The sequence below is a fragment of the Salipiger sp. ABF4_146 genome (genome assembly GCF_056161345.1).
Genome location: NZ_JBSWYX010000011.1, coordinates 111,532 through 226,874, shown reverse-complemented (window position 1 = coordinate 226,874; position 115,343 = coordinate 111,532). Strand labels below are relative to the sequence as shown.

Genomic DNA, 115,343 nt, shown 5'->3' with positions numbered 1-115,343 from the left:
TGACGACGTAGTGATCCTCCGCCAGCCGCGCGCAGGTGCCATCGTCGTAGAGATGCCCATCCTCGCGCAGCATCAGCCCGTAGCGCACCTTGCCGACCTTCAGCGTGCCCATCATGTTGGCGTAGATACGGTGCAGGAACTCCCCTGCGTCCGCCCCCTGCACATCGATCTTGCCCAGAGTGGTCACGTCGCAGAGACCGACGGCGCTGCGTACGGCCTTCGTCTCGCGGTCGACGCTTTCGCGCCAGTGTGTTTCGCCGGGGCGCGGGAAGTACTGCGCGCGCAGCCACGGGCCGACCTCGGTGAACACCGCGCCCTGCACCTCGGCCCAGTGATGCGTCGGGGTGAGCCGCGTGGGGCGGAAGTCCTTGCCCGTGTCACCGCCGCCGAGCACCGAGAGCGATACGCCGGTGTACGGCGGGCGAAAGATGGTGGTGCCGGTGTCGGGGATCGCCTTGCCGGTCAGCTCGGCCATGACGGCCAGCGCGGTGACATTGGCGGTCTTGCCCTGATCGGTGGCCATGCCGAGCGTGGTCCAGCGTTTCAGGTGCTCGACCGGGCGCATGTTCTCCTTGTGGGCCAGGGCGATGTCCTTGACCGTCACATCATTCTGGAAATCCACCCATGCGCGCGCCTTGCCCGGCACATGCCACAGGGCGGTCTGGCGCAGGGGCCGGTCTTCGGCCTCGGGCAGACGAGGCAGCGCCGCGCTCATGCCGAGGTCCGACAGGGCTTTCTGCGCCGCCCGCGCGCCCCCCTCCAGCGCGGCGGCAGTCGCCCCTTGCCCGGCGCAGGCCCCGGCGGGGATGAGGCCTTGCGGGCCGCCCTCGCCCGGCACGAAAGCCAGCAGATCCTCGCTCCACACCGGGCGGCCGCGGTGGTGCGAGGCGAGGTGCACGTTGGGATTCCAACCCCCCGAAACGCCGAGAGCATGGCATTCCAGCCAATCAGCGCGCCCGTCCCGAGTGATCTCGATCGAGCGAAGACCAAGCCGCCCGTGCGTGCCGGTGACCTGCGCCCCGGCGAACAGTTGATAGTCGCCGAGGCGCGGCGCATCCTCGCGCGAGTCGATCACCCCCAGAACGCTGACACCTTTGGCAACAAGATCGCGCGCAGTGCGGTGACCATCGTCATTGTTGGTGAAGATGGCGATACGGTCCTGCGGCTTGGCCACCGGCAGGGCCGCCCAGCGGTTGGCATAGGCGCGCATGGCCCCGGCCAGCATGATGCCGGGGCGGTCGTTGCTGGCGAAAGGGATGTGCCGCTCCGTCGCGCCCGCCGCCAGAACGGAGCGCTTCGCGGTGATCCGCCAGAGGGTTTGTCGAACCTTCGCGCCCGGCTCGGGCAAGTGGTCGGCAACGCGCTCGACGGCACCGAAGATGCCATGGTCATAGGCACCGAAGACGGTGGTGCGGGTGAGGATCCGCACGTTTGGCAGCGCACTTAGTTCGGCCTCGACAGCAGAAACCCAATCGGTCGCGGGAGCCTCATCCAGCGCGTCGCTCTCGGCCAGCAGGCGACCACCGAGGCGGAAATCCTCGTCGGCCAGCACCACCTGCGCGCCCGCGCGGGCGGCTGTAAGCGCCGCGGCAAGCCCTGCCGCTCCAGCCCCGATCACCAGCAGATCGCAATGCAGGTAGGCCCGGTCATAGGCGTCGGGGTCAGCCTCGCCCGAGAGCGCACCAAGGCCGGCGGCGCGGCGGATCATCGGCTCGTAGAGTTTCTCCCAGAAGGCGCGCGGCCACATGAAGGTCTTGTAGTAGAACCCTGCTGCGAAGAAGGGCGAGAGCAGGTCGTTCACTGCCAGCGCGTCGCACGCCAGCGGGCCGGCGTGGTTCTGGCTGCGCGCGGTGAGCCCGTCATAAAGCTCGGCGATGGTGGCGCGGGTGTTGGGCTCGGCCCGTGCGCCGGTGCGCAGGGTGACAAGCGCGTTGGGCTCTTCGGATCCTGCTGAAACCGGCCCGCGCGGGCGGTGGTACTTGAAGCTGCGGCCCATCAGGCGCACGCCGTTTGCCAGCAGAGCCGAGGCCAGCGTGTCGCCGGGATGGCCGGTGTAGCGTTTGCCGTTGAAGGTGAAGGTCAGCGTCTGACTGCGATCGATCAGGCCACCGGTGATACGGGTCATGCTTTGGATCCCTTCCGGGCCAGCGCCACGTCCGATGCCAGCTCGGCCTTGATGATTTCATGTGTCAGCGTGTTGCGGGTCACCACCAGCCAAGACCGGTCGCCCTGCTCATGAAACCACAGCTCGCGGTGCACGCCCGCCGGGTTGCCGCGCAGGAAGACATACTCGCAGAAGGCAGCTTCCGCGCCCTCTCCGTCGGGCGAGGGGCGATCCAGCAGCGCGGCGTCTCCAAGATAGGTGAACTCCTGCGCGTCGCGCGGGCCAAGAAGGGGGTGCGGGATCAGCATCGTGTCACCTCAATGCAGGTTCGGCTGGGCGCCTGCGCCCTTTTCGTCGATCAGATGGCCGCGGGCGAAACGGTCGAGGCGGAAGGCCCCGGCGGTCTCATGCGGACGACCGGTGGCGAGCAGATGTGCGAAGGCGTAGCCCGAGGCCGGCGTTGCCTTGAAGCCGCCATAGCACCAGCCTGCGTTGAGATAGAGCCCGTCCACCGGCGTTGCGTCGATGATCGGCGAGCCGTCCATCGACATGTCCATGATGCCGCCCCAGCTGCGCAGCAGCCGCGCCCGGCCGATCATCGGCATCAGCGCCATGCCGCCCTCGACCACGTCCTCGACCACCGGCAGATTGCCGCGCTGCGCGTAGGAGTTGTAGCCGTCGATGTCGCCACCGAAGACCAACCCTCCCTTGTCGGACTGGCTGATGTAGAAATGCCCGGCGCCGAAGGTGATCACCGTGTCGATCAGCGGCTTCAGCCCCTCCGACACGAAGGCCTGCAGCACGTGGCTCTCGATCGGCAGGCGCATCCCGGCCATCTGCATCACCCGGCTGGACGAACCCGCGACCGCCACGCCCACCTTGCCCGCGCCGATGTAGCCGCGAGAGGTCTCGACGCCCTTGACCGCGCCGCCCTCGATACGGAACCCGGTGACCTCGCAGTTCTGGATGATGTCGACGCCGCGCATATCAGCCCCGCGCGCATAGCCCCAAGCCACACCATCGTGCCGTGCGGTCCCGGCGCGGGCCTGCAGCAGCCCACCCTTGATCGGAAAGCGCGCGTTGTCGAAATTCAGATACGGCAGCCGAGCCCGCACATCTTCCGGTCCCAAGAGCTCGGCATCCGCCCCGGCAAGCCGCATGGCGTTGCCGCGCCGCCGGTAGGCATCACGCTGCCCGTCGGAGTGATAAAGGTTAATGATCCCGCGCTGGCTGACCATCGAGTTGAAATTGGTCTCCTGCTCCAGCGTCTCCCAGAGTTTCATCGAGAACTCGTAGAAGGGCTCATTGCCCGGCAGCAGGTAGTTGGAGCGGATAATCGTGGTGTTGCGCCCAATGTTGCCCGAACCGAGCCAGCCCTTCTCCAGCACTGCCACCTTCGCCTGCCCGAAGGTCTTGGCGAGGTAAAAGGCGGTGGCCAGCCCGTGCCCGCCGCCGCCCACGATGACGAAGTCATAGGCGGGCTTGGGCTCGGGATCGCGCCAGAGCGGCTTCCAGCCACGATGACCGGTGAGGGCTTCTTTGATCACGCGAAGGCCGGAGAATCTCATGCGCGTCACTCCTTGTTGCGCCGCAGAATGGCACCGGCGGGCAGGAATTCCCGTTCCCCACCAGCCGGATTTGTGACATTTCAGGACATAATTCCCGAAATTCCGTGCCCAACATGCCCCACACGTCCCCAACCCGCCGCATCGGTTTTCTCTTCACCCCCGATTTCGCGCTGATGTCCGCGGCTTCGGCGGTAGAGCCGCTGCGCGCCGCCAACCTCCTGAGCGGGCGGGAACTTTACGAGCTGACCTTTCTTTCCGCCGACGGCGGCTGGCTGCGCAGCTCGGTGCTCGGCGGTTTCGAGACGCGGGCGCTTGCGGACATCCCTGACCGGCTCGATCTGCTCTTTGTGGTGTCGGGCGGCGATCCGATGCAGGCGACCGATCCTGCCACCCTCGCCGCATTGCGCCGCCTCGACCGGCAAGGCGTGCCGCTGGGGGGCATTTCGGGCGGCGCGGCGCTGCTGGCCGCCGCCGGGGTGATGCAGAACCGCCGCTACACGATCCACTGGATGCATGTGGACGAAATGCGCAGCCTCTATCCCGAGGCGCTGATCGAGCGCCGTCTCTTCGTCATTGACCGCGACCGCTATACCTGCGCGGGCGGCATGGCCCCGCTCGACATGATGCACGCGCTGATCACCGCCGAGCATGGTGCCGATCTGGCGCGCGAGGTCAGCGACTGGTTCATCCATACCGGCATCCGCAGCGCCGAGGCGCCGCAGCAGCAGAGCCCGGCGCGCAGCCTCGGGGTCACGCATCCGGCGCTGGAGGCAATGCTCGATCTGATGACCAGTCACATCGCCGACCCGCTGACGCTGGACGATCTGGCCAAGCTGAGCGGCGTCAGCGCGCGGCAACTCGAGCGGCTTTGCCGGACGCAACTTGGACACAGCGTGATGGCCTTCTACCGCGGGCTGCGGCTGGACAAGGCGGACGAGATTCTACGCCGGTCAAGCCTCGGGATCGACGCCATCGCGCAGGCCACGGGCTTTGGCGAGCGCAGCCCTTTCAGCCGTGCCTTCCGCCGCCGCTTTGGCTGCGGCCCCGCCGCGCGCCGCAAGGCCGCCCGCGGTTAAGCTTGGCGGCGGGGACGCCGACGGCCCGGGTCAGAAGCCAAAGAGCCCGGCAAGCGGCAGCAGTGCCAGCATCATGCCGAGCCCACCCCAGCCGCCGGTATCGGCGCTTTCGCTGTCGTCGTCTTCACCCTCCGTCTCAGACGACGTCGCCTCTGGGTCCTCTTCAAAGGCGACCTCTGGCAGCATCAGGTCCAGCGGGATCGCCGCCTCGGCGGTCTCGGCGTCCGATCCGTCGATCTGCGCCAGCACCGGCGCAAACCCCTCGCTCGGTTGCAGATCGCGGATCACCACCTGCATGATCTCGCGCGGCTCGAGGTCCACCTCCAGCACGCCATCGGCAAAGACCTCCTCCGCCTCAAGGGAATGCAGCGCAGGTGCAGAAGCGGTGTCCCCAACCGGGGCTCTTTCGGCGACCCCCAGCACGGTGATCTCCATCGCGCCAAAGCCGCCGACAAGCCCCGAGAGGTCAAGATCGGACACCCTCGCCGTGTCGCTCTGGGACATCAGGTAGAGCACCATCTCCCCACCGCCGGCAAAGGCATGTACCCCCACCGGCGCGAGATCGGCCTCGGTGCCATCCTCGGCAGGCGTGAAATCAAGCAGCGTCTTACCCGGCAGCGCCTGCGCCATCATCGCGAACATCTCGCCCGGCACCGTGGGCGCGCCGAAGGTGAAGCCGGTCGACAGCGCGTTCGCCGTGTTCTGGATCAGCGGCCAGACATGCGCCTGCTCGACCCCGGCGAGGATGAACTCCTCGACGATCTGCAGCATCTCCTGCGCCTGAAAAAGACCGTAATCCGCCCCCCGGTCCAGCCCCGCGGTGGATTTGAGGTTCCATTCGGTGACATGGATCTCTAGCTCCTCGAACCCCTCGGCCTGCAGCCATGTGTTCTGGATGGTGTCCAGCGTGTAGGCGCGGCTGGCCTCGGTGCCGCGGGCGTAGACATGGGTGATGATCCCGTCGAGCGCCTCGCGCTGCGCCTCGGTCTCAAAGCCCATCTGCACCAGCGCATTGGTGACCTCGGACCAGTTCACCTCGCCGTTGCCGCGAATGTTGGCCTCACTCAACCCGGCCTGCGGATAGGCCGCAGTCAGATCGGAGATGATGTCCTCTGACCGCCATCCCGCATAGCCGTCCGAGAGGTTCGAAAAGCCGTAGTTCTGCCCCATCTGCGCCAGCACGCGGATGCCCGACGTGTCGACGCCATGCACCTCGGCAACCAGCGCCAGCTCGTCTGAGATCATCACGGCCATTTCAGCGGCGAGGCGGCCGTACTCCACCGCCGTCATCTCGCCAGAACCCCAGTATTCGTTGCCGATCTCCAGCGCCGCGATCTCTGCCGTGCCGTAGACGCCAGACGCAAGATCATGCACGAAGTCGCGCAGCACCTCTTCGTCGATCTCCGGCCTGCGGTTTCCGGTGGCATCCATCGCGCCTGAAAGCTGCGTGCGGGTGGGCAATACCAGCGTCACCGCGTGACCGCTGTCGGCGGCGTAGGCCAAGAACTCGGTGAGCGGGATGAAAGACGTCTCGGCCCCGGTCATCGCATGTGCGGCAAGGGTCGCATCGGGCTGCGACAGATCGAAGTAGTACTCGGTGAGCGATCCGCCGGGGTAGCGCAGTCCTGTCACCCCAAGTTCCGCCACCGCCTCGGCATAAGAGCCGTCGCCGGTCATCGTGCCGCGCGGCGCCAGAACGTTGCCACCAAAGAGCGCCGCGCCCACCGGGGCGCCGGTGGCCGCAAGGGCAAGGGGCAGAATCTGGGCCATGCCGTGCTCCGGGCGAGGCGGGCCCACCATCGGCCTGTGCTGCGGCAACAAAGGCATGAGCGGGCTGCGGTCTACGGGGACCGGGTGCTGAACTCGTGTCGCTCCGATCGGGCCACGGGCGCCGGACCGGCCACATACCCGAAATTCGGGCAGGCAAGAGGCAAGGCGCGGCCTGACCACCGCAACTAAGCCAGCGTCGCGCGCCTGACGGGTTTGCGCAGAAAAGGCCGCAAAATTCGCGGCAGCGTCGTAATTTGAAAAACCAAGTGCTGTTAGAGATGTGGCGCGCAAACGCCACCTGCGCCACGCAATCTAGGGTAGAGACTCCCTCAGCCCCGCGCAAGCGCTCTGCTGAGCGGGGCAAACCCGATGGGCAGGTCTCTGCCGTTACCGCCGTGTCACGCGGCACCGGCAGGCGGTGCCCTCAGGCTTCGGCGCGGCCCGTCATCACCCCAAGCATCCGTTCGGTGGAGGTGGCGACGCCGCAAGTCGCGGCGATCCAACCCATCGCCATGTCGTGACGGGCCCGGTCGAAATCGGCCTGCGCATCAGCCACGGCAAAGGGTTCGATATCGCGCTGAAAGGCCTCTGTCGCGGTGCACAGACAGCCGATATGCGCGTAGATGCCCGCGATCATCAACTGGTCACGCCCGCGCGCGCGCAGCAACGTCTCGAGGTTGGACCGCTGGAAGGCGCTGTAGCGGTGTTTGACCAGAACAATGTCATCCGGCCCCGGCGCGAGACCCGGCAGAATTTCCTCGTGCTCGGGCTTCGCGGCCATGCCCGGCCCCCAGAGATCGGCCTGCAGGCCGCGATCGGGGCGGAACTGGTTGCCCTTCTGCGCCGTGTAGAACACCGGGATGCCCGCGGCCCGCGCCCCTGCGATCAGCCGCGCGATATTGGCCACCGCCGAGCGCAGCGGTGTGTCGTCGGGATAGGGCGCGCAGAAATACCGCTGCATGTCATGCACCAGCAGCGCCAGCCGGTCCCGCTCGGGCGCAAAGGGTGCGCGGGGCTCGGGCAGTTCGGCGGCAGCGGGAAGCGCATAGGGGGCGATGCCGGGCAAGGCCATAGGGTCAGTCCTTCAGGGTCAGGGCGGCGTCCGGCGCAAGGCCGAAGGCGCTCAGCATGGCGCCGAACTTGGCGCCGGTCTCATGGGTTTCGCTTTCAGGGTCCGAGCCGGGGACGATGCCTGCCCCGGCGTAGAGGCGTGCGCGGCTCTCGTGTATTTCAGCGCAGCGGATCGCAACATGCCACGCGCCGTCGCCGCGCGCGTCGCACCAGCCGACGGCCCCGGCGTAAAAGTCACGCTCCACCGGCTCGAGCCGGCGGATCACCTCGGCGGCGGGATCGCGCGGCAGGCCGCAGACGGCGGGGGTGGGATGCAGCAGGCTGGCCAGAACGGGCGCGGGCTGATCGGGATCGCGCAACTGGCCTTCGATCCGCGTGCCAAGGTGCCACATGCTGCCGGTCGCGGTGATGCGGGTGCCCTCGGGGCTGCCCAGCGTGCGGCACAGCGGCGCCAGCGTGTCCAGAATGAACTCGACGACCAGCGCGTGCTCGCGCTTGTCCTTCTCGGACCCGGCCAGCGCGTTGGCGGCGGCTCGGTCCTTTGCCGGATCGGCGCTGCGCCGGGCCGAGCCCGCCAAGGGATGTGAGACCACACCCGCGCCGCGTTTATCGAGCAACAGCTCCGGCGTGCCGCCAACCAGATGCCGCCCGTCCGGCAGCGCCACATCGAAGGCGGTGACCGCCGGATCACCGGCCAGCCGCGCCAGCAGCGCGGCGCGGTCGATCGGCCGCTCGCTTTCCAACAGCAGGCTGCGGGCCAGAACCACCTTTTTCAGCGACGGGCAGCCTTTCATCTCGTCGAGCGCGGCGGCGACCGCTGCGGAATACTCGCTGGCGGCAGGCTGCGCTCGGAGCACCACCCCAGCCGCCGGCACCGCGGCGGCGACGGGCTGGCTGCCACCTTGCGAAGCCGCGCTCCAAAGGCAATCCTCGGCGGCCTTGTCGAACGGCAGCGCGCCGCCGATCAGCCCATCTTGCGGCAGGTCCGCCAAGGCGGGCGCCAGCCGCGCGGCAAGGCTCGTGGCGGCGCCGCGCGGCAGCGCACGGATCGGGCCCCGCGCCACGCGCGTGTCGTGCCCGCTCAGAAAGGCGAGGCGCGGACCCGGCACATCAGGCAGAGTTTCGGAGTGCATGAGAGGGCGCGTCATCCGTCCTCCTCCATCTTGACCGTTTCGGGTTCTGGGTGGCGTGGAGGCTGACCGGCTCGCGAAGAACCGCTTGGCTGCCGAGGGCGTGGTACGCAATCAGCGGGGACTTAGGCAAGTAAATAAGTCGGGAATAGCCGTGCCTGCGCGGCATCCCGCAATTTGACCCCCGCTACGCCAGCGCAACGACTGGGCGGCGCGGATGAAAAGGCCCCCCGCGATGATGCGGGAGGCCCCAAGTTCAGGCATCCATCCGGATCAGGCGATGCGCTCGCCGGTGCCCGGATTGAAGTAAGACACCTTACCCAGATCAAAGGCGAACGTATGCGCGCTGCCCGGCTTTGCCTCGGTCTCGGCGTGCAGGCGCGCGGTCACCTGTTTGCCGCCCAGCGTGGTCATCACGTAAGTATCGGCGCCGGCGGGCTCGACGATCTGCACTTCGCACTCGGCCTGCTGTACAGCGGTCCCGCTGCGGAAGCCCGGTTCCGAGATGTCCTCGGGCCGCAGACCGATGATCACGTCTTCGGGCAGCCCCCGCGTGCCGGGATCGGTCAGCACGATGGGCGCTGCGCCGTCCCGGGCGATCTCGATCTGCGTGCCATTGCCGCCCGCCTGCGCCTTGGCCGGGATCAGGTTCATCGCGGGCGAGCCCATGAAATCGGCGACGAAGAGGTTGGCCGGCTGGTTGTAGATCTCGGCCGGGGTGCCGATCTGCTGGATAATGCCGCCCTTCATGACGACGATCTTGGTGGCCAGCGTCATCGCCTCGATCTGGTCATGCGTGACATAGACCATCGAGGCACCGAGGCGCTGGTGCAGCGATTTGATCTCGGTGCGCATCTCGACCCGCAGCTTGGCGTCGAGGTTCGACAGCGGCTCGTCGAACAGGAACAGTTTGGGGTCGCGCACCAGCGCCCGGCCCATGGCCACACGCTGCCGCTGGCCGCCCGAAAGCTGACCGGGACGGCGCTTGAGCAGCGGCTCGATCTGCAGCTGGCGGGCCACTTCCGCCAGTTTCTTGTCCTGCGTGGCCTGATCGACGCCGCGCACTTTCATGCCGAAGGTGATGTTCTTGGCGACGCTCATCGTCGGGTAGAGCGCGTAGGACTGGAACACCATCGCGATGTCGCGGTCCTTGGGCGAGACATGGGTCATGTCCTCGCCGCCGATTTTCAGCGTCCCGCCCGAGATCGGTTCCAGCCCGGCGATGCAGTTCAGCAGCGTGGACTTACCGCAGCCCGAGGGGCCGACCAGCACGAGGAAATCGCCCGGTTCGATCGACACGTTGATGTCCTTGAGGACCTCGGTCGCGCCGTAGTTCTTGTAGAGGTTCTGGATGTCGAGAATGGGTGCCATGGGGATCATCCTTTGACGGATCCGGCGGTCAGACCGCGGATGAAATATTTGCCGGCAACGACATAGACGAGGAGCGTCGGCAGCGCGGCGATGATCGCGGCGGCCATGTCGACGTTGTATTCCTTCACGCCGGTGGTCGAATTGACGATGTTGTTGAGCGCCACGGTCACCGGCTGCGTACCGGCCGAGCTGAACGACACACCGAACAGGAAGTCGTTCCAGATCTGGGTGAACTGCCAGATCACGCTGACCACGATGATCGGCGCCGAGAGCGGCAGGAAGATCGACCAGAAGATGCGCAGGAACCCTGCCCCGTCGACCTTCGCCGCTTTCACCAGTTCCTGCGGGATCGTCACGTAGTAGTTGCGGAAGAACAGCGTGGTGAACCCGAGCCCGTAGATCACGTGCACAAAGATCAGCCCCGGGATGGTGCCGGCGATGCCGAGCAGACCGAGCAGGCGCGCCATCGGGAGCAGCACCACCTGAAACGGGATGAAGCAGCCAAACAGCATCAGCGCGAAGATCACGTTGGCCCCCTTAAAGCGCCATTGCGCGATCACGTAGCCGTTCACCGCGCCCAGCAGGGTCGAGATCAGCACGCCCGGCACGGCGATCAGCACCGAGTTCCAGAAGTAGGGTCGCACGCCCTCGCACTGGATGCCGGTGCAGGCGCCGGACCATGCCTTGGCCCATGCGTCAAAGGTGACCTCGCGCGGCAGCGCCACGAGATCGCCGGTGCGGATCTCCTCAAGGCTTTTGAGCGAGGTGGTCAGCATCACGAAGAGCGGCATCAGGTAGTAGATCGCGAAGAGGCCGAGGATGACGTAAAGGCCCCAGCGCAGCGCGGTCTTTGTGCCCGCGCCCTGCCGGCGCGCCGCGCCTGCGGCGGGCGTTGTCGAGACATCAGTCATTTTTCGCCCTCAGTTCAGAGTAGAGATAGGGCACCACGATGATGAAGATCACCATCATCATGATCATCGCCGAGCTTGCCGCCTGCCCCACGTCGCCGCGCGAGAACGCCATGGCGTACATGTAGGTGGCCGGAAGGTCGGTGGCGTAGCCGGGCCCGCCGCCGGTCAGCGCGATGACGAGGTCAAAGCTCTTGATGGCGAGGTGCGCCAGCACGATGAAGGCCGACAGGAAGATCGGCGCCATCGAGGGGATGATGATCGCGGTGTAGACGCGCCACGTCGGAATGCCGTCGATCTGCGCGGCGCGGATGATCTCGGTGTCGACCGAGCGCAGCCCCGCGAGGAAGAGCGCCATGACGAAGCCCGAGCTTTGCCAGATCGCCGCCATCACCACCGTGTAGATGGCCATGTCGGGGTTTACCAGCCAGTCGAACTTGAAGTTCTCGAAGCCCCAGCCCTGCACCATCGCCTGCACCCCCAGACCGGGGTTGAGGATCCACTTCCACGCGGTACCGGTGACGATCATCGAAAGCGCCATCGGGTAGAGGTAGATGGTGCGGATCGCGCCCTCGACGCGGATCTGCTGGTCGAGCAGGATCGCAAGGATCAGCCCCAGCAGCATCGAGATCACGATGAACATGCCCCCGAAGATGTAGAGGTTGTCCATCGCCGTGTCCCAGCGCGGCGAGGCGAAGAGCCGTTCGTATTGGATGAAGCCGTCGATTTCGTATTTCGGCAGCAGCTTGGAGCGGGTGAGCGACACCCATGCGGTCCAGCCGATGAAGCCGTAGACGAAGATCAGGACCGCGATGAAGCTGGGCGCCAGCACGATCTTCGGCAAATGGGTTTCGAACCATTTGGCCATGGTGTTCTCCTTTTACGGGCCCGCCCCGGATCGGAGACGGGCCCGCGTTTATTGGGTCAGAGACGTTAAGCCCTATGACCGGGGACGGTTACATGGAGTTCGCGACGGCGTCGGCGAGCATCTGAACCGCGTCCTCGGAGCTCATGTCCGAGTTGAAGTGCGCCGTCACGACGTCGGTGATCGCGCCGGACTGCGCGCCGCGCAGGGCCATGCCGTGCGCGTAGGACGGCAGCAGCGCGCCGTTGCCTGCCGCGGCGTTCATGTCCTCGGAGGACTTCACTGCGCATTCGTCGAACTCCTCGAGCGACACGTCGGTGCGCACCGGGATCGAGCCTTTGTTGAGGTTGAACACCTTCTGGAAGTTCGGCCCGACGATCAGCTCTGCCAGCAGGTCCTGACCGGCTTTCTTGTCGTCACCGTCCACTTCGAACATGGCAAAGCTGTCGACGTTGTAGAGGAAGCCGTCACCCGGCGTGGAGGCGCAGAGGAAGTCTTCGCCCGGCACCTTGCCAGCGGCAAGGAATTCGCCCTTGGCCCAGTCGCCCATGATCTGGAACGCGGCTTCGCCGTTCATCACCATGGCGGTGGCGAGGTTCCAGTCGCGGCCCGAGAAGTTGTCATCGACGTAGCCGCGCAGGGTGCGCATCTGGTCAAACACCTCGATCATCGTGTCCGAGGTCAGCGCGTCCTGATCAAGATCGACCAGCGCCTGCTGGAAGAACTCCGGCCCGCCAAGGCCCAGCACAACGGTCTCGAACACGGTCGCGTCCTGCCAGGACTGGCCGCCGTGCGCCAGCGGGATCACCCCCGCCGCCTGCAGCTTCTCGGCCGCGGCGTTGAACTCTTCCCAGGTGGTCGGCATCTCGATGCCGTTGTCTTCCAGAACCGACTTGTTGGCCCAGATCCAGTCGACGCGGTGCACGTTGACCGGCGCCGCGCACCAGCTGCCTTCGCACTTCATGTGCTCGGCGATCTGGCCCGGCAGCACGTCAGACCAGCCCTGCTCTTCGGCGACCGACGAGATGTCGGCCAGCACGCCTTCTTCGTACCATTCCTGGATCGCCGGGCCTTTCAGCTGCACGGCGGTGGGCGCGTTGCCCGACAGCACGCGGGCGCGCAGCGCGGTCATTGCCGCGTCGCCGCCGCCACCCGCGACCGGCATGTCGGTCCATGTACCGCCCTGATCCGAGAATTCCTGCTGCAGCACGGCCACGGCCTTGGCCTCGCCACCGGCGGTCCACCAGTGCAGAACTTCGGCCTGCGGCTCGGCATAGGCTGCGCCCGCAACGGACATGGCAGCGGCAGAGATTGCCGCCTTAGCGGTGAATTTCATTTGGTAGTCCTCCCGTACGTCTTGCCCCTCCCCGGGGCAGGTGTGGCATAAATCCTGCGCCGCTGGCCCCCCGCTTCGCAAGAGTGTAGACCGGGTGCCGGAACGCTGGTGGCGCTAAAATAGCGGCGATCTGTTACAGCCTGTTACAGGCGGACAGAAATCGCTGCGCTGCGGCGAAAAATCCGGTGTGTCCGGACACTTGTGACGGAGGGTCAAGTGAGCATCTTCAGACTGCTGGTCGTCGACGACGATTCCGAGATGCGCATGATGATGACCCAATTCCTGCAAAAGCAGGGCTTCGTCGCGCTTGGTGCACAGTCGATGGCCGAGATCACCACCGCGATGGACGCGGGCCGCATCGATCTGATCTTGCTCGACGTGATGCTCGGCGACGAAAGCGGCATCGAGATCTGCGCCCGGCTGCGGCGCGAACAGGACGTGCCGATCATCATGGTCTCGGCGCTGTCGGCGGATCACCAGCGCATGGCGGGCTACGAGGTTGGCGCCGACGATTACATCGCCAAACCGTTCAATCCCGATCTGCTGGTCGCCCGCGTGCGCGCCGTACTGGCCCGGGCCCGGCGCTCGGCCTCGCTGGTGCATCGGCGGCGCACCCGGACCTTTCGCTTCGCCGGCTGGCGCTACGACGCCAAGCGCGACGAGGTGACCTCGCCCGAGGGGTTTCAGGTGCCGCTGTCGCGGCGCGAGACGATGCTGCTGCAGGCGCTGCTGGCCAATCCCTTCATCCCGCTCACCCGCGACGAGATCGCCGCCGCGCTCGACGTCACCGGCGACGGCGCCGAAGAGTCTCAGGGCCGGGCGATCGACGTGCTGGTCGGGCGGCTGCGCTCGAAGATCGAGAAGACGCCGAAAGACCCGCAGATGCTGCGCACCGAGCGCGGCGTCGGCTATGTCTTTGCGGTCGATGTGACCACGGAAGACACGTGAGCCGCCGCAGCCCTTCCCTGCGCGTCTCTGGCATGGTCCTGATGATCGGCGCGGCGCTGGCGGGGATGGTCATCACCGGCATGTGGAGCCTGTCGCAGACCCGCTGGACCAGTCACCTCGACCATGCCGAACGCGCCGGGATCCTGCTCTACCACACGCTGACGCGCGGCACCGGCGCGCCCGAAGACGTCCGCGTCACGCCGCTGGCAGAGATTGACGCGAATGCCGCAGCGGCGGGCAATTTCTCTCTGATCTCGGGCCTGCCAAAGCCGCGCTACGTGACCCTTGCACCGATCCTGCCCGACGGCACCGGCGGCGAGGGCATCGAACTGGCAGTGGTCTCAGACGGGCTGCAGTACCGCGTCGCCGATCTGCCCTCGCGTCCCGGCCAGCGTCCCGACGAGACGTTGGGCCAACTCACCCGGCTGATGGCGCGCTATTGCTCGCACCCGCAGATCATCGCGCGGTCTGGCGACAGCGGCTGGCAACGTATCGAGGCACCGGAGGTCTGGGGCTGCGACGCCGCGCCGCGCGATCTGCGGCTGCCCGCCATCGCTCTGGCGCTGATCACCCTTGGCGTGTTCTTCACCCGCGTTACCGGCACCGCCGCGCAATTCTCGGAGTTTGCGCAGGCGCTTGCCACGCGCCGACGGCTCGGCGGGCCGGAGAGCTACGAGACCGAGGGGCCGGCAGAACTGCGTGCCATCGTCGACGCGGTGAACGCCTATCTCGAAGACGAGCGCGAGCAACTGGCGAAACGCGCGGTGGTGCTGTCGGGGGTGAGCCACGACCTTGGCACACCCGCCACCCGCCTGCGGCTGCGCAGCGCGCTGATCGAGGATGACGAGTTGCGCGGCAAATTCGAGGCCGACATCGACAAAATGACCGCCATCATCGAAAGCGCGCTGACCTATACCCGCGCCGAGCTGAGCGTCGAGGATCCGCGCGAGCTGTCGCTATCGGCCTTGGTCGAGGCGCTGGTGGATGATTATCAGGACATGGGCCGCCCGGTCAGCCTCGCGCGGGTCGAGCCGATGGTGCTGCGCGGCGGGCGCTCGCTGTTCTCGGCCCGGCGCGGCGCGCAGGTGGTCGAGGGCGCGCATCGCATCCTCGTCACCGCCCGCCCGGTGTCGATCCAGCGCGCCATTTCCAATCTCGTCGACAACGCGCTGAAATACGGGCGCCGCGCCGAACTGCACCTCGAAGCCACCGCCGATACCGCGACTATCATTGTCGAGGACGAAAGCGGCTTGCGGTCGACCGAGCAGATCGAGGCACTCATGGCGCCCTTTCGCCGCGGCGCCAACGCCAGCTCTAGCGATGGCACGGGCTTGGGGCTGAGCATCGTGTCGACCATCGCCATGCTGCACGGCGGCACTTTGCGGTTCGAAACCGCCCCGCGCGGCCTGCGGGCGGTGCTGACCATCCAGCGCGGCTGAGCCACCAATAAAGGCAGCGGCGCAGCACAGATGCCCATTCGCGCAGCCCAAGCGGCGATATTTCTGGCCTGATGCCCAAGTCTTGCCTAACCTGACCTTGCGGAATCAGCGGATTATTGCCCGCCCGCGCCGGGGGTTTTCTCTCCGAAACTGAAGATAAGTTATTGAAGACATTTTCTTTATGGCTGCCCGCAGCATGTCGGGCAACCTTGTGAGGTTTAGAAAGGATATTTTACATGTCAATTTCCCTCAGCCTGCGCCGGCTGGTGATCCTTGGGATTCCGGCGCTCGCGATCGCCCTTTCGTTCCTGCTTTTCGAGGGAAAAACCGAACAGATCGTGCTGGGCATGATGTCCGGCGCGCAAAGCCTCACAGGTCTGTCGGCGCTGATCGTCGGCGCGCTGGCGCTGGACGTTGCGCTGCCGATCCCGTCGAGCGTTGTGAATGTGACCGCGGGCACCGTTCTGGGCGTCGCGGCGGGCACCCTCACCTGCTGGCTGGGCATGACCCTGAGCTGCCTGCTGGGCTATTGGATCGGCGCCACCGGCGGCACCAGCGCGCTGCGCCGCCTGCTTGGCGCCGAAGAACTGGCGCGTTCGACCCGCATGTCCAACCGCTTCGCCTTTGGCTCGCTGCTGCTGCTGCGCGCCGTGCCCCTTCTGGCCGAGACCTCGACCATCGCCGCCGGGATCGCCCGCCTGCCGCTGCGCCGTTTCATCGCCGTGGTGGCGCTGGCCAATCTCGGCATCGCCGCCGCCTATGCCACGCTGGGCGCCATGGCGGTCGAGGCCGACTCCTTCCTGCTGGCCTTCTGCGCGGCGCTCGCGCTGCCTGTTGCCGGGTTTGGCGGACGTTTCCTCTATGCCCGCATGCGGCCGGAAAACCAGCCCATGACCGGCACGCCGGCGATGGCCGAGCCCGACGCAGCACCCGAGAGCCTGCACCCGGCCCTGCGTCCTTCGGCACCGCCGCAGGGCACATCGGTGGTGCAACGCTTCAGCGTCGACTACAGCTACCGGGTGGTGTTCACGCGCGGCCTGTTTGCACCGGGCAACGACACGCTGAAGACCGTCTTCCGCGACGCCGCCGATGACCGGGCGCAGCGCTGCCTCGTCTTCGTCGACGCCGAGATGCTGCGCCAGCGCCCCGCTCTGGCCGATGAGATCACCGCCTGTTTTGCCGGCCTCGGCGCCGACGCGCAGCTGGCCACCGACCCGATCCCGGTGACCGGCGGCGAAGACATCAAGGCGGGGTTCGAGACGGTCTTCGAGATCTACCGCCTGATCCTGCAGCACCGCATCGACCGGCATTGCTACGTCATGGCCATCGGCGGCGGCGCGGTGCTTGACGCGGTGGGCATGGCGACGGCCACAGCGCACCGCGGCATCCGCCACATCCGCGTGCCAACCACCGTACTGTCGCAGAACGACAGCGGCGTCGGGGTGAAGAACGCCGTGAACTTCGAAGGCTCGAAGAATTTCGCCGGCAGCTTCGCGCCACCGTGGGCCGTGCTCAACGATTTCGACATGCTCGACACCCTGCCGCCGGCCACCCGCCGCGCCGGCATCTCCGAGGCGGTGAAGGTCGCGCTGATCCGCGATCCGGTCTTTTTCCATTGGCTTGAGGAAAACGCCGAGGCCTTGCGCCGCTTCGAACCCGCCGCCGAGGAATACATGATCCGGCGCTCGGCCGAACTGCACATGCATCAGATCGCACATGGCGGCGATCCGTTCGAGCGCGGCTCGGCCCGGCCCCTGGATTTCGGTCACTGGTCGGCGCACAAGCTTGAGGGGCTCAGCCATTACGCCGTCAGCCATGGCGATGCCGTTGCCATGGGGATCGCGCTCGACACCCGCTACTCGGTGCTTGCGGGGCTTCTGCCCGAGGGCAGCGAAGACCGCGTGCTGGCGCTGCTGAAGGCGCTTGGCCTGCCGGTCTGGCACCCGGATCTGGCGCGACGAGACCGGCTTGGCAATTTGGAAATCCTCAACGGGCTCGAAGAGTTTCGCGAGCATCTGGGCGGCGAGTTGACCGTAACGCTGCTTCTGGATCTCGGCACCGGCGTCGAACTTCACGAGATGAAAGCCGAACTGGTGGCCGAAGCGCTTGGCTGGCTGTCGGATCAGGGGCAGGCGTGATGCAACTCGGCAACGGGCTGGGCAGCCTGACGTATTGCCTCAACATCCATCCCACGGAAACCTGGGACGAATGTTCCGCCGCACTTAGCGGTCCGCTGCTGGCGGTGAAGGAAGCACTGAGCCCAGATGCCCCCTTCGCCGTCGGTCTGCGGCTGTCGGCCAACGCGCTGGCAGGGCTCGACAAAGGCGGTCGCCGAGCCGCGCTGCGCGAGTTCCTGGCAGAGCATGATCTGGTCCCGCTGACGATGAACGGCTTTCCCTACGGCCCTTTCCACGGCACGCGGGTCAAAGAGCAGGTCTATCAACCCGACTGGCGCACCGAAGAGCGGCTGGCCTATACCAACCGGCTGACCGAACTGATGGCCGAACTGGCCGAGCCGGGGGCCAACGTCAGCCTCAGCACCGTGCCGGGCACCTTTCGCACGCTGGCCACCGGCGCCGAGGCCGAGATGGCCGAGCACTACCTGCGTGCCGCCGCCCATTGCCTTGCGGTGCGCGAGCACACCGGGGTTGCCGTGGCGCTGGCGATCGAGCCCGAGCCCTTCTGCTTTCTCGAAACCATCGCCGGCAGCATTGAGTACTTCGAGACCCACCTTTATTCCGCCGCGGCCGTCGCGCGCTTTTCCGAATTGACCGGGCTGGCGGGGGACGAGGCCGAGGAGGCGCTGCGCCGCCATCTGGGTCTGTGCTACGACGTCTGCCACGCGGCGGTGGAGTATGAGGACGCCGCAGATAGCCTCGATGCGCTGAAACGCGCCGGCATCCCGATCCACAAGCTGCAGCTCAGCTCGGCGCTGCGCGCCGCCAAGGTCACGCCCGAGGTGCGCGCGGCGCTCGCCCCCTACTCCGAACCGACGTATCTGCATCAGGTCATGGCTCGGCGCGACGGCGGCCCGATCACCGCTTACCCTGACCTGCCGGAAGCGCTGGCGCGCGGGGCGCAGGCCGATGGCGAGGAATGGCGCATCCATTTCCACGTGCCGGTGTTCCTGTCGTCTCTGGGCCTTTTCGACAGCACGCAGGCTTTTCTGAAGGAGATCCTCGATCTGCACCGCGCCGACCCGATCTCGCCCCACCTCGAGGTCGAGACCTACACATGGGACGTGCTGCCGCCCGAGCTCCGGACCTCTAGCGTCGACACCGCCATCACGCGCGAGCTGCGCTGGGTGCTGGAAAGGCTGGGCCAATGATCCGAACCGCGCTGGAACTGGGCCGCGTGTCGAACCTGCCGACGGTCTGGACAAACGCCATGGCCGGGACCCTGCTGGCACTCTCGGTCGCGCCGGGCACGGCAGTCTGGCCAATTGTGCTGAGCGCGCTGGCCCTGACGCTGTTCTACGTGGGCGGCATGTGGCTCAACGATGCCTTCGACGCCGAGCACGACCGAACGCAAAAGGCCGACCGTCCGATCCCCCGCGGCGACATCCGGCAGGGCGACGTCTTTGTCGGCGGCTTCGTCATGCTGGGCACGGGCATTCTGCTGACCCTGCCGCTGGGAGGCTGGGCGCTGATCTCGGCGGTGCTGCTGAGCATCAGCATCTTCCTCTATGACTGGCTGCACAAACGCACCGCGCTGGCGCCGGTGATCATGGGCGTGACCCGGTTCTTTTGCTACGCGCTGGCCGCCTTCGGTGCCACCGGCACCTTCCCCGGTGTGGCGATCTGGGCGGCGCTGGGGCTGATGGCCTATGTTGTGGGTCTCACCTACGCCGCAAAGCAAGAAGCCTATGACCGGCTGGAGCGGGCGTGGCCGCTGGCGGTGCTGGCCTTCCCCGGCCTGCTGGTGCTGATTTTCAGCTGGGGCAGCGCGCTGGCTCTGCTGATCGCGCTGGGGTTCTTCGCCGCCACCGGGCTGGCGCTGCGCTACCTGTTTCGCCGGGCGAAGGGCGACGTGCCGAAGGCCGTCACCCTGCTGATCGCCTCGATCTCGCTTTACGACGCTGCGCTGATCGCCGGGGCCCACGGAGGGTGGATCCCGGCGCTGCTGGCGGTGGCCGGCTTTGGCCTCACCCGCGCGCTGCAGCGGGTCATCGCGGGGACCTAGCCAAACACATGCGACAGCGTCAGCGCCTTGAAATCCACCGCCCGCACTGGCCCTTCCGGCAGCAGCCCCGCCTCCGAGGAGATCACCAGCGGGCCATCCTGCGGATCATCGGTAAGCCGCCCGTGGCTGCCGTTCACCAGATCGGTGCGCGAGGGCGAGATCACGTCCAGAAGCTGCCGGAACCCCATCTTGCGCTTGGCCAGTTTCCAGCCCGCCGCCAGCTTGGGAAAGCGCAGCGCGGGGTCGAGGAACAACTCCACCGGATCGTAGCCGGGCTTGCGGTGGATATCGACCGTGGGGGCGAAATCCGGTGCCTTGTCGTCGTCGAGCCAGTAGTAGTAGCTGAACCAACGGTCGGGCTTGGAGACCGCCACAAGCTCACCCGAGCGCGGATGGTCGAGCCCGTTCGCGCGCTTGCCGTCTGCGTCCCAGACCGCCTCCACCCCGTCCAGCCCCTCGACCAGCGCCTTCACCTCGGCCAGCCGCGCCGCGTCGTTGACATAGATATGCGCGAGTTGGTGATCCGACAGGGCAAAGGCCGCCGAGGCGCCCGCGTCGAGAATCTCGCGCCCATGCTCTTCGGGGCGCACAGCGACCAGCCCGGCCTCGCGCAGCGCGCGGTTGATGTGAATGGCGTCCCTGACCGGGGTGATGCCGTATTCCGAAACCACCAGCACCCGGCGCCCCTCGGCCTCCGCCGCGGCGACCAGCTTACCGACCAGCGCGTCGATGTCGCGCAGCGACTGCTGCACCTGCGGGTGCTCCAGATCGGGGCCGAATTTCTGCAAATCGTAATCCAGATGCGGCAGGTAGGTCAGGGTCAGCGTCGGCTGCCGCGTTTCCATCACATGCAGCGTCGCCTCGGTGATCCACGCCGAAGAGGTGATATCCGCCGTCGGCCCCCAGAAGGTGAACAGCGGGAAGCGTCCCAGCTTTGCGTCGAGTTCGTCATGCAGTTCCGGCGGATAGGCGTAGTGGTCCGGGATCTTGCGCCCGTCGGCGGGATACATCGGGCGCGGCGTCGCCGAGTAATCGGCGGTCGAGTACATATTGTACCACCAAAACATCTTGGCGCAGGTGAAGGACGCGTCGCGCGCTTTGCCCGCATCCCAGATTTTCTCCCCCTCGATCAGCGAGTTGGGCTGGCGCCACAGCAGCACCTCCTTGAGATCGCGGAACAGCCAGCCGTTGGCCACGGCACCGTGGCCCGAGGGCGGCAGCCCGGTGGCGAGCGTCGCCTGCACGGTGCAGGTGACCGCCGGTGTGACCGTCTCCAGCGGGCGCAATCCGCCACGGTCGGCAAGGGCTGCAAGATGGGGGGTATGAGCTCCGACAAGCTTGGGTGTCAGGCCGACGACAAGAATAACGAGAGTCGGTTTCATGCGGTGAACCAAAATCCATACGACAAAGACAAGAAGAATATGCGCGGAACTATGACGCGCGCCCTGCCTCTCAGTCCAGTGTTTCCTTGATTATTCGGGAGAGAGTTTGATGACCGACCCAAAAGACCTTTTACGTGGATGGATAAGTACGCGCGCCGGGGACGAAGGGCCTTGGCTGGAAGACCAGCTCGCGCGGCTGGCCGCGCCAGACGCGACCGAACGCGATCTGCATATGTTCCTCGGCTTCGCCCCGCGGCGGCTCGGCAAGGCCGATCTCGCGCTGTCGCCGGACGAGCTGACGCAGGCGGATGCCGCGCGCCCCGGCTGGGATCCCTCGGGCTGGAGCGTCGACGGCGCGGCGCGGGTGCTGGGGCTGCTGACCTACAACGGCACCCGTCCCTTCGCCGAAACCTTCAAGGACCTGCGCCGCACCTCGGATGCTGCCGAGATGATCGCGCTCTACCGCGGTCTGCCACTCTACCCCGCGCCCGAGAGCCTGCATTTCGAGGTCGGCGAGGGGCTGCGCTCGAACCTCAAGCCGGTGTTCGAGGCGATCGCCCACAACAACCCCTACCCGCGCGACCATTTCGACGAGCACCGCTGGAACCACATGGTCCTGAAGGCGCTGTTCATCGGCGCCGAACTGGCCCCGATCACCGGGCTGTCGGCCCGCGCCAACCCCGAACTGGCGCGCATCCTCGTGCAATACGCCCGCGAACGTTGGGCCGCCGGGCGGCCCGTCATGCCCGAGCTTTGGCCGCTCGTGGCGCCCTTTGCAGAAATCCCTGAAATCCGTGCCGAGCTCGACCGGGCCCGCGCCGAAGGCCGTACATTTGAGGAACTCGTATCATGATGTTGATTGACCCCCACGCCCATATGATCTCGCGCACCACCGACGACTATCAGGCCATGGCCGCGGCCGGTGTCGTGGCGCTCATCGAGCCCGCCTTCTGGGTCGGCCAGCCGCGTACTTTCGTGGGCACCTACGTCGACTACCTGTCGACTATCGTCGGCTGGGAGCGCTTCCGCGCCGGGCAGTTCGGCATCCGCCATTACTGCACCATCGGGCTCAACTCGAAGGAGGCCAACAACGAGGAACTTGCCGAGGGCGTCATGGAATGGCTGCCGCGCTTTGCGCTGAAGGAAGGCGTCGTGGCGATCGGCGAGATCGGCTACGACGAGCAGACCGAGCTGGAGGACAAATATTTCCGCCTGCAGCTGTCGCTCGCCAAGGAGCTGGGTCTGCCGGTGATGGTGCACACGCCGCACCGTGACAAGAAGCAGGGCACCACTCGTTCGATGGACGTCTGTGAAGAGATGGGCCTCGATCCGTCGATGGTGATCATCGACCACAACAACGAGGAAACCGTCGGCGAGGTGCTGCAGCGCGGCTATTGGGCGGGCTTTTCGATCTACCCCTCGACCAAGATGGGCAACGCGCGGATGGTCGAACTGCTCAAGCAATACGGGTCCGAACGCATCATCGTCGACAGCGCCTGCGACTGGGGCATTTCCGATTGTCTGGGCGTCGCCAAGACCGCGCAGCTGGCGCTGCAGAGCGGCGTGCCGGAAAGCACTGTGCGCGCCGTGTGTTACGGCAATGCGCTGGCGGCCTATGGCCAGAGCGGCCAGATGAAGGAAAGCGACTGGCTCGAGCCTCCGGCAATCGATCAGCGCACGCTCTACGAGGGCAATTCGATCCTGCGCGGCGGCCGCGAGCCGGTGATCGAAGAGCCGGGCGCACAGCGCCGCGCCGGGCTGACCATCGAGTAAACCATCGCTGCGCCCGCCACGCCGCGGGCGCAGCTCTCACAAATTACACACGAAAATTTGCCCGGCCGCTCGCGCGCACTACTCCTTGTTGTGACGCGGTCGCGAGCTTCCCGCAGCGCGGCCCGCCGCGAAACTGAACGGGAACATTCTCATGCCCTATCGAACCGGCCTGACCGTTATTATGGTCTCGGCGCTGGTCGCTATCGGATGCGGCCTATACGCCTATTTCGCCCCTCTCACCGGTGTCACCGGTGTCTGGGGACCCCTTGCCGCCGCCTTTGGCGCGCTCTGCCTGCTGATCGGCGGTGCGCTGATGGTCAAGGCGCGCAGCCGCGCCGCGCGGGTCATCCTGATGCTGCTGCTTGCCATTGGCATCGTGCTGACCGCGTTTGCCGCCCTGCTGATGCACCAATGGGTGATGCTCGCCGCGCTCGGCGTCTGCGCCCTCGGCTGGATCGCCGCGCTCTCCGGCCCTGAAGAAGGAGCCTACGCATGACCCATCTGCTCCGCAGCACCGCCCTACTAGCCCTGCTCGCCGCGCCTGCTTTGGCCCAGCAGGAAGACACGCCGACGCCTCCGGCGGAACCCGAAAGCGCGGCCCCGGAAACTGACGCGCCCGAGACCCCGCCGCCCGGCGCCACGGCCAGCGACGACGGCGAGGCCGGCAGTACCGAAGAGGCCCCTGCCCGCGATGCCGTGAGCCCCGAGGCCGAGGAGACGCAGACCGCGCCCGCCGAAACCGACGCAGCGGAGCCCGACACCGCCGAAGACGCGCTCGCAGACGACACGGCAGACGACACGTCGCAGGACGACAGCGTGCCCAAGCCAAACGCCGAGACGGCGGTGGTCGAAACCCCCGCGCCGCGCCCCTCGTCGGATGCCAAAGTGCCAACCCCCGGCCCCGACTGGCCCAGCTTCCACGGTCAGGTGTCTGGCGCGAAATACTCGCCGCTGACCCAGATCACCCCCGATAACGTCGGGGACATGGAACTGGCCTGGCGTCTGGAAACCGGCGACGTTTCGGATGGATCCGGCGATCTGCCCGCCACCGTTTGGTCCGCGACGCCGATCTACGCCAACGGCTTGCTCTACATCGGCACGCCGTTCTACCGCGTGCTCGCCGTCGACCCCGCCACCGGCGAGGAAGTCTGGTCATACGACACCCAATCCACGCTCGAGGCGCTCACCCAGCCGGCGCTGAAGAACCGCGGCGTCGCCTACTGGGAGGCCGACGCGCCCGTCGAGGGCGAGGCCTGCCAAAAGATCGTCTACCTCGGCACAATGGACGCGCGCCTCTTCGCGATGGACGCCGACACCGGCGAACTGTGCGCCGATTTCGCCGATGAGGGCATTCTCGACGTCAACCAGTGGAACACGATCAACGACCGCTGGCCGCTGTCGCTGCTGCAGCCGCCGACCATCGTCGGCGATCACGTGGTCATCGGCTGGGCCGGCAACGATTGGGACTGGGCCAAGGCGCCGCCGGGCTCGGTGTTCTCGGTGGATGCGCAATCGGGGGAACTGGAATGGACCTTCGACACGATCCCTGAGGAGATCCGCGAGAAGACCGGCACCGCCAACGTCTGGACCGCGATGAGCGCCGACGAGGAACGCGGCATCGTCTACCTGCCCGTCGCCTCGCCCTCGCCCAACTACTGGGGCGGCAACCGCACCGAGGACATTCCCTATGCCACCTCGACCACCGCGCTCGACGTCGACACCGGCGAGGTGATCTGGTCGCGGCAATGGGTGCACCACGACATCTGGGACTACGACATCAACTCCGCCCCGACGCTGATGGACATCACGGTGAACGGCGAGGAGATCCCGGCGCTGATGCAGGCCACCAAGATGGGCTTTCTGTTCGTGGTCAACCGCGAGACCGGCGAAGACATCTGGCCGATCGAAGAGCGCCCCGTCCCCGCGGGGACAATCGAGGGCGAGCGCTATCCGCCGACCCAGCCCTTCCCGACGACCCCCGCGCCGCTGATCGACCAATCGGTGCTGCCAGACGTCTGGAAGCTGGCCGACATCGCCTCTTTCGGTGAATGCTCCAAGCTGTGGGACGAGATGGTCTATGACGGCATGTACACCGCGCCGACAACCGAAGGCGCCGGCGCTGGGGCCTACCCGAACTCCGCGGGGGTCGTGCAATGGGGCGGCGTCGGCTTCGATCCCGAAAGCCAGATTGCGGTGATCAACCTCAGCCACGTGGTGCAGCACATCAAGCTCTGGTCGCGCGAGGATTACGAGGCCGAAAATGGCGAAGCCGGGGTCGGCGAAAGCGGCTTCCACCCGCAGACCGGTGCCCCCTACGGCATGTCGCTGCAGACCGCGATGAACCGTTGGGGCATGCCCTGCTGGGAGCCTCCGTTCGGCGAGTTGATGGCGATCGACATGACCACCGGTGAGCCGATCTGGCGCAAGCCCTTCGGCATGTCGCAGCGCTACGGGTTCTACATGCCCGAGGCGTGGGGCTCGCCGACCATCGGCGGCCCGGCGATCACCGCCGGCGGGCTGATCTTCATCGGCGCCACGATGGACGGCATGGTCCGCGCCTATGATCTGCAAAGCGGCGAAGAGCTGTGGAGCGATCTGACCGAGGCGCCCTCGGTTTCGAACCCGGCGATCTACGAGCACGACGGCGCGCAGTACGTCGCCTTCGTCTCGGGCGGCAACTCGATCCTGAAGCCCTCGGTGGGCGACATGGTCTCGGTCTACCGCCTGCCGCAGTAAGCCCAAAAGCGATCTGCCCGCCCGGACCCATCGGTTCGGGCGGGCGTAGCGCGGTCGATGCCCGCTGCATCGACGGGCTCGACATCTTCACGCTGACCGTCCGTCGCTATGACGGGCGCCGCCACATCCCGCCGGGTTCCGGGCGGTGACGGCTCGGCGCAACATCGCCGAACAGTCCCACGCCGGACTGGAAACGCCTCCCGTCAGGCGCTATGCTGCAGTGCAGAATTTCTCCTCAAACGGGAGGCTTTTTGCAGTTTCATGACCAAGTCTAATGACAAGATCACCCTCGACGTGGCGCTGCAGGGCGGCGGCGCGCACGGGGCTTTTACATGGGGCGTGCTGGACGCGCTCCTGGAGGACGGGCGGCTGGACATCGGCGCGCTGTCCGGCGCCAGCGCCGGGGCGATGAACGCCATCGTCGTCGCCTCTGGCCTGGCCACCGGCGGCGCCGAGGGCGGTCGGACGGCGCTGCGCAACTTCTGGACCGCGGTCAATGCCGCCGCGCGCGAAACAACCCCTGCCTTTCACATGATCGAGAGTTTTCCCGGCCTTTTCATCGCCTCCTCGGCGTGGTGGCAACTGATCAGCGCCGGGCAGATAACCATCTCGGCACGGCCATGGCAGGGGCGGCGGGCGCAGATGCTGCTGCGCGAAATTCTTGCCGAGCAGGTGGATTTCGAGGCGCTGAAAGACCCCGGCGCGCCAGAGCTCTTCATCTCGGCCACCGATGCGCGCACCGGCGGCAGCCGCACCTTCCGCAACCACGAGATGAGCCCCGATGTGGCCATCGCCTCGGCCTGCCTGCCGATGAGCTTTCCGCCGGTCAACATCGATGGCGTCGACTATTGGGATGGCGGCTACAGCGCCAACCCGCCGATCACCTCGCTGGTGCGCTTCACGCCGCACGCCGATCTGCTGCTGGTCACCATCAACCCGGCCAACCGTGCCTTTACCGCCCGCGCCCCCGAAGAGATCACCGAGCGGGTCAGCGAGATGGTGTTCAACCAAAGCCTCGTCACTGAACTGCGCGGCCTGTCGATCATCACCGAGGCGCTTGCCGGTCAGGACCTGAGCGGGGCGCCGGACCTGCTGCAGCACCTGCGCGACCTGCGCATCCACGAGATTCACGACCAAGCCTCGATGTCGGAACTCGACCCGCACTCAAAGCTGTACCCGGCGTGGGAGATGCTGATCGATCTGCATGAAACAGGGCGCGGTGCCGCGCTGAACTGGCTGGCGGAGAATTATCAGCACGTTGGCAAGCGCAGCAGCGCCAAGCTCAAGGAACGTTACCTCGACGGCATGCTGCAAGACAGAAGCTAAGCGCATCCGCCGAAGGTATTTCTCGACGCGGGCGGGCGGTTTCGGCTAGGCTGAACGAAAGCGACGACAAATCCCCGTCACGGAAGGGAAATCTTGGGTCCGCTCCGAATTTGGCGGGCACGGCACTTCCCGGATGGACGGCCCTGAATTCTGTAGGTGCGTCCCATGCGGTTTTTGCAAGGTCTTCTGGTTTTCGTCCTGTTGCTGGTGTGTTTCGTTTTCGGCATGAAGCTGGCGTTCCCCCTGCCCGACCGCAACTACGCCGAGAGACAGCAAGGCTTCGCGCCCGACTGGGACGGACCGCTGGGCCTGACCGTTGCCGCCGCGCTGGACAGGCACGGCGGGCAGAACGGTGTGCGAGCGCTGGCCGACGGCCGCGATGCCTTTGCCGCACGGGTGCTGATGGCGCGGCTGGCGCAGACCAGCATCGACGCGCAGTATTACATCTGGCAGGACGACACGACCGGGATGATCCTGCTCGACGAGTTGCGCGCCGCCGCCGAACGAGGGGTCCGGGTGCGGCTCTTGGTCGACGACAATGGCATCCCCGGCCTTGATGCGATGATGGCCGAGCTTGACGCCATGCCCACCGCCGACGTGCGCATCTTCAACCCGTTCACCCTGCGCTCTCCGAAGCTTGCCTCCTACCTTTTCGACTTCAACCGGCTGAACCGCCGGATGCACAACAAGTCGATGACCGTGGACGGCGTGGCCACGGTGGTCGGCGGGCGCAACATCGGCGACATCTACTTCGGCTACGGCGAGGGCACGCATTATTTCGACGTCGACGCGCTGGCGCTCGGCCCGGTGGTCAGCGACGTCTCGGACGCGTTCGACCGCTATTGGAACAGCGCCTCTGCCTATGACGCCGATCTGATCCTCGATCCGCTGCCCGAAACCGCCGCCGCGCCCGATGCCATCGCGGCGGCTGGCGAGGCGGCGCGCAGCACTTCGCTGGGCACGGGGTATATGAAGGTGATCGCCGAGGGCCAGCTGGTGCGCGCCCTGCGCGCCGGTACCCTCGATCTGGAATGGGGCGAGGCAGAGCTTATCGTCGACGACCCGGCCAAGGGGCTTGGCGGCGTGACACCCGAGCAAAAGATCGTCGAGCGCCTCTATGATCTGGTCGAAGGCGCAGAGCAGTCGGTCGATCTTGTCTCAGCTTATTTCATCCCCGGCGATCGCGGCACCGCGGCGCTGACCGCGCTTGCCGAGCGCGGCGTGCGGGTGCGTATCCTGACCAACGCGCTGGAGGCGACCGACGTGATGCCGGTGAACGCCGCCTACATGCGCTATCGCCCTGCCCTGCTGGAAAGCGGCGTCACCCTCTATGAGCTGCGCGCGATGCGCGAGGAACTCGTGAAGCGCTCGCTGCCCGAAGTGCTGTCGGGCTCGGCGTCGGGCTTGCACGCAAAGGTCTTCGGCATCGACGGCACGCGCGCCTTCATCGGCTCGTTCAACCTCGACCCGCGTTCGGCGCAAATCAACACAGAGATGGGGCTGCTGATCGAAAGCCCCACCATCGCCGCCACGCTTTCGGAACAGCTCGACAATCCCAGCTACGCCTATCACGTGACGCTGGACGACAGCGGCGCGCTGCAATGGCTGTCCGACCCCGCCGATGAGCCGGCCGAGACCTATCACAGCGAACCCAATACCGGCCCTTTCAAGCGCGTTCTGGTGAAAGTGGTCAGCTGGCTGCCGGTGGAATGGATGCTCTGAGCTTCGCTGCCGGTTGCGGCGCGGGCAGGGTTGCGACATCCTCAAGCACATTCCCGCGCCCCGGGCGCGGCCCTGACGACACGGAGCCCCGCCATGACCCAGCCCTGCATCATCTGCGTTGCCATCACCGGCTCGCTGCCCACAAAAGACGACAATCCAGCCGTGCCGATCACCGTGGCCGAGCAGGTCGAGTCCACGCAAGAGGCCTTTGAGGCCGGGGCCACCATCGCCCATTGCCACGTGCGCGACGACGACGGCAAACCGACCTCCGACCCTGACCGCTTCGCTGCTCTGAAGGAGGGGATCGAGAAACACTGCCCCGGCATGATCGTGCAGCTGTCCACCGGCGGCCGGTCGGGCGCGGGCGAGGCACGCGGCGGCATGCTGCCGCTGAAGCCCGACATGGCCTCGCTGTCGGTGGGGTCGAACAACTTCCCCACCCGGGTTTACGAAAACCCGCCGCAACTGGTGGAATGGCTGGCCGCCGAGATGAAGACCTATGGCGTGAAGCCCGAGATCGAAGCCTTCGACCTGTCACACATCTACCAAGCCAAGGCGATGGCCGACCGCGGCGAGCTGGTGGGCACGCCCTATGTGCAGTTCGTCATGGGGGTGAAAAACGCCATGCCCGCAGTGAAGCGGGTGTTTGACTACTACGTCGAGACTGTGAAGGTGCTGTTCGGCGAGGACGCGCCGTGGTGCGCCGCCGGGATCGGGCGGCACCAGCTGGAGCTGAACGAATGGGCCGCCGCCGCGGGCGGTCACCTGCGCACCGGGCTCGAGGACAACATCCGCCTCGACAAGAAGACGCTGGCGCCATCCAACGCCGCGTTGGTGGCACGGGCCGCAGAGGTGGCGCAGCGGCACGGGCGCAGCATCGCCACGCCCGCCGAGGCGCGCGCGCTGCTGGGGCTGCGCGCGGCCTGATCGCCAGCCCTTACTCGGCCGGGCTGCCTTCGGGGCGCAGCCCGCCCGACGTGCTTTCTTCGCTCACCGGACCGTGGCCGAACTCGGCCAGATCGGGGCGCGTGCCGATGTTGATGTGCTCGATGTCCTCGGCGGCGAAGCCTCGGATGATCGAGGGAATCATCATGCTCACCAGCACGAAGATCGGCAGCCCGACAACGGTGATCACCTGCTGCAGCGCCGTGAGACCCGCCTCACCCGCCAGCACGATCAGCATGGCGGCGACGACGCCCTCGGCGGCCCCCCAGAACACCCGCTGATGGGTCGGGCCGGGCGTGGCCGTGCCGGTGCACAGCATATCCACCACCAGCGAGGCGGAGTCCGACGAGGTGGCGAAGAAGATCGCCACGATGATCACCGCCAAGCCCTGAACGAAGGTGGTGAACGGGAAGTGTTCAAAGAAGGCAAACATCGCCAGCGGCACGCTGTCGGCCACCGCGCGGCTGATCTCGCCGGCGCTCTCGCCCATCGCCGCGCGCGCAGCCAGACCAAGCCCGTCGAAATCCATCGCCTGCCAGCCGAAAATGGCGAACCAGATTAGCGTGAAAAGCGACGGCGCCAGCAACACGCCGAAGACGAACTCGCGCACGGTCCGCCCGCGCGAGATACGCGCCACGAAAAGCCCGATGAACGGCGACCATGTCACGGTCCACGCCCAGTAAAACACGGTCCAAGAGCCCTGCCAGCCCCAGCCGTCCGTCTCGGGGTTTTCATTGGCCAGCATGTCGTTCCAGAAGGCCAAGCGCGGCAGGTTCGAGAAATAAAGGCCGAAGGTCTCGACGATGCCGCGCAGCAAAAACAGCGTCGAGCCGCAGACCAGCACAAAGATCATCAGCCCGACGGCCATGCCGATGTTGAGGTTCGAGAGCATCTTCACGCCCTTGTCGAGCCCGGCGACGATCGAACCCACGGCAACCAGCGTCAGCACCGCAAGGATCATCACCTTCACGAAGGCGCCATCACCAGTCCCGAACAGCGCATCAAGCCCCGCCGCGATCTGGCTCGAGCCCAGCCCCAGCGACACCGCCACGCCGAACAGCGTGCCAAGGATCGAAGCGATGTCGATAGCCTTGCCGATGGGGCCATGGATGCCCTCGCCCAAGAGCGGATAGAACACCGAGCTGACGCGCACGGGCAGGTCGTAGCGGTTGATGAAATAGGCAAAGGCCAGCCCAGGTAGGGTGAAAATCGTCCAGGTGTGCAGGCCGAGGTGATAAATCGCGATGGAGATGGCGTCCTTGGCCGCCTCATCGGTGTAGGGGTCGACCCCCGGCAGCGGTGGGTTCGAAAAGTGGCTGATCGGCTCCGCCACACCCCAGAACATCAGCACCGTGCCGATGCCACCGGCAAACAGCATGGTGAACCACGACAGGTTGGAATACACCGGTCGCTCCCCCTTGCGGCCCAGCCGGATATGACCGTGGCGCGACATCGCCGCCCAGATCAGAAATCCCAGCCATATGTTCACCCCGAGGACAAAGAACCATCCTAGGTTGGTGACGATCCAGCTGCGGCCCACGGCAAAAGCGTCGCCAATCGGCTCTGGGAAGATCACGAGGGCCAGCACGAAAACGATCGTGAAGGCCGCGGAAATGAAGAAAATCGTCGGATCGGTTCGAAGGCCGAGGCGGCGTGCAAGCTGTTCCAAGGATCAAATCCATATGTGGGGCAAATCTTCGGCCCAACGACCTGTCCCCCACCCTGGTTCCACACAATCTACGCGGGAAGTGCATTTTCTTTCGCACCTCATTTTTCACAGCGCGACTGTCAGCCGCAACGCGTGGCCGCGCATGACCCAACTCGCACGGCAGAGCCGTCCGCCACCGGGTGCGTCGTCGCAGACCTCCCAGAGCCGGCGCGCAAGGGCGCGGCCCGCCGGACCGCCCCCTGCGGGACGGCCCGACCACGCCCGGCTCAGAGGTCGATCAAAACCGACTTGGTCCGGCGGTTGGCCAGATACGCCTCTCGGCCCAGATCCTTGCCCAGCCCCGACGCCTTCCACCCCCCGGTCGGCAGGATGTGATCGCGGGTGCGGCCATAGCGGTTGACCCAGACCGTGCCTGCCTCGAGATCGCGTGTGAGGCGCATGGCGCGCGACAGATCGCGGGTAAAGAGGCCCGCCGCCAGCCCGTAGGTCGGGTGGCTGGCAAGCGCCATCGCCTGCTCTTCGGTCTCGAAGGTCTGGAACGTGGCGACCGGGCCGAAGATCTCCTCGCGCACGGCGGGGCTGGTCTCGTCGACGCCGCCGATCAGCGTCGGGCGGTAGAAAGCGCCCTCGTGATCGAAGCGCCCGCCACCGCAGATCAGCTCGGCGCCCTCGTCCTGCGCCGCCCGCACGATGCTGTCGATCCGCGCCAGCTGCTTTTCGGAAATGATCGGCGAGAACCCGGCCTCGGCGCGATGGGTCTCCGACGGCGTGATCTTGGCAAAGCGTTCCGCCAGCTTGGCGGCCAGTTCATCGGCGACGCTGGCCTCGACGATCATCCGCGAGCCCGCCACGCAGAACTGCCCGGCATTTGGGATGATGCCCGTGGTCAGCGCGTCTGCAGTGACATCGAGATCGGCATCGGCAAACACCACCATCGGGCTCTTGCCGCCCAGCTCCAGCGTCATCGGCTTGATGCCGCAGCGGGCGATGTTTTCCATGATCGCGGCGCCGGCGCGGGTGGAGCCGGTGAACGACACTTTGTCGATACCCGGATGACCGGTGATCGCGGCACCGGTGGTCGGCCCGTCGCCCAGAACGATGTTGATAAGGCCCGCCGGAATACCCGCCTTCACCGACAGTTCGGCAAGGTAGAGCGTGGTATAGGGTGTCATCTCCGAGGGCTTAAGCACCACCGCATTGCCCGCCGCCAGCGCCGGTCCCAGCTTCCACGCGGCCATGGAGATCGGAAAGTTCCACGGGGTGATCGCGCCGATGACGCCATAAGGGTGATCCGAGATAAAGCCGAACTGCGCGTCAGAGGTGGGCACCAGCGTGCCAGCTTCCTTGTCAGCGAACTCGGCGAAGAAGCGGATCTGCTCGGCGGTCACCATCACGTCGCCCGCCAGCGCCCCGGCATAGGGGCGCGAGGAGCAGACCGCCTCGAGCATCGCCAGTGTCTCGGCCTCTTGCTCGATCAGATCGGCCCACGCATGCAGGGCGCGCAGCCGCGCGCGCGGCTGCAGCCCGGCCCAGCCCGACTCGCGCAGTGCGTTGCGCGCACTCATCACCGCGCGGTCAACCAAAGCCGCATCGGCACAGGGGATCGCCCCAAGCCGCTGCCCGGTGGAGGGCGAGACCAGATCGATCGCGTCTTCGCCGGGCACATATTCGCCCCCAATGAAATGCCGGTTCGGGAGCGGCAGCCGGGCGGGATCGAAAGCGAACGTCATGGGATACCTCATTCAAGTCTTGGAGCCAGCCGGCGACGGCGGGCAAAGCACACTGCCGTCTGCCCGGAACGGGCCACAGCGCGTGCTACAACCGCCGGGCACGGGCAATAGATTGTGCGGTAGTCTTACCGAGCGGATTTTTGGCTGGCCAGAGCCGCTGGGAAAAGCGCAAGGGTACGTGCGCCGGACAGAAGCCCCGTGCCGGTTTTCAGGGCGGAGGTTCGGATGGCCCCGCCCAGACCCGAGCGCAGCGCGCCGCTTGCGAGACGGCGCGAGCATTGGTGTCTGATGACAGCCGTTTGGCTCGCGCCGCTTTACTTAAACTCCATCGGTCACTCGTGCGCCGCACACAGAGGGGCGATTGTGCCCCGCCGCGCGCCAGCGGAGCGTGGGCAGCAATTTGGGTGATGCAGGCAAGCCCGAAACCCTTCCCGCGGCGGTGTTCAGCCTATCAGGTATCCGTGGTTCTCGCCGCCGGAGGTAAAGACAAAGTTGTCGATTCCGCCGTCGAAACCAAGCCCATCAGACGCCCCGATATCCATGCCCCAGTCACCGCGATCAAGCGTGCTGCCAGTGGCGCGGGTCGCATCCACGATCTCGCCATCTACCTTCAATTGAAGCAGACCGTAGTCGTCAGAATAGGAGACCGCCACGCTGTGCCAATCCCGGTCCGCCAATAGGTCCGAAGAGCTTGCGACCTCGAAAGTTCCGTCTGTCGTGGCAAGATGGAACACGAAGTCATCGCCTGTCACATCCATCTGAAGCGACTCTTTGATCCCGAAAACATTCTGCCCCTCAGCCCGATCGCTGCGAACGTCGAGCGTGAACAGAAACGCACCTTTCTCGAAGAAGATGTCGCTTTCGCGCGAAATTTCGATGACCGACCCTGCGGTGATCTCCGCGAACCTCGTGCCACCCTCGCGCTGCGCGAACGCGAACCCATCCCCCGAGAGATCGATTTCCACATTGTTTCCGGACGAGTCCCTGACGTGCTGACTCTCGAAATTCAGGACAATATCCGGCGCAGCGGTGGCTTCGCTGAAAGCCGCCATCGGAACCACCGAAGTTTCGGCCACTGATGGTGCCTCGGAAATCGTGATATTATCAATAACGACAGACGCTTCGGCATCTTTCCACGGATGGCCGAACGCCAGGCCCCAGTACTTCACAGACGGCGTCTGTCCCGTTTGGGCACCGGTGGCGACAAGGGCACCATCCACCTCGATCTGCATCACCCCCGCATCGGCGTCGTACTCGAGAGCGATCCTGTGTGCGATCCCGTCATCCAGATCAAGATCCAGTGTGCTGATGGTCTGCGTGCCCTGATCGGTGCTCAGTTGCAGTTGCAATTGCCCCGCGGTGTCCAGTGTCAGGTGCAAGGTTTGATACAGATGCAGGATGGTGCCCGATGTTCCAGACTCGGACACCGAGAGATCGAAAGCGATGCCGAAACGCTCTGCATCGAAGATGAAGTCGTTTTCACGGGTCAGCACCAGCATGGCTTTGGTGATGTCCACGCCGGCGTCCGTATAAGCTCCAGCGTTGTCGATGCTGTAGGCGATGTCGCTCGCCTGAATCGTCCCGCCTCTGAATTTGAGGCTGCCCAGGACTTTCTCTGGCACGATCAGATCGGGCACGCCGGGGATCGCTGCTTCGCTCCCAAAATAGACCTCTTTTATCTTCGCCGCGATTGCAGACCCCCAAGTGTTGCCCACAGTAAGGCCCCAATGGGTCTGCGAAGATGTCAGCCCGCTCGCGGCCATGCTGACATCAACCTTTCCGTCCACCAAGATCGAGAACAGTCCGCTGTCGCCGTCCAGCACGATGTTCAACGCATGCGCGCCGCCGTCAGAGAAGATCGCGGACTTGCTGACAAGATCGAAGACGCCATCGTCGGTCTCCAGCGTTGCGCGCAGATGGCCGTCCCCTCGGACGCGCACGACCAGGGTTCCGGGAAAGTGGACCAGAGCCCCCTTCGCATCCTTTTCGAGATCCACCGTGAGCCCTAGATTGAAACTTGCCAGAGAATAGAGACCCTTGGCTTCTTCGGTGATTTCCATCCTCTTGCGCCCGCCGATCTCCAGCCAGCCGTCACCAGTCACCGTCGCACCGTGGAACTCGACAGTCTCTGCACCCGTGTAAACGGCGTCGCCGAGTGTGTTGTCGAAGCGCACATCGGCGACCACGACGGGATCGATTTGTAGCGACCGCGTGATCGTATCGGCGGTGCCATCTGGCATCGTGACCGTCAGCGTGTAGTCGTGACGGCCTGCCAGTTCAAAGTCATGTACCACTCGGCTTCCGGTCGCGGTGCTGCCATCCGCGAACGTCCATTGGAATTGCGCGCCCAAGGGCATCACGTAACCGTCTGGACCGCGCGACCAACCAGCATCCAGCACCACGAGCGATTTGTCGGTCGCCGAAACGGTCACATCGGCCACTGCAGTCAGGTTCTCGGCGCTATCGCTGGCCCACGTAAGCGAGCTTCCCGCAACGCCGTTCAGCGCGCTGTCTGGGCGCAGCATCAGATCCCGAAGGTCCCCGTCTCCTGCCGCTTCGACGTTCACGAAATGTGTACGGAAGTCATCCTGTAAAAGCGGGGAAGCCGTATCCAATACGACGTTTCCTGTTCCCCCCATGGACGTATGCGCAACATTGCCGAAGATGAGAGCCCCGCTGCCCTCCACTTCTATCGCACCGGTCATTGTCGAAAGCGTTTCAGACCCGTCATCTTCAACTGTGTAGGCGTCCGCATTGTAAAGAACCGTGTTATTGGACACCGACGCATTCAGTGTATCTTCCAAATAAACGGCGTGATGATGCGCGCCGAAGATCACGTTATGTTCGACGACAATATTTTCTATCAAGTCGCCGTTCTTATCGTAGTGCGCATTCCGGCCAAAAATCATCTGGTAGTTTGCGCCATTGCCTGCGTCTAGAAAATTATTGCGTATGGCAATGTTTTCATTCCCCACATTGATGTTCGTGCCCCAAATCTGGATCATGTCAGAATGGTTGGCCGTTATGGTCGCGCCAAGGAAATCATGGAGGTGATTGCCATCGATCACCATACCCGACACACCACCGATGCGGATACCGTCGCCCTGCAGACCCTCCAGATCGTTTCCCAGAACGCTTATGTCGTAGGAGTCAAAGAAGCATAGCCCTTGGTCGAAGTTGCGGATCACGTTGCCTTCGAACGTGATGTCTTCGCTTCGCCGCACAACCGCCAGATCTGCAGCCTCGGCAATATTGTCCGTGGTGCCGAGCGGCCCTTCGGCATCAGAACTCATGAGAGAGTTTGTAATTTTTATGCCCTGCGAGTCTCGAATATCGAGCAGCGCCACCAACCCTTCGGCATCCGCACCATCAATATTCAGCACGACATTTTCCAGCGTGATATTTTCAGAACCGATCAACTTTACTTTTCTTATGACCGCTGGATTTTCCGAATCAAGGGATCGGATCGCAACAGCTGCGCTATCCTCGGTGTCTTTCAGATCTCGCACCACCAGTTCATATTCTTCTCCTGATGCGAGCAGTATCTCACCGCCACCGTTCGCAGATAATTCTGCATATGCCGTTTCGAGTTCTTCTTGACTGGATACAACTCTAGCCTCACCGACATTCACGTTATCTTGCACTGCTGCCCTCACTTGGTCTTCTTCGAACCGTTGCCAGCCATATGTTCGTTTGTGCTAGTGGCTAGAGTGGGGATTTTCTGGGGCAGGTGGCCAAGGTTGACGCTACGCAGTTTGTTGCTGATGCCCACCGGACGTCACAATCTGTCGGGACGTGGCTTTGACGCGGGGCAGTTCGCAACACCGGACGAATGCGGGCAAGTGAATCGAGCGCAGGCTAGCTGCGACCTCTACCCATCGATCCGCTGGAGTGTCACACGTCAGATGCAGTTGTGTGACCGGATCACCAAGATCGCAAGGTTCAACCCCTGCGGAAGCGATGAAACGCCACGGGAACCAAAGTATTATTATATAAAGATATTATAGATAGAATCTGGACCACCTTCCGCAACCGCATCGCCCCCCGACCGACGCAGGGTACGACGCTAGCTCGCCCTGGACCGCTCGCTAAAAAGCGCTGAAAATGCGGGCGTCATACGGTTTTCTTGGGTCTGTGTGATAAGACTGCCGAGCATGATCGTGCGCTCCTGCGCCGGGTCCTGTAGATTTCGTTTGTAGATGGTTTCTCTTAAGCTCCAGTTTCTGAGCGCCACGTCGTTTTCCAGTGAAGAATATTCGATTTGCAATTCATGAATGCCGGCGCCTGCGGTTTCCCAACGGCGGCATTATTTCGATTAGGAGACTAAAATTGCCTAAGCAGATCATCGCTGTCGCCTCGGCAGGCGGTCACTGGCAGCAATTACAGCGCATGCGCCATGCCTTTGAGGGTGAGAACGTGTTTTTCATGACGACACTAGAGGGCCTTCCTGACGACTTCGGGGCCCTTCCCGCCGCGATTGTGCCCGATTGCAATCAAAGCAATCCGATCTCGGCCGTTCGGTGTTTTTTCAGGGTCTACAAGATCATGCGCAATCAACGGCCTGATGTTGTCGTCACAACCGGCGCACTTCCAGGCTTGATCGCGCTTCTCGTGGGACGGCTGCTTGGCGCGAAAGGGATCTGGGTGGACAGCGTGGCCAATGCGGAAAGCATGTCCACGTCGGGTCGGATGGCGCGCTACGTGGCACATCTGCGGCTCAGCCAGTGGGAACATGTGGCCCGCGAGGCTCACGCGGAGTACGCGGGCTCGATCCTATGATTTTCGCCACGGTAGGAACCCAATTGCCGTTCCCACGGCTTGTCGACTTGCTGAACGAAATTGCGCCGCGGCTTAATGAAGAGGTGATCGCCCAAGTGGGATCGTCGGCGCAGGGCAGCTGGCCCAATCTGGATGCACGCACGTCGCTCGGACCGCAGGAGTTCAGTACCATCTTCCGTTCCGCCCGCATCGTCGTCTCACATGCAGGTGTCGGGAGCATTCTGTCTGCGCGCCGCTTCCGTAAACCGCTGATCCTATTCCCAAGGCGCTTTGCTCTCGGCGAGCATCGCAACGATCACCAGATGGCGACCGTCCGCCACCTCAAAGGGCTGGCGGGAATTCATGTCGCGCAGCGCCCGGAAGAGCTCGAAGCGCTTCTGCTTTCGGAAGACCTGTCCGCTCCGGCAGAGGAGTATTCACCAAGCCCGGCGCATCTGGCACTGATCAGACGGTTGCAGGAGTTCATTCACCAGCCCCGCTAGACAGACCCGCAGCCAGAGGATCGGACAGCACACAACACGGCTTCGACCGCCACCGGCACAATAAGGCGCGTCGCTATGTCCGGATCGGGGTGCAGCCCGTCTTCGGAGAGGCCGCGCGCCTCTCGCGGCAATGCGAGCCACCTTGGATAAAGGTCGATGAGGCCCACCTGCAACTCCTCAGCAAGCGTTCGGTATTGCAGGTAGTGCGCGCGCAGGCGCGGCCTTGCCAAACCTCGAAGGCCGTATGCTGGGCTCATGGTCATCAGCACGATTTCCGTATCCGGAGCATTTTCCGCGATCTCACGAACCAGCGCCGCGTGTGTGTATGCGGCTTTGCTCAAAGAACTTCCGTCGGTGAGATCGGCATCGTTTATGGCAAATTCGACCAACAAGAGGTCGGGTCGCGCCGCCGCAACTTTGCTTGCTTGCGTCAGGCCCCAGTCTGATCCTGAGCCGCTCTGGGCAAAGACTGAAAGCGACACCGGGCTGCCGAGAGACGCCCGCAACTGATCGGCAAGCACTTCCGGCCAAGGCTCCCCCGCGCTCAAGCTTGTGCCGAGCACTGCAAGCCTGAGCTCTTCATCTTCTGGCCAAGCCACCGAGAAGCGTCGATCTGCAATCGACGGGGGCGGGAGAAGGTCAAGCCCGGTCCAACGCACAAGCATCCAAGCCATGCCGAGTACAAGGCCCACCGCCGCAAATCCAACCAAGCGCCGCATCAAGTTTTGCCTGCAGCTGCAAGCCGGCTCTCATTTTCGTCTGCATTGGCAAAACGCCCGAACCGGCCGACGTCGATGCCTGTTCGGATGATCTGAGCCGGATTGCCCGCTACGATACTTCGCGGGGGCACGGATTTCGTGACCACGGCACCCGCGGCAACAACACTATTGTCGCCAACCTCGACCCCGGGAAGGATCATCGCCCGCCCGCCCACAAAGCAGTTCTTGCCGATGCGGGTATGCAGATACAGGCCCCGGGTCCTATCATGGGTCAGTATGCGGGCTTCGAATGCGATGTAGGAATCCTCGCCCACATGTACGCCGACTGGGAAAGTCCGATCGAGTTTTGCTGACAGCGATAGTTGACAGCTTGGATGTAAATCCATCTTCCACACCCGCACGAGGTAGATACGTCTTAGGTTCACCAAGAGGTTTCTCAGACCCGAGAGCCGATTCAATCCTCGGCGTCGGGCTTTATGCAAGGTTGGAATTGTTTGATCTGTCATGAAATGCACCAGATAATATTCGAAAAGCAAAAACTGTCATGGAACACGCTGGAAAGGCGTCTGCGACGCCTCAAGTTTGTCCATCAAAGGTCACATCCGCAATACAGCGCGTTCGCGCCTACCGCCAATTTTCCTTACGTCGTCTGCGACACAGTAACACGTTAGAGATCCCCTCGACCCCGCTGCTGTCAGGCTGCCTCAGGCTACAGCAGCCGTGCGCTAAATGCGGGCGGTGCGCAGATTTCCGCCATCGATACCTGATCCATTCTCTCTTCTCAGCGACGCCGGGACGGGATTTGGTTAGAGTGGATCGGTGAAGTTTTCCACCGCGTTTTTATAACATATTTTCTGACTGATCAGCAGGATCGCACCATGAGCTTCCTGAATATTTTTCTCTGCGTCTATCTGGCGACCACTCTTGTTGCGCTTGTTCTTACCTATCGAGAACAGAAACGCCGGGCCCAAAGAACGCCAGCCTTCATATTTATCGGATATGTTTTGTGCATGGTATGGCCGCTTGTCGCCGCTGTGATGGTGCTCTTCTATCGACCCGCCGCCCATCGGTCGCGCTAATATGGCGCTAGCTGTCACAGAAACGGCGCACCTCCAGCCACCCACGCCAATTCCCTGCACGACGCGGTCAGCCTTCGGCTGCGACAATAAACTGTCAAGTTCGGCATGGGGCGGCACTAAGCGAGTTCGGTAGCAGGTTTGGCTGCGAAATGATCCAGAGGGAAAAATGCTCGTAGCTCCTTTGAAAGACCATCAGTGACCGGTGCCTGACAAAACGACTGTCACGGTCGCAAGCAGGATCTTCAGATCTCTTTTGAAGGAAAGCTGAGAATTGTAGCCGCTGTCGAAATGGGCACGATCGGCGAAGGAGCTCTCGTTCCGCGCTGAAATCTGCCAAAAACCAGTAATGCCAGGTCGCAGCATGTAGTAGTCAGCTCCGGGGTAGAGATGCCGTTGAGACTGGAGCATCGGACGCGGCCCGACAATACTCATATCGCCAAGCAGAACATTCCAGAACTGCGGGAGCTCATCCAGTGAAGCCCTCCTTATGAAGCGCCCGACCTTGGTAATCCTTGGGTCGTTCTTGAGTTTCTGATCCCTGTCCCACTCTGCCTTGGCCTCAGGGTTATATTTGAGGTAGGTCAGAAGTAACTTGTCTGCATCCGGCACCATAGAACGTAGTTTCCACATCCTATAGAGCCGACCCGCTCGCCCGACCCGCAGCTGGCTGTAAAACGGGTTGCTGCCATCAAGTGCTACCATCAAGGTCAGTGGCAGCAGGACGGTAATTATAAGGGGAGCCGATAAAAAGACGAGGATCAAGTCGATCAGTCGCTTGCCAAAGGCTCGATAAAAAAATTGACCGCTTCCGCTGCGTGGACCCCCTACTACGATATCTAAGTCGATCGCTGAGGCGTCTCGATCAGATAGACTACTGAATTTTCTAAAAAATCTCTCGTACTTCATATTCAAATCCCCCAAAGGAAATTTTAAGTCTGGTGCGAGCAGAGCTCCAGAAGCGTAACTCTTCGTGAAAAACCGGGCATATCCCGAAAACCGGGGAATAACGTCACTCGCTGAAAAATTTCACGCGATATTCGCGGCACGCGAGGTGGATGGGACCAAGTTACCATGGAAATGTGACCCGCGTGATTCACTCTAAAAACCAGCGGAACAAAAACAGCCTTGGGTTGAGTTTGAGGTCAGCCTAAAAGAAAAGACACCCGTCGACGGCGCGTAGTGAGGATTTCCACAGCTTTCGCCCTGAAGATGTTCAATGCAATCAAAGAACGCCTATCAAGACATCACTCCAAAATCTGCCACCTGAAACACCGACATCATTGCAACCCGTCACAGATAAGCCTCGTTAATGCGAAGGTTTTTCAACGCCCACCGTAGATCTCGGCTCCAAGATCGCAGTGCTCGCAGCAAGGGTCTTCGCCAAGAATCTTCGGTAAAGGTCGAGGCGGCGCTCAGCTTCGGCGTTCGCGATCGCGATTTCGCGCGACAAAACCTCCCGCGCCTCGAACCCCTCAATGATCTGAGCCTCAAGCTGCTCGAGTGTGCCGTCTCTGGCATCCGCAACGTGATGATAGCCAAGCGAGCCGAACAAGCCGAGGAACTTGCGGCTGTAGGCGATTGGCAGCACCGGAACGCCCGAAGAAAAAGCCGCGATGCAGGCATGCATTCGGGCACCGAAGAAATAGTCCATCGTCGAGATCAGGCTCTTCGCGGCACTCGGATCGGGTGAAGGAGGCTCGACGATCACGTTCGGGAACTCCTTGCCCAGTTGCTCACAGGCTCGCTGATCGTCCTCCCCGGCGCCCGTCTCTGTCTCGATGATCACGTGGCCAACAAGGTGCACGATGCAATCTTTGCGCTCGGAAAACTGCTTTACCAGGGAGCGCATCAGCGTCGCATAGTCCATCTTCAGCCCGAACTCATTCTTTCCGGTGTAGCCGCCCGAGAACAGCAAACCTGAAACATTGATTCCGATGTGGATTTTTCCGTCCACAGTGCTCGCCTTCGGGAGGGTTTCGTAGGGAAGGCAAAAGGCGACATCCGTTGCCTCAATCATCGCGATCCCCGGGTCTTGCAGGCTGCGAACATAGCCCGACGAAAGGTTATCGCGGGCACAAACGAATGCCGCGCGTCGCATGATCCAGTTGGCGCAGCGTTTCACCCAAGGGCGGTTGAACGGGCCGATCGTCTCGGGCGCGAAGCCAAGCGGCGTACCAGTGCTTACCACCACCGACTGCGCGGCAAACTGCATGAGAAAGCGTTTGGTGCCATAGATGTCGGTGAAGCTGTCCCCGCCGCAGATATCCAGCACCAGATCGCAGCGCTTGGCCATCGACCGCAGCCCTTTGGGGTTCAGGATAAAACCCCTCGACAACGGGTGATATCGCAAGTTCGGCCGCTCGACGTACACTGCATGCGGCTCGTGCCAAGCGCTCAGCTCGAACGAAATATCTTGGCCAAGAGATGCGGCAACCTCTTCAAGAATGCGCATATCCGACAGTGTCAGCGCTCCAATTCCAAGGTTTGACGAGGTGACAGTGTGCCCAAGCAGGCCAACGGTGAGTGTCTTCTTGCCTTCCGTCATGTCGCGATCCCTTGTCATGATTGTGTGGAGGGCAGTTCCGCCCCAGCGCCGGGTGCGGCGCGGACGGTGCCACCCTGCTGCACCGGTTCCGTCTGTTTGCCGTCATTCAAGCCCTCGTAGCGCGAAAGATCGGCCATCGATCCGATCATGCGGGCCAGTCGCCGGTTGCTTTCGGCAAATTGCCCTTCAAACCGGGTGCGCGCCGCAGTCAGCACCGGGCGCCGGCCTTGAGCGAAACCTTTCAGGGGCGGCATTTGAAAGAGCTTCGCCGAGCCGCGATGCAGCCAAAGGCCCGCTGCCCCAAGGTCGACACATGTTGCCGTTGATGTCGGACCGCTGCGCAAATGGTTCATAACCCTCAGCAGCCCCGCCGAAGCCTCGGGCGCGCTGACGCCGACACGCTGACTGCTGATCTCACGCGGTTCGGGAGCGCCGCTGAACTCGGCGATCCGCGCGGCCACTGCCCCGGCGTCGCGCGCTAGCGCCTCATTCGTGATGACCAGCACATTCGCCGCACCGAACAATCTGCGGTACTCGGCCACCAGCCTGTCATACTCAAAGTGCTGGGGGTCGAAACCGATGTATCCTGGCGCGCAATCAGGCTCAAAGAAACGCCCCGGCGGCAGAGTTCCGCCGCGCCGCACATATTGCATATAGGTCGAGGCGATCGCCGATATCTGCTCACGGATCGAGATGAGAATGCGCGCCTCTGGGAAGCACTCCTTCAGCCTCGCGGCGCAAAGCACACAATCGCGCCCCCCATAGAATGGGTTGCCCGAGAGAATCTCGGAGGAAAGTACTGGAACATTTCCCCGCGAGAGCATTGCCAACGGGGCGGCGAGGCGCCGCTCTACGTCGGCGCTGTCGAAGCCGAGTGGATAGGGTTTAAGAAAGCTTTCGTGAATTTCCTCGTGGTCGAGCAGTTGCGCGTACCCATTTGCCGGAACAAACAGCGTGCGCTGCAGCCAAGTTGTGCCGGTCTTGTGATAGCCAATGTGGATGAGGAATCTCTGGCTCGCACCCATCTTATCCATTTGCGGGCCCTTTCTTGGCAGTCGAAAAGATCGCTTGCTTCAGCCGCACCGACATGAACCGCACCGCATCTTGCATCGTGAGCGCGCTGATCAGCAGCGCAAGGATCAACAGCAAGGTGCGCAGGCTCAGCACTTGGGTCAGATCGGTGGAGACTGGCCAGAACTCGAACGCAAAAACGAGAAGCCCGAAGGTTCCCACTGCGAGTGCGAGAGGCCAGGTCATTGCGCCTGCAGTCAGCCCAACCCGTCGGTGCACAAGTGCAATGGAGGTCAGGTACGACAGGGCTTCACCAAGGATCGCGATGAGCACGATCCCCTGCAGCCCCGCACCGAACCAGACCGCTGCGGCCAAGGCGATCGGCAGGACGCTCACCCGAACCAGACTGGCAAGTGCCGGATTGCTCGTCTGTCCTGTCGCGACCGCCGTGGTCGACGGACCCGACCGCGCGACGCGCAGCCCCTGAGCGATGCACAGAAGAACAAGCACATCCGCCGCTGCAGCGAATTTGTCTCCGAACAGCGCCACGAAGAGCCAAGGCCCAAAGATCGACATGATGACTGCAAACACGAGCCCCGCCAGCAGCGAAAGCTGCAGAGCCACCTGAACCGCCTCCTCAAAGCCATTTCCAGCGTTCCGCCGGCGCGACTGCAGCGGCAGCATCAGCGTTTGCAGCGTCTTCCCGATGATCAGCGTCGGCGTCAGAGCAAGCGTCAGCGCGGCGCTGAACCAACCCAGATCACTTGGCCCCATTTGGTTGGCCACGATCATGCGGTCACCGTTCATCACCAGAAACATGAGCGCGCCGTTGACCATAAGCGGCCACCCAAATCGCACGATGCGCACCGCCAGATCCCTGTGGAAAGCGACACCATAGCCCCGCTTCGCATAGATATGCGACATCAGAACCATGAGCGAATGCTGGATCAGAATGGACAGCATCATCGCGCGATAGTCCTGCAGCCAATAAGCCAAGGGCACTACCGCGAAACAGGCGGTGACTTGCGACACCAGCGGTGTCATGACGAAACCGCGAAAGTCCCTGACCCGCTGGGCCCGGAAGATGTCGAGATGCCGGAAACCACGGATCATAGGCACCAGAGCGAGTGTCTGGAAGGCCGGCCGTGCCTCTGGCGCCTGAAAGAAGTCCGCAAGCAGCGGCGCGAGGAAGAACAGCAAGACCGCCAACCCCATGCCCCGCGCGATCTCGAGCAGATGCATCGTGTTCTCGAGCTTGGGGTCGTCGCCATCCTTTGCCTGCACGAGCATCCGGTCGGCGGCCATGTTCGACGCAAGTTCGAGCACAGCCACAATGATCGCGAAGGTCATCGCAACGCCGTATTCCTCGAGCGGCAGCAGCCGCGCAAGAAACACGTTGCGCACGAACAGAAACAGCGAGCCAAGCGCGTTCCCGAAAAAGACGAACAGGCTGCTTCTGATCATGGCGTGCCTCCATGACACATCGACCTGCATGCGTCCGCCGCGCTGCGGGACACGGCGCAGCCGGTCGGTCTTCCACAAAGACTGCTGCGATCACATGCCATCGAGGGGCCTCCCAAGCGCCTGCCGGACCATCCAGCCAGAGCGCACAAACCGCAGCCGAAACAGTGTCAAGGCGCCCCGCAACCTCTCGCCAGAAGAAGCGAGTTGCGGCGCCCTCAGAACCTTTGGGAGATGTGCAAAAGGCGACAGGAACACCACCAGCGACCGTGCCAGCCAAGACCAGCGGCTGCGGTTCCCCGACCGCGCCTGTCCATAACTTTCGACTGTCAGTCTGAACCATTTCTTGCGAAGCGCGCGCCAGTCGCTGCGGCTCGGATGATAGACGACAAGCTCTGGCGCATAGGCAATTTCATAGCCCTTGGCCGCAGCGCGCAGACACCAGTCCTTGTCCTCGGACAATCCGTTGATCAAAGGACCCGTGTCCTCGACGACCGCGCGCCAAGTCAGCAGGTTGGCCGTCACCGAAAACCCCTCTTTCTCGACATAGTCCTTTTGCTGGAACGCGAAGACGGCTTCGAAAGCTTGGGCGCCGCTGCGGGGCGGCGGCGTCTCATCAAACACGCGGATCGCGCCGCCGACGATTTGTTTGGTCTCGATGACAGCGAAGGCATGCTCGAGCCAGTCCTGCGCCGGAATACAATCGGCGTCCAAAAAGAAGATGCGCGGTGACGTACTTTCCTCAACGCCGCGGTTGCGCGCGGTTGCCGCGCCGCGTCGGGCCTCAGTGACGAAGCGGACATCCGGATGCTTCGAAATGATCGAAACGAGGCTTTCCGTTGACGCGTTGTCCACCACCAGAATTTCCACGGGCTGCGGGCGCGCCGCCGCGGCAAGAGCATCAAGACAGCGCTCCAGCCGAACAACGTCATTGAAATGGGGAATAATGACCGCAGCCGCCGGCATAACCGGCACTTCTGAGGACTCCTGCTCTGAGGGGCGTTCAAGGATTGATGCGCTCACCGCAGATTCCTTCCGTCGCTCGTTGCAAACAGCTCCAGAGGCGCCCCGAGCCCCTCGAGATCTGCAGCCAAAGGGGCGCCAGATCGCTTGCGGCGTCCAACCACCCGCGCGGGAGCACCGGCGAGAATTGAGAACGGTGGGAAGGTGCCGCGCACGACGCTGTTGGCGGCAACGATGCAGCCATCTCCGACATTGGCTCCCGCAAGCACCACCACGCCGGTCGCGAGCCAGACATCGCGGCCGATGACCACGTCGCACTCGCCCATCTCCTGCTCCGTGACCGGTTGCCCCTCGTCGAATTTGTAATGCGCGGCGGTAATCATCACGTTCGGGCCGAAAAGCGCGTTGTCCCCGATGGTAATCTTCCCGGTGGTCGGCCCGGCCCAAAGCATGCAGCCACCGTTCAGATGCACCCCATCGCCAAGCTCGACGCGCTCGGCTTCAGCGAACCAGACAGTGGGCGAGATGGTCACATCCTTGCCCCGCGTGACACGACGCAGCGGGGTGACATGGGTGTAATTGTAGTAGTTGAGAATTTTCAACATGTGCAAATAGGCGCGCGGGTCCAGCAAGGTGGTCACCAACCTCAGAAACCGGCGAGGACGCGACAGTGATCTTTTCTTTGGCACGGCATTAATCCCCCGAGAGTTCGAAAAAATTTCGACCGTCAATAGCCCTTCAACCAAGTCTTGCGCTGCGACCAAACCCGGTCCCAAGTGACCCGCTCGGGCAGATCGGCTTTGCCCGAGACGAACGCGCGGATCCTGTAGAGCGCAAACCGCACCCCTGCCCAAAGCCACAGCAGGAAGAGTCCGATCGGCACCTTCCAAGGCTTCCAGTGCTCGCGGACCAACGTGGCCCGCGCACGCCCGACAAGGATGATCTTTTCGGCGCGCACATTGCTCGAGGCCCCGACAAGATGCATGATCGTAGCGCTCGGCGTGACCATGGGACTGTAGCCAAGCGCCCGCGCCCGATGGCAGAGGTCCGCTTCCTCGCCATACATGAAGTACTTGAGATCAAAGCCACCGAGTTGCTCCCAAAGGGCCTTGGGGATCATCAGGAAACACCCCACGACCACGTCGACGCAGCGCTCCGTATCCCTGTTCCAGTTGCCGATCGCTTCTGGGTTGAAGAAACCGCTGCCGGGAAAGAGCTTGTCGAGATAAAGCGCACGGCAAAACTGGCTGCGTACCGTGATCTGGTCGAAGCAGGACGCCGGGTTCAGCGAGCCATCTGGAAACAGCGTCCGCCCACCGTAGATCCCCGCAGCGGGGTTGCGCCGCGCGAAGGCCAGAAGGCTCGCGATCGCATTTTCGTAGGTCTCTGTATCGGGGTTCAGCAGCAGCAGCATATCGGCATGCGCGAGCCCACTGGCCAGATTGTTGGCCTTTGCGAAGCCGTGGTTCTCTGCGCTGGCGATCGTCTGGATCTGCGGAAAGCGCTCTGCGATAGCTGCGGCGGAACCGTCTGCCGACGCATTGTCATAGACGATCACCTCGGCAAGAACGTCGCCGCCAGCTTCGAGCAGGGTCTCGATGGCCTTCAGGGTCAGGTCGCGGGTGTTGTAGCTGACAATGATGATCGTCACATCCGGCTCGCCGAGCATCGCCGCCATTTCCGGAGACCAGATGCGAAGCGGTTGCGGACCACTTCCGCTGTACGACTTTGCGGACTGGCTTGGAATGGCAGTGGCGGACGGCTCGGCATCTGCGAACTGCGCGACGGACCTTGCTCCGGACTGCTGGTACATTGAGTTTCCAATCGTGGTTCGCGGTGTCAGATCGACCATGTGGCAAAGGACATTCCGGTGAGTTTCCGGAACTCTGCAATGTCTTCGGCGAGCTCTGCCCTGACACGGGCGATAGCCTCGTCGGGAAAAACCCTCTTGCTGTCCGGGAAAGGCGCAGCGATCAGCCGCTTCAGACGGTCCCGCGCCTCAAGGCTCAGCCGATCCCGCACCCAGCTGCCGATCCGCGTGTCCCGCGCTGACCTTAGGATAGGCTGCGGCACGCTTGTCAGTTCCTTGCCACGGTTCAGCGACGGGAGGGTCGGACCTCCCAGTGGGTCGAGACCCAGAAAGGCCTGAAGATCGCCCAGCACCGCCTGCGGCTCGGTCTTGAGGCGCTCGAACTCGACAATCTTGATCTGCTCGAGCGGAAAATACTCCAGATATGCCTTGAGCTGGCGGGCGTAGCAGCTGACCGATAGAATATGCCGATACGGCTCCTTCAGTGTCAGACGGATCGGATCCGCCGGGAGCGGCCCCTCATTGCGGCAAAGCGCGACCGGATCCGGCAGATCAAATCCTCGCGCCAGCATATGGTCGTACTGCGACACGAAACGGCGCACGGGATCGCGCACCACGTACACAAGTCGCACATCGGGCAACTCGCGATAGATGCGCCCGGCGACCCCAGGAAACACGTCCACTTTCGCGTAGTTGGGACTTGCCTCGCCACGCTTCAACGAGCCGGGATCGAATTGATTTCCGTACCACGTCTCGCCAAGCACGTGCTTTTTGGCGGTGAAATAATCCGGCTCCTTGTCCCGCGACATGCTGACCTGAGGGTGATGCTGAAAATAGTTGTGCAGCGAGGTCGTCCCGGCGCGCATCGCCCCGATGATAATGAAGTTGGGCAATGTCTTCGCAACCAGCGTGTTCGGCTGCACGCTTTGCTCGCTCGAGAATTCGATTTTCATGTTGGAAATGTCCTTCGAACAAACCCCACTGGTGACGCGGGCTTGGGCGCTTGCTTCGCTTTACTGTCGAACTCGAGCATCCAGGCCCCGCTGCCCAGTAGGAACAGAATGAGGGCATAGGCTTCGCGCCACACGTGCACGCCCCACATTGCGAGGAAGAGCGCTGCGATCGTGATGATGTACCCCTCGCGATAGGCGCTCACCCGGGGGTCGGAAATACGACGTGCCATAAGCGCCAGAGGCAGCCACAGGAAGCCAAGCAGGATCAGCAATCCGGCCGGCACCCCGTGGCGCAGCGTGACCAACATCCAGAACATGTCGACACTGTCGGACATGCCGGGGATATTGACCCATTCGTGAAGGCCGATACCGAAAAGCGGCGAGCCCTGAATGTTCGCCAGCGCATAGCCGAAGATCCGCGTCCGGTTGAAAGCGGTCTTGGGATCGAAAGCAATCTGGCTGATGACGAACTCAAGAAACACGCCGGTCACCAGCTCGATCAAGATGAGAACCAATGCGATCGTCGCCAGAAGATGCCAACGATCACGGATAGTTCGGGCAATGCCGCTCCAGCCGAGCAGAAGGACCTGCAGCAACATCGCGACCAACGCTCCGGACGATAGCGACAGGAAAGCCACGAAGGCCACAAGTCCAGCGCGGCTGTAGCGCGAGGACGCAGAGGCTCCATACCCGAGCACACGATAGGTCAGTGCGATGAAAGCACCGATGCAGATGCCGAAGTGGATCGGATGATCGAGTGTCGCCTGCACCCGCTCAAGCCCCATGCGGCGCAGCGGCGGGACCTCCGGCTGCGAGGGGTAGATCGCGTTCGTCAGATGCAGCAGCAGATTGTAGCCGGTGAGCGTCTCGAGCAGGGCGAAAGGGCACAGAAACACGACTATGCCGAACATCAGTTTGACCATCGCCGCAAAGCTCTCTGCATCGCGGATCACGCATCGACCAAGCAGGTACGCGCCCAGCGTCTCGATCGCGTTGATGCCGCTGAACTCGATCGCTTCGGAAAGCCCGTGGTTCGCGACCATGCTGAAGAAAACCCAAACGCAAAAGGCAATCATCGCCACGTCTGACACGATGATCCGGCCCGCCGCCCCACGCAGCAACCGCAGCATGAGCGGCAGGACCAAGATGAGGAGCAACGTCCGCGAGGTCGACAGCTTCACCGGCCCGGCCGACAGCTGAAACGCCACGAAGAGCGAGATGAGGAACAGCACGACTGACAGCGGCAGCACCGCGGGAACCGCCGCAGCCGTCTGCCGCAATTCGCTGCGCTGTCGCGGCAGGCCTTTGAGCGCCTCAACCGGCATCTGAACGCACGTCCTTTTGCAGCGGCAACAGCTTTATCTTGGCGCTCTCGGCAAACCTTCCGTCTCCTCGTACCGGGGCCGCGCCGGGCTGGGGGGTCGCGCGCGAGGGTGTAAAGCCATAGTCGAGAGGGCCGCGCCCATACAGGTTCGAGAGGAAATGCTCCGGACAGTCGTTCAGGAAAGCCCCAACCAGATGATCGCCGCCACGCTCGATAAGCGCGATTGCCGATTTTGTGCGGGCGATCCCGGCCCGACCGTGGCGCAGAACAAGCAGCGTGCCGTCGAGCAGGGGAGCGAGCGCTTCGGCATCCGCCGTGAGACAGGTGGGCGGCATGTCGACCACAATCAGGTCGAAGCGCTCGCGCAGCGCGGCGAGCAGATGCGTCATACCCGCTGAGGCCAGCAGTTCGGTCGGATTGCGCGAGGCCTCAAAACTTGGCAGCACGTAAAGGCTTCCGTCGCCCTCAACCTTCTCTTCAAGGAAATAGCCATCCGGGCCGGCACCCGCAGCAAGCAGTTCCGCCAGACCGCCCCGTCCAGACCCCTGCCCGGCCCCCTGCCCTGCTTCCGGCAGTCCCGCCGACTGGGGATGCCGCAGGTCCGCCTCGACCAACACGGTGCGCAGCCCGCTCCGCGCGCCTGCCATGGCGAATTGCCGCGCCACCAGAGTCTTCCCCTCGCGCGCGGCTCCCGATGTGAAGCCGACGGCGACGGCTCCCTTGCGCAGATCCGGCATCGCAACCGAAAGCAGTCGGCGGATGGCCTCGTCGAAAAGCGGGCGGTTCTTGTTGAAATCCGGGGCCGCTGCAAGAACGTGCAGCCCTAGTTCGTCGAGCTGCCGAGGGTAACGAACCCTTGTGTCGAGCAACTCGCGCAACGCGAACACCAGCGATAGAGCGGCAAACGTCGCGAGGAAAGCAGCGGTGGCGTATTGCGCCGGACCCGCAGCCGAGGGCTCGGTGGGCACCATCGCCATACTGACCACCCGCACCGGGTGCGAGCGGATATTCTGCAATTGTTGGACCTCGTTCCGGCGCCGGAGCAGGTCGCGATAGAGCGCCACGTCCGCGTCGTGGGTCATCTGTCGCAATGCCACTGCGTCGCTGCTCAGGTTCGATTCCTCTGCCTGAATTCGCTCACGGATGCTCTGTAGCTGCGCGTCGAGCCAAGAGACCATCTCGGCGCTGGCCGCCGTCACCCGCGCGTTGTGCTCAAGCAAAAAGGCCTCTGGCAGCCGATTGGCGATAGCTGCCGCCGCCTGTGCATCCGGCGACGAGACGGTGACCGAGATGAGCTGCGTCAATTCGTTGGTATTGGTCTCGACCACGCTTGCCAGCTGCTGAATGGTCTTGATCGGAGTGGTCTCGGTGCCCCCGTCCGGAGCCGCAATCGCCGCATCATCAAGCGGCGCGTCCTCCGCAAACAGTCCGGCGGGCAAGACCATCTTGATGCGCTGCTTCAGCGTGTCCTTGATCAGCGTCTTGGAAGACCGCAGTGCCTCGGGCTGCGCCACGAGATCAAGATCGCTGATCACGCGTGTCAGCACCGGCAGCGACTCGATGATCGCGGCTTCCTTGACGATGGGCGCAACCTCGTTCACCCAAGTGACCTTTCGGTCATCGGCGAGCGCCGAGAACGCCGAATCCGAGGTCAGCAGCCGCTCTTCGCGCTCGTCGAACCACAGGATCGAGGTTGCGCTGAACACCGGCGGCATCGGTCGCAGCAGCAGGAAGACCAAGAGCGCCGCCAACACGGCCAAACCAAGGCTGATGGGGCTCTTCTTTTTGACCGCTTGCAGGATATCCAGCGCCGACAGCGTCAGTCCCGTATCGATCTTTCCGCGATCAGTCATTGCGATCTCCCGTTCCGCCCCGGCTGGTCCAGCCCGAAAATATCCTGTGATGCGAGCACTTTGACTGCGTAATCATGATCTCAACCCCAACTCGCGGATAAGCATTCCCGAGAACTGTCGGAGGTTCTCTCGCACCCCCGCCTGCCGGGCATTGCGCGAAAGAAAGAAGCCGTCGTATTTCGGCGCACGCCGGAACAGCGCCCGCATCGCCAGCAGCCGCGCGAGCAGGTAGCGGCGCTTGCGCACCTGCCCCGGCTGCATCGGTTCAAGCGTGTTGATGTCAAAGGCAGAGGTGGTCACAGCACCCTGCGCTTCTGCGGCCCGTAGGATTTCCGAACCAAGCGCCGTGCGCGCCATCACCAGACTCGTGCCTTCCGCTTCCTCGAAACTGGGGTAGCCCTCGGCGTCGGTCTGCCAGGCATCGGCGCAGACGATGTCGGCGAAACTGCCGATACCATCGGGGCAAAGCTTGCAGCGCTTCTGCACGTGCCGCGACAGGATCTGGCCCCAGCTGTCGCGATAGCTCATGCGCGCCTCACGCCCATCCTTCAGCGTCGCCTTGGCGTAGCCGGGCCAGCCATCGCCACGATAGCGGAAGGCTGCAACCTCGCCCGGATCGACGCCCATCTTCTCGAGGACCTTGCCAGCACCCGCGGCACTGGGAACGCCCGCGCAGAAAAACGAAAGGGCCACGGCCACCTGACGGTCTATCCGCGGATCGATCCGGGCCAATGCCCGCAGGGTGGCCACGTCGCAGGGCTTGCCCACAAAGGCGATCCGCCCGCCAGTGTTCAACGCACGCTCCAGTTCCAACAGCGGCGCCGACGGCGCATAGCGCGAGCCCGCGGCGGCGAAGACATGATCACGACTGGTGCTGCTCACGCCTTGTGTGGCCGTCGGCTCGATGCGTGACGCTGCGGTCTGCACCACGGTATCCACGGCACCGCTTTGCAGAAGATGGGTGAGGATCGCAGAAAGTACGCCGCCAGAAGAGGCGTTGTGGCGAATATCCGGGTCGGTAGCATGGCCCGAGCGCACCTCCAGATAAGGCCCCCAGAGCTCATGGTCCTGCCGCCCTGCCGCGTTGAGCGCCAGTTGCCGTGCGGGGCAAATCTCGGCGATCTGCTCTTCCTCTTCGGCGCTCAGTGCGGCGGTCTGGACCGGACGCAGATAGCCCGGCTCTGCCAGCGTCATGCGCAGCGATGCGGGTGCCAGAATACTGCAGGCACCGCAGCCGGCGCAGGTGTCGGCCCGAAGCACCTGCTGCAGCGTCGCCGAACTTGGTTCGATCTTGCGGTCGGGTGTCAATGCGTTCATCGCGGTTCCTATGCGCCGGAACAGCGCCAGTCATGGCGTCCCGGCAAATGCCTATGGTGTCCTCCGCGTACCGGCCCGTCAGCGGGCGGCGCGAGGCCTTAGAAAAGTCTCTGGTCGAGCGCGTCTGATGCGCGCGCATGGTCAAATTCAGATCGGCGGGCGGCGATCGCCCGACGTGAAATTTCTGCTTGCCGGACTACTGGCCCGGCACGGAAACAACGCTTAGGTGCACTTCGATGAGGTCCCCCGGCAGCAGTGGCATGTCCTCCGCGCCATTCAGTACGAAGACCTGCTCGGCGTCCCCTGCCCCGCGGCGCACCGTGGCGGTCACATCGCTTTCTTGGTCCATCGCCGCGGAGCCGGAGTTGAGAAACAGCAATTGCTGGCGTGCCGCAGTCAGACGCGCGCGCGTGGTCTCACGCTCGACCAGCGCCTCGCTGAGATCTTCCAAAGCATCGCGGCGGGCCTCGTCCTCGAAATCACCCAACTCGAAATTGAGGCGGGCAAGTTCCTTTTCCGCGGCGGCGAGATCGCTCGCGGTGTCCAATCGGCGCGTGGCCGAGGACAGCAGCGAGCGACGAGTCGCGGTCACGCGATCCACCTCGACGAGCCCCCGTTCGCGCAGGGTGCTGATGCGGTCATATTCGGACTGGTCCGCCTCTTCGCCTTCTAACTCGGCGGCGAGTTGCTGGCGCAGTATCTCGATCTGGTTGGCGATCGCGGCCCGCGCCTCGAGCAGATAGGAGCGCCGCGTCGCCTTTCCTTCGGACCCGGCTTCAAGGCGTCGCTGCTCCACCTGCTCCACCGTCTCGCTGCCGAGCAGCATGGCTGAATCGCTCGCATCGACTGAAGGCTCGAGTTCGGATTTGTAGCGGCGAATTCGCACATCGAGGGCCGCCAGTTCTGCCGAAAACGCATCAATGCTGCCCTGCAACTGCGCAATCTGCGTGAATGGATCGCGGTAGGCCGCAAGATCGCTTCCCACACCGCCTGACAGCGTCACTGCGCGGCGCGCGGTCAGACCGGGCGTGAATTCGAAGGCGCCGGGCAGTTTGACATCTCCGGCGACATAGATCGGCCGGAACTCGGACACCGAAAGGCTGACTTCGGTCGGTGATATCGAAAACAGCGTTTCCCGTCCGTCAAGGCTCCGCTGCCGGAAAGCGACTTTGCCAAACCGCTCGGAAATATCCTCTTCGGCTTGTGCCACGGTCTTGTCCCGCAGGCTCACCCGTCCGACGAGCGGCAGAGAGATCATGCCGTCGTCACCGATCTTTATCTCTCGATCCAAGTTCGGCAGCCCGGCAACGCGAACATCGATACGGTCTCCGGACTGCAGCACATAGTCCGCGGCAGAGGCCATAGTCGCGCAGAGAAAGGTAGCAAAAAGAAGCCAAAACGGTTTCATCACAATGGTCCTTCGGTCACGCCGGACATCAGGAGCGAAACAAGCTCCACCGGCATCGAAAATTTATGTCGCTACAAATCGTGCTGCAGGGTCCCGGGGGGTCGCCGGGGCCGTGCATGGTCATAAACAGCCAGCGGTCACTGCGGTCGGATTGGGCTCATTGTCCCCAATACATCCGCGCAAAATCCGAATGATCGCAGCGTCAATCTGCTCGATCACCGTGTCACTGCTGTAAAGCTCCGCACCTTCTTCGTCGAAAACCACACCAGCGCTCCGGTCGAGCCGGGTGTACCGATTACCCTCCACCCGCCAGCCAAGTGCTTGGCCTCGCTCCAGCGAGACATATCCGTCAATGGTGCTGTAGGCGGCAGAGAGTTCAGGCAGTGTGTTGTCCATCACCGTCACGTTTTCGGACCGCGCGGCGATCGACAAAATCGGAGTGTGGAGCCGCCCCTCCCCGGCTTCAGGATCGGCGATCAGCAGGTTCCTTGCCACGGATAGACCAAGTGTCTCGCCAACGACGAGCGAATTGATGTGACCGTTGTAGATCACGTTATCTTCGATGGTGATATCGCGGTAGAAGAAGCTCTGCCTTTCGGCATCGGCTTCCGCCTTTGGGTTTCGCATGAAGAGCCCCTGCGCAAAGCTGTCATCTGCTGCGGCCTGCTGTATGAGCATGTTCTTCCGGATGATCACGTCGCGCGTGGGGGCGTTGGAATTCGTCGTCCAGAACTGGATGAGATCAGGATGATCGCCACGTCCGGGCGCCTCCTCATGCCGCCAAGGGTGCAACTCGCGCACCACATTTCTCTCGATCCTGGCATCCTGCAACTCTCCGAAGGTCATCCCGTCAGAGCGGATGTCTTGCAGCAGGTTTCTGTCTACCTCGAGGCGCGCCACGCGCTCAAAACCAAAGCCGCGGTAGACCGCCGTGGCGCGATTGCCGGTCACACGCAAATCCTCGGCATCACGCACATAAAGCGCGCGCCCGGCATAGGCGCCAGAAACCAGACCATTGGCGGCAGCGACCGCCTTTGCATCGAGAGGGTCGGCACCGATCCCATCGGGGACACGCGTACCCGCAAAGCTGCAGGCCCGCACTGTGATACCCCGCGCCGGACCGTCGGCATCGCCTCGAATATCCAGCATCGCGGCGAGTTTGCCATCGTCTTTGCGCGGCTGATAACGAAACGCCAAGCCTTCAAGACCGAGGTTTCGCACCCCGCGCAGCTGGATCTTCTCGAATGTCGCGGGCGCGTCTGGACGGGCCGACCGCAAGGTCACGGGCTTGTCGAACGCGGCAAGTGGCGCACGCAAACTGAGGCGCCCATAGGCCCCCGGAGCAAGCGAGATGATCTCGCCACCACGCGCCGACGCCAGCGCAGCCATAAGGTCTTCGGACGTTGAAACCAGCACAGTTTCTGCGACCTCAGAGACCGGCGCTGGCGCATCCGCATTGGCGGCAGAAACACCCACGCCGGACAAGCCGACGGCGGCCAAGACACCAATAAAGAGCACCCGCAGCCCGGTGCAGCACTTGCGCATCGCACCGCCGAAGCGGGGATCGCAAGTCGACACGGCAATTCGCGGGCTGCTCGCCATTGACCAAACTCCTGTCCTTAATGGGAAAAGTTCTTGCGGCTCTGTTCGATGCCGAAAGCAATTAATAAAAGATTAACGTAGACTATCCCAATGCACTGACATCTGGTGGTCGCTGTCAACTGCGCATGCACTCAACCCAGAGAGTTTTGCGCGTGGCGAGAAAATCTTCTCTGCAACTGATTGATTTCTGCGCGCTGCGCCAGAGAGCAGCCGTCCTTCAGGACCTGTCGCGCCGTCCGCCAACACTGCAGGACCGGTCCGCGCGCGGGGAGAGTCCCCCTCGCATTGGATCTTTGGCGTCCGCCTCTCAGACGATCTTCAAAGCGGGATCATCCGGGCCTTCTACCCGCCCGCTCACGTCGCCTCGGGCGTGCCGATCCGGTCGATCTTGCCCACCAGCGCGATGGCCGTGGCAAGCGCCGAGGCGGTGGCCTGCGCCATCTGCGGCAGGATCATCCACTCCAGCGCCCATGCCGCGCCCGAGCGTTCCTGTTCGTGAACCATCGCCTGATGCATCCCCGACAGCTGCACCGCGTTGAACCGCGCCAGCGTCACAAGAAGTTCCGCGCTCACCGGGTTCTGCTTGTGCGGCATAGCCGAAGAGCCGCCGCCGCCCGAGAGCTTGATCTCGTCCAGCCCCTGCTGCGCCATCAGGCAGACGTCCTGCCCGATCTTGCCGAGGCTGCCGGTGATCAGCGACAGCAGCCCGGCGTAATCCGCCACGCCGGCGCGCATCGCGTGCCACGCGCCATCGGTGCTCGCGAGGCCAAGCGCTGCGGCGACGTGATCGACCACCGCCTGCGCGTCCTTGCCAAGCGCCTTGCGGTCACCCGAGGCACCACCGATCTGCACCCGCTCGACGCGCGGCGCCAGTTGCGCCAACCGCTCCAGATGCGCCGCGAGCGGCTGGTGCCACGGGCGCAGCCGGTCGGAAACGGTGATCTCGGTGGCCGCCTGCATCCGCGTGCGGCCCATCAGCGGAGTCTCGCCGCGGCGCGCATCGAGATCGATCAGCGCCGCCTCCAGCCGCGCCAGCCGGTCCGCCAGCAGCGCGTTGCTCTGCTTCAGGGTCAGCGCCAGCGCGCTGTCCACCACGTCCTGCGAGGTCGCGCCCTTGTGCACCGCAGGCACCAGATCAGGGCCGACGATCTGCTTGAGCTGTGCCACGAGGCGCGGCACCGGCACCCCGTCTTGCGCCATGCCCGCGCGAATGTCCGCAAGATCGATCTTTGCCGTCTCGATCTTCGCCGCCGCGGCCTCGGCCAGCGCCGCATCGGCCCGTCCGCAGGCGCCGAGCGCGCGGCTCCATGCGGCCTCGAAGGCCAGCATATGCGACATTTGCCGGTCCGCCGACCAGATCGCCGCCATTTCGGGGTCGGCGAAGAGCCCGCCCAGCCAAGGGTGATCGAAAACGCTCGCGCTCATAGGTCCTGTCCCTCCACATGCCGAAAGGGCGGCCTGCACAGCCGCCCCGTCGCCTCGTTCTAATCTCTGCGCCTCAGATGTCGAGGAACACCGTTTCGCCCTCGCCCTGCAGGCGAATGTCGAAGCGGTACGTGCCCTCGCCGGTCTTCTTGGCGATCAGCGTGTCCACGCGCGGGCGCTGCTCGATGCGCGCCAGCAGCGGATCAGCCGAATTGTCCTCGTCCTCGAAGTAGATGCGCGTCTGCAACCCGATGTTGATGCCGCGGGCGACGACCCAGAGCGAGATATGCGGCGCGCTTTCCACGCCGCCCCGGCCTTTCACCTTGCCCGGCTTGACCGTGCGCAGGGTGAACTCGCCGGTCTCGGCATCGGCGGCAAAGCGGCAATGGCCCGAAACCTTGGGGTCCGCACCCTCCTGCCCGGGGAACACGCCCTTGGCGTCGGGCTGCCAGCTTTCGATCAGCGCGTCGCGCATCGCCCAGCCGGTGCCATCATAGACGGAGCCGGTGATTTCGATGATCTCGCCGTCGCAGCCCTCCTCGATGGGGCTCACGCCGATCTCTTCGTCGTAATAGCCCGCGTTGCCCGCGTAGGTGGGCATCAGGCCGATGTGGACGTAGGGCCCGGCGGTCTGCGAGGCGGTTTCCACGAGGGTGTCGAGTTTCTGCACCATGATCACATGCCCTCCAGCTTGTTCTCGAACATCGACTGGCGACGGCCGCGCAGCACGATGTCGAACTTGTAGGCGAGGTAGTCGAGCGGGCGCGAATGCGCCAGATCGAGCGGGGCGACCAGCGCATCAAGCTGGGCGCGGTTCTTGATCGTCGCGGCGATCGGGCAGTGGTCGATCAGCGGATCGCCCTCGAAATACATCTGGGTGATTAGGCGCTGGCCGAAGCTGTGGCCGTAAACGGAGATGTGGATGTGCATCGGACGCCAGTCGTTGCCACGGTTCGGCCACGGGTAAGCACCGGGACGAATGGTGAGGAACTGATAGTAGCCGTTCTCGTCGGTCAGCGTGCGCCCGCAGCCGCCGAAGTTCGGGTCGAGCGGCGCAAGATAGGTGTCCTTCTTGTGGCGGTAGCGTCCGCCCGCGTTGGCCTGCCAGATCTCGATCAGCGTGTTCGGCACCGGCTTGGCGTTCTCATCAAGCACCCGGCCGTGCATCAGGATGCGCTCACCGACCGCCGGCGCCGCGCCCTTGGTCCAGTTCAGCACGAGGTTGTTGTCGAGTTCGCCCAGCTTGCCGTGGCCGAAGGTCGGGCCGGTCTCTTCCGACGGCGAGCTTTCCATCGACAGCAGCGGCAGGTTCGGGGACCGGGTGACGCTGGTCTTGTAGCCGGGGTCATAGGCCACCGGATGAACCTCGCGGTTGCGCGGGATCAGCGGGCCCTTGTCCTTGATCGAGTCTGTGGTGATGAAGTTGCTCATTCGGCTGCCGCCTCCATTTCGGCATAGGTCGCCTTGGCCAGTTTCAGCGCGTGGTTGGCGCGCGGAACCCCGGCGTAGATCGCCACGTGCTGGAAGGCCTCCAGCACGTCTTGCTTGCTGGCCCCGGTGCGCGCGGTGGCGCGGATGTGCATCGGGATCTCCTCGAAGTTGCCGGTCGCCGCCAGCAGCGCCAGCGTCAGCATCGAGCGCTCGCGCTGGCTGATCGCGTCAGAGGCCCAGACCGTGCCCCATGCGCTGCGGGTGATCAGCGTCTGGAACGCCTCGTCGAGCGGCGTCTTGGCGGCCTCGGCGCGGTCCACATGGGCGTCGCCCAGCACCGACCGGCGGGTCTTCATGCCCTGTTCGTAAAGCTCGTCCATTCAGGCGGTCCTCCTCAGAAAGTCATTGATCAGGCGGGCGGTTTCGGTGGGCTGTTCGACGCAGGGAATGTGCCCCGCCCCGTCGATCAGCGCGAAGTCCGCTCCACAAAGCTCGGCGGTGCCGCGCACCAGCTCGGGCGGCGTTGAGCCGTCCTCGGCCCCCGCCATCGCCAGCACCGGCAATTTCAGCGCGCGGGTGCTTTCGGTGAGGTCTGCGCCCGCGATGGCGGCGCAGCAGCCCACGTAGCCGTCGAGCGGGGTGCGTACGAGCATGTTCTTCCAAAGCGCGAACTGCGGATCGCTCTCTCGGAAGCCCGGTGTGAACCAGCGCTCGAGAATGGCATCCGCCAGCGAGCCCACACCGTTCGCGCGGATGCCGTCGATCCTTGTCTGCCACATCTCGGGGGTGCCGATCTTGGCCGCCGTGTCCATCAGCACGAGCGCGCGGACAAGGTCGGGGCGTTTGGCTGCCAAGCCCTGCCCGATCAGCCCCCCGATCGACAGGCCAACAAAGGTGATGTCTTTAAGATCGAGCGCCGTGCAGATCGCCTCGGCGTCCGCCACCAGCGTCTCCATTTCATACGGAGCCGCCGGCGCATCCGACAGCCCGTGCCCGCGCTTGTCGAAACGCACCACGCGCAGCCCCTCGGGCAGCAGCGGAAGCAGCGCGTCCCAGACCCGCAGGTCGGTGCCCAGCGAATTGGCCAGCATCAGCACGCGGCCATCTTTCGGGCCTTCGTCGCGGATGTGCAGGGTCACCCCTGCGGCGTCGATTGTCTGCATGTGTCCTCCTCGGGCCGGTTAAGGCGTGGCGCTCTTCTGCCATGGCAAACCGCCCGTGAAAAATATAAGTAGAGGCATCACTCATAACTTATGGGTTATATATGCTCCACCCTCACCTGCGCATGCGCCACCTTAGGGTGTTTCTCGAGACCGCCCGCCTTGGCAGCCTCAGCGCCGCCGCCGAGGCCCTGCACGTCAGCCAGCCCGCCGCCTCCAAAACGGTGCGCGAACTTGAAGAGATCCTGAACGCCCAGTTGTTCGACCGCAGCGGACGGCGGCTGGCGCTAAGCCGGGCAGGCAAGATCTTTCAGCAATACGCGGGCACGGCACTGGCCGATCTCGAGCGCGGCGAGCAATTGCTGCGCGAGCTACCGCAAAGCCAGCACAAACTGTCCGTCGGCGTGCTGCCCACCGCCGCCACCGGGCTCTTCCCTGACGCCGCCGCGCGCTTTCGCGAAAGCCACAAGGACTGCACGCTGCGCGTCTCCACCGGGCCGAACTGGCTGCTGCTGTCGCAATTGCGCGAAGGCGCGCTCGATCTGGTGGTCGGGCGCATGCCCGCCACCGGCACCGGCGAGGGGCTCAGCTTCCGCCAGCTTTACTGGGAGCGCGTGGTGCCGGTGATCCGTCCCGGCCACCCGCTCGCCGGGCAGGCGTGGGAGCCGTCGGACCTGATCCGCTTCCCGCTGATGCTGCCGCCTGCGGGCGCGGTGATCTCGGGCTCGGTGCGGTCGTTCCTGCAATCTCTGGGGCTGGGCGAGCCGGTTCCCGCATATGAGAATGTCTCCCACGCCTTCGGCCGGCGCGTGGTGGCGCGGTCGGACACCATCTGGTTCATCTCGGCGGGCGTGGTGCGCGCCGAACTGGACAGCGGCGAACTGACGGTGCTGCCGGTGCAGAACGAGCTTCTGGGCGGCCCGGTCGGCATTTCGCTGCGCGACGGCACGCTGCCCGACCCGGCGTTGCAGGCACTGGTCGACGAGCTTGTCGCGGTGGCCGAGCAGCACCCCGCGCAGGCAGAGTGAGGACAGCCCCGGCCAGTCTCCCTAGCCCGCCGTCGCCAGCGCCTTCATCTCCGGCACCGGGCTAACCAGATCTGTGCCCCCGGTGAAGGCGGCGATGTTGTTGCGGATGAGGTCGGCGGCCATCTCCTGTACCTCCGGCGCATTGCCCGCCATATGCGGCGTCAGCACGACGTTCTCCAAGGCGATCAGCGCCTCGGGCACCTCCGGCTCGGCCTCGTAGACATCAAGCCCCGCCCCGGCGATAGCACCGCTCTGTAGCGCCGAGATCAGCGCCTCCGTATCCACCACCGAACCGCGCCCGACGTTGACCAGATAGCCTTTCGGCCCCAGCGCCTGCAGCACCTCGGCGTTCACCGCGTGCTGGGTTGCCGGGCCGCCGGGCACGCAGGCGACGAGGTAATCGCACCGCTCGGCCAGTTGCAGCAGCGAGGGCACATAGGCATAGGGCAGATCGTCTTTCGGCGTCCGGCTGTGATAAAGCACCTCAAGATCAAACGCCGCCGCACGCCGCGCCACCGCCGCGCCGATGCCGCCCATGCCGTAAAGGCCGATCTTGCGGCGCGAGAACAGCGGCCGCGGCATCTCGCCGTAGTTCCATGCGCCCGAGCGGGTCAGCCGATCCTGATGCGGGATGCGCCGTACCGCCGCAAGCAACAGCGCCATCGTGTGATCCGCCACCGCGCCCGCGTTAACGCCAGCGCCATGGGTCACCTTGATGCCGCGCGCAATCGCAGTTTCGACGTCGATCCCCTCGTAGCCGGTGCCGACGCAGCAGATCAGCCCGAGGTTCGGCAACTCGTCCATCTCGGGGCCCTTGGCGCCTTTGAAGCCCGCAGTGACCAGCACACGGGTCGCCGCGCGCTCTTCGTCGCTCAGATGGCCGTAGCCTTCGGTGCAGTCATGCAGCGCGTAATGCGGGCCCAGCAGGGTGTGATAGGCACGGGTCTTGATGTTGATGGCGACATGCTGCGGCATCGGGCGGCTCTCCGGTCAGGCGCCCCGCAGGACGGGACGGGTCTTGCACTGGCGCCGCCCCTCCCCCGCGCGGCGCAATTCGCGCCCATCTGCGCCGAGCGCCGCACTGGATACAAGCGCCCAAGACCGAACTAGCGCCGGTAGCGGCCCGGATAGGGCTCCATGGCTGGCAAATTCAGCGCCGCCTCCCATTCGCTGAGGGTCATGCCGGCCAGATCACCCGCGCTGCGCCCCCCCGGGATCGCCGCGGGCGGCAGCGTCACATAGGGCACGCAAGCCAGCGAACAGCCCACCATGTCCGAGGTGATCCGCTGGGTTTTGGTGCCGATGAAGATCTCGCGGTACTTCACGTCCTGATCGGCGCCGCAGCGCAGGATCGACTTGGCGATATTGGCCTCGATGTCGGCCAGCGGCGCGTCGCCGGTGCTGGCGGTGTCCGAAGCGTCTTCGATGAAGAGGTTGGCTGTGGTCATCCGGTCCTCGGCGATGGCCAGCGCCAGCGCGCACCAGATCGTCGTTTCGGTTTTCGGGCGAATGGTCTGGGACTTGTTGGCGCAGACCACCATCGCCCCCGGCAGCGGCGCAAAGCGCCGCTCATGCCGCGACCCGAACAGCCTGTAGGCCGCGTCAAGCAGCGGCTCCATCGGCAGCACCGGCACCTCGGCACCATCGTGGCGCGGCAGCACCATCTTCGGCGTCACCCGCCCCTGCGCCAGATCATCGGCCCGCGCAAGATCATACCCCCAGACCGCGCCATTGACGCCGCAGAAGCTGGAGACGGTGATCATGTTGATCTGCCCGATGTAGGCGTCCTCGCATTCGGCCCGGTCGTAAGAGACGATGCCCTCCAGCCCGTCGTCCATGTCGGCGGCAACCGTGCCGATCGACAGCTTCAGCGCCGCCACATAGCCCCAGCCGGTCGACGGCGGATTGCCGTATCCGGCGCAATTATCGGGAAACGGACCGATGGCGTTCTCGGCCACCTCGCGGAAATGCTCGCTCATCAGATCACTCGCCTCGCACTTACTTCTGATTCAGCCGCAGATGCGCGGTCACCCAAGCGCCGCGGTCTTTGGCGCTGCCGCCCGGATCCACCGGCGTGACGATGAGCATGGCACTGCCCAGCTTCACCCGGTGCGGTGTGGCGTCGATCCCGGCGCTGCGCACCTGCTGCAGATCGCCGGGCTCGAAGCCAAGCTCGGCGCAGAGCTCGGCCAGCGTCGTGCCCGGATGGGTAAAGACCCCGCGCGCCTGCGGCGAGAACCCGGCGGCCAGCAGCGCGGTCGGCGTCGGCGCGGTGGCGGTACCCTTGGGCGCAGAGTGGTCAGCCATGGCAACCTCGATATCGCTGGGGATCTGCAGCAGCCGCCGCTGGGTGAACCGCACCTCGGTCATCGGGTCCGCGATCACATGCGGCGAGCAGTCGTGGTAATAGGCGTTGACCAGCGAGGCGCGCAGGTTCGTCTCGCTCAGCCAACTGGCCCCCATGCCGGAATAATGCCGCGTGCCAAGCGCATCCATCCCCATGTACATGGCGTTGAGCCCGGTCCAGAAGCCCTCGGGCGCCCAGGTCAGGTAATCGTCCTTGTTCTTGAAATAGAGGTAGTCGCCGGGCACCGGCGGCCCCTCCAGCGGTGCCTTGATCATGAACAGCGTCGCCGGATTGGGCGTCTCTTCTTTGCCGACCCGCCAAGGTCCGATGTACATGCGCCCCCAATGCGCGGCCATCTCATCAAAGCGCGCCGCGCCCAGCCCGTTCAAGAGCCCCAGATAGACCGCCATCTGAAAGCCACCCGCGCATTCGCCGCGGAACGGCCACAGAGCGCCGGGCACCGGCGCCATGGCCTGCGCCGCCCGCGTGCCGGGCGCCTGCGCGAATTGCGCCTCGCTGGCGCCCTCGTCGTCGAAGAACTGCCAGAACCGCGACAGCCGCTCCGTCCCCGCGCTGCCAAGACGGGGCAACAGATCGATGTCGGGGTTAAAGTAATCCACGTCATAAGCGCCGATGTTGAAGCGGCTCATCGCCTCTATCGCCGCAAGCCGAAACCGGATCTCGTCGCCTGCCGCCTCGAGGGAGGCAAAAGCATGGCCCTGCGGAGAAAGTTGCCACGCCTCGACGATCTGCCGTGCCAGCGGCACCTCCAACGCTTGAATTGCCGCCGCATCTCCATCTTGAAACGCCACATCGGCCTGCTGCTCCGCCGGGACGGTCAGATACTTGATCACCTCGTGCAAGGCCGCGTCCGAGCCATCTATGGGCTGGCCTGCGATACTCAGGCCGGTAAAGGGTTTTTGCGGTGCGGTCACATGCGGCTCCTTGGCTCGTCCCGTGGGTCGCCCCGCTCGGGAATATCTACTCGTCTAGGACGCGGATACGGCCCAGAGTCGTCCGGGCTACCACAATCCGCGTGGAAACTGTTGCAATCATTTCGGGAAATACTTGCATTTTCTCTATGTAGCGTTGAACGTTCTTCCCCAAGGTAACCAAGTATTTCTAGTAACAGCATAAAACCCCAAGGTTCCGCGGCCTGCGCAAAACCAACGTAAAAAGTGTATCGCCACCGCGAACCACCGCAAGAATGGGCACGACATCAGCCTGCGCGAGCACAGCTCAATGGGGTTCGGGGAGTAACGAATTTGACGCAAGCCGCGCTGAGGTTGCTCGGGGGGTATGAACTGCAGCTCGCAGATGGCACGGCGCTGCGTCTGAGTTCACGCAAATCCTTTGCCCTGCTCGCCATCCTTGCGCAGCGGGCCGACCGTGCCGTGCCCCGCGAAGAGATCGCCACCCTGCTCTGGGGCGACCGCGGCGAAGAACAGGCCCGCGCCAGCCTGCGCCAAGAACTGTCGGTGCTGCGCCGCACCCTGTCCCGCAGCGGGCTCGACTGCATCGAGTCGAGCAAGGAAGCCGTGCTGCTGGATTCGCGGCAGCTGTTCATCGACATCCGGCAGATCGACGCGCTGGTCGCCCGCGCCACGCCCGAGGCCGCCGCAGAACTGGCCGATCTTTATCGCGGCGACTTTCTCGCCGGTCTCGACATCCGCTCCGAAGCCTTCGAGGACTGGCGCCGCCTGTGCCGCGAGCAACTGCGCGACCGGGTGCTGGAAACTCTGCACGAGGCGTTGATCGAAGATCCGGCGCAGGCGGCGATCGCCCGCGCGCTGCTGCGCATCGACGAGACCAACGAAGAAGCACACCGCGCCCTGATGCGGCACTACTGGCAGAGCGGTCGACGCGGCGAGGCGCTGCAACAGTTCCAGCGCTGCCACGATGCGCTGCTGCGCGAACTCGACGCCGAGCCCGACCCCGACACGCTGGATCTCTATGAAGAAATCCGCGACACCACCGCCCCGCCGGTCAGCGGACGCGGCGCCGGCCTGCTGCGGCCCGACGGCAGCGCCACCCCCGAGCGGCGGCAACTGACCGTGGCGGTGCTGGGCTTTGCCCGCCCCGAAGACCTCGATCGCGATCCCGAAAGCCTCTCGGCGCTGCTGGCCGATTTCGCCGCCCACTGCCGTGACCACATCGGCGCCTATGGCGGCAAGATCATCGATCAGGCCGACGGGCGGATGATCGCGCTCTTCGGCCACCCCCGCGCGCATGAGGCCGATGCCGAACGGGCGGTGATGGCGGCACTGGGCCTGCTGGAAACGCCCTTCCGCGACGCTACGGGCCGTGCGCTCGCGCTGCGCGCCGGTCTTGCCATGGGCGAGACACTGGTGGGCCAGCAAGGCCCCGAGGGTGCCATCGTCTCGGTCGCCGGCCCTGCGGTGATGACCGCCTCGCGGATCGAACTGCAGGCCGAGCCCGGCCAGACCCGCGTCGCGGGCGCCATGCGGCACGCCTTGCGCGGGCAGTTCAAAATGACCCCGGCAGCAGGCACAGGCACAGGCACAGGCGATGGATCGCAGGTTCAGGTGGTGCTGGGCGAGCGCGCCCACGCCGACCGTTTCTTCATCTCTGACGCCACCCGGCAACTCACGCGGCTTACGGGGCGCGAGGCAGAGCTGTCGGATATGCTGCGCCGCTGGCGCGCCGCCACCGAAGGCGAAGTGCAGGTCGTCGTCCTGCGCGGCGAGGCAGGCATCGGCAAATCGCGCCTGCTGTCAGCCTTCAAGAAACAGGCGCTGGCCGATGAGCCGCGGCTGCTGCAGTTCGCCGGCTCGCCGCATCATCAGAAAAGCGCCCTGTACCCGCTGGTCCAGCACCTGCAGAAGATGCTGGGCTTTGCCGAGTTGCCCGACACCGACGCCCGCCGCGCGCGCCTGCGCCAGTGGCTGGAAAAACGCCCCGGGCTCGATCTTGCGCAGGTCGAGCAGGTGCTTTCGGCGCTGCTTGGACTGACTCCGGCACAAGATGGCGGGCTGCACGATCAGGACGCGCTGCTCTCGGCGATCATCAAGCTGCTGCGCCTCGCGGCCACCGAAGGCCACCCGCTGCTGCTCGTGGTCGAAGACATGCATTGGCTCGACCCCACGTCGCAACTGCTGCTGGTGCGGCTCGCGAACGAGCTTGAGGATCTGCCGCTGATGATGCTTGGCACGTCGCGTCAGGCCGAAGGCATCGCCGTGCCAAAGCCGCCGCGCATGCACAGCATCACGCTTGGCCACCTCGATCCTTCGCAGGCCGCCGCACTGGTGCGCGGCATCTGCCCCGAAACATGGACGCAAAGCCGCATCGACGAGATCGTCGCCCGGTCCGACGGCATCCCGCTCTATCTCGAGGAGCTCGTGCACACCGCCGCCGACGGCGTCGACGGCGCGATCCCCGACAGCCTGCAGGCCTCACTGACGGCGCGCATCGATCGGCTCGAAGGCGCGCGCACGCTGCTTCAACAGGCGGCGGTGATCGGGCGCGAGTTCGACCGCGCCACGCTGGCCGCGCTGGCCGGACGCCCCTCGGACGATCTCGATCCGACGCTGCGCGAACTGCAACACCTCGATCTGGTCTACCGGCTGGGCCGCAGCGCCAACGCCCGCTACGAGTTCAAACACGCGCTGCTGCAAGAGCAGGCGCATCAGACCATCCTGCTGGCCGAACGCGCGGCGCTGCACAGCCGCCTCGGCGACATTCTCGCCAACTCCCCCGAGCCCATCCCGGCCGAGCGCATCGCCCGGCACTACGAACTGGGCGGCCGCCCGCGTGACGCCATCGCGCGGCTCGAAACGGCTGGGAAACAGGCGCTGCGCGTCGCCGCCCACGCCGAGGCCGACGCGCATTTCGCGCATGCCGCCGAGCTTGCCCGCGGCCTGACGGATGCCGATGAGGCGGTCGTGCTGGAACTGAAATACCTGCTGCTGCGCGGCCCGCAGCTTCTGGCGCTGCACGGCTTTGCCGCGCCCGAGATCGAGGCCAACTACGCCCGCGCCCTGAAACTCGCCGACGGCACGCGCGAGCGCGGCGAGCTTGCGCATGTCTACTGGGGGCTGTGGAGCTACTACGTGGTGCGCGCCGACATCGCCACCGCCGCGCGCATCGCCGAAAGCTATCTGACGCTCTGCCGCGATCTCGGCGATGAGGTCGGCACGGTCGCCGCCAATTACGCGCTGGGGGTCACGCAGTATTACGCCGGCGCGCTCCCCATGGCGCGCGACGCCTTCCAAGAGGCCGTCGCGCAGCACCGCCCCGGCCTGCACGAAGAGCAGATCGAACGCTATGGGCTGGACCTGTCGGTCTGCGCCCACAGCTACCTGTGCTGGCTGCATGCGCTGTGCGGTGCCCCCGATGCGGCGCGGCACTCCAGCGCCGAGGCGATCAGGGGCGCCGAAGCCCATGCGCATGATTTCTCGAGCGCCTTCGCGCATGTCTTCACCGGCGTGATGCACCACTTCCTGCGCGCCCCCGCCGCCGCCTTGCATCACGGGCTGATCGCCGAACGGCTCGCCGACCGGCACGGCTTTGCGCAATGGCGCGCACAGGCCGAGATGGTCATCGGCTACGCCCGCAACCTGCAAGGAGACCCCGAGGGCCGCGCGCTGCTCGCCAAGGGCACCGAGGCCTATCTCGCCACCGGCGCCAGCCTCGCCCTGCCCTACGCACGTGCGTGGATGGCCGAGATCGCCCTGCGCGAACACGAGCCCGAGGCGGCGCAGGTGCTGCTGACGCAGGCGCGCGAGACCAGCAACGCCAATGGGGTGCGCTATTTCGAGGCAGACCTTCTGCGGCTCTCGGCGCGCTGCGGCGGTGACCCTCGCGAGCTTTTGCCGCGCGCACTGGATACCGCCCGCGCCACAGGGGCCAATCTTCTAGGCCTGCGCGCGGCGCGCGACATGGCCGATGCGGGCCTCGGCCCGGAAGAGCTGCGCCGGGCCTTGCAGGCCTTCCCCGCCGACATCACGGACGCAGAGATCGCCGAGGCACGCCAGAGCCTCGCCGGTCACGCCGCCGAAACCGTGCCCAGCCCCGCCTCGCGTTAGCTGTGCCGACCGTTTTGCAAAGGTGTGATGGGCTGCGGCTCTGCTCGACTGCGCGGGTGCCGATCCTGCCGCCGAAGGCTGGTTCCCCACTCACTCGCCAATAGTCGAGGCGCCGTGCCTAGTGGCCTTCCTGACGGATGTCGCGGATGGTCAGCACAGGCGAGGCGTCGATCTCATGCGCGTCCAGCATCGCCGCGACCCGCTCGAGCGAGGCCACCAGCTGCGCCTGTTCCCAGTCCTGCAGCCCCTCAAAGCTTTTGACGAATCGCTGCTGCAGCGCATTGGGCGACTGACTCACCGCCTCGCGCCCCTGTTGCGAAATCACCACATCGGTCTGGCGGCGGTCCTTCAGCGACCGCTCGCGCCCAACCATGCCGCGCGCGACCAACTTGTCGACCAGCGCCGTCACCGTCGCCTGACTCACCCCCATCTGTGTGGCCAGCGCCTTGGGCGTCGCCGCGCCATGATCCTTCTTGGCAAGGATCTGCAGCACCCGCAGCTGCGCAGGCGTCAACCCGGCCGCCTGCGCGAGCTTGCGCTCGTACAGCTCGGTCGCACGAAGGATTCGGCGCAGAGCGATCAGGCTTTGATCGGTGCGGTCGGGAACTGGATCGGACATGGAAATCTTTTGGCAGCTTTCTGCCGAAGCTTCAATCTGCGAAGCACTTGTCAGGGTCATTCGAAAGACTAAGGGGATTTGCTTCATAAAAACTTAGCATTCCAGCGCCAAAATGGCCTCAAAAGCCGCTATGAGCGTAAAAAATGCTTCAGCGGTTGAAACTTTAGAGCGCTTCGATTAGTTAGATAGCCGAACGAACCAGAGGACCCTGATCAATGCCGAAAGACATGACACAGCCTGAAACGCACACTCCTGTGCTGCGTAAGCCTGAAGCAACGGACGGGGCTGCGATCTGGGAACTCGTGCGCGCGTGCAAGCCGCTGGACGAGAATTCGATGTACTGCAATCTCGTTCAGGCAGAGCACTTCCGCGATACCTGCGTGCTGGCCGAACTCGACGGCGAGCCGGTGGGCTGGATCTCGGGTCACATGATCCCGAACCAAGAAGCCTTCTTCGTCTGGCAGGTCGCTGTGAGCCCCAAGGCTCGCGGCCTTGGCCTCGGCCGCAAGATGCTGGCGCATCTTCTGGAACGCGAGGAATGCGCGGGCGCAAATGAAATGAAGACGACGATCACCCGCGACAACGATGCGTCGTGGGGGCTGTTCCGCAGCTTCGCCCGCTCGATCGGCGGTGAGCTCACGGACGAGCCGCACTACACGCGCGACGAGCACTTCGATGGCATGCACGCGACCGAACACATGGTCACGATCGAGCTGCCCGAAGAGGAAGAGGCGCTGCGCGCCGCGGCCTGATCGCACCCCCTTACATCGCTACATCCTTATCTTTTCAAAGTTCCTAGAAAGGACTTCTGATATGCCGAAAGACACGTCTAACGGCCCGACTATTTACGCTCGCCGCGAATCCGAAGCACGCTCCTACTGCCGCTCCTTCCCGGTGAGCTTCACCTCTGCCAAGGGCTCGGAACTGACCGACGCCGATGGCAAGACCTACATCGACTTCCTGGCTGGCTGTTCCTCGCTGAACTACGGCCACAACGATGCCGACATGAAAGCTGCTCTCGTCGAGCACATCATGAACGACGGCATTGCGCACGGTCTCGACATGCACACCGAGAACAAGGAAGCCTTCCTCGAGACTTTCGAGCGCCTGATCCTTGAGCCGCGTGGCATGGACCACAAGGTGATGATGGTCGGCCCGACCGGCACCAACGCTGTCGAAGCGGCGATGAAGCTGGCCCGCAAGGTCACTGGCCGCCACAACATCGTGGCGTTCACCAACGGCTTCCATGGCATGACCATGGGCTCGCTCGCCGCGACCGGTAACTCCGGCAAGCGCGCAGGCGGCGGCATGCCGCTGCAGGGCGTGACCCACCTGCCCTACGAAGGCGCATTCGGCCCCGATGTCGACACGCTGAAGCAGATCGAGATGATGCTCGAGAACGGCTCGTCCGGCCTCGACGCGCCCGCCGCCTTCCTCGTGGAGCCGGTGCAGGGCGAGGGTGGCCTCAACGCCGCTTCCGCCGAATGGCTGCGCGGCATCGCCCGCCTTGCCAAGAAGCATGGCGCGCTGCTCATCGCCGACGACATTCAGGCCGGCATCGGCCGCACCGGCACCTTCTTCTCGTTCGAGGAGATGGGCATCGAGCCGGACCTCATTCCGATGGCGAAATCGCTTTCGGGCTTCGGCCTGCCGTTCGCCGCTCTGCTGCTGAAGCCCGAGCTGGACGTCTGGAAACCGGCCGAGCACAACGGCACGTTCCGGGGCAACACCCATGCCTTCGTGACCGCCCGCGTGGCGCTCGAGAAGTTCTGGGCCGACGGCAAGTTCCAGGCGGAACTGGGCACCAAGGCGAAGCTGATCGAAGACGAACTGAACACCATCGCCGACATGATCCCCGGCGCGTACCTCAAAGGTCGCGGCCTGATGCGGGGCGTCGATGTCGGTTCGGGCGACCTGGCCGGTGACATCTGCGCCGAAGCCTTCAAGCGCGGTCTCATCATCGAGACCTCGGGTGCCAACGACGAAGTCGTCAAGGTACTCGCGCCGCTGACCACGTCGGAAGAGACCTTCCGCAAGGGCTTTGAGATCCTGCGCGACGCCACCGCCGCCTGCCTGAACAACCACAAGATTGCCGCGGAGTAACAATATGATTGTACGCGATTTCAACGAACTGAAGAAAACCGACAAGCACATCGCCGACGCGCAATGGACATCCACCCGGATGCTCCTTGCCGGCGACGGCATGGGCTTCTCGTTCCACATCACCATCCTCGAAGCGGGCTCGGAGCACACGTTCCACTACAAGCACCATTTCGAAAGCGTGTACTGCATGAAGGGCAAGGGCTCGATCACCGACCTCGCCACCGGCGAGACGCACGAGATCAAGCCCGGCGTGATGTACGCCCTCAACCTGCACGACAAGCACATCCTGCGGGCCGAGGAAGAACTGCACATGGCCTGCTGCTTCAACCCGCCCGTGACCGGCACCGAGGTGCACCGCGAGGACGGGTCCTACGCACCGGCCGAGGAGACGGCGTAAGCCATGACCCATACCGTTGAGAAAATCGGCGGGACGAGTATGTCCCGCCTGAACGAACTGCGCGACACGCTGCTGATCGGCGGCCGCGAGGGCGAAGATCTCTACGGTCGCATCTTCGTGGTCTCCGCCTTCGGCGGCATCACCGACCTGCTGCTCGAACACAAGAAGTCGGGACAACCCGGCGTCTACGGGCAGTTCGCCAACTCCGACACCGGCCACGGCTGGCACGACGCGCTGACCGAGGTGTCGAAGGCGATGATCGAGGCCCACGAGGCGGTGCTCGACCATCCCGGCGACGTCGAACAGGCGACCGACTTTGTGCGCAATCGCATCGAGGGCGCGCGCAACTGCCTGATCGACCTGCAGCGCCTCTGCTCTTACGGGCACTTCCAGCTCTCCGAGCATATGCTGCAGATCCGCGAACTTTTGTCGGGTCTCGGCGAGGCGCATTCGGCCTATGTCACCGTGCTGATGCTGCAGCGCGCCGGTGTGAACGCACGCAACGTCGACCTTTCGGGCTGGCGTGATGACGGACACTACACGCTCGAAGAGCGCATCAATGGCGCGCTCGAGGGTGTCGATCCGATGACCGAGATGCCCATCGTCACCGGCTATGCGCAATGCACCGAAGGCCTGATGCGCGAGTTCGACCGTGGCTATTCCGAGGTGACCTTCTCGAAGCTGGCGGCTCTGACGTCGGCGCGCGAGGCGATCATCCACAAGGAGTTCCACCTCAGCTCGGCCGACCCCAAGCTGGTGGGCGCGGAAAACGTCCGCAAGCTGGGCCGCACCAACTACGACGTGGCCGACCAGCTGTCGAACATGGGCATGGAGGCAATCCACCCCAAGGCCGCCAAGACGCTGCGTCAGGCGCAGGTGCCGCTGCGCGTCACCAACGCGTTTGAACCGGGCGATCCGGGCACGCTGATCGACGACCAGCCGGCCGAAGAATCCGCGGTCGAGATCGTCACCGGCCTCGACATCGTCGCGCTGGAGCTGTTCGAACAGGACATGGTCGGGGTCAAAGGCTATGACGCCGCGATCCTCGACGTGCTGACCCGTCACGATGTGCGCATCGTGTCGAAAGTGTCGAACGCCAATACGATCACCCACTATTTGGACAGCTCGCTAAAGACGATGCGCCGGGTGGAAAAGGATCTGGCGGAGCTCTATCCGCAGGCGAAGATCAGCTCGCGCACGCTGGCCATGGCGTCGGTCATTGGCCGCGACCTGAGCGGTTTGTCGGTGCTGACGCGCGGCCTGCAGGCCATTGCCGAAGCCGGCTACGAGTCGCTCGGCGCAACCCAGGGCCCGCGCAATGTCGACGTGCAGTACATCCTTGAACGCGGCGACCTCGACCCGGTCATCGCAGCGCTGCACGGCGCCTTCGTGACACCGCAGGCAAAGAAGCTGAAATCGGCCGCCTGAGCCTGCGTGGTCCGACAGGGACATTTCGACCAACTAAGGGCGGCCTTCGGGCTGCCCTTTTTTACGCCCGCCGCCCTGCCACGGGCCAGCGTCCAAGCAACACGCAAAGCCCTGCAAGGAGGGTTGCGCCCCATCAAGCGCCGCCCGTCATTCCCCTGCCACATCCCGCGGGGCATTGTTCTTGGCAAATTTGCACTATAGTGGGACGGGTTCCCGCCGTTTCTTCCACCTGTTGTCCTGTCCGGAGGTGACCAGATGCAGACGCCCTATTACCTGATCGACAAGTCGCGGCTGCTGCCCAACATGGAAAAGATCGCGCATCTGCGCGAGGCCTCGGGCGCCAAGGCGCTGCTGGCGCTGAAATGCTTCGCCACGTGGTCGGTCTTTGACATGATGAGCGAGTATATGGACGGCACCACCTCCTCCTCGCTTTTCGAAGTGAAGCTGGGCCGGGAAAAATTCCCCGGAGAGACCCATGCGTATTCCGTGGCATGGGCCGACCACGAGATCGACGAGGTGCTGGCCAGCTCCGACAAGGTGATCTTCAACACCGCCGCGCAGCTGCAGCGTTTCGAAGAGGTCAGCCGCGGCCACACCCGCGGCCTGCGCGTCAATCCCGGCGTATCGACCTCGGGCTTTGATCTGGCCGATCCCGCCCGCCCCTTCTCGCGCCTCGGCGAGCATGACCCCAAAGACATCGAGCCGGTGCTCGAGCAGATCAGCGGCTTCATGTTCCACAACAACTGCGAGAACGACGATTTCGAGCGTTTCGACAATATGCTCGGCTCCATCGAGCAGCGCTTCGGCCACCTGATCCGCCAGATGAAATGGATCAGCCTCGGCGGCGGCATCCATTTCACCGGCGAGGGCTACCCGCTCGACCGTCTCGCCGAGCGTCTCAAGCGTTTTGCTGGCGAAAACGAGGTTCAGGTCTATCTTGAACCCGGAGAGGCCGCGATCACCAATTCGACCACGCTGGAGGTCACCGTGCTCGACACGCTCTTCAACGGCAAGAACCTCGCGATCGTCGACAGCTCGATCGAGGCGCATATGCTCGATCTGCTGATCTACCGCGAGAGCGCCAAGATGACCGAAAGCGGCGATCAGCCGTGGATGATCTGTGGTAAATCCTGCCTCGCGGGCGATATCTTCGGCGAGTTCAACTTCCCCGAAGCGCTGAAAGCCGGCGACCGGCTCTCGATAGAGGACGCCGCGGGTTACACGATGGTCAAGAAGAACTGGTTCAACGGTGTGCAGATGCCCGCCATCGCCATCCGCGAGCTCGACGGCAGCGAGCGGCTGGTGCGCGGCTTCACTTATGACGACTTCCGCGATGCGCTCTCCTGAGCGCGGCGTGGAAAAGACGGACAAAACGGAGGTCCTTTGAGTTGAAAAAAGACGTTCTCATCATCGGCGCAGGTGGCGTCGCTCAGGTCGTGGCGCATAAATGCGCTCAGAACAACGATGTGCTTGGCGCGATCCACATCGCCAGCCGGACGCTTTCGAAATGTGAGGCGATCCTTGAGTCGGTGCGCGAAAAGAGCGCCATGAAAACCGAGGGCGTTCTGGAAGCTCATCAGGTCGATGCGATGGACACGGCCGCCGTGGCCGATCTCATCCGCAAGACCGGCGCGCAGATCGTGATCAACGTGGGCTCCGCCTTCGTCAACATGTACGTGCTCGACGCCTGCATCGAGACCGGCGCCGCCTATATCGACACCGCGATCCACGAAGAGCCCGACAAGATTTGCGAGACCCCGCCGTGGTACGCCAACTACGAGTGGAAAAAGCGCGACCTCTGCGCACAAAAGGGCGTGACCGCCATCCTCGGCGCCGGCTTCGATCCGGGCGTCGTCAACGCCTTCGCCCGCTTCGCCATCGACCAGATGGACGAGGTCAAAAGCATCGACATCGTCGACATCAACGCCGGCTCGCACGGCAAGTATTTCGCCACGAACTTTGATCCCGAGATCAACTTCCGCGAGTTCACCGGCACCGTCTACTACTGGGAAGACCAACAGTGGAAGGAAAAGAAGATGTTCGAAAGCGGCCGTGACTGGGACCTGCCCGTCGTCGGCACCCAGCGCGCCTATCAATCGGGCCACGACGAGGTGCATTCGCTCTCGGCCAACTACCCGCAGGCCGACGTGCGCTTCTGGATGGGCTTCGGCGAGCATTACATCAACGTCTTCACGGTGCTGCAATCGCTCGGCCTGCTGTCCGAACAGCCGGTGAAAACCGCCGAGGGACTCGAAGTGGTGCCGCTCAAGGTGGTCAAGGCGGTGCTGCCCGACCCCTCCTCGCTGGCGCCCGAGTACACCGGCAAGACCTGCATCGGTGATTTCGTGAAGGGCGTGAAAGACGGCGAAGAGGTCGAGATGTTCGTCTACAACGTCGCCGACCACAAGGAAGCCTACAACGAGGTCGGCAGCCAGGGCATCTCCTACACCGCCGGCGTGCCCCCGGTGGCCGCCGCGATGCTGATCGCCTCGGGCGAATGGGACGCGAAGACCATGAAGAACGTCGAGGAACTCGACCCCAAGCCGTTCTTCACCATCCTCGACGACATCGGCCTGCCCACCCGCGTCAAGGACGCCAACGGCGACCGCGCCTGGAACGCATAACACCGCGTCGCGCAAACCCGGCAAAGCCCCGGAAGCCTTTACTTCCGGGGCTTTTTCTTTGCCACACAACACCTCAACTCGGCGCCCGGCGCGCCCCGGCACAGCGCTTGCCTCCCAACTTCTTCTCTTCAAAAATACGCCGGGGGTGAATTGGCCACAGGCCAAGAGGGGGCAGCGCCCCCTGCCCTGCGGCGCCCCTGCGCAAGCGGCCCGCCCCGGATTGCGCCCCCACCCGGCCTCCGGCACAGTGCAGCGCCAAAGACCCCGCACAGAAGGCTTGCCGCATGCGCCCCGTTCCCCCTGCCCCACCTCCTGCGGCATCAGGCCGCTGGCCGATGCTCGCGGTGATCTGCCTGGGCGTCGTCGGCGTGCTGACCACGTGGTTCTCGGCCACCGCCATCGTGCCCGAACTGATCACCGAATGGCGCCTCACCCCCGCGCAGGCCGCGTGGCTCACCAATGCCGTGCAACTGGGCTTCGTGGTCGGCGCCGTCGGCGCGAGCCTCGTCAACCTGCCCGACATCCTGCCGATGAAGCGCCTGATGACCGCCGCCGCGCTGATTGCCGCGCTGGCCAATCTGGCGCTGCTCGCCGCCGGCCCCGGCGGCGCCATCGCCGCGCGCTTCGTCACGGGCATCGCGCTGGCCGGGGTCTACCCCCCGGCCCTAAAGCTCATGGCGACGTGGTTCGTGCGCGGCCGCGGCCTTGCGCTTGGGTTCCTGATCGGGGCGCTGACCCTCGGCTCGTCCATGCCGCACCTGATCCGCGCGCTCACCGAGGGCATCAACTGGCGCAGCGTGGTCTGGGGCACCTCCGCCGCGGCGCTGGCCGCCGCCATCCTGTTCGCGGGCACCTTACGCGAGGGGCCGCATGCCTTTGGCCGCGCCACCTTCGATCCACGCCAGTCACTTGCGGTGTTCACCAATCGCCCGCTGCTTCTGGCGAACCTCGGCTACTTCGGCCACATGTGGGAGCTTTACGCCATGTGGGCGTGGTTCCTCGCCTTCGCCGCCGCCGCGCAATCGGGCGGGCTTGCGCCCTTCCCCTTCGGCACCGCCTCCATGCTCAGTTTCACCGTGGTCGCCAGCGGCGTCATTGGCTGTCTGCTCGGCGGCTGGCTGTCGGACCGGATCGGGCGCTGCCTGACCTGCGCCGGGATGATGCTGGTCTCGGGCGGCTGCGCGGCGCTGATCGGCTTTGCCTTCGACGGCCCGCCAATGCTGCTGGCCCTACTCGCGCTGGTCTGGGGGATCAGCGTGATTGGCGACAGCGCACAGTTCTCTGCCGCCGTCACCGAACTGGCCGAGCCGCAGTTCGTCGGCACCGCGCTGGCGCTGCAGATGGGCCTCGGCTTCGGCCTGACGGTGCTGGCCATCTGGCTGCTACCACTCTTTGCCGCCGCCATCGGCGGCTGGCAATGGGCGTTCCTTTTCCTGCTGCCCGGGCCGGTGATCGGCACAGCGGCGATGTTGATCCTGCGCCGCCGCCCCGAAGCGTCCAAGCTCGCCCACGGCGCGCGCTGATCTGCGGCCAAGCTCACGCAGGGCTGACCCGAACGGTCAGCCCTCCTCCGCCTCGATATCCTCGAAGGCCCCCGGCGACAGCTCTTCCCAGAACGCCACGATCGCCTCGGCGTTCAGCGCCGACATCCAGCCATGCCGCTCGAAATCATCCCGCGCCGCGCCCGACAGCCGCCCCATGAACAGCAGCTTGTCGGCATCGCGTTGCGTCGGCTTCCGGCTCGCCGCCAGATCGCGTATCCGCTCCAGCCGCCGCGCCCGCAGCGTTGACGGTTTCGCAGGGTTTCGCCGCGAAACCTCCGCCGCGCCGTAATCCTCGCGCAGCGCCTTGGTCAGATAGCCGACCGCATTTTTCACCCCCTCGCGCCCGGTGACGAAGTTCAGCTTCTCGGCCACGTATTTCTCGCCGTGCTCGCCCAGCCACTGCCGCGCCAGCCGGTCCGAGACCCCCAGTTCGCGCAGCTGCGCATAAAGGTCCGAATTGCGCAGCCCCTCGCCGTCGTCGAGATCGAGGATCGCCAGTTGCGGGTTCTCCGAAATCAGGAAACGGATCTCCGTCACCGTCCGGCCCATCTTGCGCGTCTCCGGGGTGAGCATAATGTTCGAGGTCTTGTTCACCTCGGCCACCGCCGGTTTGATGATCTTGGCGTTCAGCTGCTTGTAGACCTCATAATAGGGACTGTCGGCCACGCCCATCAGACGCCGGAACAAATCGAGCGACCACCAACCGGTGGAGCCGGTGCGCACGAAGCGATAGCAGTTCTCGTAAAGCGCCAGCGCGTGGCCCGAGGTGAAGCGGCGCTGGATGTTGAGATTGATCAGCGCGAACACCTTCGGATCGTGCAGCTTCTCGGCCAGTGCCGGCGAATAGGCATATTCGCAGACGCCACCCTTCAGCTTGGCGTAGCTGAGCAGCGAGCTGACACCCCATTCCTGCTGGCCCCTCTCGTCGAGCATGTCCCACTCGGCCACCGTCTCGGCCAGCCCACGTAGAGACTGTTTCAGCGTCTCCATGTCGTTCGAGTTGTAGCCAATCATCAGGCACAGAGTCCGCGCGTCGATCTGGTGGCGGCTCTGCGAGGTCAGCGTGTCATAGGCATTAAGCAGCAGCACATTCGAAAGCTTGCGCTGCAGCAGCGTCAGCTTGCCCGAAACGTGGATCGCCGCCACGTGCTTCTTGACCGCGCCGCGGCGCAGGGGGCCGCTCAGCCGCTCGCGGGGAATGTCGTCCATTCTGCTCTCGCTTTCCGGGCGCATGGGCCCCAGTGTCGATCCTCAAGGCTCCGGGCTCCTGAAGGCGAGTCGCCGTGGTCCGGTTGGGCGTCATGATCGGTTAAAAGGTATCCGCGGGCAAGTGGGTCTCTGGCACCTCAAGGCATTCCCGGAAACGGGTACCCATGGATTTCGCGCGGCTTGGAAAGGTATCCATTTGCGGGATCCGCCGGATCCAAGGCAGGGCGGCAGGACTCCGATTCGTGGCGAAAAGACCCTAAGCTGGGCAAAATCGACACTGAATAAGGCTCTGGGACTCGGGAACCCGAGAATCGGGGCCTCTTATCCCGAAAACGGGTGCCTACGATCCCGGAATCGGATGCCCGAAAGCCCGGATGCAGGTACCCTTTGCCATCTAATTAATTGATATAACTATATTTCTCGAACCCAAAGATTCAAAAGAAGATCCAAATACACTCAAACATCTGGTGGTGATGTGGCAGAATGATCCATATTTAGAGGGCTTAGGGTCTCAAGCTGGTTAACTTCGGCCCACCCATGTGCCATAGTTTCGTGGATATCGCGGCAAACAGCGAACGTGGTGAGGCGACATGGCACATAAACCGGGCAGTTCCCCGAAGGCTGATCTTCCCCCTTATTTCAATATCGACCCCGCAGAGGCAGCTGCCAAGCTGTCCGAGCCGATCGATACAGCCCGCTTTGCGAAGGCCGCCGCCTTTGCCATGCGTGGGCGCGACGATCTTGCCCGGCGCGGCTATGCCCCCGACGGCGCAAAGCGTCTGCGGCGCTTCTCCACGTGGGAAGTCTGCCGCTACCTGATCCCGGTGAACGCCGCGCATCTGCGCCGCGTGCTGCGCCAGAATCCCGATTTGCCACAGGGCGAAGGCGAGGGCGGCTCGAAGTGGTTCACCCTCGAAGAGGTGCTGCGCCTGCGCGACCACTTCGCCGAGGAAGGTGCCAAGGATCGCGAGTACCGCGCATGGCGCCCCGAGGGCCAGCCGGCCAAGGTCGTCTCGGTCGCGAACTTCAAGGGCGGCGTCGGCAAGACCTCCACCTGCGCACATCTGGCGATGTCCGCCGCGCTCGACGGCTACAAGGTGCTGGTGATCGACCTCGACAGCCAAGGCTCGATGACCTCGATCATGGGCGGCCAGGTCGAGGACGAATGGCAGACCGTCTTCCCGATGCTGGCGCGTGATTACGCGCAGCACTTGCAGCAGGAAAACGCGGTGCGCGAAGCGAGCGGGCAGACACCTTTCCCCTTTGATGAGACACTGACCGCCGCGTTAGAGGTTTCGCCACGAAACCTCGTGCAGAAAACCCACTGGCCCAACATCGATCTCATCGGCGCGCAGTTGAACCTCTACTGGGCCGAGTTCCAAGTTCCGGTCTGGCGCATGCAGATGCTCAGCTGGCCGCTGTGGGACGCGCTGACCAACGCTTTGCAGGACGGGGGCATGCTGGACGAGTACGACATCATCCTGCTCGATACGCCGCCCGCGCTTGGCTATCTGACGATCAACGCGCTCTCGGCCGCCGACATTCTGCTGGTGCCGCTGGGGGCGTCCTTCCTCGAGTTCGACTCGACGGGGCGGTTCTTTGACATGATCTATTCCACCTTCGCCTCGATCGAAGAGGGCGAGAACCGGGTGCGGCGGCAGGGCGGCCTGCCCGAGATGCGGTTCGAATGGGACGCGGTGCGGGCGCTGGTCACCCGCTTTGACGCGGCGCAGCAGACCGATCTGGCGAATGTGATCCAAGCCTATTTCGGCGACTTCATGACCACCTATCGCCAAGAGCTGACGGCGATGGTCGGGCAGGCGGGCGAGCAGGTCTCTGGGATCTACGAGACCGATTATCGCGACTTCAACCGCGACACCTACGTGCGCGGGCGCGAGACCTTCGACCGGACATGGGCCGAGGTGAAAGAGGTGATCCTCGGCACATGGTGGCGCGACGTGCAGATGGAAGAAGCTGAACGGGAGGCAATCTGATGGCCAAGAGACGCAAGCTGGAAGCCCCCTCGGCGGAGGACCTGAACCGCTACGAGGAAGAGTTTCGCCGCGAAACCGTCGGGCGGGGCCCGCTGTCGGCGCCCATCGCGCAGGTGGCGGCGGAGGCAGCTACGCTGCATGACCCCCGGCCCGCCGAGCGCCGGGCGGAGGATGCCAAGGACCGGGCCGATGCCGAACGGATGCGCGACGCCGAGGGGCGCGGGCTGATCATGCTCGAGCTGGCGGTGGACGACATCAACGCCGACGCGCTGGTGCGCGACCGGGTGGTGATCGACGCCGAGGAGATGGAGGAACTCAAGGCCTCTATCGCCAAGGGCGGGCTGCGGCTGCCGATCGAGGTCTTTGCCACGCCGGAGGACTCGCAGGGCTTCGGCTACGGGCTGTTGTCGGGGTACCGGCGCCTGAAGGCTGTGCGCGACCTTTACGCGCTGACAAAGGATTCGCGCTACGCGAAGATCAAGGCGGTGATCCGCGATCCCGAGGCGATGGGCGGCACCTTCGCGGCGATGATCGAAGAAAACGAGATCCGCGCCAATCTCAGCCACTACGAGCGCGGGCGGATCGCGGTGATCGCCGCGCAGCAGGGGGCCTTCGTCAACGCCGAGGAGGCGGTGAACGCGCTTTTCCCGCTGGCCTCGAAGGCGAAGCGCTCGAAGATCCGTTCGTTCGCGCTGATCTTCGAAGAACTGGGCGACATGCTGACGTTCCCCGATCTGATCAAGGAAAAGGACGGTCTGCGCATTGCCGCCGCGCTGCGGGACGGTGCCGAACTGCGGCTGCGCGACGCGTTGGCCGAGAGGGTGCCCGAGACCCCGGCGGAAGAGGCCGAGCAGATCGCGGCGGCTTTGGACGGGGTCGAGCGCAAGGTCGACCCGGCCCGCGGCGGACGCCCGAAGAAGGCCGCACGCGCGGCGCCCGCCAAGGCGCTGTCGTCTGGTCTGACGCTGCAACTCGGCGAGGACGGGCAGGGCTGGTACATCCGCGTTGGCGGCAAGCGCGTCGGACGCGAGTTGATGGAAGCGGCGATGTTCGAGCTGGAGCGGCTGCTGGAGGCGCCGGGCAAATAGGGCGCGGGGCCGAGGGAGAGAGCTTTGGGCAATGCCGTGGTGCCGGAATTTGCCGTCTCGGACTGGCAGCGATCGCGGGCGTTTTATTGCGACGTGCTTGGTTTCGAATGTCTCTACGCGCGTCCCGAAGAGGGCTTTTGCTATCTGCGGCTCGGTGAGGCCGAGGTGATGATCGATCAGATCGGCGCGGGGCGGACGTTTGGCGGGGCGCATCTGCCGGAGGGGTATCCGTTCGGTCGTGGGGTGAACGTGCAGATCAGGGTCGCGGCGGTGGCGCCGCTGCTTGACGCGCTGGAGCGCCATGGCCACCCGTTGTTCCTGCCCGTGGAGGACAGGTGGTACCGGATTGACGACGCGAAGAGCGGCAACCGGCAGTTTGTTGTTGCCGACCCTGATGGATACCTGCTGCGGTTCTTCGAGGGGCTTTGAGAGTGGCCTCTTAGTCCCTGAAATATATGTCAAAATTCCGGCATAGGTAGGTACACGCGCCGACCTATAGGGGCGCGCGGCGTGGGATCGGCGGGCGCGGCGGGAAATCTCGGGCTTTGCGGCGCGATCTCAGCCCTTGCTGCCTGCATCGTTCTTCGGCGGTGTCTGTTGCTCGGCGCTCGGCTCTGTCTGTGTGGTGGCGGGTGCATCGTCGGGCAGGCCGTTGTCTGCCCCCGCCGGGCGCGCGTTTTTCTTGGCGCGGCCCGGTTTCTTGGAGGGGCCTTCGACTGATCCATCCTCGGGCGTTTCGCCCAAGATGGTGCTGAGGTCGATGCCGCGCTTGGCGCCGCTTTCGCGCACCGCCTCGCGCAGCCGGGCGCTGCGTTTGAGCAGGCGCTTGAAGCGGGTCTCGTCCAGTTCAAGCAGGGTCGAGGGGGTGATCGCCACCAGTTCCGAGCGGCGGCGGCGCGGCATCAGCAGCGCCAGCTGGCCGCACATGTCGCCGCGGCCCAGCCGGTAGGTGTGCCCGGCGACCCGCTGTTCGACCGCGCCCGAGGCGATGAAGTAGACGCTGCGCACGGCGCTGTCGCGGCGGGTGATGAGATCGCCGGGGGCGACGTAACGGGTGCGCAGGCCTCGGGCGAGCGGACGGATCTCCTTTTCCTCGAGATCGGCAAAGAGCGGGAAGCGGCGGACAAGTTCTGTGCGCTGCACCGACAGGTCGAGCGGCGGGCGTTCGTCGGCCTTGGCGCGGCGGCGCGAGAGGTCCTGCGTGAGCGCGGTGTAAAGCTCGTCGCCGATCAGCCCGTCTTCGTGCATCGTATCGTATTCGCCCTCTTCAAGCCGGAGCGCGGTGCGGCGGATGAAGCGGCGTTCCAGTTCCTCGGCATAGCCGGGGTATTGCAGGCGCAGGCCCTCGAGCGCGCGTTCGGTGGCCTCGCGGCGGCGGGTGAGAACCTCGCGCAGCAGTTCGGCGACGCGGCGGCCGTGGATGCGGCGGATGCGACCGTCGATGAAACCTTCGAGGTCGCGCAGGATCTGCCGCTTCGACAGCAGCAGGTCAAAGCGGTCGGCGGTCATCCGGGCGAGGGGGCGTGACAGGTGTAGCCGGTTGTGTGCGAAGAGGGCGGCGCGGAAGGTGGTGCCATAGCGCACATTGGCCTTGGCGGCGCGCTGGTAGCCGGTGCGGCCCTCGCTGCGCGCGCCTTCGATCAGCCGGTCACAATCGGACAGCGCCTTTTGCGCGAGACGCAGCGAGATGGTGCGCTCTCGGATGCCGGCGGTGGTGGCGTCGCGCTCGGCCCCGGCCAGTGCGATGAGGCCCAGCGTGACGCGGTCGCGGTCTTGGATCTCGTCGCCTTCCTCGGCGGTTTTTACCGCTGTGTCGAGACGTTGGCCGAAGCGTTTGGCCTCGGAGCGGACGATCTCGCGGTCGAGCCCGTAAGTGTCTGTGGTGGTGGAGACCTGCTCGCGCACGGTTTGCAGCGCCACGGCGACGACCTGATTGCTCAGCGCCTGATCGAGCGGGCCGAGCCGGTCAAGCCCGAGCTTCTTGATCACCCATGTGAGGGTGGTGCCCTGCACCAGCAGCGTCCAGAGGGTGAAGCCGGTGGCGAGGATGCCGACGATGCGTTTCACCTCGATCGGCACACGGAAGCTTTCGGTGACGGCGAGCGCCAGCGCGAGGGTGAGCGCGCCGCGCAGCCCGCCCCAGAGGATGGCGACGCGGTAGGGGCGTTCGATCCGTGGCGAGAGGCGCAGCATGCGCAGGATCGGCAGCAGCCCCGAGAGGATCGCGCCACGCGCCGCCATGGCGGCGGCGGTGACCACGAGGATCAGGAGGAAGTCGCCGAAGTGCACGTCTTCGAGCAGCCGCGGGATCAGCAATGCGGCGAGGATGAAGATGAGCGCGCCGGCCCAATGCGAGAGGATGTCCCACACGTCGTTGAGATTGGCCCATGCGGTGGGGGGGATCTTGCCCGGGCCGACGAGGTTGAGGGTGATGCCGGCGGTGACCACGGCGATGACGCCGGAGGCGCCGAACACCTGCTCGGCGCCGATATAGGCGAGATAGGGCAGGGCGATGGAGACTGACAGCTGCGCCTTTTCATAGCGCGCGAGTAGCGCCATGGCGCCGATTGCGCCCTGCGCCACCAGCCAGCCGGCGAGCGCGCCGCCGCCCAGCAGCATGGGGAATTGCGCCAGCGCGCCGGCGAGCGTGGGGTCGGGCACGCCCTCCATCACGAAGCCCATGAAGAGGCTGAACAGCGCGATGGCGGCGGCGTCGTTGAGCAGGCTTTCGCCTTCGATGATCCGCACCAGCCGGCGTGGCGCGGCGATCGAGCGGAAGATGCTGACCACCGCCGAGGGGTCGGTGGTGGAGACGATTGCGCCGACGAGGAAGCAGGCGGCGAGCGGCAGAGAGCTTGTCCACGACAGCGCGAAGCCGACAAAGACGGTGGCGGCGACCACCGCGACGATGGCCAGCACGAGGATCGGCACCCAGTCGTCGAGCATCCTTCGCAGGTTCATGCCCAAGGTCGCCTGAAACAGCAGCGTGGGCAGGAAAACATATAGGAAGACGTTGGATCTTATCGGGAAATTTATGATCGCCGCAGCCACGGGATTGAGCGCATCGGTGAGATCGGTGCGCAGAAAGAAAATCGCCGCACCGCCGATGAGCGTGCCCAGAAGCGCGAGGATGGCGCTGTAGGGCAGGCGGAGGCGGGCCGCCAGCGGCTCGGCCGCGGCGATGACGAGAAAGAGCGACGCGATGACCGCGGTGACAAGAACGACATCCATGCGCCCCAGATAAACCGAGAATGACGTGGGGAGAACTGTGCGTTGGCAAAAATCTTCGTGGGGCGGCGGGCGATCGCGGCCGCGGCACGGGCGGGGGAATGTGCCGCGATACCGGGCGGCGGCATCGACTTTGGCGCGATGGCGGGGCGATGGTTCTTGAGAACTTGGGGGGCTGGCTGTATCTGCGGTGGCCAAACGGGGGGCGGACGCGGAATCGACAATGAGGCTTACCATGCAACCGGATCGTAGACAGTTCATCGGCGCAGGCGCTGCGCTTACCCTTTCGGCGCTTCTGCCGCGCGGCGCCTTTGCCGCCTTCTCGCCCAAGCCCGCCGACTGGCGCCGCTTCGCGCTGACCACGCAGGTGGATATCCCGGCGGACGGCAAGCCGGTGCAGGCGTGGATTCCCGTGCCGTCGGTCAATGAAGAAGACTGGATGCGCGCCGAAGCGCCGGCGTTCTCGGGCAACGCCGACAGTGCCGAACTGAAGACCGATGCAGAGAGCGGCGCGCAATATGTGCACGCGGTGTGGTCGTCGGGGCAGGAGGACGCCAAGCTGGAGGTCACCGCCGAGGTCGAGACCCGCGACCGTGCCATTGATCTGGGCGCGCCGGGGCAGGGGGCGCGCCTGTCGGACGCCGAGCGCGCGCTCTACACCGCGCCGACGCGGCTCATCCCCACCGATGGCATCGTCAAGGCGACCTCGGACATGATCACCGAGAACATGACCGGCGATCTGCAGAAGGCGCGGGCGATCTACGAGTGGGTGGTCGAGAGCACCGAGCGCAACCCCGAGACCCGTGGCTGCGGCATCGGCGATGTGGCCTCGATGCTGGAAGTGGGCGACCTGACGGGCAAATGCGCCGACCTCAACGCGCTTTACGTCGGGCTGGCGCGCGCCGCGGGCCTGCCGGCCCGCGATGTCTACGGTCTGCGCGTGGCGCCCTCGAACTTCGGCTACAAGAGCCTTGGTGCCGGATCGGAAAACGTCAGCAAGGCGCAGCACTGCCGCGCCGAGGTGTTCCTGTCGGACTACGGCTGGGTTCCGGTCGATCCGGCGGATGTGCGCAAGGTGATGCTGGAAGAGCCGCCGAAGGACCTCGCATTGGACGACCCCAAGGTGCGCGCGGTGCGTGCGGGGCTGTTCGGCGCGTGGGAAGGCAACTGGGTCGGCTACAACTTCGCGCATGACGTTGTGCTGCCCGGCTCGGAGCGCGACAGCGTCGGCTTCCTGATGTACCCGCAGGCCGAGATCGACGGCGTGGAGCAGGACGAGCTGGACCCGTCGAGCTTTGCCTATGAGATCACCGTGCGCGAGATCGAGGCCTGAGGCCAAGCCAACTTTCGTGACGGGTGGGCGGGGGCTTTACGCCGCCCACCTCGCGCCCACCTAGCCCCAGGGGCAGGCGCTGAGCGGCCTCAGCCGACCACGATCCCTGCGTCGCTGAGCGCCCCGTGCAGGCGGGCGAAGGTCTCGGAGCTTTCCATCGCCTCGTGCTTGCGCTGGCTGAGCAGCGCGTCCAGCGGCTCGGCGAGGGCGATCGCGGTGTCGACCTCCTCGTCGCTGCCGTGGCGATAGGCGCCGATGCGGATCAGTTCTTCCATATCGGCATAGCGCGCGGCGGCGCGGCGGGCGGTGCGGTAGATCGCGTATTCGTCCTCGTTGTGGCAATCGGGCAGCATCCGCGAGATCGAGCGCAGCAGGTTCACCGCCGGGAAGCGGCCCTGTTCGGCGATCTTGCGGTCGAGCACGATGTGCCCGTCCATGATGCCGCGCACCGCATCGGCGATCGGGTCTTCCATGTCGCCGCCATCGACCAGCACGGTGTAAAGCGCGGTGATGTCTCCGCCTGCGCCCGACCCGGGGCCGGCGCGTTCCATCATCCGGGGCAGTTCGGCGAAGGTGGTGGGCGGGTAGCCCTTGGAGGTCGGCGGCTCGCCCCCGGCGAGGCCGATCTCGCGCTGCGCCATAGCGAAGCGGGTCACGCTGTCGAGCAGCAGCAGCACCTGCTTGCCCTGATCGCGGAAGTGCTCGGCCACGGCGGTGGCGGTCCAGGCGGCCTGACGGCGCATCAGCGGCGGCTCGTCGCCGGTGGAGACCACGACCACCGAGCGCGCCATGCCTTCCTCGCCCAGATCCTCCTGCAAGAAGTCCTGCACCTCGCGCCCGCGCTCTCCGACGAGGCCGACGACGATCACATCGGCCTGCGCGCCGCGTGCCAGCATCGCCATCATCGTCGATTTGCCCACGCCCGATCCGGCGAACACCCCCATTCGCTGGCCGCGGCAGAGCGGGGTGAAGACGTCCATGACCTTGACCTTGGTGTTGAGCCGGGCGCCAACGCGGCGGCGCTCGAAAGCCGGGGGCGGCGCGGCGCGGATTTTGCGCGGGGCATCGCCTTCGGGCAGGCGGCCCTTGCCGTCGAGGGGCTGGCCGAGCGCGTTCACCACGCGGCCGATCCATGCGTCATCGGGGCGGATTTCGGCGGCGCTGTGTGAGACTTGCACCGGATCGCCGGTGCGCACCCCGTCCCAGCTGCCGAAGGGCAGCAGGCGCGTGCCGCGTTCGTCGATGCCCACAACCTCGGCCAGCACCGGGCCCTCGCGGCCCTGCACGAGGCAATGCGCCCCGATGCCAACGGCGCGTTCGAGCCCCGACACGGTCAGGACGAGTCCCAGCGCAGAGGTCACCTGCCCGGAAATGCTTGACCTTTCAATGGTCCGCGTAAGACTTGATAGCTCGGAAAACGCCGTGTGCATGGCTACTATCCATTGATCAGTTTGTTTTATTCATGCTATCCTTGTTTCAACCAAAAGGGAACTCTTCATGAAACTTGGTGGAATGTCCTTTTTCCAGCTCGCTTCGGACCGCATGACGTGGCTCGGGGCGCGGCAAACCGTGATTTCCGAAAACATCGCGAACGCCGACACGCCCAACTACAAAGCGCGTGAAGTCAATGATTTCGCCGAGGCGCTGGAAGGACAGCGGAGTTTCAACGGGCTGGCGACGACCGACGCGCAGCACATCAACAATACGACAACCGCGCCCGACGGCGTTCGGATCGAGCGCGACGAGACCGCGTGGGAGGCCAGCCTCGACGGCAACACGGTGTCGGTCGAGCAGCAGACCATCAAGGCCGCCGAGGTGGCGGGCAGCTACCGGCTTGCCGCCGAACTGTATCGCAAGGGCAACAGCCTGCTGACCATAGCGGTCACGGGCATTCGCTGAGAGGGACTGTCATGGATCCGCTGAAATCCATTCTAAACGTCGCCGCCAGCGGCATGCGCGCGCAGGGCGAGCGGCTGAAGGTCGTGTCGGAGAATGTGGCCAACGCCAGTTCGACCTCGAACGAGCCGGGCGGCGATCCTTACCGCCGCAAGGTCATCTCCTTCGAAGAGATGGTCGACCGCGAAAGCGGCGCTTCCATGGTGAGCGTCTCTGATGTGACCCGCGACGATACCGATTTTGAACTGCGTTACGATCCTGCGCACCCGTCGGCCAACGACGATGGCTTTGTGAAGGTGGCGAACGTGAAGACAATTCTTGAGCTGGCCAACATGCGCGAAGCGTCGCGCAGCTATCAGGCCAACCTCAACATGTTTGAGACCGGGCGCACCATGCGCACCCAGCTTCTCGATCTGCTGAAATAGGACTAGCAAGAATGGCGGAACCCACGTCGCTCCTTTCGCTGAACTCTGCCAGCGGGGCCTACCGGGCCTCGCGCGATATGCTGGCGGAAAAGACCCCTCCGATCGCTCCCGAGCAGGACAAGGGGCCAAGCTTTTCCGATATGGTCGCCAAGGCCGGCGCCGAGACCGTGCAGACCATGCGCGAGGCCGAGGCCACGGCGCAGACCGGGATGCGCGGCGGTGCCGATACGCAGCAGGTGGTGCTGGCCACGCTGGAGCTGGAATCGACGGTGAAGGTCGCCGTCTCGGTGCGCGACAAGCTGGTCGAGGCGTATCAGGAAATCATGCGTATGCCGGTCTGATCCGGTAGGGGGGCGCGGTGACAGAAAGCGACACGCACACGATCCTGTCGGAAGCGTTCCTGACCGTGCTCTACGCGTCCGGCCCGATCATGGCGATCGCGCTCACGGTCGGTCTGGCCATCGCCTTCTTTCAGGCGCTGACGCAGATTCAGGAAATGACGCTGACTTTCGTGCCGAAGATCGTGTCGATCTTTCTGGCGCTGCTGGTGCTGACCCCCTTCATGTACGCCATGGTCAAACGGCTGTCGGACACGGTGTTCGACCTGATCGTCAGCGGGGGGCTGTGATGCGGCTCGTCGATGCCTTGCTGGCCGCCGGTCTGGTGCTGCTGCTGGTGGCGCCGGGCGCGCGTGCCGATTGGAGCGATTTCTATCGCCCTTCCGAGCGCGCCGCCGCCACGCCGGCTCCGGCGGGGCGCGGCGCGGGGGAGGCGGTTGGTGATCCGGCGGGCGTGTGCATCCGCGAGATCCTGCGTGCGCAGCTGCGCCACCAGATCCCCGGCAACCTGCTTTTGGGCATCGGCCTGCAGGAGGCGGGCATGATGCATCAGGGCGAGTTGACGATCTGGCCTTGGACCGCGAACGCCGCGGGGGACGGGCGCTATTTCGAACGGCCCGAGACCGCTGCCAGCTGGACGCGGGCGCGGCGCGGCGATGGGGTCACCTCGATTGACGTGGGCTGCATGCAGGTGAACCTGCGTTGGCATCCCGACGCCTTTGCTTCGCTGGAACACGGCTTCGATCCGGCGCGCAACGTCGATTACGCCGCGCGTCTGCTGGTCTCGCTCTACCAGCAGACCGGTGATTGGATCGAGGCGGCGGGCCGTTACCATTCGGCGACGCCCGAGCATAAGGACGTCTACCTTTCGCGGCTGCGCCAGAACGTCGAGATCGCCAACGAGCGGCTGGAGATCTTCCGCACGCTGGCGGCTGCGGATGGCAGCGCGGGGGCGGCGCCGGTTGCCGTTGCCACGGCCGAGCCCTTGCCCGCGGGGCATTTCTGGACCTCGTCGATCACCACCCGCTCTGGCGCCGCCGACGAGGGCGCGCGCAGCCTGTTCGGGCGCGAGGTGATGCAGCCCGTGCTTCCCGCCTTCCGAAAGATGTTCTGATGGCCCTGACCGATCCCTTCACCGCCGCGCAGAAACGCAGCAACCTGCTGGGCAAGAGCATGGCCAACCGCGACGTGGCCTTCGCCATCGGTGTGACGCTGATGCTGGCGGTGCTTTTCGTGCCGCTGCCGCCGATCATTCTCGACTTCGGGCTGGCGGTGTCGCTGTCGGTCTCGGTGCTGATCCTGATGGTCGCGCTGTGGATCCCGAAACCGCTGGAGTTCAACTCCTTCCCGACGCTGCTGCTGGTGGTGACCATGCTGCGGCTGTCGCTGAACGTCGCCTCCACCCGGCTGATCCTGTCCGAAGGTCACACCGGCCCCAGCGCGGCGGGCGGGGTGATCGAGGGGTTCTCGCGCTTCATCGTCGGCGGCAACTTCATCATCGGCATCGTGGTCTTTGCCATTCTCGTAGTGATCAACTTCGTGGTGATCACCAAAGGCTCGACTCGGATCGCCGAGGTGACGGCCCGCTTCTCGCTGGACTCCATGCCCGGCAAGCAGATGGCGATCGATGCCGATCTCGGCGCCGGGCTGATCGACGAGGAGCAGGCGCGCAACCGCCGCAAGGAATTGGAGGACGAGAGCGGGTTCTTCGGCGCGATGGACGGTGCCTCGAAGTTTGTCCGTGGCGACGCGGTGGCGGGGATCATCATCACCATCATCAACGTCATCGGCGGCATCCTGATCGGCGTAGCGCAGCACGGGCTGTCGCTGTCGGAAGCGGCGAATTTCTACACCGTGCTGACCATTGGTGACGGGCTGGTGACGCAGGTGCCGGCGCTGGTGGTGTCGCTGGCGGCGGGCCTGATCGTCACCAAGGGCGGCACCGAGGGCGCGGCGAACGAGGCGGTGCTGGGTCAGCTGTCGAAGTTTCCCAAGGCGCTGTTCATGGCCTCGGCGCTGCTCTTTGGCATCGGCCTGCTGCCGGGCTTTCCGGCGGTGGTATTCACTGCGCTGGCCGGTTTGATGATCGGCCTTGGTGTGCTGGTGCAGCGGCACGCCGAAGAGGCGGTGCAGGAAAAGGCGCGCGAAGAAGTGGCGCGCCAGAAGGCCGAGGCGGCGCCCGCAGAGGACAACATCAAGGAGACGCTGAAGCTCGACAGTCTGCGGCTCGATCTGGGGCAGGCGCTGGTGCCGCTGATCTCGAGCCCCGACGCGGCGCTGGCGGGCAAGATCAAGAGCCTGCGCGGCCTTTTTGCGCGTGAGTATGGGTTTGTGCTGCCCACGGTGCGGATCAAGGACGAGCCGATGCTGCCCTCGCAGAGCTATGGCATCATGGTGCAGGGCGTCGAGGTTGCGCGCGGCGAGGTGCGCCCGGCAGGCATGATGGTGGTGAACCCCGGCGAATGCGGCCTGCAGGGCGAGAAGGGCAAGGACCCGACCTTCGGGCTGGATGCGCTCTGGGTCGATCCGCAGCAGGCCAAGAAGGCCGAGGCCATGGGGCTGACCGTGGTCGACCCGGAAAGCGTGATGATCACCCATCTGACGGAAGTGGTGAAAGAGCACCTGCCCGAGCTGATGACCTATGGCGCGACGCAAGAGCTGATCGAGGGGCTCGACCGCGAGTATCAGAAGCTGGCCAAGGACATCCCGGGCAATGCGCCGATGGTGCTGATCCAGCAGGTGCTGCAGGGGCTGCTGGCGGAGCGGGTTTCGGTGCGCAACCTGCCGCTGATCATCGAGGCAATCGCTGATGCCAAGCGCAGCACGTCGAACGTCACACAGATCATCGAGCAGGTGCGCCGCCGCCTCGCCAATCAGATCTGCAAGTCGATGATGGATGGCTCGGGCTTTATCTCGGTGATCACCATGGGCCCTGCCTGGGAGAAGGAATTCCTCGAGGCGCTGCGGGTCAGCGGCGACGAGCGCAACTTCGTCATGTCGCCGCAGCGGGTGCAGGATTTCGTGCTGCAGGCCCGGCGCGAGATCCAGCAGTTCGCCGAGCGCGACGAGTGGCCGGCGCTGCTGGTCAGCCCCGAGGTGCGCAGCTTCGTGCGCTCGATGCTCGAGCGGGTCAGCCCGATGACCACCGTGCTGTCGCACAATGAGATCCACCGCAAGGCGGCGCTGCGCACCGTCGCTACCATCGGCAAGTAGATGAACCTCTCGGCGCTCCTCACCGCCGAATTCCTTGGCGTGGCGCTGGTCTTTGCACGCATCGGCGGCATCGTCATGTTCGTGCCCGGCTTCGGCGAGGCGCTGTTTCCGGCCCGCCACCGGCTGGCCATGGCGCTGGTGCTGTCGCTGGCGCTATATCCGCTGACGCCATTGGGGCCGGTGGATTTCGACAATCCCGCCGCGTTCCTCGGCACCATGGCGATTGAACTGACGCTGGGGGTGTGGATCGGCGTGACGGCGCGCATCCTGCTGACCGGCCTGCAGTTCGCGGGCTATCAGATCGGCATGATCTCGGGGCTGGCCAACGCTTTTTCGCCCAGCCTCGGATCATTCGAGGGCGCGAACCTCATCTCTTCGGCGCTGATGATGGCGGCGGTGGCGGTGATCTTCGCCACCGATCTGCACCACCTGATCATTGGCGCCATGGTGATGAGCTACGACGTGTTCCCGCCCGGCCAGATCCTGACGGGCGATCTGGCGCAGCAGATGGTCAAGGCGGTGAGCGCGAGCTTTTACATGGGCCTGTCGGTTGCCGCCCCGTTCTTTGTCATGGGGTTGCTGCTCAATCTTGCCATGGGGCTTACGGCGCGGATGATGCCGACGCTTCCGGTGTTCTTCGTGGCCAGTTCGGTGCTGATCATGTCGGGGCTTCTGGTGCTGGTGATGGCCGCGCCGATGATGCTGCGCGAGTTTGCCGAGCAGTTCGCGAACTGGCTCGGCCTGCTGGTCTTCTGAGGGCGCCATGGCCGAAGACGAGGACAAGGACAACAAGACCGAAGAGCCGACAGAGCGAAAGCTTCGGCAGGCGCGCGAGAAAGGCGACGTTCCCAGTTCCAAGGAGGTGGGCAATGTTACGGCGGTGCTGTCGCTGTTTGCGGTGACCGCCTTTGTGCTGCCCAGCGTGTCGGCGCCGCTGTCGGGCATCCTGCGCAGCGTCTTCGAGACCGCGGGTCAGGTGCATGTGGGCGAGGACGTGGCCGGGATCCGCGATCTTGGCGGGGTGACATGGGGCGTCTTGCGCGGTGTCGGCATCCTGCTTGCGCCGCTGCTGACGCTGATGGTGCTGGGCGCCTTCGCCGGGGTGGCGCTGCAGGGCGATGTTGTGGTGGCCGCCGAGCGCATCAAGCCGAAGCTGTCGAAGATCTCACCCATCGGCGGGTTCAAGAAGCTGTTTTCGTCCAGCGCGATGGTTGAGTTTTTCAAGAGCATCGTGAAGGTGATGGTGGTGGGCGCCATCGGCCTGTGGATCACCTATCACGCGGTGCGCGAGCTGTGGCTGGTCCAGGGCATACTGCCCGGTATGGTGACCGAACTGGCCCGGCGCGCGGCAACGCGGATGCTGCTGGTGGTGCTGGCGCTGCTGCTGGTGATCGCCGTGGCGGACGTGTTCTGGAAACGCTTCGATCATCGCCGCAAACAGCGCATGTCGATGCAGGAAATCAAGGATGAGACGAAGGACACCGAGGGCGATCCGCAGATCCGCGGCAAGCGCGCGCAATTGCGCCGCGAGCGCGCCAAGCAACGCATCGCGCAGGCGGTGCCGCGTGCCACGGTGGTGCTGACCAACCCGACACATTACGCGGTGGCTCTGAAATACGAGAGCGGCGTGGATACGGCGCCGGTCTGTGTCGCCAAGGGCGCCGATCTGATGGCCGCCCGGATCCGTCATCTGGCGCGCGACGTCGAGGTGCCGATCATCGAGAACAAGCCGCTGGCGCGGGCGCTGCATGATGTGGCGGAACTCGACAAGCAGATCCCGGTGCAGCACTGGGAGGCGGTGGCGGCGATCATCGGCTACGTCATGGACATGCAGCGCAACATCAAGCGCCCGCTGCCCGAGGGGTCCAGCCTGCGGGAAGAGGATTGAGGGCCGGGCTTTTACCTGCCCGTCGCTTGGTACGGCGAAGTACGCTCAACGGCTCACCGGCAGATGGTCGCGCAAACATCCCGCGCGGCGTGGAAATATGGGAAAATCCGGGGTAGGGCAGGGGCGTCTGCCGGAGGTGACATCCTGCGGCACCGCGACTGTAGACCTTTGTATGCAGAACGGCTAAATGGGGCCAGACCCCCAGGAAAGGCATTGCATTATGGCTGAGAACAACACGCCTGACATCGTTTACACCAAGGTCGACGAAGCGCCCGAGCTTGCCTCGGCCTCGCTGCTTCCGATCATCCGCAGCTTTGCCGCCGCCGCTGGCGTTTCGGTCGGCACCAAGGACATCTCGCTGGCGGGCCGCATTCTTGCGACCTTCCCCGAGGCGCTGACCGAAGAGCAGCGCCAGTCGGACGACCTTGCATGGCTCGGCGACTGGGTGAAGAAACCCGAAGCGAACGTCATCAAGTTGCCGAACATCTCGGCGTCGGTGCCGCAGCTGGTGGCCGCGGTCAAGGAACTGCAGGGCCAAGGCTACGCGCTGCCCGACTACCCCTACGAGGCGACCACCGACGAAGAGAAGGCGGTTCAGGCCAAGTATGACGGCATCAAGGGCTCGGCCGTGAACCCGGTGCTGCGCGAAGGCAACTCGGATCGCCGCGCCGCCGCAGCGGTGAAGAAGTTCGCCCAGAACAACCCGCACCGCATGGGCGAATGGACTGCCGCCAGCAAGACCCGCGTTGCGTCGATGTCGGGCGGTGACTTCTTCTCGAACGAAGTGTCGGCGACCCTCGACAAGGCCGCGACCGCGAAGATCGTTCTGGAAACCGCGTCGGGCGAGAAGGTCCTCAAAGAGGGCGTGTCCTACCCCGCAGGCACCGTGGTCGACGCCACCTACATGAGCGCCGCCAAGCTTGACGCCTTCCTTGAAGAAGAGATCAAGAAGACGAAAGACGAAGGCACGCTGTTCTCGCTGCACATGAAGGCGACGATGATGAAGGTCTCGGACCCGATCATCTTTGGCCACGCGGTGAAAGCATGGCTCAAGCCGGTGTTCGAGAAATACGGCGACGAGCTGAAAGCGCTTGGCGTCAACCCGAACTCGGGCCTTGGCGACCTGCTGGAGCGGGTTAAGGACAAGCCCGAGATCGTCGCGGCGATCGACGAGGTGCGCGGCACCCGTCCGCCGATGTACATGGTGAACTCCGACAAGGGCATCACCAACCTGCACGTGCCCTCGGATGTGATCATCGACGCCTCGATGCCCGCGCTGATCCGTGACGGCGGCAAGGGCTGGGGCCCGGACAACGCGCAGCACGACACCAACTGCGTGATCCCTGACAGTTCATACGCCCCGGTTTACGACGCGGCGATCGAGTTCTTCAAAGCCAACGGCAAGCTGAACCCGGCCACCGCAGGCACCGTGCAGAACCTTGGCCTGATGGCGCAGAAGGCAGAAGAATACGGCTCGCACCCGACCACCTTCGAGATCCCCGAGGCGGGCACCGTCAAGATGATCCTCGACGATGGCACCGTGCTGCATTCGCATGAGGTGGCCGCAGGCGACATCTGGCGTTCGGCCTCGGCCCGCAAGGCACCGATCGAAGACTGGGTCAACCTTGCCATCGAGCGTCAGAAAGCCACCGGCTATCGCGCGATCTTCTGGCTCGACGCCAGCCGTGCCCACGACGCGCAGTTGATCGAGTTCGTGAAGCCGATCCTCGAAGCCAAGGGCGTTGCCGACAAGTTCGAGATCATGGCCCCGCGCGAAGCGACCATCGCCTCGCTCGAGACCATCACCAAGGGCGAGAACACCATCGCGATCACCGGCAACGTGCTGCGTGACTACCTGACCGACCTCTTCCCGATCCTCGAGCTGGCCACCTCGGCCAAGATGCTGTCGATCGTAAAGCTGATGAACGGTGGCGGCCTGTTCGAAACCGGCGCTGGCGGCTCGGCACCGAAGCACGTGCAGCAGCTGATGGAGCAGAACCACCTGCGTTGGGACAGCCTCGGCGAGTTCTGTGCGCTTGGCGAGAGCTTCAAGTTCCTTGCCGACCAGAAGGACAACGCCAAGGCGCGGGTGCTGGGCGATGCGGTGGAAACCGCGACGCAGGGCATCCTCGACCACGGTCGCTCGCCGTCGCGCAAAGTGGGCGAGCCGGACAACCGCGACAGCCACTACTGGTTCGCCCGTTACTGGGCCGAAGCGCTGGCGGCGCAGTCGGACGATGCCGAGATGGCGGCGTATTTCGCGCCCATCGCCAAGGCACTGGCCGAAGGCGAAGCGGAGATCACCGGCGAGCTGGCCGCGGCGCAGGGCAAGGCTGTCGACCTCGGCGGCTACTATCACGGTGACGCGGAGAAGACCGCGGCTGTGATGCGCCCCTCGGCAACGCTGAACGGCATCCTCGGCTGAGATCGTCTCTCCTGAGATGAAGGCGCCCCCGGTCCAAATGGCCGGGGGCGTTCTTGTGTCTGGAAGCGCGCGCATTTGGCTGGATTGCGGCGGTAATGAGGACGGCCGCCCGAAGTTTAAGTTTTCCGAGAAATCGCGCCGCCGGGTGTGGGGCGCGGCCTACTTCCAAAGGTAGGACTTTGCGAGCCGGCCACATCATCTGGTGGTGAACCGCAAGAGCTTCAGATTAAGCTGAGCTTTAACAACATCTTAACTCGCAGATTTTACGGTTAGAGACGCTCGAATCAGGTGATTCCAGCTTGCTTACCCGGTGGCGTATTGTCCCGGATTGAGTCGTTCTCGCGATGGTTGAAACCCAAGTTTCCACAGACTGTGGAAAAGATATGGCAGCTCAGTGGCTTGCCCGAAATTGGCGGGTTGGGGCAAAATTTTGCTCACGGAAAGGCGATTTTTAGCTAACCTGAGTGTGCCTGGGGTCGCTGCCACGACCGATCAAATCGAAGTTTTTCTCACTTCTTGTGGTAGCGTCACGCCCGCATTTTAAGGGCGGCGCCGCGCGTTCGGGTCTTGGAAAGGCGATTGAAGCCAGACTTTGCATTTGGTCTTTAAGTAAGAGTGGCGCCCGGGGGTTTCCTCCGGGTGTCTATTTTTATGCCGGGACGGTTTCGCATCGGGCGGGCCGTGCGCACCGTGTCTACTTGAACATTCGCCTGTCTTGAAGACTCGCCTGCCTTGAAAAATCACCTGTGTGGATATACATTTCCAGATGTCTATCCGTGCTCAGTTGCTTGGATAGGCTGACCGCGCTTAACGTGCTTCCCGGAGGCCCGCATGCAAGTTTCGAGATGGGGAAATTCGCTGGCCGTGCGCCTGCCTGCCGATCTCGTCCGCGAGCTTGGGCTGAAAGAGGGCGACCGGATCGACCTGCACCCCGACGCGCGGGGCCTTGCGGTCAGCCGCGCCGAGCGGCCCGAGGAAATCCTCGAAGGGCTGCGCCGGTTTCGCGGGCGGCTGCCCGAGGGCGCACGCCTGAGCCGCGACGAGGCCAACGCCCGCTGAGATGGCGCGCGCTTTCTTCGACACCAATGTGATCCTCTACCTCTTGGGCGAGGGGCCCAAGGCGGACCGTGCCGAGGCGTTGCTGGCGCGGGGCGGCGTGATCAGCGTGCAGGTGTTGAACGAGGCGCTGGTGAACTGCCGGCGCAAGGCCAAGATGACCCATGACGAGGCGGGCGCGTTCCTTGGCGCGATCCGTGCGCTGTGCGAGACCAGCCCGCTGACCACCGACACCCACGACATCGGCCGCGCCCATGGCGCGCGCTACGGATTCTCGGTCTACGACTCGATGATTGTCGCGGCGGCGCTCGAGGCGGGCTGCGAGACGCTGTGGTCCGAGGACATGCACGACGGTCTGCTGGTGGAAGGGCACCTGCGCATCGTCAATCCGTTCCGCGCAGCCTGACCGGCGGCTCACGGCGGGTCACTTAAACCTCACGTATTCGGGAACCTTTCGCGACCTTCTGCGGTTGCCGTTCAGGACATGCGGCAGGTGCAAGGGACAGGTTCGTATTGAAACGCGGGGTACTCCTGACCATTCCACTGCTCGTCGCGGGCTGCTCGGGGCGTCACAACTGGCTCGCTGGCGCGGGCGAAGAAGCACAATCGGTCGAAACGCTGTTCTGGGTGGTACTGGCCGGAGCGGCGGTGATCTGGAGCCTCGTGATCGGGGCGGCCATCTATGCCCACCGCGCCGATGCCAAGCCTAACCGAGAGCGCGAGGCCCGCCGCTTCATCATCTGGGGCGGCGTGGCGCTGCCGGTGCTGGTGGTCGGCGGGCTGCTGATCTGGGGCCTGCTCATCCTGCGTGACATCACCGCCGATGATGGCGCGCTGACCGTGCGCGTGGACGGCGAGCGCTGGTGGTGGCGGGTGGTTTACGAGACCCCCGGCGGGCCGGTCACCACCGCAAACGAGATCCGCCTGCCGCTGGGCGAGAGGGCGCTGTTCCGGCTGACTGCTGACGACGTGATCCATTCGTTCTGGGTGCCTGCGCTGGGGGGAAAGATGGACATGATCCCCGGACGCGAGACGACGCTGGCGCTGACCCCGCAAAAGCTGGGCAACTGGGGCGGGCTCTGCGCCGAGTTCTGTGGCGGCGCGCACGCACTGATGCGCTTTGATGCCGTTGTCATGGAGCCCGGGGCGTTTGACGCGTGGCTGGCGCATGAGGCGCAGCCGGCGCAGGTGGACGAAGGCGATCCCGGCTATGCGGTGTTCGAAGAGGAAGGCTGCGGCGCGTGCCACACCATCCGCGGCACCGATGCGCAGGGTCCGGTCGGACCAGACCTGACGCATCTGGCAGCGCGCGACAAGCTGGGGACGGGCATCTACGAGATGACGCCGGACAATATGGCGCGCTGGATCACCGACACCCACGAGATGAAACCCGAGATCGACATGCCCGCCTATCCGGGCCTGCAAGGCGAGCGGCTCGACGCGCTCGTGACCTTCCTGATGAGTTTGGACTGAGCCGCGCATGACCCAAGAGATCGACCTCTCCAAGCTGCCCCCGGCCGAGCCCTACGACAAGGCGCGCGACGAGGCGCAGCGCGCCCGGCTGATGAAGGTCTGGGAGACGCCGACCGGCTGGCGACGCATCTCGGCGGTGAACAACTCGTCGGTGGGCAAATGGTACCTGCTGACGTCCTTCGCCTTCTTCACCTTCGCCGGGTTCTTGGCGCTGCTGATCCGCGCACAACTGGCGGTGCCGAACAACGATCTGCTGTCGCAGAGCCTCTACAATCAGCTGTTCACCCTGCACGGCACGGCGATGATGTTCCTCTTTGCGGTGCCGATCTTCGAGGCGGTGGCGATCCTGATCCTGCCCGAGATCCTTGGCGCGCGCGACCTGCCGTTCCCGCGGCTTTCCGCCTTCGGGTACTGGTGCTTCCTGATCGGCGGGGTGTTTGTCTGCGGCTCGGTGTTCTTTGGCGTGGCGCCGCAGGGCGGTTGGTTCATGTACACGCCGCTGTCGTCCAACACAGACTACAGCGGGCTGGGGGCCGACATCTGGCTGCTTGGGCTGTCGTTCATCGAGGTGTCGTCGATCGCTGCCGCGGTCGAGTTGATCGTCGGCGTGCTGAAGTCGCGCCCGCCGGGCATGCGACTGAACCTCATTCCGCTTTACTGCTGGTACGTGCTGGTGGTGGCGGGGATGATCCTTTTCGCCTTCCCGCCGCTGATCGCCGGCGACCTGTTGCTGGAGATGGAGCGCGCCTTTGGCTGGGCCTTCTTCGATCCCGATCGCGGCGGCGATCCGCTGCTCTGGCAGCACCTGTTCTGGATCTTCGGCCACCCCGAGGTCTACATCATATTCCTGCCGTCCATCGCGCTGATCGCAACCATCCTGCCGACCTTCGCCGGGCGGCCCATGGTCGGCCATTCGTGGATCGTGCTGTCGGCGGTGGGCGTGGCGTTCCTGTCGTTCGGCTTGTGGGTGCACCACATGTTCACCACCGGCCTGCCTGAGATCTCGCTGAGCTTCTTCTCGGCGGCTTCCGAAGCGGTGGCGGTGCCCACCGGCATCCAGATTTTCTGCTTCATCGCCACCATGCTGGTCAGCAAGGTGCGCCGCTCGGTGCCGATGCTGTTTGCCGGCGGCGCGCTGGCGATCTTTGTCTTCGGCGGGCTGACCGGCGTGATGGTGGCGCTAGTGCCCTTCGACTGGCAGGCGCATGACAGCTACTTTGTCGTGGCGCACCTGCATTACACGCTGATCGGCGGCATGCTCTTTCCGCTCTTTGCCGGGGTGCACTACTGGTACCCGTTCGTCACGCAAAAGAAGATGTCCGACCGGCTGGGGCGCTGGAGCTTCTGGCTGATGTTCGGCGGCTTCAACCTTGCCTTCCTGCCGATGCACTGGACCGGGGTCATGGGCATGCCGCGGCGGGTCTGGACCTATGACGTCACCGATGGCTGGGCGGTGCTCAACATGGTCTCGACCGTGGGCGCTTTCGTCTTCGCGGCGGGCTTCGTGGTGCTGGCGGTCAACGTGCTCTGGCCGCGCGGCAAGGCGCCGCTGGTCGAGCGCAACCTGTGGAACGCGGGCACGATGGAGTGGGGCGCCGAGGTGCCGGACAAGCCGTGGGGCGTGCGTTCGATCCCCTATATCCACACCCGCTACCCGCTTTGGGAGCAGAAGGGCCTGCTGGACGAGATCGACCGCGGCGAGTGGTTCCTGCCCGACGCCAAGGAGGGCAAGCGCGAGCTGATCATCACCGACATCCTCGACGCCCGTCCGCTTTATGTTCAGCGCGTTGGCGGGCCGAGCTATCTGACCCTTGGCGCGGCGGGCTGTCTTGGCGCGGTGTTCATCCTTGCCACATTCCATCTCTGGGCGTTGACGCTGATCTTTGGCGCCGGATTTGTCGGCTTCACCCTGTGGTGGCTGTGGACCGGCACGTCGCAGATCCCGGAGGTCCCCGAAAAGGCTGCGGGGCGCGGGCTGGTGCTGCCGACCTATGCGCAAGGCAACAACTCGCCCGGCTGGTGGGCGGTGTTCATCACCATGACCGGCGACATGACCGCCTTCATGGGGCTGGTGTTCAGCTACTTCTTTTATTGGACCGCGCTGCCGGACTTCCTGCCGAGCGCGGTGAACCTGCCGGGCTTTGGCTGGCTGCTGGTCGGTCTCGCGCTGTTGCTGGCGGGCTGGGGGACGGCGCTGCTGGCGCGGACGCGGCTGGCGGGCGGCAGCACCGGGCAGGCGATGGGCCTGCTGGTCGCGGGCGTGCCGCTTGGGGCGCTTGGGCTGGGCGCATGGGGCTGGGCGGCATGGAGCGCCGGGCTGGACCCCACCGAGACCTCCTTTGATGCCACTGTCTGGATCCTGATCCTGTGGATCGGCGTGCACCTGCTGCTCGACGCAGTGATGCGGCTTTACGTGGCGGCGCGGATCTGGTGCGGTCATTGCACGCCGCGCTATCACGCCGACAGCGCCAACCTGACGCTCTTCACCCATTTCGTCGCGCTGACCGCTGTGGTGATCTTTGCGCTGCTGGCGCTGTTCCCGATGCTGATGGGGGTGGCGTGATGGCCCGGTCCCGCGACAATAAGAAGATCGTCCCGCCCGGCGAGGCGCCGCGCGTCATCGATCAGGGCTCGGTGTGGATCCTTGTCGCCGCGCCCTCGATCTGGGCGGCGCATTTCCTGCTAAGCTACTGGGTCGCGGCGATCTGGTGCGCCAAGCTGGGGCGCGGCACACCGCTGGCCGAACCGCGCTGGATCATTGCCGGGCTGGGCGCGCTTTGCATCGCTGCGATCATCGGGCTGGCGGTGCTGGCGCTGCGCCGCTACGGCGGCGTCTTCGTGATCTTCGAGGAAATCACTGAAAGCTCGGAACGGGCGCGGGACCGTTTCGTCGGCCACGTGGCGCTGCTGCTGTGCGTGCTTTCGGCGGTGGCCATCCTCTTCACAGTGATCCCCGGCATGGTGCTGGGCCAATGCTGAGCCCGCGCCGCCTCCTCGCGCTGGCGCTGCTGGCGGGCCTTTGGATCGGCCCGCTGCCAGATCTGGCGACCGGCTCGATGGTGCTGCATATGGTGCTCCACCTTGGCGTGACCGCCGTGGTTCCGGCGCTCTGGGCCCCGAACCTGCGGCTGCCGTCGGGCGCGATGGCGCTGGCGCTTGGTGCGGTGGCCGAGATGCTGGTGGTCTGGCTCTGGCACCTGCCGGGCATGCACCTTTGGGCGCGTCTGACCGCGATGGGCCTTGTGCTGGAGCAGGCGAGCTTTCTGCTGGCGGGGCTGATGCTCTGGGGGGCGGTGCGCGCGGCGGGCGGCTTTGGCGGCGCGGTGGTGCTGCTTGCGACGACCATGCACATGACCCTGCTCGGGGCGCTGATCGGCCTCGCGCCGCGCACGCTCTACGGCGACATCTGCGCCGGGCATCTTGGCCTTTCGGCGCTGCAGGAGCAGCAGGTGGCGGGCGCGCTCATGGCCGGGGCGGGGGGCGCGATCTACCTTGTGGCCGCGCTGCGCCGGCTTGGTCGGGCGCTGCAGCTGAAGGAGGCGCAGGCATGAGAGTGAAACGCTGGATCCTCGGCGGCATTGCCGCGCTGCTGGTGGCGGGCAATACCGTCTTCTGGCTGGCGCCCTACAATATCGCCGCCTCGGTGCCGCATCTGCCGGGGGTGGGCGCTGTGCTGCACCAATACCTGCGCAACGCGGTGGCCATCCGTGCCAGCGGCGAGGAGATTCCGCGACATGTAAACCTTGAGGACCCGGCGCTGATCCGCCTCGGCGCGGGTCATTTCGCCACCGGCTGCATGACGTGCCACGGCGGGCCGGGCATCGCGCGCAACCCGGTGGTGGAGGGCATGCGCCCCGAGCCGCCGACGCTCAGTTCCGAGGATTACGGGCCGAAGGAATTCTGGTGGATCGCCCGCCATGGCGCCAAATACACGGGCATGCCAGCGTGGCCGGGCGAGGAGCGCGACGATGAGCCTTGGGCGCTGGCCGCCTTCCTTTCGCACTATGACGGATTCGACCGGGCGCAGTTCGAGCGTGCAGCTTTCGGTCGCTCGGGGGGCTACGAGAGCGCGGGTGTGCGCTTTGGCGGACTGCCCGGCGCGATCCCGCAGGATCTGGCCTGCGCGCGCTGCCATGGCGAAGATGGGCTGGGCCGCGAGGGCACCGCGCCAAAGCTGGCCGGACAGTCCCGAGAGTGGCTTGAGTTGGTTCTGGGGGCCTATGCCGAGGGTCACCGCGAGAGCGGGTTCATGGAGCCGCTCGCTGCGCCGCTCAGCGCCGAGACGCGCGCGGGGATCGCGCAGCGCTATGCGGGCATGAGCGCGACGTGGCAAGGCGCGGCGCTGCCCTATGGCGATGCGGAGCGGGGCCGGGCACTGGCTCGGCAAGGCGATGAGCACGAGGATATCGCCAGCTGCGCGTCGTGCCATGAAGGCGGCGCAGACGGGCTGACGCCGAAGCGGGCGGACACGCCGCGCATCGCCGGGCAGGATGGCTACTGGCTGGTCAACTGGCTGCATCTCTATCGCGACGGCCCGGTGCCCGAAACGCCGCGCGCGCCTCTCATGCAGGCGGCGGCGAAGAACCTGACCGACTCGGATATCGCAGACCTTGCGGCCTATTACGCTACGCTCGGCCCGGCGCAGGTTCAGGACTGAGCCGCCGCAGACCGGACCGATCCGCGCTCGATCAGCCGCACCGGCACCTCGCAAAGCAATGGCGGGGCCTCGGCGGGCAGCTCAATCGCCTCGAGGGTGGCCTGCGTCACCGCCTCCAGCGACTGGCTGACCGTGGTGAGCGCGTGCGAGGACCACGCGGAGATCGGCGCGTTGTCGAAGCCGATCACCGACAGATCCTCGGGCACACGCAGGCCAAGCTCGAACCGGGCGGTGTTGAGCACCCCCAAGGCGATCTCGTCGGTCACGCCAAAGATGCCGTCCAGACCGGGCACCCTCAGCAGCGCCCGCGCTGCCTCGACGCCCGTCTCATAGCTGTTCGGGCCATCGGCCCAGCGGGTGACCGGAATTCCGCGCAGCGCCATTTCCGAGCAGAACGCCTCCGCTCGCTCCAGCTTGGCCGAGGTGCGCGAGGCAGAGATCACGACTGCAACCGCCCGGCACCCAGCCTGCGCCAGCCGCGCGGCGGCGAGCCGTCCGCCGTGGGCGCTGTTGGCGAGGATGAGATCGGCGCGCGCGCCTTCGGGCGGGCGCGGGCGGTTGATCAGCACCATGCGCGCGCCATTCTGCGCGCAAAGCCGGATCAGCGCGTCGGGCGCGGCGCCTGACAGCAGCACCACGGTGCGCACGCGGTAGTCCAGCAGCCGTTTCAGATCTTCGGTCATACCACCCGCGCTGTTCATCAGCAGGCATTGCAGGCGGCGGGCGTGCAACGCCTTCGACAGCGCGTCGAGCTGAGCCGAGATATAGGGGTTGGAGAAATTGCCGCCGACGATGCCCACCAGATCGGAGCGCTCCTGATGCAGGGTGCGGGCAAGGCGGTTGACCCGGTAGCCCAGTTCTTCGGCGGCCTTAAGGATGCGCGCGCGGGCCTGTTCCGAGACCTGCGCGCCGGGGGTGAAGGCGCGCGAGACCGCCGAGCGCGAGACCCCGGCAAGGCGGGCGACATCGGCGGCAGTCACGAACCGGCCCTTGGGCGGACCGAGTGGCGGGCGGGGCGGTGGGCGGGACGGTGTCATCGGCGGCAGAGGCCGCGGTCCAGCACCTCTTGCGCCAGCGCCAGCATCGGCGGCAGCGGATAGCTCTGGTTCAGCCCGCGCAAGGCGCGCAGGTGGGTCAGGGCGGCATCGAAGGTGGGGAAGTCTTCGGGACGCCGCAGATGCAGCCAGAGCGCCAGAACCGTCACCGAGCGCGAGCGCCCGCCGCGGCAATGCACCAGCAGCCCACCTTTGCTGTGCGCAGGATAGTGCGGTTTGCCCGGTGTGTAGCAGGCGGCGAGCCCGTCGATCAGCGTCACCGCGGCAGCGAGGGTTTCGGGCGCATTGCCTGCGCCGTCAATCATGCCGATTTGGTAGCGCCGGAGGTGACGGCCATCGGGCAGCGTCAGCGGTCCGGGAAAGAGGTTGATCGCCAGATTTAGGCTGCCGGTGATCCCCGCCTCGGCCAGCGTCTGCGGGTCTTCGGCCGCGGGCAGATTGCCCAGCCACAGACCGGAGAGACCGGGGCCGGTCTGCTCGGTCACCTGCCAGAGCAGCGGGCGCCTGTCTTCGGCGGCTTCGGCGGCGGGAACGGACTGGGGCAGATGGTGGCGCATGGCTCAGACCTCCAGAGTGTCAGCGGTGCACAGCCGCGGGCCAAGCGCGGCGCGCAGTCTGGGCGCGGTGCTCAGGTCGACGAACGCGGGCAGGATGCGCGCCGCGGCGGTGTCGCGCGCCATCGTGGTGATCTCGGACAGGCGCGGGTGCACGTTCCAGCCCATCCAGCGGGCACGGCCCGACGCGATCATCGCGTGCGCCGGGCTGCTGCGCGGCACATGACCCGAAAAGATGAAACGAAAGCCGGGCCGCTCGCGCAGCGCGGCGGGCAGGCCGTGCTCGGCGTTGGGGCCGTCGGCGACGATCACCTGTCCGGTGCGTGCGGTCTGCGCGCAGATCTGCGGCGGGCGCTGGCCGGTCAGTCGCTCGGCCTCGTCGGCGATGGTGGCGCAGGCCTGCACCTCGAGCCCCGCGTCGGTGAGAGCGCGGACCATATCCGGTCCGCGCCCGTCTGCCGGGCAGGGCAGCACCGCGCCATCTCGCGCGGCCTCGGCCATGGACGTCACCTGCGTGGCGAGCGTGTCGTCGCGGTCGCCATATGAGGCGTCTGCCAGCACCGTGGCGGCGCGCGGAAAAGCGTCGCAGCGCAGCAGCGGGGCCTCGGTGGAGAAATCTCCGGTGTAGAGAAAGCCGCCAGCCGCCGTGTCAAAGCGCATCCAAATGCCGCCCGGCGCGTGGCCCGCGCGCCCGGTCTTGATGCGCAGGCCGTGTATCTCGGCGGTTCCGCACTCGGGCAGCCGGGCTGTGCGCGGTGGACGCAGGGGTGCGGGCAGCTGCCGGAGGGTCTCGGCGGTGGCGTAGACGGGGGGCGTGCCGATCTCTGGCAGGCGATCCAGCGCGCCTATATGGTCGACATGCGCGTGGCTCAGCAGCACCGCGTCGATGCGGCCAGCCCCAGAGAGATCCGCGTGCTCGCCCGCTTCCAGCCCGCCGCCCATGTCGAGCAGCAGCCTTTGGCCTTGGATTTCCAGCAGGAACACGGCAGCGCTCTTGCGGCCAAGCCCGCTGAGAGCGGTCAGTCGCGCCATGGCAGCACTCCTTCCGGCAGGCGGCGACCGAACAGCAGCGACAGGCCCATCAGCGCCAGCACCACCAGCACCATCAGGCAGCCCACCGCGGCGGCGAGCGTCGACGAGCCGGCTTCTTCAAGGAAGATGATCATCGGCCCGATGGTGGTGGCGCGGGAACTGACCAGCAGCACCGAGGTCTGGATCTCGTTGATCGCGGTCATGAACACGAGGATCGCCGCCGCGGTGGCCGAGGGCGCCAGCGCGGGCAGCACGATGTCGCGCAGCCGGGCGAAGATACCGGCCCCGGCCAGTTGCGCCGCCTCGTCGAGACCGCGGTCGATCTGCGCGTAACCGCCCAGAATGGGCCGCAGTGCCAGCGCGAGGTAGTTCGACAGATAGGCGGCGAGGATCACCCAGACGGTGCCGTAGAGGCCGGACCCGATGAACGGCAGCGGCCGCAGGAAGAACAGGATCATCGCCACGCCGATGATGATGCCCGGCAGCGCATAGGCCAGTTCCGAGGCGAGCCGGAGCAGCTTGGCCAGCCAGCCGCGCCGCCAGCTCAGCACGTAGCCAAGCGCCACCCCCACCGGGATCAGCACTGCCACGGTCAACAGCGTCAGCCACAGCGAGGTCGCAAAGGCCTCGCGGATGCCCTCGTGATGAAAGAGCGCGTTGGCGAAGTTCTCGAAGGTGATGGTCTCGGCGGTCAGCGGCTGGCCGTAGCCGCGTACCAGCGCGGTGCCGAAGAGCGCCGAGAGCGGCAGCACCAGACAGATCAGCAGATACCCCCATGCCAGCGCGCTCACCGGCAGGCGCCATCGTCCGAGCGCCATGCGCGGGACGCGCTGCGCGGCGTCGACGCGCTGGTCGCCGCGGCGCCCGAGCCACGCGGTCAGCGTCATGCCGATCACCGTCAGCACCGCCAGCAGCAGGGCGAGCAGCGCCATGTCGTTCAGCGCCGACGGTCCGTAGGAGTTGAGCCGCCGGTAGATCAGGGTGATCAGCGTCGAAACCCGCGCCGGGATGCCCAGCATGGCTTGAATGCCGAAGTTGCCGATCGACGAGACGAAGGCCAGCGCCGCCCCGGCGAAGACGCCGCCCCGGATCAGCGGCAGGATGATGTCGCGGGTGACCGCGCCGCAGCCGGCGCCATTGGCATGCGCGGCCTCGATCAGCGAGGCGGGCAGGCGCTGCAGCGAGGCGCGCACCGACAGGAACACCAGCGGGGCATTGTAAAGCCCCAGCAGAAAGACGATGCCGCTCATGGAATAGAGCGGGTGCCGCGTGCCCGGCGGCAGCGACAGGCCCAGCGGCCCAAGGATCGGGCTGGCGGGAGAGAACGCCTGAATCCACGCCAGCGCGGTCACCTGCGGCGGGATCATCAGGGGCAGCACGAAGCCGAACACCCAAAGCGTCCGCCGGCGCATGTCGGTCAGCGTGGTCAGCAGCGCGGCAGAGGTGCCCACCAGCGTCGCGAGCAGCGTTGAGGCGAGCGAGATCCAGATGGTGTTGAGCGTCGCCTCCAGCACCCGCCGCCCGCCAAGGATGTCGGCGATGCGCGCGGCGTCGAAGCTGCCCTGCGGAAATAGCGCGGCATAGACCAGCCGGCCCAGCGGGGCGATCGACAGCAACCCAACGAACACCGCCAGCACGATCATCAGAGCGCGTTCCCCGGCGAGGGCCCGGAGCAGTCGGCGCGCCCGAGGAGGGCGCGCCGTTTGGTCTTGTATGAGGGTCACGCGATCAGAGCCCGAAGATGTCGGCGAACTGCGCGCGCACCGCGTCATTGGTCTCGACCGCAGCGTCGGCGTTGTAGCCCAGCAGCTTCATGTCCTCGATGCGCGGGTAGCCCTCGGGACCTTCGACGCCGGGCAGGATCGGCAGGTTGCCCTGTTCGGCCACCAGCTCCTGACCTTCGCGGCTGAGCAGGAAGTCGATGAACAGCTTGGCCGCCTCGGGCTGGTCGGTGCCCGCCATGATCGCCGCGGGCTCGGTGATGAAGCTGACGCCGTCTTCGGGGGCGATGTAGTCGATCGGCGAGCCGTCGGCCTTGGCGCGCAGGGTGTTGGCGTCGACGATGATGGCGTATTTCGCCATGCCCGAGGCCACGGCCTTGGTGGCCGGACCGTTGCCGCCTTCGGGCACGATGTCCAGATCGTTGAGGCCCTCGTAGAACTCCCAGCCGATGCCTTCGGCGTTGATCAGCGCGTGCAGGTGGTTCAGCGCGGCGCCCGAATAAAGCGGCGAGGGCACGGCAATCTGGCCGCGGTTCTCTTCGACCAGCAGGTCCATCCAGCTGCTGACCGGCTCGGCGATCTCGGTGTTGTAGGCGATGCCGGTGGTGATCGCCTTGGTGCCGAAGAAGGTCATGTCGGGATCGTAGGTGGCGGCGTCGTAGTCGGCGACGGGTGCGTCTTCATAGGCCATCAGGTGGCCGCCGGCCTTCAGCTCGCCAAGGTTGATGACATCGGCCACCAGCAGCACGTCGGGCTGCACGTTGCCGGCTTCGATCTCGGCGCGCATCACGTTCATCAGCGCCGAGGTGCCGTTGCGGGTCCATTCGACGGTGATGTCGGGGTGGGCGGCTTCAAAGGCGTCGACGGTCTGCTGGGCCTGTTCCGGCGCCTGGCTGGTGTAGAGCGTCAGCGTGGTGTCGGCGAAAGCGGCGCTGGAGAGCAGCGACGCGGCGAGGGAGAGGGTGAGAAAACGCATGTTCGGTGTCCCTGTGATTGCGTGTTCAGATCGGGTGAGAGGAGGAGGTGGCCGGATCGGGAATGACCCAGCCGTCGCGCAGGGCGAGCGAGATCCGCTGCCCGCGGCTCAGCGAGGCGGGCGCGGCAATGTTCACGGACAGCGGGATGTTGCCAGCCGGGCCAGCCATGACCTCGGCGCGCAGATAGGCGCCGCGATAGGTGGCGCGGGTGACATGGCCTTCGAGGCCGCTGGCGGCCTCGGTCAAGGCAAGGTCGCCGGGGTGGAACGAGATTTTGGCGCGGCGACGGGGCGTCTCACCGGGGGCGCAGCGCAACTCGATGGGCTGGCCGAGCAGCGAGGCGGCAGCGCGGCCGTCTCCGAGCGGGCGAATGTCTTCGGCCTCGATCACCCGGCCTTCGCCGATGAAGCCGGCGACGGTCTCGCTCTGCGGCTGGCTGAACAGCGCCTCGGGGCGGTCGAACTGCAGGATGCGGCCCTTGTCCATGACGGCGACGCGGTCAGCGAGGGCCAGCGCCTCGGACTGGTCGTGGGTGATGTAGAACATGGTGGCGCCGGAGCGGGCGTGGAAGGCGGCGAATTCATCCTCCAGCGCGCCGCGCAGGTGCACATCGAGATTGGCCAGCGGCTCGTCGAGCAAGACAACGCGGCTTTCCATCGCGAGGCAGCGGGCGAGGGCGACCCGCTGGCGCTGGCCGCCCGAAAGGTCGGCGGGGCGGCGGTTGGCGAGCGGGCCGAGTTCGACCAGATCGAGCACACGCGCAACGCGGGAATTTCTCTCCGACTTGGGAATGCCCGAGATTTTCAGCCCGTAGGCAACGTTCTGCGCCACGGTCATATGCGGCCAGAGCGCGTAGTTCTGAAACACCACGCCGATGCCGCGATGCTCGGGGGCGAGGTGCTGGCCGGGGCTCGAAACCGTCTCGCCGCCGATCTCGATGTGCCCAGCGTTCAGTTTTTCAAACCCCGCAAGGCAGCGCAGCAGGGTGGTCTTGCCGCAGCCCGACGGGCCGAGAACGGCGACAAACTCGCCGGCCTCGATGCTCAGCGAGACCTGACGTAGCACCTGTGTCTGACCGTAGTTCTTGTCGATCTGGCTGATGCGGATATCGCTCAAGGTTTGCTCCGTCGCGGGCTCGTGTTGCAGGGCTGCACAGGTGTGCAGTCTTGCGGCGATCTCTGGAGATCGGGTGCGACAGAGCGGCGACAGGGGCATGACAGATCGGTGAAAACCTCCGCCCAAAAGGAAAACGGCACCCCGAAAGGGTGCCGTTTCGATGCGTTGCGAGGCTTTGCGGCTTAGCTGCCGCGGTAGGTGGAGTAGCCGAAGGGCGAAAGCAGCAGCGGCACGTGGTAATGCGCGGCCTCGGACATGCCGAAGCGGATCGGAACCACGTCCAGAAAGCGCGGCTCTTCCGGCGGCGTGCCGCAGGCGTCGAGGTAGGCCCCGGCGTGGAACACCAACTCATAAGTGCCGAGCGCGAATTCCGCGGCGGGCAGGATCTGTTCGTCGGTGCGCCCGTCGTCATTGGTGACCAGCGTCTTCAGAAGGCTCCGGCTGTCGCCCTCGATCCGGTAGAGCTCGATCTTCAGCCCCTCGGCGGGGCAGCCGCGCGCGGTGTCGAGCACATGGGTGGTGAGGTATCCGGTCATCGAAGGTCTCCATATCCTGTCCGCGCCATTCTGGCACAAGCGCCCGCGCGGTAAAGGCCCGCCGGGCCGAGACAGTTTCTGGCAGAATTTGAAGATCAGGCGGCGGCGAGGCGCCGCGTCATGTCGAGCATCCGCGCCGAGAAGCCCCATTCGTTGTCGTACCAGCCAAAGAGCCGCAGCTGTCCGCCTTCGATCACGCGGGTCTCGCGCGTGGAGAGCACCAGAGACTCGGGGCGCGCGCGCAGGTCGGTCGAGACGCAGGGGTCGGCGGTAAGCCCGACCAGCGGCGAGCCATTGAACATCTCGGCCAGCGCGGCATTTGCATCGTCCGGCATCTGACGCAGTTGCAGCACCGCATCCACCGCCGAGACGGAGATACAGGGCACCCGAACCGCGGTCACGCTGAGGCGCCCGTCGAGGCCGGGCAGCACTTTGATCACCTGTTTCGCGGCGCTGGTGCTGGTGGGAACCATCGACACGGCGGCGGCGCGGCTGCGCTCGTAGCTGGCTCCGGGCGCGTCCACCGTGGGCTGGCTGCCGGTGTAGCAGTGGATCGTTGTTACATGCGCGCGGGCGATGCCGAAGCGCGCCTCGATCGCCTGCAACATCGGGGCGATGGCATTGGTGGTGCAGGAGGCGTTGGAGACGATCCGTGCGTCGCCGATCTGATCCTCGTTGGCCCCCAGCACGCAGGTCACATCTGCCGCCTCCGACGGGCCGGACAGCAGCACCTTGCGCGCCCCCGCCATCAGCCCGGCCTCGGCGTGGGGGCGGTTCGACGCCGCACCGGTGCATTCCAGAACCACATCGACGTGGCTCAGATCCAGCTCGCGCAGATCGCGGGTGGTGTGGAAGGGGATGCGCCTGCCGTCGACGATCAGCGCGCCGGGTTCTTCGGTGACGCTGCCGGGGTAGGGGCCGAAGACGCTGTCATAGCGGAAGAGATAGGCGCACATCTCGGGCGCGGCGATGTCGTTGATCGCCACAAGTTCGAGGTCGGCATGCGCAGGATCAGTGAGCAACTGGCGCAGCAGGGTGCGGCCGATGCGGCCGAAGCCGTTGATCATGATGCGGGTCATGGGGTGCCTCCACGGAACTTGAACGGCGCAAGCGATACGCCTTTGCGCCTCGGGGTCAAGCGGGGGAGGTAAGACGGGAGCCGGGCGAGCGCCTGCCCGTTGGATGGCGCCGCAAGGTTGGAGGTGGGCGCTTTATGCTCGCCGCGTCCGAGTGACCTCCGAGCGCCGTACTGCGATGAAAAGCGCCAGCCCGCCGGGACGGCGTCGCCCATTGGGCTCGAACCGATGGCGCCACACTGGACGACCGCTCGCCTGGCGGCTTCGCCTTGATTCCGGGCGGGCAGGTCCGCCCGGCTTATCCCACAAAACGGGCGCGGTAGGCGCTGGGGCTCTGGCCACGCAGCGCGCGGAAGCGGCGCGAGAAATAGGCCGGGTCGGAGAACCCCAGCCGATAGCCGATCTCGGCGACCGGGATTTGCGTGAAGGCGAGCATTCGGCTCGCTTCGGTCATCACCTTGCCCTCGATATAGCGCGAGGCACTGAGCCCTGTGGCGGCGTGGCACAGGCGGGTGAGATGGCCGGGCGTGATCGACAGCGTGGTGGCGTAATCGCCGGCGCGCCAGCCCTCGGCCATGTGCTGTGCGATCAGCCGGTCGAACGCCTGCATTCTTGTGCTGCCGGTGGCGCTTTCAGCCTCGGGCGGGGCGAGCGCGCTGATCTCGGCGAGGATCGCGTGGGAGAGCGCGACCAGAAGGTTGGCGCGGAACGGCCCGGGCTCGGAGAATGCGGCGCGCAGCTCGCGTGCGAGCGCCTCGAGCCGCGCCGAGGCGTCGCCGATCACCGGCCGCGAAAGATGCGCCGACAGCGCGGCAGAGCTTGGGCGCATCGCTGCGAGCACTGGGGCGGGAAACGACAGGACGAGCCCCTCGCTCAGCCGGGTAAACTCGAACGCATGCACGATCCGTACCGGGATAAGCAGGAACTGCCCGTCGTCCAATGCCCGTGTCTGCCCGTCGATCTGCACCTCGGCATGGCCCTTGTGCATGAAGAAGACCTGCGTGATCTCGGCGTGCCTGTGCGGCGTAATCACCCAGTCATGCAGGCGCGCGCGGTCCCAGATGCGTTCGCAATGCACGGTATCGGGAAAGCCGCCGGTCTCTCCGAAAAGGTCGAACAGGGGGATCGAGGGATGCTGCGTCATGCACGAATAGTACCAGCCATTGCGCGGCGCGTCTATTCGCGCCCGGTGGCGCGGGGCCTAGGGTAGCGGCGAAAGATGGGAGGAACATGCATGAAAACCGACGTCGTGATCATCGGCGGGGGGCCGTCGGGCCTGCTGCTGTCGCAGTTGCTGAACCGCGCCGGGGTCGAGACCATCGTGCTGGAACGGTCGAGCCGCGAGCACGTGCTGTCGCGCATCCGGGCGGGCATCCTCGAATGGGGCACGGTCGAGTTGCTGCGCGAGGCGGGCGTGGGCGCGCGCATGGATGCCGAGGGTATCCCGCATGACGGCACCTATCTCACCGACGCCGAACTGATGGTGCACATCGACTTCAAGGCGCTCACCGGCAAGCAGGTCATGGTCTATGGCCAGACCGAGGTGACGCAGGACCTCTATGCCGCGCAGGACGCCATGGGCACGCGCATCGTGCATGGTGTCGAGGATGTGACCATCCACGATCTCGAGGCCTCGGAAGCGGCGGTGGAATATACGCTCGACGGCCAGCGCCACCGCATCGCCTGCGCCTATGTGGCGGGATGCGACGGCTTTCACGGGGTCAGCCGGACCACGATCCCCGAAGAGAAGCGCCGCGAGTTCGAGCGGGTTTACCCGTTTGGCTGGCTGGGGATCCTGTCGCGCACGCCGCCGGTACATGACGAGCTGATCTACGCCAACTCGCCGCATGGCTTCGCGCTGGCCTCGATGCGCAACGAGAACCTCGTGCGCTACTACGTGCAGGTGCCGCTGTCGGATAAGGTCGAGGACTGGTCGGACGAGCGCTTCTGGACCGAGTTCAAGCGCCGCATCCCGTCGGAGGCCGCCGCCAAGCTGATCACCGGCCCGTCGATCGAGAAATCCATCGCGCCGCTGCGCAGCTTCGTGTCCGAGCCGCTGCGCTGGGGCCGGCTGTTCCTTGTCGGCGACGCCGCGCATATCGTGCCGCCGACCGGGGCGAAGGGTCTGAATCTTGCGGTGTCCGACGTCTATTACCTGCATCAAGGTCTGATCGACGCGGTGAAACACGGCAAAGAGACCGGCATTGAGGGCTATTCCGAGCGCGCGCTGGCGCGGATCTGGAAGGCCATGCGCTTCAGTTGGCAGATGACCACCATGCTGCACCGCTTTGAGGGCGAGGACAATTTCGCCGAGGAAATGCGCCGGGCCACGCTGCTGCATCTGTCGGACTCGGAAACAGCGCGCAGGGACCTTGCAGAGAACTACGTCGGCCTGCCGCTCTGAGGCGGTTTCAGGCTTATCCGGAAATTTTGCAGTTCCCTCGCGTGCAGGGCCCGTTCCTCGGAACGGGCCTTATTTCATTCATGCTATTGACGAAGCTTGCGTCCTGCGCGAGAGGGTGCATAGTCATTATGGCGCAAAATTTCCGCAGGGAGAGTAAATTTTGCAAGATATCGGGGAGGCCTTCCGTCTGGCGCTCTCGCTGGTGCTGTCCGGCGAGGCCGATCTTTATGAGATCGTCGGTCTGTCGCTGCGGGTCAGCCTCAGCGCGACGTTGCTGGCCTGCGCCATCGGTCTGCCGATCGGGGCGCTGATCGCGGTCAGCCGGTTCCGGGGGCGGGGCGTCGTGCTGGTGGTGATGAACGCGCTGATGGGGCTGCCGCCGGTGGTCGTCGGCCTGCTTGTCTATCTCTATCTCTCGCGCTCGGGTCCGCTGGGGTTTCTGGGCCTGCTCTATACGCCCGGCGCGATGATCGCCGCGCAGACCATCCTCATCGTGCCCATCGTCGCTGCGCTGTCGCGGCAGCAGCTGGAGGATCTGCATGCGGAATACGCCGAGCAGTTCCGCTCGCTGTGCCTGAGCCGTTGGCAGAGCATCACCACCCTGCTCTGGGATGGGCGTTACGCGCTGCTGACCGTGGCTTTGGCGGGCTTTGGTCGCGCCGTGGCCGAGGTTGGCGCGGTGATCATCGTCGGCGGCAACATCGATCACCTGACCCGGGTGATGACCACCGCCATCGCGCTGGAGACTTCGAAGGGCGATCTGCCGCTGGCGCTGGCGCTGGGGATCGTCCTGCTGGTGCTGGCGCTGGGAGTGAATGCCGCGGTGCAAACGCTGCGAATGACCGCCACCCGGCAGGCCTATGCGTGAGATGAGACATGTCTGATCTACAAATCACCGCCGTACCGCCGATGCCCCGCGCCCGCGCTGCCGCGGGCTACCCCGCGCCGCTGCTGCCGCTGCGAGTGCGGGGGCTGCGGCTCGAGGTCGATGGCGCGCCGCTTCTGGATGGCGTTGATCTGTCGCTGATGCCGGGCGGCTGCACGGTCATCATGGGGCCAAATGGCGCCGGCAAGAGCCTCCTGCTCAAGGCGCTGCACGGGCTGCTGGCCCCCACCGCCGGCGAGATCATCTGGAACGGAA

Annotated in this window: 98 protein-coding genes (2 of these 98 only partly in view); 47 read left to right on the top strand and 51 right to left on the bottom strand. The window is 65.1% G+C overall.

The annotated features are described in order from the left end of the window. The 3 genes in view from ACXAJT_RS17320 to ACXAJT_RS17310 are tightly spaced (at most 9 nt apart) and all read right to left on the bottom strand, a layout consistent with a single transcriptional unit that may run on beyond the window. Positions 1-2,125, bottom strand: partial view of a sarcosine oxidase subunit alpha family protein gene (locus ACXAJT_RS17320; protein WP_475237255.1) — the 5' portion only. The gene continues 821 nt to the left of window position 1, outside the view; the window shows 2,125 of its 2,946 coding nt (coding positions 1-2,125); its start codon is at positions 2,123-2,125; its stop codon lies off the left edge, out of view. Further along, the gene (locus ACXAJT_RS17315; protein ID WP_475237254.1) at positions 2,122-2,412 is read right to left on the bottom strand and encodes a sarcosine oxidase subunit delta; all 291 of its coding nucleotides are present in this window, start codon (positions 2,410-2,412) and stop codon (positions 2,122-2,124) included. The genes ACXAJT_RS17320 and ACXAJT_RS17315 overlap by 4 nt, the downstream gene beginning before the upstream one ends. Before the next feature lie 9 nt (positions 2,413-2,421). Next, positions 2,422-3,672 carry a sarcosine oxidase subunit beta family protein gene (locus ACXAJT_RS17310; protein WP_475237253.1) on the bottom strand — a complete coding sequence of 417 codons (1,251 nt, stop codon included), beginning with the start codon at positions 3,670-3,672 and terminating at the stop codon, positions 2,422-2,424. 113 nt (positions 3,673-3,785) lie between these two features. Here ACXAJT_RS17310 and ACXAJT_RS17305 point away from each other — a divergent pair, with 113 nt between their 5' ends. Next, a complete protein-coding gene (locus ACXAJT_RS17305) occupies positions 3,786-4,748 on the top strand; it encodes a GlxA family transcriptional regulator (RefSeq protein WP_475237252.1) in 963 nt (320 codons plus the stop codon). 30 nt (positions 4,749-4,778) lie between these two features. On the opposite strand, the gene ACXAJT_RS17300 is transcribed toward ACXAJT_RS17305, so the two are convergent. From ACXAJT_RS17300 to ACXAJT_RS17270, 7 genes are all read right to left on the bottom strand, one after another. Continuing rightward, positions 4,779-6,518, bottom strand: a complete 1,740-nt coding sequence (locus tag ACXAJT_RS17300; RefSeq protein ID WP_475237250.1) for a hypothetical protein — start codon at positions 6,516-6,518, stop codon at positions 4,779-4,781. Between the two features lie 424 nt (positions 6,519-6,942). Next, entirely contained in the window at positions 6,943-7,590 is a 648-nt protein-coding gene (locus ACXAJT_RS17295; protein WP_475237249.1) for an isochorismatase family protein, read from the bottom strand. Between the two features lie 4 nt (positions 7,591-7,594). Next, positions 7,595-8,737 carry an isochorismate synthase gene (locus tag ACXAJT_RS17290; protein WP_475237248.1) on the bottom strand — a complete coding sequence of 381 codons (1,143 nt, stop codon included), beginning with the start codon at positions 8,735-8,737 and terminating at the stop codon, positions 7,595-7,597. A 255-nt stretch (positions 8,738-8,992) separates the two neighbouring features. After that, positions 8,993-10,090 carry an ABC transporter ATP-binding protein gene (locus tag ACXAJT_RS17285; protein WP_475237247.1) on the bottom strand — a complete coding sequence of 366 codons (1,098 nt, stop codon included), beginning with the start codon at positions 10,088-10,090 and terminating at the stop codon, positions 8,993-8,995. 5 nt (positions 10,091-10,095) lie between these two features. Further along, complete coding sequence (locus ACXAJT_RS17280; protein WP_475237246.1) at positions 10,096-11,001, bottom strand: carbohydrate ABC transporter permease; 906 nt, start codon at positions 10,999-11,001, stop codon at positions 10,096-10,098. Further along, the gene (locus ACXAJT_RS17275) at positions 10,994-11,866 is read right to left on the bottom strand and encodes a carbohydrate ABC transporter permease (protein WP_066111233.1); all 873 of its coding nucleotides are present in this window, start codon (positions 11,864-11,866) and stop codon (positions 10,994-10,996) included. Before ACXAJT_RS17275 ends, ACXAJT_RS17280 begins: the two co-directional genes overlap by 8 nt. A gap of 88 nt (positions 11,867-11,954) precedes the next feature. Further along, a complete protein-coding gene (locus ACXAJT_RS17270; RefSeq protein WP_475237243.1) occupies positions 11,955-13,199 on the bottom strand; it encodes an ABC transporter substrate-binding protein in 1,245 nt (414 codons plus the stop codon). A 216-nt stretch (positions 13,200-13,415) separates the two neighbouring features. Between ACXAJT_RS17270 and ACXAJT_RS17265 the strand changes: the two genes are divergently transcribed. The 5 genes from ACXAJT_RS17265 to ACXAJT_RS17245 all read left to right on the top strand — a co-directional run bounded on the left by ACXAJT_RS17265 (position 13,416) and on the right by ACXAJT_RS17245 (position 19,768). Then, the gene (locus ACXAJT_RS17265) at positions 13,416-14,147 is read left to right on the top strand and encodes a response regulator transcription factor (protein WP_475237241.1); all 732 of its coding nucleotides are present in this window, start codon (positions 13,416-13,418) and stop codon (positions 14,145-14,147) included. Further along, positions 14,144-15,586 carry a sensor histidine kinase gene (locus ACXAJT_RS17260; protein ID WP_475237239.1) on the top strand — a complete coding sequence of 481 codons (1,443 nt, stop codon included), beginning with the start codon at positions 14,144-14,146 and terminating at the stop codon, positions 15,584-15,586. Before ACXAJT_RS17265 ends, ACXAJT_RS17260 begins: the two co-directional genes overlap by 4 nt. 236 nt (positions 15,587-15,822) lie before the next feature. After that, complete coding sequence (locus ACXAJT_RS17255; protein ID WP_475237237.1) at positions 15,823-17,724, top strand: 3-dehydroquinate synthase; 1,902 nt, start codon at positions 15,823-15,825, stop codon at positions 17,722-17,724. Continuing rightward, positions 17,724-18,914 carry a metabolite traffic protein EboE gene (eboE, locus tag ACXAJT_RS17250; protein WP_475237235.1) on the top strand — a complete coding sequence of 397 codons (1,191 nt, stop codon included), beginning with the start codon at positions 17,724-17,726 and terminating at the stop codon, positions 18,912-18,914. The genes ACXAJT_RS17255 and eboE overlap by 1 nt, the downstream gene beginning before the upstream one ends. Next, the gene (locus ACXAJT_RS17245; protein WP_475237234.1) at positions 18,911-19,768 is read left to right on the top strand and encodes a UbiA family prenyltransferase; all 858 of its coding nucleotides are present in this window, start codon (positions 18,911-18,913) and stop codon (positions 19,766-19,768) included. The genes eboE and ACXAJT_RS17245 overlap by 4 nt, the downstream gene beginning before the upstream one ends. Here ACXAJT_RS17245 and ACXAJT_RS17240 read toward each other — a convergent pair. Further along, positions 19,765-21,150 carry an alkaline phosphatase family protein gene (locus ACXAJT_RS17240; protein ID WP_475237232.1) on the bottom strand — a complete coding sequence of 462 codons (1,386 nt, stop codon included), beginning with the start codon at positions 21,148-21,150 and terminating at the stop codon, positions 19,765-19,767. The genes ACXAJT_RS17245 and ACXAJT_RS17240 overlap by 4 nt on opposite strands. Positions 21,151-21,259: 109 nt before the next feature. Here ACXAJT_RS17240 and ACXAJT_RS17235 point away from each other — a divergent pair, with 109 nt between their 5' ends. The 7 genes from ACXAJT_RS17235 (at position 21,260) to ACXAJT_RS17205 (ending at position 29,634) form a co-directional block, all read left to right on the top strand. Next, a complete protein-coding gene (locus tag ACXAJT_RS17235; protein WP_475237230.1) occupies positions 21,260-22,003 on the top strand; it encodes an EboA domain-containing protein in 744 nt (247 codons plus the stop codon). Then, on the top strand, positions 22,000-22,923 hold the full coding sequence (locus ACXAJT_RS17230) for a TatD family hydrolase (RefSeq protein WP_224901428.1): 924 nt from the start codon (positions 22,000-22,002) through the stop codon (positions 22,921-22,923). The genes ACXAJT_RS17235 and ACXAJT_RS17230 overlap by 4 nt, the downstream gene beginning before the upstream one ends. A 151-nt stretch (positions 22,924-23,074) precedes the next feature. Then, positions 23,075-23,419 carry a hypothetical protein gene (locus ACXAJT_RS17225; RefSeq protein ID WP_475237227.1) on the top strand — a complete coding sequence of 115 codons (345 nt, stop codon included), beginning with the start codon at positions 23,075-23,077 and terminating at the stop codon, positions 23,417-23,419. Next, positions 23,416-25,659: an outer membrane protein assembly factor BamB family protein gene (locus ACXAJT_RS17220; protein ID WP_475237224.1), complete on the top strand. Its 2,244-nt coding sequence runs from the start codon at positions 23,416-23,418 to the stop codon at positions 25,657-25,659. The genes ACXAJT_RS17225 and ACXAJT_RS17220 overlap by 4 nt, the downstream gene beginning before the upstream one ends. 261 nt (positions 25,660-25,920) lie before the next feature. Next, entirely contained in the window at positions 25,921-26,985 is a 1,065-nt protein-coding gene (locus tag ACXAJT_RS17215) for a patatin-like phospholipase family protein (protein ID WP_475237223.1), read from the top strand. A 165-nt stretch (positions 26,986-27,150) separates the two neighbouring features. Continuing rightward, on the top strand, positions 27,151-28,707 hold the full coding sequence (locus ACXAJT_RS17210; protein WP_475237221.1) for a phospholipase D-like domain-containing protein: 1,557 nt from the start codon (positions 27,151-27,153) through the stop codon (positions 28,705-28,707). Between the two features lie 93 nt (positions 28,708-28,800). Next, positions 28,801-29,634 (top strand): 3-oxoadipate:acetyl-CoA acetyltransferase, encoded by an 834-nt coding sequence (locus ACXAJT_RS17205; RefSeq protein ID WP_475237219.1) that lies wholly within the window; start codon positions 28,801-28,803, stop codon positions 29,632-29,634. A 10-nt stretch (positions 29,635-29,644) separates the two neighbouring features. On the opposite strand, the gene ACXAJT_RS17200 is transcribed toward ACXAJT_RS17205, so the two are convergent. The 3 genes from ACXAJT_RS17200 to ACXAJT_RS17190 form a co-directional block, all read right to left on the bottom strand. Next, on the bottom strand, positions 29,645-31,321 hold the full coding sequence (locus ACXAJT_RS17200) for a BCCT family transporter (RefSeq protein WP_475237218.1): 1,677 nt from the start codon (positions 31,319-31,321) through the stop codon (positions 29,645-29,647). A gap of 266 nt (positions 31,322-31,587) precedes the next feature. Next, entirely contained in the window at positions 31,588-33,051 is a 1,464-nt protein-coding gene (locus tag ACXAJT_RS17195) for an aldehyde dehydrogenase family protein (RefSeq protein WP_475237216.1), read from the bottom strand. Positions 33,052-33,494: 443 nt separating this feature from the next. Continuing rightward, entirely contained in the window at positions 33,495-36,695 is a 3,201-nt protein-coding gene (locus ACXAJT_RS17190; protein WP_475237214.1) for a PKD domain-containing protein, read from the bottom strand. 685 nt (positions 36,696-37,380) lie between these two features. On the opposite strand from ACXAJT_RS17190, the gene ACXAJT_RS17185 reads away from it, so the two are divergent. Both ACXAJT_RS17185 and ACXAJT_RS17180 read left to right on the top strand, forming a co-directional pair. Beyond that, entirely contained in the window at positions 37,381-37,830 is a 450-nt protein-coding gene (locus ACXAJT_RS17185; RefSeq protein ID WP_475237212.1) for a UDP-N-acetylglucosamine--LPS N-acetylglucosamine transferase, read from the top strand. Next, a complete protein-coding gene (locus tag ACXAJT_RS17180) occupies positions 37,827-38,312 on the top strand; it encodes a glycosyltransferase (protein ID WP_475237210.1) in 486 nt (161 codons plus the stop codon). Before ACXAJT_RS17185 ends, ACXAJT_RS17180 begins: the two co-directional genes overlap by 4 nt. On the opposite strand, the gene ACXAJT_RS17175 is transcribed toward ACXAJT_RS17180, so the two are convergent. The 21 genes from ACXAJT_RS17175 to pcaD all read right to left on the bottom strand — a co-directional run bounded on the left by ACXAJT_RS17175 (position 38,309) and on the right by pcaD (position 60,376). After that, the gene (locus ACXAJT_RS17175) at positions 38,309-39,022 is read right to left on the bottom strand and encodes an SGNH/GDSL hydrolase family protein (protein ID WP_475237207.1); all 714 of its coding nucleotides are present in this window, start codon (positions 39,020-39,022) and stop codon (positions 38,309-38,311) included. The genes ACXAJT_RS17180 and ACXAJT_RS17175 overlap by 4 nt on opposite strands. A gap of 8 nt (positions 39,023-39,030) precedes the next feature. Next, positions 39,031-39,537 (bottom strand): acyltransferase, encoded by a 507-nt coding sequence (locus ACXAJT_RS17170; RefSeq protein ID WP_475237205.1) that lies wholly within the window; start codon positions 39,535-39,537, stop codon positions 39,031-39,033. Between the two features lie 300 nt (positions 39,538-39,837). Then, positions 39,838-40,197, bottom strand: coding sequence for a hypothetical protein (locus ACXAJT_RS17165; protein ID WP_475237204.1), 360 nt, complete (start codon positions 40,195-40,197; stop codon positions 39,838-39,840). Positions 40,198-40,302: 105 nt separating this feature from the next. Next, the gene (locus ACXAJT_RS17160) at positions 40,303-41,016 is read right to left on the bottom strand and encodes a sugar transferase (protein WP_475237203.1); all 714 of its coding nucleotides are present in this window, start codon (positions 41,014-41,016) and stop codon (positions 40,303-40,305) included. 400 nt (positions 41,017-41,416) lie between these two features. After that, on the bottom strand, positions 41,417-42,655 hold the full coding sequence (locus tag ACXAJT_RS17155) for a polysaccharide pyruvyl transferase family protein (RefSeq protein ID WP_475237202.1): 1,239 nt from the start codon (positions 42,653-42,655) through the stop codon (positions 41,417-41,419). A gap of 14 nt (positions 42,656-42,669) precedes the next feature. Then, positions 42,670-43,689 carry a hypothetical protein gene (locus ACXAJT_RS17150; RefSeq protein WP_475237201.1) on the bottom strand — a complete coding sequence of 340 codons (1,020 nt, stop codon included), beginning with the start codon at positions 43,687-43,689 and terminating at the stop codon, positions 42,670-42,672. Then, positions 43,682-45,130, bottom strand: coding sequence for an oligosaccharide flippase family protein (locus ACXAJT_RS17145; protein ID WP_475237200.1), 1,449 nt, complete (start codon positions 45,128-45,130; stop codon positions 43,682-43,684). Before ACXAJT_RS17145 ends, ACXAJT_RS17150 begins: the two co-directional genes overlap by 8 nt. 90 nt (positions 45,131-45,220) lie before the next feature. Then, the gene (locus tag ACXAJT_RS17140) at positions 45,221-46,150 is read right to left on the bottom strand and encodes a glycosyltransferase family 2 protein (protein ID WP_475237199.1); all 930 of its coding nucleotides are present in this window, start codon (positions 46,148-46,150) and stop codon (positions 45,221-45,223) included. Then, positions 46,147-46,731 carry an acyltransferase gene (locus ACXAJT_RS17135; RefSeq protein ID WP_475237269.1) on the bottom strand — a complete coding sequence of 195 codons (585 nt, stop codon included), beginning with the start codon at positions 46,729-46,731 and terminating at the stop codon, positions 46,147-46,149. Before ACXAJT_RS17135 ends, ACXAJT_RS17140 begins: the two co-directional genes overlap by 4 nt. Before the next feature lie 86 nt (positions 46,732-46,817). Continuing rightward, entirely contained in the window at positions 46,818-47,768 is a 951-nt protein-coding gene (locus tag ACXAJT_RS17130) for a glycosyltransferase family 2 protein (RefSeq protein ID WP_475237198.1), read from the bottom strand. Between the two features lie 161 nt (positions 47,769-47,929). Next, on the bottom strand, positions 47,930-48,853 hold the full coding sequence (locus ACXAJT_RS17125) for a sulfotransferase family protein (RefSeq protein WP_475237196.1): 924 nt from the start codon (positions 48,851-48,853) through the stop codon (positions 47,930-47,932). Further along, positions 48,850-50,178 (bottom strand): hypothetical protein, encoded by a 1,329-nt coding sequence (locus tag ACXAJT_RS17120; RefSeq protein ID WP_475237195.1) that lies wholly within the window; start codon positions 50,176-50,178, stop codon positions 48,850-48,852. The genes ACXAJT_RS17125 and ACXAJT_RS17120 overlap by 4 nt, the downstream gene beginning before the upstream one ends. Continuing rightward, positions 50,168-52,030 carry a CpsD/CapB family tyrosine-protein kinase gene (locus ACXAJT_RS17115; protein ID WP_475237193.1) on the bottom strand — a complete coding sequence of 621 codons (1,863 nt, stop codon included), beginning with the start codon at positions 52,028-52,030 and terminating at the stop codon, positions 50,168-50,170. The genes ACXAJT_RS17120 and ACXAJT_RS17115 overlap by 11 nt, the downstream gene beginning before the upstream one ends. Before the next feature lie 72 nt (positions 52,031-52,102). Further along, positions 52,103-53,347: a Coenzyme F420 hydrogenase/dehydrogenase, beta subunit C-terminal domain gene (locus tag ACXAJT_RS17110; protein WP_475237191.1), complete on the bottom strand. Its 1,245-nt coding sequence runs from the start codon at positions 53,345-53,347 to the stop codon at positions 52,103-52,105. Between the two features lie 196 nt (positions 53,348-53,543). Continuing rightward, the gene (locus tag ACXAJT_RS17105; RefSeq protein WP_475237190.1) at positions 53,544-54,755 is read right to left on the bottom strand and encodes a polysaccharide biosynthesis/export family protein; all 1,212 of its coding nucleotides are present in this window, start codon (positions 54,753-54,755) and stop codon (positions 53,544-53,546) included. 120 nt (positions 54,756-54,875) lie between these two features. Beyond that, complete coding sequence (locus ACXAJT_RS17100; protein ID WP_475237188.1) at positions 54,876-56,357, bottom strand: hypothetical protein; 1,482 nt, start codon at positions 56,355-56,357, stop codon at positions 54,876-54,878. A gap of 354 nt (positions 56,358-56,711) precedes the next feature. Continuing rightward, a complete protein-coding gene (locus tag ACXAJT_RS17095) occupies positions 56,712-57,782 on the bottom strand; it encodes a 3-carboxy-cis,cis-muconate cycloisomerase (RefSeq protein WP_475237187.1) in 1,071 nt (356 codons plus the stop codon). 73 nt (positions 57,783-57,855) lie between these two features. After that, positions 57,856-58,455, bottom strand: coding sequence for a protocatechuate 3,4-dioxygenase subunit alpha (gene pcaG, locus ACXAJT_RS17090; protein WP_475237184.1), 600 nt, complete (start codon positions 58,453-58,455; stop codon positions 57,856-57,858). A 2-nt stretch (positions 58,456-58,457) separates the two neighbouring features. Then, positions 58,458-59,213 (bottom strand): protocatechuate 3,4-dioxygenase subunit beta, encoded by a 756-nt coding sequence (pcaH, locus tag ACXAJT_RS17085; RefSeq protein ID WP_475237183.1) that lies wholly within the window; start codon positions 59,211-59,213, stop codon positions 58,458-58,460. Further along, on the bottom strand, positions 59,210-59,593 hold the full coding sequence (gene pcaC, locus ACXAJT_RS17080; protein WP_475237182.1) for a 4-carboxymuconolactone decarboxylase: 384 nt from the start codon (positions 59,591-59,593) through the stop codon (positions 59,210-59,212). Before pcaC ends, pcaH begins: the two co-directional genes overlap by 4 nt. Continuing rightward, positions 59,594-60,376 (bottom strand): 3-oxoadipate enol-lactonase, encoded by a 783-nt coding sequence (pcaD, locus tag ACXAJT_RS17075; protein ID WP_475237181.1) that lies wholly within the window; start codon positions 60,374-60,376, stop codon positions 59,594-59,596. A 101-nt stretch (positions 60,377-60,477) separates the two neighbouring features. On the opposite strand from pcaD, the gene ACXAJT_RS17070 reads away from it, so the two are divergent. Then, positions 60,478-61,401, top strand: coding sequence for a LysR substrate-binding domain-containing protein (locus tag ACXAJT_RS17070; RefSeq protein ID WP_475237178.1), 924 nt, complete (start codon positions 60,478-60,480; stop codon positions 61,399-61,401). 21 nt (positions 61,402-61,422) lie between these two features. Here the strand turns inward: ACXAJT_RS17070 and ACXAJT_RS17065 are convergent, their stop codons facing one another. The 3 genes from ACXAJT_RS17065 to ACXAJT_RS17055 form a co-directional block, all read right to left on the bottom strand. After that, complete coding sequence (locus ACXAJT_RS17065; RefSeq protein WP_475237177.1) at positions 61,423-62,376, bottom strand: 2-hydroxyacid dehydrogenase; 954 nt, start codon at positions 62,374-62,376, stop codon at positions 61,423-61,425. A gap of 131 nt (positions 62,377-62,507) precedes the next feature. Then, positions 62,508-63,380, bottom strand: a complete 873-nt coding sequence (locus ACXAJT_RS17060; RefSeq protein WP_475237175.1) for a histidine decarboxylase, pyruvoyl type — start codon at positions 63,378-63,380, stop codon at positions 62,508-62,510. 19 nt (positions 63,381-63,399) lie between these two features. After that, positions 63,400-64,683 carry a hypothetical protein gene (locus ACXAJT_RS17055; RefSeq protein ID WP_475237174.1) on the bottom strand — a complete coding sequence of 428 codons (1,284 nt, stop codon included), beginning with the start codon at positions 64,681-64,683 and terminating at the stop codon, positions 63,400-63,402. Between the two features lie 330 nt (positions 64,684-65,013). Between ACXAJT_RS17055 and ACXAJT_RS17050 the strand changes: the two genes are divergently transcribed. Continuing rightward, positions 65,014-68,793, top strand: coding sequence for an AAA family ATPase (locus ACXAJT_RS17050; RefSeq protein WP_475237172.1), 3,780 nt, complete (start codon positions 65,014-65,016; stop codon positions 68,791-68,793). 118 nt (positions 68,794-68,911) lie between these two features. Here ACXAJT_RS17050 and ACXAJT_RS17045 read toward each other — a convergent pair whose 3' ends face one another. Then, positions 68,912-69,412, bottom strand: coding sequence for a MarR family winged helix-turn-helix transcriptional regulator (locus ACXAJT_RS17045; protein ID WP_475237171.1), 501 nt, complete (start codon positions 69,410-69,412; stop codon positions 68,912-68,914). A gap of 215 nt (positions 69,413-69,627) precedes the next feature. Between ACXAJT_RS17045 and ectA the strand changes: the two genes are divergently transcribed. From ectA to ACXAJT_RS17010, 7 genes are all read left to right on the top strand, one after another. Further along, complete coding sequence (gene ectA, locus ACXAJT_RS17040) at positions 69,628-70,164, top strand: diaminobutyrate acetyltransferase (protein ID WP_475237170.1); 537 nt, start codon at positions 69,628-69,630, stop codon at positions 70,162-70,164. 61 nt (positions 70,165-70,225) lie between these two features. After that, a complete protein-coding gene (ectB, locus tag ACXAJT_RS17035; RefSeq protein ID WP_475237169.1) occupies positions 70,226-71,515 on the top strand; it encodes a diaminobutyrate--2-oxoglutarate transaminase in 1,290 nt (429 codons plus the stop codon). Between the two features lie 4 nt (positions 71,516-71,519). Then, complete coding sequence (locus ACXAJT_RS17030) at positions 71,520-71,912, top strand: ectoine synthase (protein ID WP_475237167.1); 393 nt, start codon at positions 71,520-71,522, stop codon at positions 71,910-71,912. A 3-nt stretch (positions 71,913-71,915) separates the two neighbouring features. Next, a complete protein-coding gene (locus ACXAJT_RS17025) occupies positions 71,916-73,340 on the top strand; it encodes an aspartate kinase (protein ID WP_475237165.1) in 1,425 nt (474 codons plus the stop codon). A 255-nt stretch (positions 73,341-73,595) separates the two neighbouring features. Further along, positions 73,596-74,687 (top strand): carboxynorspermidine decarboxylase, encoded by a 1,092-nt coding sequence (locus ACXAJT_RS17020; RefSeq protein ID WP_475237163.1) that lies wholly within the window; start codon positions 73,596-73,598, stop codon positions 74,685-74,687. 41 nt (positions 74,688-74,728) lie between these two features. Then, positions 74,729-75,964 carry a saccharopine dehydrogenase family protein gene (locus ACXAJT_RS17015; protein ID WP_475237162.1) on the top strand — a complete coding sequence of 412 codons (1,236 nt, stop codon included), beginning with the start codon at positions 74,729-74,731 and terminating at the stop codon, positions 75,962-75,964. Between the two features lie 284 nt (positions 75,965-76,248). Further along, a complete protein-coding gene (locus tag ACXAJT_RS17010) occupies positions 76,249-77,487 on the top strand; it encodes an MFS transporter (RefSeq protein ID WP_475237161.1) in 1,239 nt (412 codons plus the stop codon). A gap of 36 nt (positions 77,488-77,523) precedes the next feature. On the opposite strand, the gene ACXAJT_RS17005 is transcribed toward ACXAJT_RS17010, so the two are convergent. After that, on the bottom strand, positions 77,524-78,717 hold the full coding sequence (locus ACXAJT_RS17005; RefSeq protein WP_475237158.1) for a replication initiation protein: 1,194 nt from the start codon (positions 78,715-78,717) through the stop codon (positions 77,524-77,526). A gap of 590 nt (positions 78,718-79,307) precedes the next feature. Between ACXAJT_RS17005 and ACXAJT_RS17000 the strand changes: the two genes are divergently transcribed. The 3 genes from ACXAJT_RS17000 to ACXAJT_RS16990 are packed head-to-tail and all read left to right on the top strand — an operon-like array spanning position 79,308 to position 82,228. Continuing rightward, positions 79,308-80,711 (top strand): AAA family ATPase, encoded by a 1,404-nt coding sequence (locus tag ACXAJT_RS17000; RefSeq protein ID WP_475237157.1) that lies wholly within the window; start codon positions 79,308-79,310, stop codon positions 80,709-80,711. Beyond that, positions 80,711-81,799, top strand: coding sequence for a ParB/RepB/Spo0J family partition protein (locus ACXAJT_RS16995; protein WP_475237156.1), 1,089 nt, complete (start codon positions 80,711-80,713; stop codon positions 81,797-81,799). The genes ACXAJT_RS17000 and ACXAJT_RS16995 overlap by 1 nt, the downstream gene beginning before the upstream one ends. A gap of 24 nt (positions 81,800-81,823) precedes the next feature. Beyond that, the gene (locus tag ACXAJT_RS16990; protein ID WP_475237155.1) at positions 81,824-82,228 is read left to right on the top strand and encodes a bleomycin resistance protein; all 405 of its coding nucleotides are present in this window, start codon (positions 81,824-81,826) and stop codon (positions 82,226-82,228) included. A gap of 129 nt (positions 82,229-82,357) precedes the next feature. On the opposite strand, the gene ACXAJT_RS16985 is transcribed toward ACXAJT_RS16990, so the two are convergent. Then, entirely contained in the window at positions 82,358-85,030 is a 2,673-nt protein-coding gene (locus ACXAJT_RS16985; RefSeq protein ID WP_475237154.1) for a cation:proton antiporter, read from the bottom strand. Between the two features lie 232 nt (positions 85,031-85,262). On the opposite strand from ACXAJT_RS16985, the gene ACXAJT_RS16980 reads away from it, so the two are divergent. After that, positions 85,263-86,360, top strand: a complete 1,098-nt coding sequence (locus ACXAJT_RS16980) for a transglutaminase-like domain-containing protein (RefSeq protein WP_475237153.1) — start codon at positions 85,263-85,265, stop codon at positions 86,358-86,360. An 89-nt stretch (positions 86,361-86,449) separates the two neighbouring features. Here ACXAJT_RS16980 and fliI read toward each other — a convergent pair whose 3' ends face one another. Continuing rightward, positions 86,450-87,790: a flagellar protein export ATPase FliI gene (gene fliI / locus ACXAJT_RS16975; protein ID WP_475237152.1), complete on the bottom strand. Its 1,341-nt coding sequence runs from the start codon at positions 87,788-87,790 to the stop codon at positions 86,450-86,452. A 67-nt stretch (positions 87,791-87,857) separates the two neighbouring features. On the opposite strand from fliI, the gene flgB reads away from it, so the two are divergent. The 16 genes from flgB to ACXAJT_RS16895 all read left to right on the top strand — a co-directional run bounded on the left by flgB (position 87,858) and on the right by ACXAJT_RS16895 (position 103,731). Continuing rightward, the gene (gene flgB, locus ACXAJT_RS16970; protein ID WP_475237151.1) at positions 87,858-88,259 is read left to right on the top strand and encodes a flagellar basal body rod protein FlgB; all 402 of its coding nucleotides are present in this window, start codon (positions 87,858-87,860) and stop codon (positions 88,257-88,259) included. Between the two features lie 11 nt (positions 88,260-88,270). Further along, complete coding sequence (gene flgC / locus ACXAJT_RS16965) at positions 88,271-88,681, top strand: flagellar basal body rod protein FlgC (RefSeq protein WP_475237148.1); 411 nt, start codon at positions 88,271-88,273, stop codon at positions 88,679-88,681. A gap of 11 nt (positions 88,682-88,692) precedes the next feature. Beyond that, positions 88,693-89,022: a flagellar hook-basal body complex protein FliE gene (fliE, locus tag ACXAJT_RS16960; protein ID WP_475237147.1), complete on the top strand. Its 330-nt coding sequence runs from the start codon at positions 88,693-88,695 to the stop codon at positions 89,020-89,022. A gap of 17 nt (positions 89,023-89,039) precedes the next feature. After that, on the top strand, positions 89,040-89,309 hold the full coding sequence (locus ACXAJT_RS16955; RefSeq protein ID WP_475237144.1) for a flagellar biosynthetic protein FliQ: 270 nt from the start codon (positions 89,040-89,042) through the stop codon (positions 89,307-89,309). Continuing rightward, positions 89,309-90,133: a lytic transglycosylase domain-containing protein gene (locus ACXAJT_RS16950; protein WP_475237143.1), complete on the top strand. Its 825-nt coding sequence runs from the start codon at positions 89,309-89,311 to the stop codon at positions 90,131-90,133. Before ACXAJT_RS16955 ends, ACXAJT_RS16950 begins: the two co-directional genes overlap by 1 nt. Next, on the top strand, positions 90,133-92,232 hold the full coding sequence (flhA, locus tag ACXAJT_RS16945) for a flagellar biosynthesis protein FlhA (RefSeq protein ID WP_475237140.1): 2,100 nt from the start codon (positions 90,133-90,135) through the stop codon (positions 92,230-92,232). Before ACXAJT_RS16950 ends, flhA begins: the two co-directional genes overlap by 1 nt. Next, positions 92,233-92,988 (top strand): flagellar biosynthetic protein FliR, encoded by a 756-nt coding sequence (locus ACXAJT_RS16940; protein WP_475237139.1) that lies wholly within the window; start codon positions 92,233-92,235, stop codon positions 92,986-92,988. It begins immediately after the preceding gene. Between the two features lie 7 nt (positions 92,989-92,995). Then, complete coding sequence (flhB, locus tag ACXAJT_RS16935) at positions 92,996-94,120, top strand: flagellar biosynthesis protein FlhB (RefSeq protein WP_475237136.1); 1,125 nt, start codon at positions 92,996-92,998, stop codon at positions 94,118-94,120. Positions 94,121-94,340: 220 nt separating this feature from the next. Further along, positions 94,341-96,545, top strand: coding sequence for an NADP-dependent isocitrate dehydrogenase (locus ACXAJT_RS16930; RefSeq protein WP_475237135.1), 2,205 nt, complete (start codon positions 94,341-94,343; stop codon positions 96,543-96,545). An 831-nt stretch (positions 96,546-97,376) separates the two neighbouring features. Beyond that, a complete protein-coding gene (locus ACXAJT_RS16925) occupies positions 97,377-97,604 on the top strand; it encodes an AbrB/MazE/SpoVT family DNA-binding domain-containing protein (RefSeq protein WP_475237134.1) in 228 nt (75 codons plus the stop codon). Position 97,605: 1 nt separating this feature from the next. Continuing rightward, the gene (locus tag ACXAJT_RS16920) at positions 97,606-98,007 is read left to right on the top strand and encodes a PIN domain-containing protein (protein ID WP_475237132.1); all 402 of its coding nucleotides are present in this window, start codon (positions 97,606-97,608) and stop codon (positions 98,005-98,007) included. 107 nt (positions 98,008-98,114) lie between these two features. Continuing rightward, positions 98,115-99,074 (top strand): cytochrome c oxidase subunit II, encoded by a 960-nt coding sequence (coxB, locus tag ACXAJT_RS16915; protein WP_475237130.1) that lies wholly within the window; start codon positions 98,115-98,117, stop codon positions 99,072-99,074. A gap of 7 nt (positions 99,075-99,081) precedes the next feature. Further along, positions 99,082-101,637 (top strand): cytochrome c oxidase subunit I, encoded by a 2,556-nt coding sequence (ctaD, locus tag ACXAJT_RS16910; RefSeq protein WP_475237129.1) that lies wholly within the window; start codon positions 99,082-99,084, stop codon positions 101,635-101,637. Beyond that, positions 101,637-102,053 carry a hypothetical protein gene (locus tag ACXAJT_RS16905; RefSeq protein ID WP_475237126.1) on the top strand — a complete coding sequence of 139 codons (417 nt, stop codon included), beginning with the start codon at positions 101,637-101,639 and terminating at the stop codon, positions 102,051-102,053. The genes ctaD and ACXAJT_RS16905 overlap by 1 nt, the downstream gene beginning before the upstream one ends. Then, positions 102,047-102,625 (top strand): cytochrome c oxidase assembly protein, encoded by a 579-nt coding sequence (locus ACXAJT_RS16900; protein ID WP_475237125.1) that lies wholly within the window; start codon positions 102,047-102,049, stop codon positions 102,623-102,625. Before ACXAJT_RS16905 ends, ACXAJT_RS16900 begins: the two co-directional genes overlap by 7 nt. Then, positions 102,622-103,731 (top strand): c-type cytochrome, encoded by a 1,110-nt coding sequence (locus ACXAJT_RS16895; RefSeq protein ID WP_475237123.1) that lies wholly within the window; start codon positions 102,622-102,624, stop codon positions 103,729-103,731. The genes ACXAJT_RS16900 and ACXAJT_RS16895 overlap by 4 nt, the downstream gene beginning before the upstream one ends. On the opposite strand, the gene ACXAJT_RS16890 is transcribed toward ACXAJT_RS16895, so the two are convergent. The 9 genes from ACXAJT_RS16890 to ACXAJT_RS16850 form a co-directional block, all read right to left on the bottom strand. Beyond that, the gene (locus ACXAJT_RS16890; protein WP_475237122.1) at positions 103,722-104,711 is read right to left on the bottom strand and encodes a LacI family DNA-binding transcriptional regulator; all 990 of its coding nucleotides are present in this window, start codon (positions 104,709-104,711) and stop codon (positions 103,722-103,724) included. The genes ACXAJT_RS16895 and ACXAJT_RS16890 overlap by 10 nt on opposite strands. A 53-nt stretch (positions 104,712-104,764) precedes the next feature. Beyond that, the gene (locus ACXAJT_RS16885) at positions 104,765-105,343 is read right to left on the bottom strand and encodes a dual specificity protein phosphatase family protein (protein ID WP_475237121.1); all 579 of its coding nucleotides are present in this window, start codon (positions 105,341-105,343) and stop codon (positions 104,765-104,767) included. A gap of 3 nt (positions 105,344-105,346) precedes the next feature. After that, positions 105,347-106,372 carry an MBL fold metallo-hydrolase gene (locus ACXAJT_RS16880; protein ID WP_475237118.1) on the bottom strand — a complete coding sequence of 342 codons (1,026 nt, stop codon included), beginning with the start codon at positions 106,370-106,372 and terminating at the stop codon, positions 105,347-105,349. Continuing rightward, on the bottom strand, positions 106,360-108,015 hold the full coding sequence (locus ACXAJT_RS16875; protein ID WP_475237117.1) for an ABC transporter permease: 1,656 nt from the start codon (positions 108,013-108,015) through the stop codon (positions 106,360-106,362). The genes ACXAJT_RS16880 and ACXAJT_RS16875 overlap by 13 nt, the downstream gene beginning before the upstream one ends. A gap of 85 nt (positions 108,016-108,100) precedes the next feature. Further along, positions 108,101-109,069, bottom strand: coding sequence for an ABC transporter substrate-binding protein (locus tag ACXAJT_RS16870; protein WP_475237116.1), 969 nt, complete (start codon positions 109,067-109,069; stop codon positions 108,101-108,103). A gap of 25 nt (positions 109,070-109,094) precedes the next feature. Then, positions 109,095-110,186 carry an ABC transporter ATP-binding protein gene (locus tag ACXAJT_RS16865; protein WP_475237115.1) on the bottom strand — a complete coding sequence of 364 codons (1,092 nt, stop codon included), beginning with the start codon at positions 110,184-110,186 and terminating at the stop codon, positions 109,095-109,097. Positions 110,187-110,368: 182 nt separating this feature from the next. Further along, the gene (gene uraH, locus ACXAJT_RS16860; protein ID WP_475237113.1) at positions 110,369-110,722 is read right to left on the bottom strand and encodes a hydroxyisourate hydrolase; all 354 of its coding nucleotides are present in this window, start codon (positions 110,720-110,722) and stop codon (positions 110,369-110,371) included. A 95-nt stretch (positions 110,723-110,817) separates the two neighbouring features. Then, a complete protein-coding gene (locus ACXAJT_RS16855) occupies positions 110,818-111,801 on the bottom strand; it encodes a type I glyceraldehyde-3-phosphate dehydrogenase (RefSeq protein ID WP_475237110.1) in 984 nt (327 codons plus the stop codon). A gap of 295 nt (positions 111,802-112,096) precedes the next feature. Next, entirely contained in the window at positions 112,097-112,942 is an 846-nt protein-coding gene (locus ACXAJT_RS16850) for a helix-turn-helix domain-containing protein (protein WP_475237108.1), read from the bottom strand. A 90-nt stretch (positions 112,943-113,032) separates the two neighbouring features. Here ACXAJT_RS16850 and pobA point away from each other — a divergent pair, with 90 nt between their 5' ends. The 3 genes from pobA to ACXAJT_RS16835 all read left to right on the top strand — a co-directional run. After that, positions 113,033-114,202: a 4-hydroxybenzoate 3-monooxygenase gene (pobA, locus tag ACXAJT_RS16845; protein WP_475237106.1), complete on the top strand. Its 1,170-nt coding sequence runs from the start codon at positions 113,033-113,035 to the stop codon at positions 114,200-114,202. Between the two features lie 160 nt (positions 114,203-114,362). Continuing rightward, the gene (locus ACXAJT_RS16840) at positions 114,363-115,070 is read left to right on the top strand and encodes an ABC transporter permease (protein ID WP_475237105.1); all 708 of its coding nucleotides are present in this window, start codon (positions 114,363-114,365) and stop codon (positions 115,068-115,070) included. Between the two features lie 8 nt (positions 115,071-115,078). Next, positions 115,079-115,343, top strand: the 5' portion of a protein-coding gene (locus tag ACXAJT_RS16835; protein ID WP_475237104.1) for an ATP-binding cassette domain-containing protein. Its footprint extends 503 nt past the window's final position; the window shows 265 of its 768 coding nt (coding positions 1-265); it begins with the start codon at positions 115,079-115,081; the stop codon falls past the right edge of the window.

What these genes read in the sequence shown, in the direction of transcription:
- ACXAJT_RS17315 (WP_475237254.1), bottom strand. Translation starts at nt 2,412, where the DNA reads ATGCTGATCCCGCACCCCCTTCTTGGCCCGCGCGACGCGCAGGAGTTC.
- ACXAJT_RS17310 (WP_475237253.1), bottom strand. Translation starts at nt 3,672, where the DNA reads ATGAGATTCTCCGGCCTTCGCGTGATCAAAGAAGCCCTCACCGGTCAT.
- ACXAJT_RS17305 (WP_475237252.1), top strand. Translation starts at nt 3,786, where the DNA reads ATGCCCCACACGTCCCCAACCCGCCGCATCGGTTTTCTCTTCACCCCC.
- ACXAJT_RS17300 (WP_475237250.1), bottom strand. Translation starts at nt 6,518, where the DNA reads ATGGCCCAGATTCTGCCCCTTGCCCTTGCGGCCACCGGCGCCCCGGTG.
- ACXAJT_RS17295 (WP_475237249.1), bottom strand. Translation starts at nt 7,590, where the DNA reads ATGGCCTTGCCCGGCATCGCCCCCTATGCGCTTCCCGCTGCCGCCGAA.
- ACXAJT_RS17290 (WP_475237248.1), bottom strand. Translation starts at nt 8,737, where the DNA reads ATGACGCGCCCTCTCATGCACTCCGAAACTCTGCCTGATGTGCCGGGT.
- ACXAJT_RS17285 (WP_475237247.1), bottom strand. Translation starts at nt 10,090, where the DNA reads ATGGCACCCATTCTCGACATCCAGAACCTCTACAAGAACTACGGCGCG.
- ACXAJT_RS17280 (WP_475237246.1), bottom strand. Translation starts at nt 11,001, where the DNA reads ATGACTGATGTCTCGACAACGCCCGCCGCAGGCGCGGCGCGCCGGCAG.
- ACXAJT_RS17275 (WP_066111233.1), bottom strand. Translation starts at nt 11,866, where the DNA reads ATGGCCAAATGGTTCGAAACCCATTTGCCGAAGATCGTGCTGGCGCCC.
- ACXAJT_RS17270 (WP_475237243.1), bottom strand. Translation starts at nt 13,199, where the DNA reads ATGAAATTCACCGCTAAGGCGGCAATCTCTGCCGCTGCCATGTCCGTT.
- ACXAJT_RS17255 (WP_475237237.1), top strand. Translation starts at nt 15,823, where the DNA reads ATGTCAATTTCCCTCAGCCTGCGCCGGCTGGTGATCCTTGGGATTCCG.
- eboE (WP_475237235.1), top strand. Translation starts at nt 17,724, where the DNA reads ATGCAACTCGGCAACGGGCTGGGCAGCCTGACGTATTGCCTCAACATC.
- ACXAJT_RS17245 (WP_475237234.1), top strand. Translation starts at nt 18,911, where the DNA reads ATGATCCGAACCGCGCTGGAACTGGGCCGCGTGTCGAACCTGCCGACG.
- ACXAJT_RS17240 (WP_475237232.1), bottom strand. Translation starts at nt 21,150, where the DNA reads ATGAAACCGACTCTCGTTATTCTTGTCGTCGGCCTGACACCCAAGCTT.
- ACXAJT_RS17235 (WP_475237230.1), top strand. Translation starts at nt 21,260, where the DNA reads ATGACCGACCCAAAAGACCTTTTACGTGGATGGATAAGTACGCGCGCC.
- ACXAJT_RS17230 (WP_224901428.1), top strand. Translation starts at nt 22,000, where the DNA reads ATGATGTTGATTGACCCCCACGCCCATATGATCTCGCGCACCACCGAC.
- ACXAJT_RS17225 (WP_475237227.1), top strand. Translation starts at nt 23,075, where the DNA reads ATGCCCTATCGAACCGGCCTGACCGTTATTATGGTCTCGGCGCTGGTC.
- ACXAJT_RS17220 (WP_475237224.1), top strand. Translation starts at nt 23,416, where the DNA reads ATGACCCATCTGCTCCGCAGCACCGCCCTACTAGCCCTGCTCGCCGCG.
- ACXAJT_RS17215 (WP_475237223.1), top strand. Translation starts at nt 25,921, where the DNA reads ATGACCAAGTCTAATGACAAGATCACCCTCGACGTGGCGCTGCAGGGC.
- ACXAJT_RS17210 (WP_475237221.1), top strand. Translation starts at nt 27,151, where the DNA reads ATGCGGTTTTTGCAAGGTCTTCTGGTTTTCGTCCTGTTGCTGGTGTGT.
- ACXAJT_RS17205 (WP_475237219.1), top strand. Translation starts at nt 28,801, where the DNA reads ATGACCCAGCCCTGCATCATCTGCGTTGCCATCACCGGCTCGCTGCCC.
- ACXAJT_RS17195 (WP_475237216.1), bottom strand. Translation starts at nt 33,051, where the DNA reads ATGACGTTCGCTTTCGATCCCGCCCGGCTGCCGCTCCCGAACCGGCAT.
- ACXAJT_RS17180 (WP_475237210.1), top strand. Translation starts at nt 37,827, where the DNA reads ATGATTTTCGCCACGGTAGGAACCCAATTGCCGTTCCCACGGCTTGTC.
- ACXAJT_RS17170 (WP_475237205.1), bottom strand. Translation starts at nt 39,537, where the DNA reads ATGACAGATCAAACAATTCCAACCTTGCATAAAGCCCGACGCCGAGGA.
- ACXAJT_RS17160 (WP_475237203.1), bottom strand. Translation starts at nt 41,016, where the DNA reads ATGAAGTACGAGAGATTTTTTAGAAAATTCAGTAGTCTATCTGATCGA.
- ACXAJT_RS17155 (WP_475237202.1), bottom strand. Translation starts at nt 42,655, where the DNA reads ATGACGGAAGGCAAGAAGACACTCACCGTTGGCCTGCTTGGGCACACT.
- ACXAJT_RS17150 (WP_475237201.1), bottom strand. Translation starts at nt 43,689, where the DNA reads ATGGATAAGATGGGTGCGAGCCAGAGATTCCTCATCCACATTGGCTAT.
- ACXAJT_RS17145 (WP_475237200.1), bottom strand. Translation starts at nt 45,130, where the DNA reads ATGATCAGAAGCAGCCTGTTCGTCTTTTTCGGGAACGCGCTTGGCTCG.
- ACXAJT_RS17130 (WP_475237198.1), bottom strand. Translation starts at nt 47,768, where the DNA reads ATGGCGGCGATGCTCGGCGAGCCGGATGTGACGATCATCATTGTCAGC.
- ACXAJT_RS17125 (WP_475237196.1), bottom strand. Translation starts at nt 48,853, where the DNA reads ATGAAAATCGAATTCTCGAGCGAGCAAAGCGTGCAGCCGAACACGCTG.
- ACXAJT_RS17120 (WP_475237195.1), bottom strand. Translation starts at nt 50,178, where the DNA reads ATGCCGGTTGAGGCGCTCAAAGGCCTGCCGCGACAGCGCAGCGAATTG.
- ACXAJT_RS17115 (WP_475237193.1), bottom strand. Translation starts at nt 52,030, where the DNA reads ATGACTGATCGCGGAAAGATCGATACGGGACTGACGCTGTCGGCGCTG.
- ACXAJT_RS17110 (WP_475237191.1), bottom strand. Translation starts at nt 53,347, where the DNA reads ATGAACGCATTGACACCCGACCGCAAGATCGAACCAAGTTCGGCGACG.
- ACXAJT_RS17105 (WP_475237190.1), bottom strand. Translation starts at nt 54,755, where the DNA reads ATGAAACCGTTTTGGCTTCTTTTTGCTACCTTTCTCTGCGCGACTATG.
- ACXAJT_RS17100 (WP_475237188.1), bottom strand. Translation starts at nt 56,357, where the DNA reads ATGGCGAGCAGCCCGCGAATTGCCGTGTCGACTTGCGATCCCCGCTTC.
- ACXAJT_RS17095 (WP_475237187.1), bottom strand. Translation starts at nt 57,782, where the DNA reads ATGAGCGCGAGCGTTTTCGATCACCCTTGGCTGGGCGGGCTCTTCGCC.
- pcaG (WP_475237184.1), bottom strand. Translation starts at nt 58,455, where the DNA reads ATGGTGCAGAAACTCGACACCCTCGTGGAAACCGCCTCGCAGACCGCC.
- pcaH (WP_475237183.1), bottom strand. Translation starts at nt 59,213, where the DNA reads ATGAGCAACTTCATCACCACAGACTCGATCAAGGACAAGGGCCCGCTG.
- pcaC (WP_475237182.1), bottom strand. Translation starts at nt 59,593, where the DNA reads ATGGACGAGCTTTACGAACAGGGCATGAAGACCCGCCGGTCGGTGCTG.
- pcaD (WP_475237181.1), bottom strand. Translation starts at nt 60,376, where the DNA reads ATGCAGACAATCGACGCCGCAGGGGTGACCCTGCACATCCGCGACGAA.
- ACXAJT_RS17070 (WP_475237178.1), top strand. Translation starts at nt 60,478, where the DNA reads ATGCTCCACCCTCACCTGCGCATGCGCCACCTTAGGGTGTTTCTCGAG.
- ACXAJT_RS17065 (WP_475237177.1), bottom strand. Translation starts at nt 62,376, where the DNA reads ATGCCGCAGCATGTCGCCATCAACATCAAGACCCGTGCCTATCACACC.
- ACXAJT_RS17060 (WP_475237175.1), bottom strand. Translation starts at nt 63,380, where the DNA reads ATGAGCGAGCATTTCCGCGAGGTGGCCGAGAACGCCATCGGTCCGTTT.
- ACXAJT_RS17045 (WP_475237171.1), bottom strand. Translation starts at nt 69,412, where the DNA reads ATGTCCGATCCAGTTCCCGACCGCACCGATCAAAGCCTGATCGCTCTG.
- ectA (WP_475237170.1), top strand. Translation starts at nt 69,628, where the DNA reads ATGCCGAAAGACATGACACAGCCTGAAACGCACACTCCTGTGCTGCGT.
- ectB (WP_475237169.1), top strand. Translation starts at nt 70,226, where the DNA reads ATGCCGAAAGACACGTCTAACGGCCCGACTATTTACGCTCGCCGCGAA.
- ACXAJT_RS17030 (WP_475237167.1), top strand. Translation starts at nt 71,520, where the DNA reads ATGATTGTACGCGATTTCAACGAACTGAAGAAAACCGACAAGCACATC.
- ACXAJT_RS17025 (WP_475237165.1), top strand. Translation starts at nt 71,916, where the DNA reads ATGACCCATACCGTTGAGAAAATCGGCGGGACGAGTATGTCCCGCCTG.
- ACXAJT_RS17020 (WP_475237163.1), top strand. Translation starts at nt 73,596, where the DNA reads ATGCAGACGCCCTATTACCTGATCGACAAGTCGCGGCTGCTGCCCAAC.
- ACXAJT_RS17010 (WP_475237161.1), top strand. Translation starts at nt 76,249, where the DNA reads ATGCGCCCCGTTCCCCCTGCCCCACCTCCTGCGGCATCAGGCCGCTGG.
- ACXAJT_RS17005 (WP_475237158.1), bottom strand. Translation starts at nt 78,717, where the DNA reads ATGGACGACATTCCCCGCGAGCGGCTGAGCGGCCCCCTGCGCCGCGGC.
- ACXAJT_RS17000 (WP_475237157.1), top strand. Translation starts at nt 79,308, where the DNA reads ATGGCACATAAACCGGGCAGTTCCCCGAAGGCTGATCTTCCCCCTTAT.
- ACXAJT_RS16995 (WP_475237156.1), top strand. Translation starts at nt 80,711, where the DNA reads ATGGCCAAGAGACGCAAGCTGGAAGCCCCCTCGGCGGAGGACCTGAAC.
- ACXAJT_RS16985 (WP_475237154.1), bottom strand. Translation starts at nt 85,030, where the DNA reads ATGGATGTCGTTCTTGTCACCGCGGTCATCGCGTCGCTCTTTCTCGTC.
- ACXAJT_RS16980 (WP_475237153.1), top strand. Translation starts at nt 85,263, where the DNA reads ATGCAACCGGATCGTAGACAGTTCATCGGCGCAGGCGCTGCGCTTACC.
- fliI (WP_475237152.1), bottom strand. Translation starts at nt 87,790, where the DNA reads ATGCACACGGCGTTTTCCGAGCTATCAAGTCTTACGCGGACCATTGAA.
- flgB (WP_475237151.1), top strand. Translation starts at nt 87,858, where the DNA reads ATGAAACTTGGTGGAATGTCCTTTTTCCAGCTCGCTTCGGACCGCATG.
- flgC (WP_475237148.1), top strand. Translation starts at nt 88,271, where the DNA reads ATGGATCCGCTGAAATCCATTCTAAACGTCGCCGCCAGCGGCATGCGC.
- fliE (WP_475237147.1), top strand. Translation starts at nt 88,693, where the DNA reads ATGGCGGAACCCACGTCGCTCCTTTCGCTGAACTCTGCCAGCGGGGCC.
- ACXAJT_RS16950 (WP_475237143.1), top strand. Translation starts at nt 89,309, where the DNA reads ATGCGGCTCGTCGATGCCTTGCTGGCCGCCGGTCTGGTGCTGCTGCTG.
- flhA (WP_475237140.1), top strand. Translation starts at nt 90,133, where the DNA reads ATGGCCCTGACCGATCCCTTCACCGCCGCGCAGAAACGCAGCAACCTG.
- ACXAJT_RS16940 (WP_475237139.1), top strand. Translation starts at nt 92,233, where the DNA reads ATGAACCTCTCGGCGCTCCTCACCGCCGAATTCCTTGGCGTGGCGCTG.
- flhB (WP_475237136.1), top strand. Translation starts at nt 92,996, where the DNA reads ATGGCCGAAGACGAGGACAAGGACAACAAGACCGAAGAGCCGACAGAG.
- ACXAJT_RS16930 (WP_475237135.1), top strand. Translation starts at nt 94,341, where the DNA reads ATGGCTGAGAACAACACGCCTGACATCGTTTACACCAAGGTCGACGAA.
- ACXAJT_RS16925 (WP_475237134.1), top strand. Translation starts at nt 97,377, where the DNA reads ATGCAAGTTTCGAGATGGGGAAATTCGCTGGCCGTGCGCCTGCCTGCC.
- ACXAJT_RS16920 (WP_475237132.1), top strand. Translation starts at nt 97,606, where the DNA reads ATGGCGCGCGCTTTCTTCGACACCAATGTGATCCTCTACCTCTTGGGC.
- ctaD (WP_475237129.1), top strand. Translation starts at nt 99,082, where the DNA reads ATGACCCAAGAGATCGACCTCTCCAAGCTGCCCCCGGCCGAGCCCTAC.
- ACXAJT_RS16905 (WP_475237126.1), top strand. Translation starts at nt 101,637, where the DNA reads ATGGCCCGGTCCCGCGACAATAAGAAGATCGTCCCGCCCGGCGAGGCG.
- ACXAJT_RS16900 (WP_475237125.1), top strand. Translation starts at nt 102,047, where the DNA reads ATGCTGAGCCCGCGCCGCCTCCTCGCGCTGGCGCTGCTGGCGGGCCTT.
- ACXAJT_RS16895 (WP_475237123.1), top strand. Translation starts at nt 102,622, where the DNA reads ATGAGAGTGAAACGCTGGATCCTCGGCGGCATTGCCGCGCTGCTGGTG.
- ACXAJT_RS16885 (WP_475237121.1), bottom strand. Translation starts at nt 105,343, where the DNA reads ATGCGCCACCATCTGCCCCAGTCCGTTCCCGCCGCCGAAGCCGCCGAA.
- ACXAJT_RS16880 (WP_475237118.1), bottom strand. Translation starts at nt 106,372, where the DNA reads ATGGCGCGACTGACCGCTCTCAGCGGGCTTGGCCGCAAGAGCGCTGCC.
- ACXAJT_RS16875 (WP_475237117.1), bottom strand. Translation starts at nt 108,015, where the DNA reads ATGATCGTGCTGGCGGTGTTCGTTGGGTTGCTGTCGATCGCCCCGCTG.
- ACXAJT_RS16870 (WP_475237116.1), bottom strand. Translation starts at nt 109,069, where the DNA reads ATGCGTTTTCTCACCCTCTCCCTCGCCGCGTCGCTGCTCTCCAGCGCC.
- uraH (WP_475237113.1), bottom strand. Translation starts at nt 110,722, where the DNA reads ATGACCGGATACCTCACCACCCATGTGCTCGACACCGCGCGCGGCTGC.
- ACXAJT_RS16855 (WP_475237110.1), bottom strand. Translation starts at nt 111,801, where the DNA reads ATGACCCGCATCATGATCAACGGCTTCGGCCGCATCGGCCGCACCCTG.
- ACXAJT_RS16850 (WP_475237108.1), bottom strand. Translation starts at nt 112,942, where the DNA reads ATGACGCAGCATCCCTCGATCCCCCTGTTCGACCTTTTCGGAGAGACC.
- pobA (WP_475237106.1), top strand. Translation starts at nt 113,033, where the DNA reads ATGAAAACCGACGTCGTGATCATCGGCGGGGGGCCGTCGGGCCTGCTG.